Source organism: Pseudomonas sp. DWP3-1-2 (assembly GCF_049896285.1).
Classification (GTDB): domain Bacteria; phylum Pseudomonadota; class Gammaproteobacteria; order Pseudomonadales; family Pseudomonadaceae; genus Aquipseudomonas.
In genome coordinates, this window is sequence record NZ_JAFCTZ010000003.1 from 342,800 (window position 1) to 458,142 (window position 115,343).

General features: G+C 59.4%; 101 protein-coding genes and 2 pseudogenes (2 of these 103 running past the window's edge). 69 read left to right on the plus strand and 34 right to left on the minus strand.

Features of this window, described 5'->3' with window-relative positions:
* On the plus strand, positions 1-3,418 hold the 3' portion of the coding sequence (gene purL / locus ACP7B0_RS10475) for a phosphoribosylformylglycinamidine synthase (RefSeq protein ID WP_426141552.1). It extends 479 nt beyond the left edge of the window; only the last 3,418 of its 3,897 coding nucleotides appear in the window; its start codon lies beyond the left edge, outside the window; the stop codon is at positions 3,416-3,418.
* A 1-nt stretch (position 3,419) separates the two neighbouring features.
* Positions 3,420-3,731, plus strand: a complete 312-nt coding sequence (locus tag ACP7B0_RS10480) for an NGG1p interacting factor NIF3 (RefSeq protein WP_426141221.1) — start codon at positions 3,420-3,422, stop codon at positions 3,729-3,731.
* A gap of 142 nt (positions 3,732-3,873) precedes the next feature.
* Here ACP7B0_RS10480 and ACP7B0_RS10485 read toward each other — a convergent pair.
* A pseudogene (locus ACP7B0_RS10485) lies at positions 3,874-4,293 on the minus strand (L,D-transpeptidase family protein); the annotation flags it as partial.
* Positions 4,294-4,483: 190 nt separating this feature from the next.
* Positions 4,484-5,035, minus strand: coding sequence for an NUDIX hydrolase (locus ACP7B0_RS10490; RefSeq protein ID WP_426141222.1), 552 nt, complete (start codon positions 5,033-5,035; stop codon positions 4,484-4,486).
* Positions 5,036-5,191: 156 nt separating this feature from the next.
* Between ACP7B0_RS10490 and ACP7B0_RS10495 the strand changes: the two genes are divergently transcribed.
* From ACP7B0_RS10495 to purT, 5 genes are all read left to right on the plus strand, one after another.
* Positions 5,192-5,794 carry a CoA pyrophosphatase gene (locus ACP7B0_RS10495; protein ID WP_426141224.1) on the plus strand — a complete coding sequence of 201 codons (603 nt, stop codon included), beginning with the start codon at positions 5,192-5,194 and terminating at the stop codon, positions 5,792-5,794.
* A gap of 32 nt (positions 5,795-5,826) precedes the next feature.
* A complete protein-coding gene (locus ACP7B0_RS10500; RefSeq protein WP_426141225.1) occupies positions 5,827-6,351 on the plus strand; it encodes a gamma carbonic anhydrase family protein in 525 nt (174 codons plus the stop codon).
* Positions 6,351-6,551 carry a DUF1289 domain-containing protein gene (locus ACP7B0_RS10505; protein WP_426141226.1) on the plus strand — a complete coding sequence of 67 codons (201 nt, stop codon included), beginning with the start codon at positions 6,351-6,353 and terminating at the stop codon, positions 6,549-6,551. The genes ACP7B0_RS10500 and ACP7B0_RS10505 overlap by 1 nt, the downstream gene beginning before the upstream one ends.
* Positions 6,552-6,760: 209 nt before the next feature.
* On the plus strand, positions 6,761-7,228 hold the full coding sequence (locus ACP7B0_RS10510) for a preQ0 transporter (RefSeq protein ID WP_426141227.1): 468 nt from the start codon (positions 6,761-6,763) through the stop codon (positions 7,226-7,228).
* Between the two features lie 103 nt (positions 7,229-7,331).
* Positions 7,332-8,513, plus strand: a complete 1,182-nt coding sequence (purT, locus tag ACP7B0_RS10515; protein WP_426141229.1) for a formate-dependent phosphoribosylglycinamide formyltransferase — start codon at positions 7,332-7,334, stop codon at positions 8,511-8,513.
* Positions 8,514-8,559: 46 nt separating this feature from the next.
* Here purT and ACP7B0_RS10520 read toward each other — a convergent pair whose 3' ends face one another.
* The 4 genes from ACP7B0_RS10520 to ACP7B0_RS10535 form a co-directional block, all read right to left on the minus strand.
* Positions 8,560-9,285 (minus strand): WbqC family protein, encoded by a 726-nt coding sequence (locus ACP7B0_RS10520; RefSeq protein WP_426141230.1) that lies wholly within the window; start codon positions 9,283-9,285, stop codon positions 8,560-8,562.
* 196 nt (positions 9,286-9,481) lie between these two features.
* Positions 9,482-10,804, minus strand: coding sequence for an MFS transporter (locus tag ACP7B0_RS10525; RefSeq protein ID WP_426141231.1), 1,323 nt, complete (start codon positions 10,802-10,804; stop codon positions 9,482-9,484).
* A 298-nt stretch (positions 10,805-11,102) separates the two neighbouring features.
* Positions 11,103-12,350, minus strand: coding sequence for an HlyC/CorC family transporter (locus ACP7B0_RS10530; RefSeq protein ID WP_426141233.1), 1,248 nt, complete (start codon positions 12,348-12,350; stop codon positions 11,103-11,105).
* A gap of 14 nt (positions 12,351-12,364) precedes the next feature.
* Complete coding sequence (locus ACP7B0_RS10535) at positions 12,365-13,177, minus strand: cytochrome C assembly family protein (protein WP_426141235.1); 813 nt, start codon at positions 13,175-13,177, stop codon at positions 12,365-12,367.
* 201 nt (positions 13,178-13,378) lie between these two features.
* Here ACP7B0_RS10535 and ffh point away from each other — a divergent pair, with 201 nt between their 5' ends.
* The 11 genes from ffh (at position 13,379) to ACP7B0_RS10590 (ending at position 26,896) form a co-directional block, all read left to right on the plus strand.
* Positions 13,379-14,755 (plus strand): signal recognition particle protein, encoded by a 1,377-nt coding sequence (gene ffh / locus ACP7B0_RS10540; RefSeq protein ID WP_426141236.1) that lies wholly within the window; start codon positions 13,379-13,381, stop codon positions 14,753-14,755.
* A 249-nt stretch (positions 14,756-15,004) separates the two neighbouring features.
* Complete coding sequence (rpsP, locus tag ACP7B0_RS10545) at positions 15,005-15,262, plus strand: 30S ribosomal protein S16 (protein ID WP_426141237.1); 258 nt, start codon at positions 15,005-15,007, stop codon at positions 15,260-15,262.
* A gap of 5 nt (positions 15,263-15,267) precedes the next feature.
* A complete protein-coding gene (gene rimM, locus ACP7B0_RS10550; protein ID WP_426141238.1) occupies positions 15,268-15,804 on the plus strand; it encodes a ribosome maturation factor RimM in 537 nt (178 codons plus the stop codon).
* A gap of 5 nt (positions 15,805-15,809) precedes the next feature.
* Positions 15,810-16,562: a tRNA (guanosine(37)-N1)-methyltransferase TrmD gene (gene trmD / locus ACP7B0_RS10555; protein WP_426141239.1), complete on the plus strand. Its 753-nt coding sequence runs from the start codon at positions 15,810-15,812 to the stop codon at positions 16,560-16,562.
* Positions 16,563-16,605: 43 nt separating this feature from the next.
* A complete protein-coding gene (gene rplS, locus ACP7B0_RS10560) occupies positions 16,606-16,956 on the plus strand; it encodes a 50S ribosomal protein L19 (RefSeq protein ID WP_020289544.1) in 351 nt (116 codons plus the stop codon).
* A 111-nt stretch (positions 16,957-17,067) separates the two neighbouring features.
* Positions 17,068-17,964, plus strand: a complete 897-nt coding sequence (gene xerD, locus ACP7B0_RS10565) for a site-specific tyrosine recombinase XerD (protein WP_426141240.1) — start codon at positions 17,068-17,070, stop codon at positions 17,962-17,964.
* Positions 17,965-18,115: 151 nt separating this feature from the next.
* Entirely contained in the window at positions 18,116-18,856 is a 741-nt protein-coding gene (locus tag ACP7B0_RS10570) for a thioredoxin fold domain-containing protein (protein WP_426141241.1), read from the plus strand.
* Between the two features lie 137 nt (positions 18,857-18,993).
* Complete coding sequence (locus ACP7B0_RS10575; RefSeq protein WP_426141242.1) at positions 18,994-20,298, plus strand: homoserine dehydrogenase; 1,305 nt, start codon at positions 18,994-18,996, stop codon at positions 20,296-20,298.
* A gap of 105 nt (positions 20,299-20,403) precedes the next feature.
* On the plus strand, positions 20,404-21,813 hold the full coding sequence (gene thrC, locus ACP7B0_RS10580) for a threonine synthase (protein ID WP_426141243.1): 1,410 nt from the start codon (positions 20,404-20,406) through the stop codon (positions 21,811-21,813).
* A gap of 175 nt (positions 21,814-21,988) precedes the next feature.
* Positions 21,989-25,558 carry an ATP-binding protein gene (locus tag ACP7B0_RS10585; RefSeq protein ID WP_426141554.1) on the plus strand — a complete coding sequence of 1,190 codons (3,570 nt, stop codon included), beginning with the start codon at positions 21,989-21,991 and terminating at the stop codon, positions 25,556-25,558.
* An 87-nt stretch (positions 25,559-25,645) separates the two neighbouring features.
* Entirely contained in the window at positions 25,646-26,896 is a 1,251-nt protein-coding gene (locus tag ACP7B0_RS10590; RefSeq protein WP_426141244.1) for an EAL domain-containing response regulator, read from the plus strand.
* Here ACP7B0_RS10590 and ACP7B0_RS10595 read toward each other — a convergent pair.
* Complete coding sequence (locus ACP7B0_RS10595) at positions 26,893-27,549, minus strand: response regulator (protein ID WP_426141245.1); 657 nt, start codon at positions 27,547-27,549, stop codon at positions 26,893-26,895. The genes ACP7B0_RS10590 and ACP7B0_RS10595 overlap by 4 nt on opposite strands.
* A gap of 387 nt (positions 27,550-27,936) precedes the next feature.
* On the opposite strand from ACP7B0_RS10595, the gene ACP7B0_RS10600 reads away from it, so the two are divergent.
* Positions 27,937-28,233 (plus strand): DUF3509 domain-containing protein, encoded by a 297-nt coding sequence (locus tag ACP7B0_RS10600; RefSeq protein ID WP_426141246.1) that lies wholly within the window; start codon positions 27,937-27,939, stop codon positions 28,231-28,233.
* 183 nt (positions 28,234-28,416) lie between these two features.
* Here ACP7B0_RS10600 and ACP7B0_RS10605 read toward each other — a convergent pair whose 3' ends face one another.
* Complete coding sequence (locus ACP7B0_RS10605; RefSeq protein ID WP_426141556.1) at positions 28,417-29,262, minus strand: TIGR02285 family protein; 846 nt, start codon at positions 29,260-29,262, stop codon at positions 28,417-28,419.
* Between the two features lie 354 nt (positions 29,263-29,616).
* On the opposite strand from ACP7B0_RS10605, the gene ACP7B0_RS10610 reads away from it, so the two are divergent.
* From ACP7B0_RS10610 to ACP7B0_RS10620, 3 genes are all read left to right on the plus strand, one after another.
* Complete coding sequence (locus tag ACP7B0_RS10610) at positions 29,617-30,159, plus strand: YaeQ family protein (protein WP_426141247.1); 543 nt, start codon at positions 29,617-29,619, stop codon at positions 30,157-30,159.
* A 54-nt stretch (positions 30,160-30,213) separates the two neighbouring features.
* Positions 30,214-31,929, plus strand: coding sequence for a single-stranded-DNA-specific exonuclease RecJ (recJ, locus tag ACP7B0_RS10615; RefSeq protein WP_426141248.1), 1,716 nt, complete (start codon positions 30,214-30,216; stop codon positions 31,927-31,929).
* A 99-nt stretch (positions 31,930-32,028) separates the two neighbouring features.
* Positions 32,029-33,135 carry an NADH:flavin oxidoreductase/NADH oxidase gene (locus tag ACP7B0_RS10620; protein WP_426141249.1) on the plus strand — a complete coding sequence of 369 codons (1,107 nt, stop codon included), beginning with the start codon at positions 32,029-32,031 and terminating at the stop codon, positions 33,133-33,135.
* A gap of 312 nt (positions 33,136-33,447) precedes the next feature.
* On the opposite strand, the gene ACP7B0_RS10625 is transcribed toward ACP7B0_RS10620, so the two are convergent.
* The 5 genes from ACP7B0_RS10625 to ydcS all read right to left on the minus strand — a co-directional run bounded on the left by ACP7B0_RS10625 (position 33,448) and on the right by ydcS (position 39,301).
* Complete coding sequence (locus ACP7B0_RS10625) at positions 33,448-34,872, minus strand: gamma-aminobutyraldehyde dehydrogenase (RefSeq protein ID WP_426141250.1); 1,425 nt, start codon at positions 34,870-34,872, stop codon at positions 33,448-33,450.
* Positions 34,873-34,898: 26 nt separating this feature from the next.
* A complete protein-coding gene (locus ACP7B0_RS10630) occupies positions 34,899-35,726 on the minus strand; it encodes an ABC transporter permease (RefSeq protein ID WP_426141251.1) in 828 nt (275 codons plus the stop codon).
* On the minus strand, positions 35,716-36,663 hold the full coding sequence (locus ACP7B0_RS10635) for an ABC transporter permease (protein WP_426141252.1): 948 nt from the start codon (positions 36,661-36,663) through the stop codon (positions 35,716-35,718). The genes ACP7B0_RS10630 and ACP7B0_RS10635 overlap by 11 nt, the downstream gene beginning before the upstream one ends.
* A 1-nt stretch (position 36,664) precedes the next feature.
* Positions 36,665-37,720 (minus strand): ABC transporter ATP-binding protein, encoded by a 1,056-nt coding sequence (locus tag ACP7B0_RS10640; RefSeq protein ID WP_426141253.1) that lies wholly within the window; start codon positions 37,718-37,720, stop codon positions 36,665-36,667.
* A gap of 429 nt (positions 37,721-38,149) precedes the next feature.
* On the minus strand, positions 38,150-39,301 hold the full coding sequence (ydcS, locus tag ACP7B0_RS10645) for a putative ABC transporter substrate-binding protein YdcS (protein WP_426141254.1): 1,152 nt from the start codon (positions 39,299-39,301) through the stop codon (positions 38,150-38,152).
* A 214-nt stretch (positions 39,302-39,515) separates the two neighbouring features.
* Between ydcS and ACP7B0_RS10650 the strand changes: the two genes are divergently transcribed.
* The 15 genes from ACP7B0_RS10650 (at position 39,516) to ACP7B0_RS10720 (ending at position 56,149) form a co-directional block, all read left to right on the plus strand.
* Positions 39,516-40,238 (plus strand): tellurite resistance TerB family protein, encoded by a 723-nt coding sequence (locus ACP7B0_RS10650; RefSeq protein ID WP_426141256.1) that lies wholly within the window; start codon positions 39,516-39,518, stop codon positions 40,236-40,238.
* A gap of 287 nt (positions 40,239-40,525) precedes the next feature.
* Complete coding sequence (locus ACP7B0_RS10655; RefSeq protein WP_426141257.1) at positions 40,526-42,148, plus strand: methyl-accepting chemotaxis protein; 1,623 nt, start codon at positions 40,526-40,528, stop codon at positions 42,146-42,148.
* A gap of 9 nt (positions 42,149-42,157) precedes the next feature.
* The gene (locus ACP7B0_RS10660; protein WP_426141258.1) at positions 42,158-42,682 is read left to right on the plus strand and encodes a chemotaxis protein CheW; all 525 of its coding nucleotides are present in this window, start codon (positions 42,158-42,160) and stop codon (positions 42,680-42,682) included.
* Positions 42,679-43,986, plus strand: coding sequence for a CheR family methyltransferase (locus ACP7B0_RS10665; protein ID WP_426141259.1), 1,308 nt, complete (start codon positions 42,679-42,681; stop codon positions 43,984-43,986). The genes ACP7B0_RS10660 and ACP7B0_RS10665 overlap by 4 nt, the downstream gene beginning before the upstream one ends.
* Positions 43,983-44,672, plus strand: coding sequence for a chemotaxis protein CheW (locus ACP7B0_RS10670; protein ID WP_426141260.1), 690 nt, complete (start codon positions 43,983-43,985; stop codon positions 44,670-44,672). Before ACP7B0_RS10665 ends, ACP7B0_RS10670 begins: the two co-directional genes overlap by 4 nt.
* Complete coding sequence (locus ACP7B0_RS10675) at positions 44,669-47,032, plus strand: hybrid sensor histidine kinase/response regulator (protein ID WP_426141261.1); 2,364 nt, start codon at positions 44,669-44,671, stop codon at positions 47,030-47,032. The genes ACP7B0_RS10670 and ACP7B0_RS10675 overlap by 4 nt, the downstream gene beginning before the upstream one ends.
* Positions 47,029-48,039 (plus strand): chemotaxis response regulator protein-glutamate methylesterase, encoded by a 1,011-nt coding sequence (locus tag ACP7B0_RS10680; protein ID WP_426141262.1) that lies wholly within the window; start codon positions 47,029-47,031, stop codon positions 48,037-48,039. The genes ACP7B0_RS10675 and ACP7B0_RS10680 overlap by 4 nt, the downstream gene beginning before the upstream one ends.
* A gap of 46 nt (positions 48,040-48,085) precedes the next feature.
* Positions 48,086-49,090 (plus strand): diguanylate cyclase domain-containing protein, encoded by a 1,005-nt coding sequence (locus ACP7B0_RS10685; RefSeq protein WP_426141263.1) that lies wholly within the window; start codon positions 48,086-48,088, stop codon positions 49,088-49,090.
* 258 nt (positions 49,091-49,348) lie between these two features.
* Positions 49,349-50,444 (plus strand): peptide chain release factor 2 gene (prfB, locus tag ACP7B0_RS10690; protein ID WP_426141265.1). Its coding sequence is split into 2 segments (ribosomal slippage): positions 49,349-49,420 and positions 49,422-50,444, totalling 1,095 coding nucleotides; the frame shifts between segments, so codons are not numbered across the junction.
* A gap of 97 nt (positions 50,445-50,541) precedes the next feature.
* A complete protein-coding gene (lysS, locus tag ACP7B0_RS10695) occupies positions 50,542-52,044 on the plus strand; it encodes a lysine--tRNA ligase (protein ID WP_426141266.1) in 1,503 nt (500 codons plus the stop codon).
* A 129-nt stretch (positions 52,045-52,173) separates the two neighbouring features.
* Positions 52,174-52,905 carry a TetR/AcrR family transcriptional regulator gene (locus ACP7B0_RS10700; protein ID WP_426141267.1) on the plus strand — a complete coding sequence of 244 codons (732 nt, stop codon included), beginning with the start codon at positions 52,174-52,176 and terminating at the stop codon, positions 52,903-52,905.
* A 23-nt stretch (positions 52,906-52,928) separates the two neighbouring features.
* Positions 52,929-53,474, plus strand: coding sequence for a hypothetical protein (locus ACP7B0_RS10705; protein WP_426141268.1), 546 nt, complete (start codon positions 52,929-52,931; stop codon positions 53,472-53,474).
* A 32-nt stretch (positions 53,475-53,506) separates the two neighbouring features.
* On the plus strand, positions 53,507-54,784 hold the full coding sequence (locus ACP7B0_RS10710) for a flavohemoglobin expression-modulating QEGLA motif protein (protein ID WP_426141269.1): 1,278 nt from the start codon (positions 53,507-53,509) through the stop codon (positions 54,782-54,784).
* Positions 54,785-54,905: 121 nt separating this feature from the next.
* On the plus strand, positions 54,906-55,823 hold the full coding sequence (locus ACP7B0_RS10715; protein WP_426141270.1) for an alpha/beta hydrolase: 918 nt from the start codon (positions 54,906-54,908) through the stop codon (positions 55,821-55,823).
* Positions 55,820-56,149, plus strand: a complete 330-nt coding sequence (locus tag ACP7B0_RS10720; protein WP_426141271.1) for a hypothetical protein — start codon at positions 55,820-55,822, stop codon at positions 56,147-56,149. The genes ACP7B0_RS10715 and ACP7B0_RS10720 overlap by 4 nt, the downstream gene beginning before the upstream one ends.
* 154 nt (positions 56,150-56,303) lie before the next feature.
* On the opposite strand, the gene ACP7B0_RS10725 is transcribed toward ACP7B0_RS10720, so the two are convergent.
* The 3 genes from ACP7B0_RS10725 to ACP7B0_RS10735 all read right to left on the minus strand — a co-directional run bounded on the left by ACP7B0_RS10725 (position 56,304) and on the right by ACP7B0_RS10735 (position 58,156).
* Complete coding sequence (locus tag ACP7B0_RS10725) at positions 56,304-57,086, minus strand: OmpA family protein (protein ID WP_426141272.1); 783 nt, start codon at positions 57,084-57,086, stop codon at positions 56,304-56,306.
* Between the two features lie 47 nt (positions 57,087-57,133).
* Positions 57,134-57,553 carry a DUF4398 domain-containing protein gene (locus ACP7B0_RS10730; protein ID WP_020289509.1) on the minus strand — a complete coding sequence of 140 codons (420 nt, stop codon included), beginning with the start codon at positions 57,551-57,553 and terminating at the stop codon, positions 57,134-57,136.
* Between the two features lie 261 nt (positions 57,554-57,814).
* Positions 57,815-58,156: a pilin assembly protein gene (locus tag ACP7B0_RS10735; RefSeq protein WP_426141273.1), complete on the minus strand. Its 342-nt coding sequence runs from the start codon at positions 58,154-58,156 to the stop codon at positions 57,815-57,817.
* Positions 58,157-58,387: 231 nt separating this feature from the next.
* Here ACP7B0_RS10735 and ppc point away from each other — a divergent pair, with 231 nt between their 5' ends.
* The 7 genes from ppc (at position 58,388) to ACP7B0_RS10770 (ending at position 65,687) form a co-directional block, all read left to right on the plus strand.
* On the plus strand, positions 58,388-61,024 hold the full coding sequence (gene ppc, locus ACP7B0_RS10740; protein ID WP_426141275.1) for a phosphoenolpyruvate carboxylase: 2,637 nt from the start codon (positions 58,388-58,390) through the stop codon (positions 61,022-61,024).
* 277 nt (positions 61,025-61,301) lie between these two features.
* Complete coding sequence (gene adk / locus ACP7B0_RS10745; RefSeq protein ID WP_426141276.1) at positions 61,302-61,949, plus strand: adenylate kinase; 648 nt, start codon at positions 61,302-61,304, stop codon at positions 61,947-61,949.
* Between the two features lie 84 nt (positions 61,950-62,033).
* Positions 62,034-62,708 carry a tRNA (adenosine(37)-N6)-threonylcarbamoyltransferase complex dimerization subunit type 1 TsaB gene (gene tsaB, locus ACP7B0_RS10750; RefSeq protein ID WP_426141277.1) on the plus strand — a complete coding sequence of 225 codons (675 nt, stop codon included), beginning with the start codon at positions 62,034-62,036 and terminating at the stop codon, positions 62,706-62,708.
* A 206-nt stretch (positions 62,709-62,914) separates the two neighbouring features.
* On the plus strand, positions 62,915-63,229 hold the full coding sequence (locus ACP7B0_RS10755) for a hypothetical protein (RefSeq protein ID WP_426141278.1): 315 nt from the start codon (positions 62,915-62,917) through the stop codon (positions 63,227-63,229).
* A complete protein-coding gene (locus ACP7B0_RS10760) occupies positions 63,226-64,095 on the plus strand; it encodes a DUF72 domain-containing protein (RefSeq protein WP_426141279.1) in 870 nt (289 codons plus the stop codon). The genes ACP7B0_RS10755 and ACP7B0_RS10760 overlap by 4 nt, the downstream gene beginning before the upstream one ends.
* A gap of 57 nt (positions 64,096-64,152) precedes the next feature.
* On the plus strand, positions 64,153-64,986 hold the full coding sequence (locus ACP7B0_RS10765) for an isocitrate lyase/PEP mutase family protein (RefSeq protein WP_426141557.1): 834 nt from the start codon (positions 64,153-64,155) through the stop codon (positions 64,984-64,986).
* Positions 64,987-64,988: 2 nt separating this feature from the next.
* The gene (locus ACP7B0_RS10770; protein WP_426141558.1) at positions 64,989-65,687 is read left to right on the plus strand and encodes an extensin family protein; all 699 of its coding nucleotides are present in this window, start codon (positions 64,989-64,991) and stop codon (positions 65,685-65,687) included.
* Here the strand turns inward: ACP7B0_RS10770 and ACP7B0_RS10775 are convergent.
* Positions 65,684-66,307, minus strand: coding sequence for an energy transducer TonB (locus ACP7B0_RS10775; RefSeq protein WP_426141280.1), 624 nt, complete (start codon positions 66,305-66,307; stop codon positions 65,684-65,686). The two genes, ACP7B0_RS10770 and ACP7B0_RS10775, sit on opposite strands and share 4 nt — an antisense overlap.
* A gap of 96 nt (positions 66,308-66,403) precedes the next feature.
* On the opposite strand from ACP7B0_RS10775, the gene ACP7B0_RS10780 reads away from it, so the two are divergent.
* A complete protein-coding gene (locus ACP7B0_RS10780; protein WP_426141281.1) occupies positions 66,404-67,204 on the plus strand; it encodes a class I SAM-dependent methyltransferase in 801 nt (266 codons plus the stop codon).
* Between the two features lie 28 nt (positions 67,205-67,232).
* On the opposite strand, the gene ACP7B0_RS10785 is transcribed toward ACP7B0_RS10780, so the two are convergent.
* Positions 67,233-67,868 (minus strand): TetR/AcrR family transcriptional regulator, encoded by a 636-nt coding sequence (locus tag ACP7B0_RS10785; RefSeq protein ID WP_426141283.1) that lies wholly within the window; start codon positions 67,866-67,868, stop codon positions 67,233-67,235.
* A gap of 93 nt (positions 67,869-67,961) precedes the next feature.
* Here ACP7B0_RS10785 and ACP7B0_RS10790 point away from each other — a divergent pair, with 93 nt between their 5' ends.
* Positions 67,962-69,074 (plus strand): efflux RND transporter periplasmic adaptor subunit, encoded by a 1,113-nt coding sequence (locus ACP7B0_RS10790; RefSeq protein ID WP_426141284.1) that lies wholly within the window; start codon positions 67,962-67,964, stop codon positions 69,072-69,074.
* A gap of 6 nt (positions 69,075-69,080) precedes the next feature.
* Positions 69,081-72,143, plus strand: a complete 3,063-nt coding sequence (locus ACP7B0_RS10795) for an efflux RND transporter permease subunit (RefSeq protein ID WP_426141285.1) — start codon at positions 69,081-69,083, stop codon at positions 72,141-72,143.
* 122 nt (positions 72,144-72,265) lie between these two features.
* Here the strand turns inward: ACP7B0_RS10795 and ACP7B0_RS10800 are convergent, their stop codons facing one another.
* From ACP7B0_RS10800 to dapE, 6 genes are all read right to left on the minus strand, one after another.
* The gene (locus ACP7B0_RS10800) at positions 72,266-72,955 is read right to left on the minus strand and encodes a DUF4197 domain-containing protein (protein ID WP_426141287.1); all 690 of its coding nucleotides are present in this window, start codon (positions 72,953-72,955) and stop codon (positions 72,266-72,268) included.
* A 78-nt stretch (positions 72,956-73,033) separates the two neighbouring features.
* Positions 73,034-73,432 (minus strand): YbaY family lipoprotein, encoded by a 399-nt coding sequence (locus ACP7B0_RS10805; RefSeq protein ID WP_426141288.1) that lies wholly within the window; start codon positions 73,430-73,432, stop codon positions 73,034-73,036.
* Between the two features lie 64 nt (positions 73,433-73,496).
* The gene (gene plsB, locus ACP7B0_RS10810) at positions 73,497-75,998 is read right to left on the minus strand and encodes a glycerol-3-phosphate 1-O-acyltransferase PlsB (RefSeq protein WP_426141290.1); all 2,502 of its coding nucleotides are present in this window, start codon (positions 75,996-75,998) and stop codon (positions 73,497-73,499) included.
* Positions 75,999-76,696: 698 nt separating this feature from the next.
* On the minus strand, positions 76,697-77,074 hold the full coding sequence (locus ACP7B0_RS10815; protein ID WP_426141291.1) for a hypothetical protein: 378 nt from the start codon (positions 77,072-77,074) through the stop codon (positions 76,697-76,699).
* An 83-nt stretch (positions 77,075-77,157) separates the two neighbouring features.
* Positions 77,158-77,967 (minus strand): putative RNA methyltransferase, encoded by an 810-nt coding sequence (locus ACP7B0_RS10820; RefSeq protein ID WP_426141560.1) that lies wholly within the window; start codon positions 77,965-77,967, stop codon positions 77,158-77,160.
* A complete protein-coding gene (gene dapE / locus ACP7B0_RS10825; protein WP_426141292.1) occupies positions 77,967-79,118 on the minus strand; it encodes a succinyl-diaminopimelate desuccinylase in 1,152 nt (383 codons plus the stop codon). The genes ACP7B0_RS10820 and dapE overlap by 1 nt, the downstream gene beginning before the upstream one ends.
* A 217-nt stretch (positions 79,119-79,335) precedes the next feature.
* Here dapE and tcdA point away from each other — a divergent pair, with 217 nt between their 5' ends.
* Entirely contained in the window at positions 79,336-80,181 is an 846-nt protein-coding gene (gene tcdA / locus ACP7B0_RS10830) for a tRNA cyclic N6-threonylcarbamoyladenosine(37) synthase TcdA (RefSeq protein ID WP_426141294.1), read from the plus strand.
* On the opposite strand, the gene ACP7B0_RS10835 is transcribed toward tcdA, so the two are convergent.
* The 7 genes and pseudogenes from ACP7B0_RS10835 to ACP7B0_RS10865 all read right to left on the minus strand — a co-directional run.
* Positions 80,157-80,570 carry a SufE family protein gene (locus ACP7B0_RS10835; RefSeq protein WP_426141295.1) on the minus strand — a complete coding sequence of 138 codons (414 nt, stop codon included), beginning with the start codon at positions 80,568-80,570 and terminating at the stop codon, positions 80,157-80,159. The two genes, tcdA and ACP7B0_RS10835, sit on opposite strands and share 25 nt — an antisense overlap.
* Entirely contained in the window at positions 80,567-81,772 is a 1,206-nt protein-coding gene (locus ACP7B0_RS10840) for an aminotransferase class V-fold PLP-dependent enzyme (protein WP_426141296.1), read from the minus strand. The genes ACP7B0_RS10835 and ACP7B0_RS10840 overlap by 4 nt, the downstream gene beginning before the upstream one ends.
* A gap of 67 nt (positions 81,773-81,839) precedes the next feature.
* Positions 81,840-82,874 carry a 2,3,4,5-tetrahydropyridine-2,6-dicarboxylate N-succinyltransferase gene (gene dapD, locus ACP7B0_RS10845; RefSeq protein WP_426141297.1) on the minus strand — a complete coding sequence of 345 codons (1,035 nt, stop codon included), beginning with the start codon at positions 82,872-82,874 and terminating at the stop codon, positions 81,840-81,842.
* A 46-nt stretch (positions 82,875-82,920) separates the two neighbouring features.
* Positions 82,921-83,268, minus strand: coding sequence for an ArsC family reductase (locus ACP7B0_RS10850; protein ID WP_426141298.1), 348 nt, complete (start codon positions 83,266-83,268; stop codon positions 82,921-82,923).
* Positions 83,269-83,488: 220 nt separating this feature from the next.
* Positions 83,489-83,806 (minus strand): hypothetical protein, encoded by a 318-nt coding sequence (locus ACP7B0_RS10855; RefSeq protein ID WP_426141299.1) that lies wholly within the window; start codon positions 83,804-83,806, stop codon positions 83,489-83,491.
* Between the two features lie 84 nt (positions 83,807-83,890).
* A complete protein-coding gene (locus ACP7B0_RS10860; RefSeq protein WP_426141300.1) occupies positions 83,891-85,447 on the minus strand; it encodes a diguanylate cyclase in 1,557 nt (518 codons plus the stop codon).
* Positions 85,448-85,537: 90 nt separating this feature from the next.
* Positions 85,538-85,808: pseudogene (locus tag ACP7B0_RS10865) on the minus strand (IS66 family transposase); the annotation flags it as partial.
* Positions 85,809-85,897: 89 nt separating this feature from the next.
* On the opposite strand from ACP7B0_RS10865, the gene ACP7B0_RS10870 reads away from it, so the two are divergent.
* Entirely contained in the window at positions 85,898-86,599 is a 702-nt protein-coding gene (locus tag ACP7B0_RS10870; RefSeq protein ID WP_426141301.1) for a DUF3053 domain-containing protein, read from the plus strand.
* A 55-nt stretch (positions 86,600-86,654) separates the two neighbouring features.
* On the opposite strand, the gene dapC is transcribed toward ACP7B0_RS10870, so the two are convergent.
* From dapC to map, 3 genes are all read right to left on the minus strand, one after another.
* Positions 86,655-87,848, minus strand: coding sequence for a succinyldiaminopimelate transaminase (dapC, locus tag ACP7B0_RS10875; protein WP_426141302.1), 1,194 nt, complete (start codon positions 87,846-87,848; stop codon positions 86,655-86,657).
* Between the two features lie 69 nt (positions 87,849-87,917).
* Positions 87,918-90,617 (minus strand): [protein-PII] uridylyltransferase, encoded by a 2,700-nt coding sequence (locus ACP7B0_RS10880; protein WP_426141303.1) that lies wholly within the window; start codon positions 90,615-90,617, stop codon positions 87,918-87,920.
* Between the two features lie 69 nt (positions 90,618-90,686).
* Positions 90,687-91,475: a type I methionyl aminopeptidase gene (map, locus tag ACP7B0_RS10885; protein ID WP_426141305.1), complete on the minus strand. Its 789-nt coding sequence runs from the start codon at positions 91,473-91,475 to the stop codon at positions 90,687-90,689.
* A gap of 315 nt (positions 91,476-91,790) precedes the next feature.
* Here map and rpsB point away from each other — a divergent pair, with 315 nt between their 5' ends.
* The 20 genes from rpsB to kdsA form a co-directional block, all read left to right on the plus strand.
* Positions 91,791-92,534, plus strand: a complete 744-nt coding sequence (rpsB, locus tag ACP7B0_RS10890) for a 30S ribosomal protein S2 (RefSeq protein ID WP_426141307.1) — start codon at positions 91,791-91,793, stop codon at positions 92,532-92,534.
* Between the two features lie 191 nt (positions 92,535-92,725).
* Positions 92,726-93,589 carry a translation elongation factor Ts gene (gene tsf / locus ACP7B0_RS10895; protein WP_426141308.1) on the plus strand — a complete coding sequence of 288 codons (864 nt, stop codon included), beginning with the start codon at positions 92,726-92,728 and terminating at the stop codon, positions 93,587-93,589.
* 214 nt (positions 93,590-93,803) lie between these two features.
* Complete coding sequence (gene pyrH / locus ACP7B0_RS10900; protein WP_003172271.1) at positions 93,804-94,547, plus strand: UMP kinase; 744 nt, start codon at positions 93,804-93,806, stop codon at positions 94,545-94,547.
* Positions 94,544-95,101, plus strand: a complete 558-nt coding sequence (gene frr, locus ACP7B0_RS10905) for a ribosome recycling factor (RefSeq protein ID WP_426141309.1) — start codon at positions 94,544-94,546, stop codon at positions 95,099-95,101. Before pyrH ends, frr begins: the two co-directional genes overlap by 4 nt.
* Before the next feature lie 15 nt (positions 95,102-95,116).
* Positions 95,117-95,872: a polyprenyl diphosphate synthase gene (gene uppS / locus ACP7B0_RS10910; RefSeq protein ID WP_426141310.1), complete on the plus strand. Its 756-nt coding sequence runs from the start codon at positions 95,117-95,119 to the stop codon at positions 95,870-95,872.
* On the plus strand, positions 95,872-96,687 hold the full coding sequence (locus ACP7B0_RS10915; RefSeq protein ID WP_426141311.1) for a phosphatidate cytidylyltransferase: 816 nt from the start codon (positions 95,872-95,874) through the stop codon (positions 96,685-96,687). The genes uppS and ACP7B0_RS10915 overlap by 1 nt, the downstream gene beginning before the upstream one ends.
* Complete coding sequence (ispC, locus tag ACP7B0_RS10920; protein WP_426141312.1) at positions 96,684-97,874, plus strand: 1-deoxy-D-xylulose-5-phosphate reductoisomerase; 1,191 nt, start codon at positions 96,684-96,686, stop codon at positions 97,872-97,874. The genes ACP7B0_RS10915 and ispC overlap by 4 nt, the downstream gene beginning before the upstream one ends.
* 74 nt (positions 97,875-97,948) lie before the next feature.
* Positions 97,949-99,301 carry a sigma E protease regulator RseP gene (rseP, locus tag ACP7B0_RS10925; protein ID WP_426141314.1) on the plus strand — a complete coding sequence of 451 codons (1,353 nt, stop codon included), beginning with the start codon at positions 97,949-97,951 and terminating at the stop codon, positions 99,299-99,301.
* A gap of 74 nt (positions 99,302-99,375) precedes the next feature.
* Entirely contained in the window at positions 99,376-101,769 is a 2,394-nt protein-coding gene (gene bamA / locus ACP7B0_RS10930; protein WP_426141315.1) for an outer membrane protein assembly factor BamA, read from the plus strand.
* Positions 101,770-101,814: 45 nt separating this feature from the next.
* Positions 101,815-102,318 (plus strand): OmpH family outer membrane protein, encoded by a 504-nt coding sequence (locus ACP7B0_RS10935; protein WP_426141316.1) that lies wholly within the window; start codon positions 101,815-101,817, stop codon positions 102,316-102,318.
* Between the two features lie 3 nt (positions 102,319-102,321).
* Positions 102,322-103,377 carry a UDP-3-O-(3-hydroxymyristoyl)glucosamine N-acyltransferase gene (gene lpxD / locus ACP7B0_RS10940; protein WP_426141317.1) on the plus strand — a complete coding sequence of 352 codons (1,056 nt, stop codon included), beginning with the start codon at positions 102,322-102,324 and terminating at the stop codon, positions 103,375-103,377.
* Positions 103,378-103,488: 111 nt separating this feature from the next.
* Complete coding sequence (gene fabZ, locus ACP7B0_RS10945) at positions 103,489-103,929, plus strand: 3-hydroxyacyl-ACP dehydratase FabZ (protein WP_426141318.1); 441 nt, start codon at positions 103,489-103,491, stop codon at positions 103,927-103,929.
* Positions 103,926-104,702, plus strand: a complete 777-nt coding sequence (gene lpxA / locus ACP7B0_RS10950) for an acyl-ACP--UDP-N-acetylglucosamine O-acyltransferase (protein ID WP_426141320.1) — start codon at positions 103,926-103,928, stop codon at positions 104,700-104,702. Before fabZ ends, lpxA begins: the two co-directional genes overlap by 4 nt.
* Positions 104,703-104,704: 2 nt before the next feature.
* A complete protein-coding gene (lpxB, locus tag ACP7B0_RS10955; RefSeq protein WP_426141321.1) occupies positions 104,705-105,844 on the plus strand; it encodes a lipid-A-disaccharide synthase in 1,140 nt (379 codons plus the stop codon).
* An 11-nt stretch (positions 105,845-105,855) separates the two neighbouring features.
* Positions 105,856-106,506: a ribonuclease HII gene (rnhB, locus tag ACP7B0_RS10960; RefSeq protein WP_426141561.1), complete on the plus strand. Its 651-nt coding sequence runs from the start codon at positions 105,856-105,858 to the stop codon at positions 106,504-106,506.
* Positions 106,507-106,581: 75 nt separating this feature from the next.
* The gene (gene dnaE, locus ACP7B0_RS10965) at positions 106,582-110,103 is read left to right on the plus strand and encodes a DNA polymerase III subunit alpha (RefSeq protein WP_426141322.1); all 3,522 of its coding nucleotides are present in this window, start codon (positions 106,582-106,584) and stop codon (positions 110,101-110,103) included.
* A 108-nt stretch (positions 110,104-110,211) separates the two neighbouring features.
* The gene (locus ACP7B0_RS10970) at positions 110,212-111,159 is read left to right on the plus strand and encodes an acetyl-CoA carboxylase carboxyltransferase subunit alpha (RefSeq protein WP_426141323.1); all 948 of its coding nucleotides are present in this window, start codon (positions 110,212-110,214) and stop codon (positions 111,157-111,159) included.
* Between the two features lie 170 nt (positions 111,160-111,329).
* Positions 111,330-112,664: a tRNA lysidine(34) synthetase TilS gene (gene tilS / locus ACP7B0_RS10975; protein ID WP_426141324.1), complete on the plus strand. Its 1,335-nt coding sequence runs from the start codon at positions 111,330-111,332 to the stop codon at positions 112,662-112,664.
* Between the two features lie 265 nt (positions 112,665-112,929).
* Entirely contained in the window at positions 112,930-114,561 is a 1,632-nt protein-coding gene (locus ACP7B0_RS10980; RefSeq protein ID WP_426141325.1) for a CTP synthase, read from the plus strand.
* 17 nt (positions 114,562-114,578) lie between these two features.
* Positions 114,579-115,343: the 5' portion of a 3-deoxy-8-phosphooctulonate synthase gene (gene kdsA / locus ACP7B0_RS10985; RefSeq protein WP_426141326.1), read on the plus strand. The gene runs 81 nt beyond the window's last position; the window shows 765 of its 846 coding nt (coding positions 1-765); its start codon is at positions 114,579-114,581; the stop codon falls past the right edge of the window.

A 115,343-nucleotide genomic window follows, 5' to 3' on the forward strand; every position in this document is an offset into this window, starting at 1 on the left:
CGTCCTGGGCGGTGGTCGCGCCGCGCTGGAGAAGGCCAACATCGAGTTGGGCCTGGCACTGGCCGAAGACGAAATCGATTATCTGGTCACCAGCTTTGCCGCTCTGGGTCGCAACCCGCACGACATCGAGCTGATGATGTTCGCCCAGGCGAACTCCGAGCACTGCCGCCACAAGATCTTCAACGCGAGTTGGGACATTGATGGCGAGAGTCAGGAAAAAAGCCTGTTCGGCATGATCAAGAACACCTACGTGATGCATAGCGAAGGTGTTCTTTCTGCTTACAAGGACAACGCTTCGGTCATCGTCGGCAGTGTCGCCGGTCGCTTTTTCCCGGACCCTGAAACCCGCCAGTACGGCGCGGTGCAGGAGCCGGTGCACATTCTGATGAAGGTCGAGACCCATAACCACCCGACGGCGATTGCCCCGTTCCCGGGTGCGTCCACAGGTTCGGGTGGCGAAATCCGTGACGAAGGCGCCACCGGGCGCGGTGCCAAGCCCAAGGCTGGCCTGACCGGTTTCACCGTTTCCAACTTGCAGATCCCTGGTTTCGAGCAGCCTTGGGAAGTGCCTTACGGCAAACCCGAGCGCATCGTCACCGCGCTGGACATCATGCTCGAAGGCCCCCTGGGTGGCGCGGCATTCAACAATGAATTCGGCCGTCCGGCGCTGACCGGCTATTTCCGTACCTTCGAGCAGTCCATCGCCACGCCTCACGGTGATGAAGTTCGCGGTTACCACAAGCCGATCATGCTGGCGGGCGGCATGGGTAACATTCGTGCCGAACACGTGCAGAAAGGTGAAATCACCGTTGGCTCCAAGCTGATCGTGCTGGGTGGCCCGGCGATGTTGATCGGCCTGGGCGGCGGTGCGGCTTCGTCGATGGCGACCGGCACCAGCTCTGCTGACCTGGACTTCGCTTCGGTCCAGCGTGAAAACCCTGAAATGGAACGGCGCTGTCAGGAAGTGATCGACCGCTGCTGGCAGTTGGGCGACAAGAACCCCATCAGCTTCATCCACGACGTGGGTGCCGGCGGCTTGTCCAACGCCTTCCCGGAACTGGTGAACGATGGCGGTCGCGGCGGTCGTTTCGAATTGCGCAACGTGCCTAACGACGAGCCGGGCATGGCCCCGCTGGAAATCTGGAGCAACGAGTCCCAGGAACGTTACGTCATGGCGGTCGGTGCCGAAGACTTCGAGCGCTTCAAAGCCATCTGCGAGCGCGAGCGTTGCCCGTTCGCGGTTGTCGGTGAAGCCACTGCCGAACCGCAACTGACCGTGACGGACAGCCATTTCGGCAACAACCCGGTGGATATGCCGCTGGAAGTGTTGCTGGGCAAGGCGCCACGCATGCACCGTTCGGCTGATCGCGAAACCGAACTGGGTGATGACTTCGATCCGGGCACACTGGATATCGAAGAAAGTGTGCAGCGCGTTCTGCATCACCCGGCCGTGGCCAGCAAAAGCTTCCTGATCACCATTGGCGACCGCAGCATCACCGGGCTGGTCGCCCGTGATCAGATGGTCGGCCCTTGGCAAGTCCCGGTTGCCGATTGCGCCGTGACCGCCACCAGCTTCGACGTGAACACCGGCGAAGCCATGGCCATGGGCGAACGTACCCCGCTGGCGCTGCTTGATGCTCCGGCGTCCGGTCGCATGGCCATCGGCGAGACACTGACCAACATCGCCGCGTCCCGCATCGGCAAGATTTCCGATATCAAACTGTCGGCCAACTGGATGTCCGCTGCCGGCCATCCGGGTGAAGACGCGCGTCTGTACGACACGGTCAAAGCGGTCGGCATGGAGTTGTGCCCGGCGCTGGGCATTACCATTCCAGTGGGCAAGGACTCGATGTCCATGAAAACCCGTTGGAGCGATGAAGGGGCCGAGAAGACCGTTACTTCGCCGATGTCGCTGATCGTCACCGGTTTCGCGCCGGTGCTGGATATCCGCCAGACCCTGACGCCCGAACTGCGCATGGACAAGGGCATCACTGACTTGATCCTGATCGATCTGGGTCGCGGCCAGAACCGTATGGGGGCCTCGATTCTGGCTCAGACGCACGGCAAGCTTGGCCGTGTGGCACCGGATGTAGACGATTCCGAAGACCTCAAGGCGTTCTTTGCGGTGATCCAGGGCCTGAATGCCGACGGTCACCTGCTGGCCTATCACGACCGTTCCGACGGCGGCGTGCTGGTGACGGCACTGGAAATGGCCTTTGCCGGTCATTGCGGTCTGGACCTGCACATGGACGGCCTGGCGGACACTGCCAGCGAGCTGCCGGCGATTCTGTTCAACGAAGAGCTGGGCGCTGTTATCCAGGTTCGCCAGGACGCCACGCCGCTGGTGCTTTCCCAGTTCAGCGCTGCCGGTCTTGAAGACTGCGTTTCAGTCATCGGTCAGCCGGTGAACAACGACGAAGTCGTGATCAGCTTCAATGGTGAATCCGTGTTTAGCGGTCAGCGCCGCTTGCTGCAGCGTCAGTGGGCCGAAACCAGCTACCAGATCCAGCGTCTGCGCGACAACGCCGCGTGCGCCGATCAAGAGTTCGACGCGCTGCTGGAAGAAGACAATCCGGGCCTGAGTGTGAAGCTGGGTTTCGACGTCAACGAAGACATCGCTGCACCGTACATCAAGACAGGTATCCGCCCGCAAGTGGCCGTCCTGCGTGAGCAGGGCGTCAACGGTCAGGTGGAAATGGCGGCAGCGTTCGACCGTGCCGGCTTCAACGCCATCGACGTCCACATGAGCGATATTCTGGCCGGTCGCGTCGACCTGAATGACTTCAAGGGTATGGTTGCCTGCGGCGGCTTCTCCTACGGCGACGTGCTGGGTGCCGGTGAAGGCTGGGCCAAGTCCGCGCTGTTCAACGCACGTGCCCGCGATGCCTTCCAGGGCTTTTTCGAGCGCCAGGACAGCTTCACCCTGGGCGTGTGCAACGGTTGCCAGATGCTGTCCAACCTTCACGAGCTGATCCCGGGCACCGAATTCTGGCCGCATTTCGTGCGTAACCGCTCCGAGCAGTTCGAAGCGCGTGTCGCCATGGTGCAGATCCAGGAATCGCCTTCGATCTTCCTGCAAGGCATGGCCGGTTCACGGATGCCCATTGCCATCGCTCACGGCGAAGGTCATGCGGAATTCGCCAGTGATGAAGCGCTGGTGGCTGCCGATGTGTCCGGCACGGTGGCGCTGCGCTTTGTCGACAACCACGGCAAGGTCACTGAAGCCTACCCGGCCAACCCGAACGGTTCGCCGCAAGGGATCGGTGGTCTCACCAGTCGCGACGGTCGCGTGACCATCATGATGCCGCACCCTGAGCGGGTATTCCGCGCGGTGCAGAACTCATGGCGTCCGGAAGACTGGAACGAAGACGGCGCGTGGATGCGGATGTTCCGTAACGCGCGTGTCTGGGCAGACTAAGGTGTACAAGCTGGCTTTCTTTGTTTCGCCGAGCCATGTAGAGGTCGTCAAGCACGCCGTATTCGCCGCTGGGGGAGGGCGAATCGGGGCTTACGACTGTTGCGCATGGCAGACGCTTGGCCAGGGTCAGTTCCGCCCACTGGACGGCAGCAAGCCGTTCATTGGGCAAGCGGGCGTGGCCGAAAGCGTGGAGGAATGGAAAGTCGAGCTGGTCGTGTCGGACGACTTGATTCAGCAAGTAGTGGAGGCTCTCAAGCAGAGCCATCCCTATGAAACGCCCGCCTATGAGGTCTGGCGGCTGGAAGATTTCTAAACACTGAGGGTCCGCGGGTGACGCGGGTCCGTGGGGCTGGATTCACCCGGGGCAGGTCTGTGCGTCAGTGGATGCGGGGGCCGGAGTCAACCCCACCCGGCTAACGCGGAACTCCGCCCGGTCGGTCCTGCAGTTCTGCCCTCTACGGCCTGATCTCGATCATCGTGCCGTCCTTCACCAATTCCCACACCTCGCGCATATCGTTGTTCTTCAGCGCGATGCAGCCGTTGGTCCAGTCCAGGGTATGGAAATACCACTCGGGATATTCCTCATCCACAGGCGTGCCGTGGATCATGATCATGCTGCCCGGGTTGACGCCTTCGCGCCGGGAACGGGCCGAGTCGGTGATGTTCGGGTAGGAAATGTGCATCGACAGGTTGTAGTTGGTGCTGGTCTTGCGCCAGTCCAGCCAATAGAAGCCTTCCGGGGTGCGCTGGTCGCCTTCTTGCAGCTTGGTGCCTTTGGGCTGCTTGCCCAGGGATATACGGTAAGTCTTGAGCGCTTCGCCACCGCTGATCAGTTGCAACTGGCGGGCTGACTTGAGGACCAGGACCTTTTCGATTTTGCGGTCGGCGATGTTCTCGGTGTTGATCACCTTGTTGCCGACGATTTTCTGCTCGCTACCCTTGGGTACGATGGTTTGCGTAAACGTGGCCTGGGACACCGGAACGAATGAAAAGCACAAGACAGCAAGCAACCAACGCATCGAAACGATTTCCCTGAAACGGCGCCCATTGGCGCCGGTTATGTAATTAAGTGTCCTGAATGGGCCGTGACGGCGGCAACGCGTCGGTTCGCACAGGATAAAGCTGCTGGCGCCGGTCGGCGAAGAAGCATTCTAGAGTACGTCTGACCGTCATGAAAGCCAGCTCGGACCAAGGAATATCCGCTTCGTCGAACAGACCGACTTCCAGGCTTTCGATGCCCGCCGCAAACGCCGGGGTCGCCATTTCGGCGCGATAAAACACATGGACCTGATTGATATGCGGGACATCAATCAGCATGTACAGGTGCAGATCGCTCAGCGTTGCGCAGGCCTCTTCATGGGTTTCGCGGCGCGCGGCCTGCTCGATGGTTTCGCCGTTTTCCATAAAGCCCGCAGGGAGGGTCCAGAAACCCATGCGGGGCTCGATGGCGCGCCGACACAGCAGGACTTTGTCGCCGTACAGGGGAAGGCAGCCGGCGACGATGTTCGGGTTCTGATAGTGAACGGTGTCACAGTGTTCACAGACGAAGCGCAGACGGCTGTCGCCCTCGGGAACACGCTGTATGACCGGGTTGCCGCACTGGCTGCAGAATTTCATGGCGTCATTCGATTGCTGAGTTCAGTCGCTATCTTGGCGTGTGGTGCGCCCGCTCGGCAAGCTGCCCAGGGTAATGAGATCGCTTGTCTTACAAGGGGTTGGGCAGTCAGCCGCTTTGGTGCATGATGCCGGGTAGGCAACAGATCGAGATTTCCCATGCTGGACGAGCTACTTCGCCGTGTAAGCAGTCATACGCCGAGCACTCTAGAGACGGATCGACGTTTTCCCGAGGCGGCGGTGTTATTGCCCATTACCCGCAGTGACGAACCGGAGTTGATCCTGACCCTGCGCGCCAGTGGGCTGTCGACCCATGGTGGCGAAGTGGCTTTCCCCGGCGGGCGTCGTGACCCGGATGATGTGGATCTGGTGTTCACAGCCTTGCGTGAGGCCGAAGAAGAAATCGGGCTGCCACCGGGATTGGTCGAAATCATAGGCCCGCTCAGTCCGCTGGTCTCCAAGCACGGCATTAAGGTCACGCCCTATGTAGGACTGATCCCTGATTTCGTTGAATATCGCCCCAACGACGCAGAGATAGCAGCGGTTTTCAGTGTGCCGCTGGAGTTTTTTCGCCAGGATGTCCGGGAGCACACCCACCGTATCGACTATCAGGGGCGCAGTTGGTACGTGCCAAGCTACCGTTACGGCGAGTTCAAGATCTGGGGGCTGACGGCAATCATGATCGTCGAACTGATCAATGTGCTGTACGACAGCAACATCAGCCTGCACCAGCCCCCTGAACATTCCGTGACCCGCGCTTGATCAATCGGCCGCAGAGCCTTGAGGAACGAATCATGAAATACCGTCTGGGTGACTCCCGCGTCGAAACCGATCCAGAGAGCTGGGTGGCACCCAATGCTGTGCTGATCGGCAAGGTCAAGCTGGAGGCGGGAGCCAGCGTCTGGTTCAACGCGGTGCTGCGGGGCGACAACGAGCTGATTCATGTCGGCGAGAACAGTAACGTGCAGGACGGCACGGTCATGCACACCGACATGGGCTCGCCGCTGACCCTCGGCAAAGGCGTGACCATCGGTCATAACGTCATGCTCCATGGCTGCAGCGTTGACGATTACAGCCTGATCGGCATCAATTCGGTGATCCTCAATGGCGCGAAGATCGGTAAGTACTGCATCATCGGCGCCAACTCCCTGATCGGCGAAGGCAAGGTCATCCCTGATGGCTCGTTGGTCATGGGTTCGCCGGGTAAAATCGTGCGGGAGCTGACAGAGGCTCAGAAGAAGATGCTTGAAGCCAGCGCTGCGCATTACGTTTATAACGCCCGGCGCTACGCCCGGGATCTGCAGCCCCAGGAAGATTGATGATGCAGACCGAGCGACGCGTTCCGTCCCCTTGTGTGAGCATTTGTGCGCTGGATAACGATGATGTCTGCATGGGTTGCCAGCGCACCGTCAGGGAAATCACGGACTGGCACGCCCTGGACAATGATCAGCGCCGTGCGGTGCTGATGTTGTGCCATGAGCGGGCAGAGGCGAGCGGGTTGATCTGGAAGATGTCCTGAGTGCCGTTTCAGAGCAACCTCTGTGGAGCGGCTTGCCTCTACCCGAAGCCGGTCTCACGGTTTGAGCTGCACCCCCCCAAATTGCACACCTGCCCAGACTTTGGGGGGGCCGTTCAGTGGATATCACCCTCTGCCAGTTCCGGCCACGTCCTATAGGGTTGCCCTGGCTGATACCATGGCTTCACTTTCCAGTCACATAAGCCTTACCCATGATCTACCTGATCACCTACATCGGCAGTGTCGTGCTGATCAACTTCGCGTTCTCCACTGCGCCGCATCTCGATATCGTGTGGTCAGCCTGGGGTGGCCTGGTGTTTGTGCTGCGCGACATGGTGCAGACCCGTTTCGGCCACGGCGCGATCCTCGCCATGCTCGCCGCGCTGGTGTTGTCTTATGTGACCTCCGACCCCACCATCGCGCTGGCCAGTGCCACGGCGTTCGCCGTGTCCGAATGCATTGACTGGCTGGTGTTCACCCTCACCAAGCGCCCTTTGCATGATCGTCTGTGGCTCAGCTCGGCGCTCAGTATCCCGCTGGACACCTTTATCTTCTTCGGCATGATTGACGCCATGACCACGCCGGTGATCCTGACGGCGCTGGTCTCCAAATTTGCCGGTGTGACCGCTGTCTGGCTGATCATGGCGTGGCGCGCGCGCAAGCATGCTTGCGCGGGTTGAGGTCCAATTCACAGGACCTTCGTGGTAAATTGCGCGCCTTTATTGATAGCGGTCGCTCGCATGTGGCGGGCTGCCTTCGACATCTGCTCCACGAGGACCTGAGATGACTCAAATCGGAACTCCACTGTCGCCTACCGCGACCCGCGTATTGCTCTGCGGTTGCGGCGAGCTGGGCAAGGAAGTCGTGATCGAGCTGCAACGCCTTGGCGTTGAAGTGATCGCCGTCGACCGCTATGCCAATGCCCCGGCCATGCAGGTCGCCCACCGTAGCCACGTGATCAACATGCTCGACGGCGCTGCCCTGCGTGCCGTGATCGAAGCCGAAAAACCACACTTCATCGTGCCGGAAATCGAGGCCATTGCCACGGCGACGCTGGTGGAGCTTGAGTCCGAAGGTTTCACCGTGATCCCGACGGCTCGCGCCGCGCAGTTGACCATGAACCGTGAAGGTATTCGTCGTCTGGCCGCTGAAGAGCTGGATCTGCCTACTTCGCCTTATCACTTTGCCGACACCGTTGAAGACTATCGCAAGGCCGTTGAGGACCTGGGATTCCCCTGCGTCGTCAAGCCGGTGATGAGCTCTTCGGGCAAAGGCCAGAGCCTGCTCAAGACTGCCGATGACGTCCAGAAAGCCTGGGATTACGCCCAGGAGGGCGGGCGTGCCGGCAAAGGTCGGGTGATCATCGAAGGCTTTATCGACTTCGACTACGAAATTACCTTGCTGACAGTGCGCCATGTAGGTGGCACCACGTTCTGCGCGCCGGTCGGTCATCGCCAGGAGAAAGGTGACTATCAGGAGTCATGGCAGCCACAAGCCATGAGCCCGGTTGCTTTGGCTGAATCCGAGCGCGTCGCCAAGGCCGTGACCGAGGCGTTGGGCGGTCGCGGGTTGTTTGGTGTCGAGCTGTTCATCAAAGGTGATCAGGTCTGGTTCAGCGAAGTCTCGCCGCGTCCGCACGATACGGGTCTGGTCACGCTGATTTCTCAGGACCTGTCGCAATTTGCCCTGCATGCCCGTGCCATTCTCGGCTTGCCGATTCCGTTGATTCGCCAGTTCGGGCCATCGGCTTCGGCGGTGATTCTGGTCGAGGGGAAATCCACCCAGACGGCGTTTGCCAACCTGGGCCAGGCGCTTAGCGAACCTGACACAGCGCTGCGTCTGTTTGGCAAACCTGAAGTCGACGGCCAGCGCCGCATGGGTGTGGCGCTGGCTCGGGATGAGTCCATCGAGGCTGCCCGCGCCAAGGCGACCCGCGCTTCGCGGGCGGTCAAGGTCCAGCTCTAAGGCCTGTGCAGGGCTTGCCGCAGTTGTGTGATTGCAACTGCGGCGGTCAGCAAGCCAGCCGGGTGTTCTCGCGAATATACGCAGCAACGTCATCCGGCGGGTTCCACATCAGCACATCCAGGATCGAAAGGTTTTCGATGAAGGGATAGGGCCCGGTGCTGTAGACAAACGGCGTCAGATCGAGAAACCGCAGTTCTATCCCGCGCTCCTGCCATTCGCTGGCGATGAATATATCCCGTCCACCGGGAGCATTGATGTACCGGCGTGCACCCAGCGTGCTGCTGATCTCCAGCGCCCACTGACCGGGGTGTTGGATGGGGGGCAGTTGCAGCTCCCGTTCCATTGCAGAAAAGGGCGTCCAGCCGAACGTCAGGCCCAGATAATCACAGGTCACCCGCAGTGACCGGGTATTCAATTCGCTGATGCTGGTGTCCTGGGGCAAGGCAAACGCGCTTCTGACCAGCTCGCGGGTTTTCTGGTAGTGGGGCGCCTTGCCACGATAATGCTCCAGTTGACCGAGGATGCGTTGCAGCGCCATCGAGTGATCTATCACCGTGGTCGCCTTGATCGAAGTGCCCAGGGTGCTGCTGACGGGCACATTGATATATTGCCAACCGCCTTTGCCATCAAGCACTCGGTTACGGTTCATCCAGCTTTTGCGGCCGTACTGCGCCGTGTCGAAAATCACCCCCCGTTCCACCGCCGCGATCAGTTGGAAATAACCCAAATAAGGGAAGAAGTAAGGCTGCATGACGCCGAGTGTATTGATCATGTTGAGCGCTCTGGCTAAGCAAAGCCGTGGACGTGTCGCGAGGCTGCCCTCGATAGGTCGTGAGGTCTTGTGCGAGCGTGTCGCAAGGCTCTTATTGTGGGTTACGACTAAGGGTAGCTGCTGATTCCAGTAGTGAATCGCCAGATGACTTGCAGGGTTGCTGCAAGCCATCAGTCCTGGCGATCACCCGGATGGATCAGGCGACTTTGTCCAGATTTACTTCCCGTGTTTCCTTCAGGCACAACACTGCTATCACGCTCAGCAATGCGGCAGCGGATACATACCCGCCCACCCAGCTTAAACCGCCCATCACCACCAGCTTCTGGGCAAAGAAGGGGGCGACAGAGGCGCCGACGATGCCTCCCAGGTTGTAGGCCGCTGACGCGCCGGTGTAACGCACGCGCGTGGGAAACAGTTCCGGCAGCATGGCACCCATTGGCGCAAAGGTGATGCCCATCAGGAACAGCTCGATACACAGAAACAGCGCCACCGCCCACGTCGTGCCGTGAGTCAGCAGGGGCTCCATAGTGAAGCCGGACAGAATCGCCAGAAACCCGCCGATCAGAAGCACCGGACGTCGCCCGAAGCGATCACTTGCCCAGGCGGCCAGTGGCGTGGCTGCCGCCATGAACAGCACGGCGAAGCACAGAAGGCCCAGGAATGTTTCGCGGCTGTAACCCAGGGTCGAAACCCCGTAACTCAGGGAGAACACGGTCGAAATATAGAACAGCGCGTAGCAGACCACCATGGAGGCTGCGCCCAACAGCATCGGTGCCCAGTATTGGCTGAACAGCTCTGCGATGGGCATCTTGACGCGTTCGTGGCGAGCAATGGCGTTAGCGAAAATGGGCGTTTCTTCCAGCTTCAACCGGACATACAGGCCCACCATCACCAGTACAGCGCTGAGCAGGAAGGGGATCCTCCATCCCCAGGAGCGAAATTGTTCGTCGTCCAGGGTCATTGCCAGGGTCAGGAACAGCCCGTTGGCGGCGAGGAAGCCGATAGATGGGCCCAATTGGGGGAACATGCCGAACCAGGCGCGTTTACCCGGCGGGGCGTTTTCCGTGGCCAGCAACGCCGCGCCGCCCCATTCACCGCCTAGCCCCAGGCCTTGCCCGAAACGCAAAACGCACAAAAGAATCGGTGCCCAGGCCCCGATGGTCGCGTAGCTGGGCAACACACCGATCAGCGTGGTGCAAACACCCATCAGCAGCAGCGAAGCGACCAGCGTCGATTTACGACCAATGCGGTCGCCGAAATGGCCGAACAGGGCTGAACCCAAAGGACGTGCGAGGAAGGCGATACCAAACGTCAGAAACGCCGACAGCATCTGTGCGGTGCCGGAGGTCTGGGGAAAGAACACTGGCCCGATCACCAGCGCGGCGGCAGTCGCATAGACGTAGAAGTCGTAGAACTCGATCGCCGTACCAATGAAGCTGGCCGTGGCGACCCGTGTCGCGGAGTTGGCTGGACGCGCCGGAGCAGCGTGGTGCTCGCGCAAGGCGGAAGTAGTAGTCATGCGGATATCCCTGACAGTCATCTTGCCTGTCGATCATCGCTTGGGTCGGCGATAGGCGGCGGCAAACATTCGTTATTGTGGGTGCAGCGCTGATCAGGTTAGCCCGGATGTGGGCAAGAGGCGTGGCAATGCCCAAGGGGTGGAGGCAATACCAGAGGAGTGCGAAACATTTCAGGCTGAAGGACTGGCGGATCACGCCGGGTGCGGGTAGCACGCGGATCCGCGAGGCTGGATAAGCGGCTCGATTATAGAAACGCCTTTGCGTGCAGGACAAGCAGGTTCTGCACGCGCCCGGGCATTAATTGACGGCGCGGGTTGTGGAGTTTTGCCACATCAGCACGCGGGTCACGCGATTGTCTTCGGTCTGCAGGATTTCCAGGCGATACGGCCCTATTTTCAGGCAGACCGAGCTTTCCGGGATGGTTTCCAGCGCCTCGGTCACCAGACCGTTCAGCGTCTTGGGGCCATCGGACGGCAGATGCCAGCCCAGACTCCGGTTCAGGTCGCGAATCGACGCGGCGCCATCCACCACCAGGCGACCATCGGCCTGAGGATGAATGTGTGGATTGTCCAGGGTCTGCTCGTTCTCGAACTCGCCAACGATCTCTTCGAGGATGTCTTCAAGGCTGACGATGCCCAGCACTTCGCCGTATTCATCCACCACCACGCCCAGGCGACGCTGCTGTTTATGAAAGTTCAGCAGTTGCAGTTGCAAAGGGGTGCTTTCCGGCACGAAGTACGGCTCATAGCAGGCGGCCAGCAGTTGTTCCTTGGTCAGCTCGGCTTTAGGCAGCAGGTGGCTGATCTGGCGCGTATTCAGGACGCCCTGAACCTGATTGATATCGTTGTGATACACCGGCAGGCGGGTATGACGGGAAATAATCAGGCGTTCAATGATGTGTTCGATGGAGTCATCCAGATTGACCCCGTCAACATCGCTGCGCGGCACCAGAATGTCGTTGACGGTGATGCTGTCCAGCGCGTGGATCCCGGACAGCACCGGCGAACGGCCCGGATGGTGTTCGTGAACGCCTTCCTGATGGGGGCTCGTCAAAGCGTCGAAGTCGTCTTCGCGCTGAGGCGTAGGCTTGTTGCGGGTGCCCAGGGGCAGCAGGAGCACTGTCACGATGGAGCTGAATAACCATGCCAGCGGCCAGATGATTTTCATCGGGATACGCAGCATGCCGTTGGCCATTTGTACAATCGCCAGTGGATACCGTGCAGCCAATCGACGGGGGATGTACTCGCCGAATACCAGTAACAGGGCGGTGACGGCAAGCCAGGCAATAGTCGGCCCGTTGTAATACCAGAAGTGCATGGACAGCAGCGTGGCGATCACTACGGTCAGGGTTTTGACCAGTGTGTTGGTCAGGATCAGGCTGTCCAGTTCGAATCCGAGCCTGGGCTTGACCGGATCGGTCTGACGCGTGCCGAGTCGCAACGCCTTGACGCGGTGACAGGCGGCCTCGATGGCGGTAAACAGGGCTGACCAGAGGATCAGCAGTGCCAACACACCAAGCAGTGGGCCAGTGGGCAAGTTATCCATTAATTCAGTGGCCGTCAGATATGCAGAATGAATTCACGTACCAGCTTGCTGCCGAAATACGCCAGCATCAGCAGGCAAAAGCCGCCCAGAGTCCATCGAATTGCCTTGTGTCCACGCCAGCCCAGACGATTGCGGCCCCACAGCAGAACACTGAAGACGATCCAGGCCAGACACGCCAGTAGCGTCTTGTGCACCAGGTGTTGGGCAAACAGGTTTTCAACGAACAGCCAGCCGGAAATCAGCGAAAGCGATAACAGCGACCAGCCCGCCCACAAGAAGCCGAACAGCAGGCTTTCCATGGTCTGAAGTGGCGGGAAGTTCTTGATCAGGCCGGAAGGGTGCTTGTGCTTGAGGTGATAATCCTGAACGAGCAGCAGCAGCGCCTGAAACATCGCGATGGTGAACATGCCGTAGGCCATGATCGACAGCAGGATATGGCTGAGAATCCCCGGCTCTTCGTCGATAGGCTGCACGGTGCCGACCGGCGCGAACTGCGCAAGCAGTACCGTGGTCAGTCCCATCGGGAACAGCAGCATCAGCAGGTTTTCTACCGGAATGCGCAGGGTGGCGACCAGCGTCAGGGCGATCACGGCGACGGCAATCAGGCTGGCGGCGCTGAAAAAGTCCAGGCCAAGCCCGATAGGTCGCACCAACTGGGAAAAAAGCCCGATGGCATGCGCAATGACCGCAAGGGTGCCGAGCAGGCAAAGCAGCCGTTTGTCGGCCTTGGTGCCCTGGCTCAGGCGAAGGCCCTGATAGATGGTCGCAGCGGCATAAAGGCAGGCGGCGGCGAGGCTGGGTAGCAGGCTGGGTGGCAAAGGGAACATAAATCCTGACGGGCGGGCCTGAAAGGCGCTGAGTTTCGCATAGAACCCACAACTCACGAAAGACCACAGAAGCAGACTCGGGGCGGAGTCTTCGCTATAATCCGCGACCTGCTCAAGCCGCAGGCTCGCCGAGCGCCATTTTCTTCAATACGGGCCGGGCCGCATCAACCGGGGTTCGACGAGAGCCTGAAAGGATCGCGCATGTTTGAAAACCTTACCGACCGCCTCTCGCAGACGCTGCGCCACGTAACTGGCAAGGCCAAGCTGACCGAGGACAACATCAAAGACACCCTGCGCGAAGTGCGCATGGCTTTGCTCGAAGCCGACGTCGCCTTGTCGGTGGTCAAAGACTTCGTCAACAAGGTCAAGGAACGCGCTGTCGGCACCGAAGTGTCGCGCAGCCTGACGCCGGGCCAGGCGTTCGTGAAAATTGTCCAGGCCGAGCTGGAAGACATGATGGGGGCGGCCAATGAAGAGCTCAGCCTTGCCGTCACGCCTCCCGCCGTGATCCTGATGGCAGGTTTGCAAGGGGCGGGTAAAACCACCACCGCAGGCAAACTGGCCAGGTTCCTCAAGGAACGCAAGAAGAAAACCGTCATGGTGGTCTCGGTGGACGTGTATCGTCCCGCAGCCATCAAGCAGCTGGAAACCCTGGCCAACGATATCGGCGTGACGTTCTTCCCGTCCGACATCAGCCAGAAGCCGGTGGACATCGCTCAGGCGGCCATTAAGGAAGCCAAGCTGAAGTTCATTGATGTCGTGATCGTCGACACCGCCGGTCGTCTGCACGTCGATGTCGAGATGATGGGCGAGATTCAGGCGTTGCACGCTGCGGTCAAGCCGGCAGAAACGCTGTTCGTGGTCGATGCCATGACCGGCCAGGACGCTGCCAACACGGCCAAGGCTTTCGGCGATGCGTTGCCGTTGACTGGCGTGATCCTGACCAAGGTCGACGGTGATGCTCGTGGTGGCGCTGCGCTATCGGTTCGGGCAATCACCGGCAAGCCGATCAAGTTCATCGGCATGGGCGAGAAGAGCGACGCGCTCGAGCCGTTCCACCCTGATCGCATTGCTTCGCGAATCCTGGGCATGGGTGATGTGCTCAGCCTCATCGAGCAGGCCGAACAGACCCTCGACAAGGACAAGGCCGACAAGCTGGCCAAGAAGCTGAAAAAAGGCAAGGGCTTTGATCTCGAAGACTTCCGCGATCAGCTGCAACAAATGAAGAACATGGGTGGCCTGGGTGGCCTCATGGACAAACTGCCGAGCATCGGCGGGGTAAACCTTGCGCAAATGGGCAATGCCCAGGGCGCGGCAGAAAAACAGTTCAAGCAGATGGAAGCCATCATCAACTCGATGACCCCGGCCGAACGTCGCGATCCGGAACTGATCAGCGGCTCGCGCAAGCGTCGCATCGCCATGGGGTCGGGTACGCAGGTTCAGGACATCGGGCGTCTGATAAAGCAGCACAAGCAGATGCAGAAGATGATGAAGAAGTTCTCCGCAAAAGGCGGAATGGCCAAAATGATGCGCGGCATGGGCGGAATGTTGCCCGGCGGCGGCATGCCAAAGATGTGATTACGTCGCGCGCAAGTTCGTTTGCGCGCCACCTCGCTGAGGGGTGACCCTCAGCAAAACACCCGCTTTGCGGGTGTACACCGGCCGTCAAAACTGGCGGCTCCATAGCAAATCTTGATGGCATGCCGATAGGCGCCGGAAAAAGACATTTGCAAAAGTCCGGATATTCCTTAGAATATGCGGCCTTTCGGGCACCTATGCCCGCTGTGCATCTTAGATTTGCAGCACCGACTACAGGAACGATGTTCAATGCTAACCATCCGTCTTGCCCTTGGCGGCTCCAAAAAGCGCCCGTTTTACCACCTCACCGTGACCGATAGCCGCAATGCGCGCGATGGTTCACACAAAGAGCAGATTGGCTTCTTCAACCCGGTTGCCCGTGGTCAGGAAGTTCGTTTGTCCGTGAACGAAGAGCGTCTGGCCTACTGGCTGAGCGTGGGTGCACAAACATCCGAGCGCGTTGCTTCGCTGTTGAAAGAACAAGCCAAGACCAAGGTCGCGGCCTGAGCAATATGAACGCGGCGCCAACGACTGCCGACGATTTGATCGTCATTGGCAAGATCTACTCGGTTCATGGCGTTCGCGGCGAAGTGAAGGTCTTTTCCTTTACTGATCCGATTGGAAACCTGTTGGATTACAAAACCTGGACGCTTCGGCGCGAAGGCAGCGTTAAACAGGTAGAGCTGGTCAGCGGACGCTTGCAAAACAAGTTCCTGGTCGCAAAGCTCAAAGGTCTCGATGATCGTGAAGAAGCCCGTCTTCTCTCCGGTTACGAAATCTGCGTGCCGCGCAGCCTGTTCCCTGATCTGACCGACGGCGAGTACTACTGGTACCAGCTGGAAGGTTTGAAGGTTATCGATACTCTTGGGCAATTGTTCGGGAAAATCGACCACCTTCTTGAAACCGGCTCGAATGATGTAATGGTGGTCAAGCCCTGCGCAGGCAGCCTGGATGATCGCGAACGCCTGTTGCCCTATACAGAGCAATGCGTGTTGGCAATCGACCTGAATGCCGGCGAGATGAAGGTGGATTGGGATGCGGACTTCTAGACGCCATGGCTAGCCTGCGTATAGAAGTGATCAGTCTGTTCCCCGAGATGTTTTCCGCCATCAGCGACTACGGCATAACCAGCCGTGCGGTGAAAAAAGGGCTGTTGCAGCTCACTTGTTGGAATCCGCGGGACTACACCACGGATCGGCATCACACTGTGGATGATCGCCCGTTTGGCGGCGGTCCCGGCATGGTGATGAAGATCAAGCCCCTTGAAGATGCTCTGGTTCACGCCAGGCAAGCGGCAGGGGAAGCGGCGAAGGTAATTTACCTGTCGCCACAAGGCCGCCAACTGAATCAGTCTGCTGTTCGCGAACTGGCACGGGAGGAAGCGATTATCCTCATCGCCGGTCGTTATGAAGGCATTGACGAGCGTTTTATTGAAGCTCATGTCGATGAAGAGTGGTCGATTGGTGACTATGTACTGTCTGGTGGCGAGCTGCCAGCGATGGTGCTGATCGACGCGGTTACACGACTGCTGCCTGGAGCTTTAGGGCATGCGGACTCTGCGGAGGAAGATTCCTTCACGGATGGTCTGCTGGATTGCCCGCATTACACCCGACCGGAGGTGTATGTGGATCAGCGTGTTCCCGACGTGTTGCTAAGTGGCAATCACGCACATATCCGGCGTTGGCGTTTACAGCAGTCCCTTGGGCGGACCTACGAACGACGCGCCGATCTTCTGGAAAGCCGCTCGCTTTCTGGAGAAGAGAAGAAGCTGCTGGCGGAATACATCCGCGAGCGGGACGATAGTTAACGTATCGATGGTCGATCCAGATGGATCACCTTAGGAGCACAGCATGACTAACAAAATCATTCTTGCACTCGAAGCAGAGCAGATGACCAAAGAGATCCCTACCTTTGCCCCGGGCGACACTGTTGTCGTTCAGGTGAAAGTGAAGGAAGGCGACCGTGCGCGTCTGCAGGCGTTCGAGGGCGTAGTAATTGCCAAGCGTAACCGTGGCGTGAACAGTGCTTTCACTGTTCGTAAAATCTCCAACGGTGTTGGCGTTGAGCGTACTTTCCAGACTTACAGCCCGCAAATCGACAGCCTGGCTGTGAAACGTCGCGGTGACGTTCGCAAAGCCAAACTGTACTACCTGCGTGACCTGTCCGGTAAAGCAGCGCGCATCAAGGAAAAACTGGCTTAAGTCAGTCATCCGATGCAAAAAAAGCAGCCTTCGGGCTGCTTTTTTGTGTCCGCAACTTTATTGTCCGTCTTTAACCAGCGGTTTCGCGAAACAGCCTAAGTACCCATTACTATGTCCGCCATCGACCATCCGCTGATCGACCGTTTCCTCGATGCCCTGTGGCTGGAGAAAGGCCTTTCGGACAATACCCGCGACGCCTATCGCAGCGATCTGGCTCTGTTCAACGGCTGGCTTGAGGAGCGAGGCGTGGACCTGATCAGTGTCGGGCGTGACGCGATCCTCGATCATCTGTCCTGGCGTGTAGACCAGGCCTACAAGCCACGCTCGACGGCGCGCTTTCTGTCGGGGGCGCGGGGTTTTTACCGTTATCTGCTGCGCGAGAAGCTGATTTTCATTGACCCGACGCTGCAGGTCGATATGCCGCAGTTGGGCAGGCCTCTACCCAAATCGCTGTCGGAAGCCGATGTCGAAGCCTTGCTGGCGGCCCCTGATCTGAGCGAAGCCATTGGCCAGCGAGACCGGGCCATGCTCGAAGTCCTGTACGCATGCGGGCTTCGCGTCACCGAATTGATCAGCCTCACGCTGGAGCAGGTCAACCTGCGCCAGGGCGTGTTGCGAGTCATGGGCAAGGGCAGCAAGGAGCGGCTGGTGCCCATGGGTGAAGAGGCTATCGTCTGGATCGAGCGTTACATGCGGGGGGCGCGTGATGAGCTGCTGGCCGGGCGGCCCAGCGATGTGTTGTTCCCCAGCTTGCGGGGCGAGCAGATGACCCGTCAAACGTTCTGGCACCGGATCAAGCACCAGGCCGCTGTTGCAGGCATCGGCAAATCACTGTCGCCCCATACGCTGCGTCATGCGTTCGCCACGCATTTGCTCAACCACGGTGCAGACTTGCGGGTCGTACAAATGCTGTTGGGCCACAGTGACCTGTCCACCACGCAGATTTACACCCATGTTGCCCGTGCCCGCCTGCAGGACATGCACGCCAAACATCACCCGCGGGGCTGAAGGCATTAAATATCCGAAAAATGCCCGATGCAGGGTGTCAGTCCGGGTCGGTGTTAGAGGGCTTATGTGATAGGCTTTGGCGGTTTCGCAAATGGACGCTGACGTCTGCATTTTTCAAGTCTCCCATTTGCCCACCGCCCGAGGAGTTTTCATGCGCGTGTCCCCCCTTTTCGCCGCCGCAGTCATTGCGCTGGCCAGTACCTTCAGTCTGTTCGCTCAGGCTGATGCTCCCGCCGAACAAGCCATTCGCAAGACCCTGGATTCGCTCAACCTGGAGTTGCCGGTGGAAAGCATCGCCACCAGCCCCATGAACGGTCTCTACGAGGTCAAGCTCAAGGGTGGCCGCGTGCTGTATGCCAGCGCTGACGGGCAGTTCGTCATGCAGGGTTACCTGTTTCAGATTCAGGACGGCAAACCCGTCAACCTGACGGAAAAAACCGAGCGTCTGGCCATCGCCAAAACCATCAACGGCATCCCGACCGCTGAAATGGTGGTTTACCCGGCGATTGGCGAAACCAAATCCCACATCACCGTGTTCACCGACACCACATGCCCCTATTGCCACAAACTGCACGCTGAAGTGCCGCAGTTGAACAAAATGGGCATCGAAGTGCGTTACGTGGCTTTCCCGCGCCAGGGCCTGGGTTCTGCCGGTGACGAGCAACTGCAGGCGGTCTGGTGCTCCAAGGACCGCAAGGGCGCCATGGACCGCATGGTGGATGGCAAAGACATCAAGGCGCCCAAATGCGCCAACCCTGTGACCAAGCAATTCGAAATGGGCCAGTCGATCGGTGTCAACGGCACACCGGCCATCGTCCTGGCTGACGGTCAACTGATCCCGGGTTACCAGCCTGCGGCGCAAGTGGCCAAACTGGCGCTCAGCGCCGAATAATCTGCGTCATCAAGGTTTCCTTGACGGCCTTGGGGCGGCGGATGTCGATGTTGCCCCCTTAAATAGAGAGTTGCATGGCAACGTGCGACTGTTTTCCACGGCCAGTCTCGAGTTGGCCGTTTTACGGGGAGTTCATAGTGAAACCGGTCAAAGTAGGCATCTGTGGGCTAGGTACTGTCGGTGGCGGTACCTTCAACGTACTTCAACGTAACGCCGAGGAAATTGCCCGTCGCGCCGGGCGTGGAATCGAAGTGGCACACATTGCCATGCGTACGCCGAACCCCAACTGCCAGATCACCGGTACCCCGACCACCCCGGATGTTTTCGAGGTGGCGACCAACCCTGAAATCGATATCGTCATAGAACTGATCGGCGGCTACACCATTGCCCGCGATCTGGTCCTCAAAGCCATTGAAAACGGCAAGCACGTTGTCACTGCCAACAAGGCGCTGATTGCCGTGCACGGTAACGAGATTTTCGCCAAGGCGCGCGAGAAGGGCGTCATCGTCGCATTCGAAGCTGCGGTGGCGGGCGGTATTCCGGTGATCAAGGCGATCCGTGAAGGTCTGTCGGCGAACCGTATCAACTGGGTGGCCGGGATCATCAACGGTACGGGCAACTTTATCCTCACTGAAATGCGTGAGAAAGGTCGTACGTTCCCGGACGTGCTGGCCGAAGCTCAGGCCCTGGGTTATGCCGAAGCCGATCCGACCTTCGACGTCGAGGGCATCGATGCCGCGCACAAGCTGACGATTCTGGCTTCCATTGCGTTCGGCATCCCTTTGCAGTTCGACAAGGCCTACACCGAAGGCATTACCCGGCTGACCACCGCTGACGTGAATTATGCCGAAGCGCTGGGTTATCGCATCAAGCACCTGGGTGTAGCGCGCAGTACCGAAGCGGGCATCGAGTTGCGCGTTCATCCGACGCTGATTCCGGCTGACCGCCTGATCGCTAACGTCAACGGTGTGATGAACGCCGTGATGGTGAACGGCGATGCGGCCGGTTCGACCCTGTTCTATGGCGCGGGTGCGGGCATGGAGCCTACCGCTTCGTCGGTCATCGCTGACCTGGTGGACGTCGTGCGCGCCATGACTTCCGATCCAGAGAACCGCGTGCCGCACCTGGCGTTCCAGCCGGACTCGCTGTCCGCCCATCCGATCCTGCCCATCGAAGCCTGCGAAAGCGCGTACTACTTGCGCATCCAGGCCAAGGATCATCCGGGCGTGCTGGCCCAGGTGGCGAGCATTCTGTCGGAGCGCGGCATTAACATCGAATCGATCATGCAGAAGGAAGTCGAAGAGCATGACGGCCTGGTGCCGATGATTCTGTTGACCCATCGCGTGGTTGAACAGCGCATGAATGACGCAATCCATGCGCTGGAAGCGTTGCAGGATGTGGTAGGGCCGGTTGTCCGGATCCGAGTCGAACATCTCAATTAACATCAGTTGCAAGCCGTCGGCCGCACGCTGCAAGTCAGAAGCACAATGCTTCAGACTTGCGGCTTGAAGCCTGAGGCTTTCAGCTCAAACCGAAGGTTTGATTCCATGCGTTACATCAGTACCCGCGGCCAAGCGCCCGCCCTGAATTTCGAAGACGTGCTGCTCACTGGTCTGGCCAGCGATGGCGGCCTCTATGTGCCGGAAAACCTGCCGCGCTTCACTCAGGAAGAAATCGCTTCCTGGGCCGGCCTGCCTTATCACGAGCTGGCCTTCCGGGTGATGCGCCCATTCGTGACCGGCAGCATTCCGGATGCCGATTTCAAGAAGATTCTCGAAGAAACCTACGGCGTATTTGCCCACAGTGCCGTGGCGCCCCTGCGCCAGCTGAACGGCAATGAGTGGGTGTTGGAGCTGTTTCACGGCCCGACCCTGGCATTCAAGGACTTTGCCCTGCAACTGCTGGGTCGTCTGCTGGATTACGTGCTGGCCAAGCGCGGCGAGCGTGTCGTGATCCTGGGCGCGACCTCCGGCGATACCGGTTCTGCGGCCATCGAAGGCTGCCGTCGTTGCGACAACGTCGACATCTTCATTCTGCACCCCAACAATCGGGTTTCGGACGTTCAGCGTCGGCAGATGACCACGATCTTCGGCGACAACATCCATAACATCGCTGTCGAAGGCAACTTCGACGACTGCCAGGAAATGGTCAAGAACAGCTTCGCTGATCAGGCTTTTCTCAAGGGCACTCGTCTGGTAGCCGTCAACTCGATCAACTGGGCGCGGATCATGGCCCAGATCGTCTACTACTTCCATGCGGCGCTGCAACTGGGTGGCCCGGCGCGTTCCGTGTCGTTCTCGGTGCCGACCGGTAACTTCGGCGACATCTTCGCCGGTTATCTGGCCCGCAACATGGGGCTGCCGATCAATCAACTGATCGTCGCCACCAACCGCAACGACATCCTGCACCGCTTCATGAGCGGCAACCAGTACGTCAAGGAAACCCTGCACGCCACGCTGTCGCCTTCAATGGACATCATGGTGTCGTCGAACTTCGAGCGTCTGCTGTTCGACATGCACGGTCGCAACGGCGCCGCCATCGCCGGCCTGATGAATACGTTCAAGCAGGGCGGCGGCTTCAGCGTCGAAGAAGAGCGCTGGACCGAGACCCGCAAGCTTTTCGATTCGTTGGCCGTGAGCGACGAGCAGACCTGCGAAACCATCGCCGAAGTCTTTGCGCAAACCGGTGAGTTGCTGGACCCGCATACCGCCATCGGCGTCAAGGCAGCGCGTGCCTGTCGTCGCAGCCTGGACACGCCGATGGTGATCCTTGGCACGGCTCATCCGGTCAAGTTTCCCGAGGCAGTGGAGAAAGCCGGTGTAGGAAAAGCGCTTGAGCTACCTACACATTTGTCTGATTTATTCGAGCGCGACGAACGCTGCACCGTACTGCCCAATGACCTCAAAGCCATACAGGCCTTCGTCAGCCAGCATGGCAATCGCGGTAAACCGTTGTAACGGTATCGTTGTGTAACAACTTTAGGCCCGCCACCCGGCGGGCCTTCTCATTTCCGCATGCCAAACTTCAGGGGTTGAAAATCTTGCGGATGAGTCAGGTTTAGTGAAAGAAACAAACGTTGGAAGTGCTTTCAGAGCACATGGAAGAGCACCGAACAGGCGGATCGGGTATGCGCTGCCCTTGTTGCTGGTATCGCTGCTATTGAGCCATTGGGTCTACGCCGCTCAGAGCCTGCCGTTCAATCTGGTCGCTCCCTTTGTGGCGCTTGAGCCTCTGCCGCTTGATGCTCAGGATCGCCAGTGGCTGACGCAGCACAAAAAATTGCGTGTCGGTATTTCCATTGCCGACTATGAACCCATCGACATCACCAGTGACCACAACCGTTACCAGGGGATCAGCGCGGATTACCTGAGCCTGATCGGCAGCAAGCTCGAAACACCGATCGAAGTCGTGGGTTTTGCAAAACGGGATGAGGCCGTGACGGCGCTGCGCAATGGCACGATTGACATCCTGACCAGCGCCAACGGCTATGAGCGCGGTCTAAGCGGACTGGCTTTTTCGAGTGATTACATGCCCGACCGCTCGCTGGTCATCGGACGCGGTTCCGACACGGAGCTGCCCGCCGATCTGGCCGGACGCAAAATCGTATTGCTCGATGGCTATGCAGACGACCACGTGGTGCACACGGTGTATCCCGACAGCGAGGTCATTCTGGCCCCGAATCTGTTCAGTGCCCTGGAAGCGTTGAGCCACGGTGAGGCTGACGCGTTCATTGGCAACGAAGTGATCGTGCGCTCCTACATCGCGTTGCACCCGTACATGAACTTTCAGATCAAGTCCGAGAGCGCGCTTCCTCCCGTTGGGTTTGCCTTTGCCGTTCGTGACACGCAGACGCGGCTGCTGGCGATGATCGACAAGGCGCTGCTCAGCCTCGGCCCCGGTCTGAGCCGTGAAATTCTTGGCCGATGGACACTGGGCATAGGGTCCGATATCAACAGTCAGCGGATAACCCTGAGCAGTGCCGAAAGAAACTGGATTCGCAAACACCCCAGTGTCACGGTGGCCACCAGTCAGCATCCACCCTATATCTACAAAGACGCTAACGGCCAATGGGTCGGTTTGAATGTCGACATTCTGGCAAGACTCTCGCGGCTGACCGGCCTGCAGTTCGAGCATAAGGAAGTGTCTTCAACCCAGGCGACCTTGAAGCTGCTCCAAAGCGCTCAAGCCGATATGAATACCACCCTCGCGGAGAATAACGAGCGCAGAAAAATCCTCGACTTTACCTATGCCTTCGGTGGGAACAACTGGGTATTTGTCGTGCGGGCAGACGGCGAACCGCCCGCGTCCCTGCAGGATCTGGTCGGTCGTACGCTCGCATTGCCTGCGCGGCATGCGCTTGAGGAAGTGGTGCGCCGCGAGTACCCCGGCATCAAGGTGCGCCCGGCATCGAACTACGAAGAGGCGCGCCAGTGGGTGATCAGTGGGCAGGCCGACGCCACCATTCAGAATGAAGCGGGCGCTTATCTGCACCTGCCTGACGAGCTCAAGGTAGGACGCAGCGTGGATGGCCGTTGGTCGCCGGACCGCTTTTCGGTGATCAAGACCCAACCTGAATTGCTGAGCATTCTGAACAAGGCCCTTGAAGAGTTTCCGGTGCCCGAAATGCGCGCCATTCGCTTGAAATGGCTCGGTGCGATGGTCCCCCAACCGTCAATCTGGAATCGTGTTCCCGGCTGGGTTTACTGGGTTCTGGTCCTTGCGCTGGTGATTGGCATGGTGTCGCTGATCTGGAACGGCCGTCTCAAGATTCAGATCAATCAACGCCAAAAGGCGGAAGAGGCGCTCAACGATCAACTGGCGTTCAAGCACGCGCTGCTTAACGGCATCCCTCACCCGATTTACGTCCGGGACATGATGGGCCGGCTGGTCTCCTGCAACCGCAGCTATGAAGAAAGCTTCGGCATCAGCTTTGAGCAGATGAACGGTCGGCGCCTGATCGATGTTGACGTGATCCCCAGGGAAAGTGCGGCACAACTGCATGCCGATTACCTGAAACTGCTGGAAACCCGCGAACCGGTTTTCGTTGACCGCAGCCTGCAGCTCTTTGGCAAGCAGATTGATGCCCGGCAATGGACCGTGCCGTTTTTTCGGGCGGACGGGCAGCTCCAGGGGCTATTGGGTGGGTGGATCGACATTACCGATCGCAAGCAGCTGGAATGCCAGTTGCAGGAAGCCCGGCAGGAGGCTGACCGGGCCAGCGAAGCCAAGAGTGCGTTTTTGGCCAGCATGAGTCATGAGATTCGCACGCCCATGGGCGCAATCATCGGCATGCTGGAACTGGAACGCGAGACAGCGATTCGTGCTGGACAGGAGCCCTCCCAGGGCATTGAAGTCGCCTATCGATCGGCGAAGGAGCTGGTGGAACTGATTGGCGAGAGTCTTGATCTGGCAAAGATCGAGGCCGGCAGCCTGCAATTGAACCTGACCGGCGTGCCTTTGCGGTCATTCATGGAAGGCGTCATGCAGCTCTTCGAGAGCCAGGCCAGCGAAAAAGGATTGAACCTGCGACTGGATTTCGCTGATCGGGCTGACGGCATCTATCAACTGGACCCGCTGCGCCTGCGGCAGATTGTGCAGAACCTGCTTGTCAATGCGTTGAAGTTCACGGATCACGGGACCGTGGTTCTGAGCATTGATGCGACGGCCGTTGATGCCGAGTCGACGCAGATTCGGATCAGCGTCAAGGACTCGGGCGTGGGCATCAGCCCCGAACAACAAGCGGCGCTGTTTCAGCCGTTTGTCCAGGCCAGTGCAAACACTGCCGGCACTCATGGCGGAACGGGGCTGGGGCTGAGCATCTGCAAGCAACTGGTTGAGTTGATGGGCGGAACAATCCGGTTGCGCAGCGATTCGGCGGCGGGGGCGGGTGGAGGTACTGAGGTCATCGCCGAGGTGCCGGCCTTGCGGAGCAGCGAGGCAGCGGACGCATCGGGCTCGACCGGTATCCGCCCGCCCGCAGAACGCAGCTTGCGTCTGCTGGTGGTCGATGACCTGTCGGCCAATCGTCTGGTGCTGACTCAACAACTTGAGCTTCTCGGTCATCAGGTCGTGGCGGTCGACGACGCTGCGTCAGCGCTGAGGCTCTGGGGCGAGCAAGCGTTTGATGGGGTCATAACGGACTGCAACATGCCCGGCATGACGGGCTATCAACTGGCTGAGGCGATTCGGTCGCTGGAGGACAAGGCGCAGCGCCGCCGTTGCCCGATCATTGGTTGTACCGCCAATGCCCTTGTGGGGGAGGACAAGCGCTGCATCGCGGCGGGAATGGATTCGGTCATCGTCAAACCCGTTTCGCTTGAAGGGCTGGCCCAGGTTCTGGACAGGCTTGCGCCGCCCTCGACCTTCGACATGGATGCCCTGCGCCGCCTGACTCAGGCCAATGAAGAACAGATGCAGCGCATGCTTGCCGAACTCTGGAGAAATCTGGCGCAAGAACACGCAGCCATGCAGCGCGCGGTAGAAGAACGTGACCGGGACATGTTGATCGCTGCCACGCACCGACTGAAGGGCGCTGCGTGCCTTGTTGATGCTGTCGAAATGGCCAAGGCGTGCGCGGCCTTTGATGCCAGTCTGCGCGTTGAGTCCGACGCGGCCTTTGTTGACGACTGGCCGATCCTTCAACGGTCGATGGTCAGGTTGAAAGCCGGGATTTTCGCCGAACTGGACCCGCCTCCGTTTTAAGACTTGTCCTATAGGGGCCGAACAGGCGGATGGTTAAAGTACAGGTATCCGGCCAGCCGGCCTGAAGCAGGAAGCAGGAAGAAGATTGTGCGCTCACTTACAGTGCTGATACTTGAAGACAACCCTTTCCAACTGATGGCGTTGCACCAGATGCTCAACGCCAATCAGATCTTCGATGTGCTGGCCGCCCCCGGCGTCGCTCAGGCGCGACAGTCTCTGGACAAGCGCGGCGGGGTGGATGTCGCTATCTGTGATCTGCTGATGGAAGGGCCTGATGGTCTGGAACTGATCCGTCACCTGGCGCTCAGCGGTCAGGCGCGGGCGGTGATTATCCTCAGCAGCGCCGCGCACAGTATTCAGGAAAGCGTCGCGCAACTGGCGCGCCAGCAGGGCATCACGGTGTTGGGCTGTCTGCAAAAGCCAGCGTCAGCGGCTGCCCTCGGCAAGCTGCTGGACAGCTACGAAACGCAGCACGAGCTCCCCGACGATCCCTTTTCTACACCCTGCTCGGTGCTGAGTTTCAATGAGCTGTGCCCGCACGCCCGGCCCGGGCCCATCGACGTGTCGGCGTTGGCCACGCAGTGGGTGGCCTGTTTTCAACCCAAGGTCAGCCTGCTGGGTGAGGTCCTTGGCGTAGAGGCATTGGTGCGCTGGCAGCACCCGGAATACGGGCTGCTGACGCCCAACCGCTTCATGCCTGCCCTGGAAGGTGTCGGGTTGATAGCACCGTTGACCTGGCGAGTGCTTGAGCTGGCGCTGAGTCTGTCGGTGGATGCGCTGCGTGAGCGGGGTGAGGCGCTACCTGTCGCGGTCAATATTGCGCCGCAGCTGCTCGAACAACCCGACTTTGCCGAACAGGTACTCGCCAGGCTGGCGCGTCTGGAATTACCCGCGCGGATTCTGACTCTGGAAATCGTCGAACAGGCGGCGCCCGAGCCTGAAACCTGGCAGTTGGAAGGCTTGCTGCGATTGCGTGTGCATGGCTGCACGTTGTCTATCGATGATTTTGGTACGGGGGCTTCGAACATTCAGCGTCTGTTGCAACTGCCTTTCAGCGAACTCAAGATCCCGGCGGAATTCATACGCGGCATGGCACAAGACTCGCGCAAAAGCGCCGTGGTTGCCGGAGCCATGTTGATCGCCCGGCGCATGTCACTGGACGTGGTGGTCGAGGGGGTGGAGACCCTTGACGATTATTATTCGGTGATGGAGCTGGGCAATGCATCCTTACAGGGTTATTTCATTGCCCGTCCGTTGCTGGCGAACCATGTGCTGCCCTGGATTGCTGCCCATGAGCGCCGACAGGCCCAACCAGGGCGGTCGACCAACACGCCTTAGCCTAGCCCGTTCTCCTGCAAATAAATGAACAGCGCGGCCTCGTTATTCAAACCCAGTTTGCGCATCGCGTTGATTTTCTGCGCGCTCACGGTCTGTTTGCTGCGACTCAGTTGCGTGGCGATTTCGCTGACGGTCATGCCTGTCGCGAGAAGCCTCAGGACTTCCAGTTCCCGTGGGGATAGCGGCCTCACCTTTCTTGAGAGGTCATGTGCGGCGGCTTCGAGCATGATCCTGCGCACCGAGTCAGCTATATAGACGTGCCTGCGCCGCACGCTGGCGATGGCGGCTGGCAGCTCGCTGGCAACGCCGGCCTTGCTGAGCAACCCTTGCACCTTCAGCTCGAGAATTGCTCGAAACAGGCCGGCGTTGTTGAGCATGGTGACCACGATAATGGGCAGACCAGGAAAGTCCTGGCGCACCCTCTGGAGCAAGCGCAGGCCATCGTTGTGAGGTTTGCCGGGCATCATGAAGTCTGTGACCAACACATCACTCTGATGCTGTTTCAGAACGGCCAGCAACTCGTCCGGCGAACTGGCCTGGGCGATGATCTCGATGCCGTTGTCCTGTTCCAGGACCACCCGCAAACCGATCAGGAAGACGGGATGGTCGTCGGCCAGGATGACGCTAAGGGGTTTCTTGGCGAAAGCGCTCAAAATGTGGGTCCCATTCGATGGTGCGTATTGAACGCATGCTCCGTAAAGGCGGAGGCTGCGCGGTCCTCGTCTGGATTACATACCCGTGCTCGCCCGGAGGGTGCTGTTTGCAAAGAAGGATGGGTGTGGGAAAAAGGCGTGATTGTTGTTGAGTTTTCCTACAAAGCGCGGCTACAGCGCGCGTCTGGTGGTTAACGAGCTGGGGGTGATGGTCAGTGCGAGAGCCTGGGTGTATTGACGGGCGCGTGTTTTTTCGCTGTCACATCCAGCTGGCATCCTCGATAACCCGGGTTGTCACAACACCCGGTCTTGCAATAAGAACTTTCTGATGACCGCGAGGGTCATTGATAAGCACCTTTGCATTCAAACTGTTGAGTGGTGATCTAGATGGAAAATATCAGCTTACTGCTAAGCCAGGCTCTGGCCCCTTACCAAGCGAACCTTGGTCCGGCCGGACCTCATGGTGAGCGCTTGGTCTCGCTCAAGGATGCAGCCGGAGTGGTGGTGACCGAACGGGTGTTCGGTGCCGGCGAACTCTGCGACAAGCGTCAGTTGCGGGATGTAGTCGATGGCCTGCGTCGTGACTTGATGGTGGCCGAAGGGCGAATCGAGCCTTCGGTCATTGCCGCAATGCGCCATGCAGCGCTGAGTCGTCCGTTTATCTCTTCCCCTGCTTTTGTTTAACGGCCCGGGAACCTTATGTTGGCCGTATGCTCTGATTAATTACGGCAGGTTCAATCATTGTGCTCCGGTGATTGATGCCTGCCGTACTGGTTCTGATGAACCACGGTTTACCCCGAGTAGTCTCCCCGCTGCTCGGGGTTTCTTTTTTTCAGCCCCTGCAAACGCGTGCTGTCTGCCAGCCTTTTATCGCTGATCATCCTCGAAGAACGCCTTGGCGTCCTGAAGATATTCTTCACGTTGCCCGCTAGGCAGCCATTTCGCGAAGAGATCAATCAGAGGAGTCCTGCGCAGCGCCCGCATCTCCCGATTGATGATTGCCATGGCCTGCCGTCCTCGCGGCGAGTCCGAACATCCGATATGCGTAAATTGATATTTGGGCGTGTCCTTGACGGGCAGAAACTCGAGCTCCTCCGGAGCGAGACCTTGTTGGTGAGCCTGATACAGCGCCTCGGGCCAGTAACTGATCAACGCTTGCAAACGGTCGAGACGTTCCATTTGCAACAGGCTGCCGATGGCGTCGTTGCCGTAGTGCAGGCTGAGTTCCTGCTCGGGAGTGTCCTGCACAATCCTGTCGATGACCGGACCATAGCTGCGTCCGGCAACCACGCCCAGTTTTATGGTGTCGCTCTTGAGCAATGCCGAAAGATCGATCTGATTGCCGGACATGAAGGGCTTGAAGGTGTCCATGCTGTCGCGACGCACCACCAGGCCATTTCCGCGCACGGCATAGACGGGAATCGAAAAAATGACATTTTTCGCTCGCTCGGCCGTCCACAGCAGCATCGGATCACAGGTAAAGGACGTGTCATCCATCAGCATCTGCATGCCTCGGGCGCGATTGACGCGCATCAGCAGATGGTCGTATTCAGGCATTCGGGCAATGAGCAACGGCATCAGCCTGTCGATTGCGCCCTGACCCTGTTGCGGCCCGGAAAAAATCGTCAGGGGCGGTATATCGCGCAACAGCCAGATCAATGTTTCCTTCCCCTGGCCAATGGACGGGAGGACGCAGAGCGTTAACAAGGCCAGTAGCGAAGCCCGGCAGGACCAGGCGGACGGCGAGGTGCGATAAGGCATTCGCGAATGTCTTCCCTGTTAATGGCTGAGTAAAGGACGTCGAAAAGACAACTGACGTCATCAGCGGCTGAAACAGACATATCCAGCAACAATGCCTGGCTGGCGACGAGAATATCGTTTTTTTTGATTGAATATCAAAGCCTTGAGACCAAAGAGTACCTTTTGAACCATTGTGCGAACCTTGGGTGACAGATTGACGACCTGGCGCGCTGTAGCGCCGTCGCCTGCTGATCGGCCAGCTTTGGTCGTTCAAAGGGGCTGCATCGGGTAGACTTGGCGCCTTTCTCCGCATCTAGAAGCCCGTTCATGGCCCAGCCGTCCACGACCTACAAATTCGAACTTAACCTCACCGACCTGGATCGTGGGGTGTACGAGAGTGTTAAGCAAACCATAGCCCGTCATCCTTCCGAAACCGAAGAACGCATGACGGTGCGTCTGCTGGCCTATGCGTTCTGGTACAACGAGCAGTTGTCCTTCGGTCGTGGTTTGTCGGAAGTCGACGAGCCGGCGCTTTGGGAAAAGAGCCTGGATGACCGTGTCCTGCACTGGATTGAAGTCGGTCAGCCTGATGCTGATCGTCTGACCTGGTGTTCGCGCCGCACCGAGCGCACCAGTCTGCTGGCCTACGGCAGTTTGCGTGTATGGGAAGGCAAAGTCATCCCGGCGGTCAAGAACCTGAAGAACGTCAACATCGCCTCGGTACCGCAAGAGATCCTGGAAGTCCTGGCCAAGGACATGCCTCGGGTCATCAAGTGGGACGTCATGATCAGCGAAGGCACGATCTTCGTGACCGATGACCGTGGCCAGCATGAAGTCCAGTTGCAATGGCTCACGGGCGAACGCGGCTGATCGTCTGGCCCCACGCTTTACAATCGTTCACCTCAGAGAACCAGCGAAAACTGCATGCGCATCGAACCTCGTCTGTTGCCGGAAACCCTGCCTTTTCTTGGCGATTTACCGCCATTACTCACCCGGTTGTACGCGTCACGGGGGGTATTGTCTGAAGCTGAACTGGACAAGAGCCTGGCGCGGCTGATCCCTTATGAACAGCTCAAGGGCATTGATGCGGCGGTGGACCTGCTGGTGACGGCGCTCAACGAGCGCCAGCGTATCCTGATCGTGGGTGACTTCGACGCGGACGGCGCCACCGCCAGTACCGTCGGCGTGCTCGGTTTGCGAGTGCTGGGCGCGGCCCATGTGGATTATCTGGTCCCTAATCGCTTTGAGTACGGCTACGGCCTGACGCCGGAAATCGTCGCCGTCGCTCTGGAACGCAAGCCGCAATTGCTGATGACCGTAGACAACGGGATTTCCAGCGTTGAAGGCGTGGCTGCGGCCAAGGCGGCGGGCCTGCGGGTGTTGGTTACCGATCACCACTTGCCGGGCCACGAGCTTCCAGCGGCGGATGCCATCGTCAATCCCAACCAGCCTGGCTGTACGTTCCCGAGCAAGGCGTTGGCCGGTGTCGGCGTGATTTTCTATGTGTTGATGGCGCTGCGTGCGCGGCTGCGGGACACCGGCTGGTTCGAAGCCAATCAACGCACGCAACCCAATCTGGGCGAGCTGCTGGACCTGGTGGCGTTGGGCAGCGTGGCTGACGTGGTGCCGCTGGACGCCAATAACCGCATCCTGGTGCATCAAGGGCTGATGCGCATCCGGGCAGGGCGCGCGCGTCCGGGCCTCAAGGCCATTCTTGAAGTTGCCCGACGTGAAGCGTCGCGCATTACCTCCACTGACCTGGGTTTTATTATCGGTCCGCGCCTCAACGCAGCAGGGCGTCTGGACGACATGAGCCTGGGCATTGAATGCCTGCTCTGCGAGGACGAAACCCTGGCGCGGGAAATGGCCGTGCAGCTGGATGAGTTGAATCAGGACCGTAAATCCATCGAACAAGGCATGCAGCGCGAAGCGTTGGCCCAGCTCAAGGATCTGCCGCTGGAATCCATGCCGTTCGGTCTGTGCCTGTTCGAACCGGACTGGCATCAGGGCGTGATCGGCATCCTCGCTTCGCGCCTCAAAGAGCGCTATCACCGGCCAACGATTGCGTTTGCCAGCGCAGGCGACGGTGTGCTCAAGGGTTCGGCGCGTTCGGTGCCGGGTTTTCATATCCGTGATGCGCTGGATGCGGTGGCGGCGCGACATCCCGAACTGATCAGTAAATTCGGTGGCCACGCCATGGCGGCGGGCCTGTCGTTGCCTGAGGCCAACTTCCCGGCGTTTGCCGAGGCGTTTGACACCGAAGTTCGGCGTCAGCTCAATGAAGACGATTTGACCGGTCGCTTGCTGTCTGACGGCGCGCTGGCGGTCGAGGAATTTCATCTGGAACTGGCCCGTGCCCTGCGCAATGCCGGCCCGTGGGGCCAGCACTTCCCCGAGCCGTTGTTCCATGGCGTGTTCCAGTTGGTGGAGCAGCGGGTGGTGGGCGAGCGGCATTTGAAAATGGTGCTCAAGAGCGAGTGCGGCACGGTCAAGCTGGATGCCATCGCGTTTGGCGTGGATCGTGATATCTGGCCTAACCCGAATATTCGCTGGGTCGAGCTGGCGTACAAGCTGGACCTCAACGAGTTTCGTGGCAATGAAACGGTGCAGTTGCTGGTGGCGCACATCGCCCCCCGCTAGATACCGACAGGAACCCTCGGTTGGATCGGATTGTCGACTAGTCTCTTGGTACGGTTTTACACCCTGCCGGAACGACATTATTGATCCTGAGAGGTGCCCATGAGCCTGCTGCTAGAACCCTACACCTTGCGCCAGTTGACCCTGCGCAATCGCATTGCCGTGTCGCCGATGTGCCAGTATTCCTCAGTGGATGGCCTGGCCAATGACTGGCATCTGGTTCACCTCGGTAGCCGAGCCGTTGGCGGCGCCGGGCTGGTTTTTTCCGAGGCGGTGGCAGTCACGAAGGATGGCCGTATCACTCCCGAAGACCTTGGCCTCTGGAGTGACGAGCAGATCGAACCCCTGCAACGCATCACCCGTTTCATTACGGCCCAGGGCGCGGTTGCCGGCATTCAGCTCGCGCACGCCGGACGCAAGGCCAGCACATGGCGGCCATGGCTGGGCAAGTCCGGCAGCATCAAGGTGGAAGAGGGCGGCTGGACGCCGTGGGGCCCATCGCCGATTGCCTTCGATCCCAAACACACCGCGCCGGTGCAGTTGAGTGAAGCGCAGATCCAGGAGCTGATCCAGGCGTTCGTCGATGCAGCCAAGCGTGCACTGACCGCCGGGTTCAAGGTTGTGGAAGTCCACGCCGCCCATGGTTACCTGCTGCATCAATTCCTCTCTCCCCTGAGCAACCAACGCCGGGATCAATACGGCGGTTCGTTCGAGAATCGTATTCGACTGACCCTGCAAGTGACTGAAGCGGTCCGCGCGGTCTGGCCCGAAGAACTGCCGCTGTTCGTTCGCGTGTCGGCAACGGATTGGGTTGAAGACGGCTGGAACCCGGACGAGACGGTTGAACTCGCACGACGTCTCAAGGTTCTGGGTGTGGACCTGATTGATGTTTCCTCCGGCGGCACTGCAGCCAACGCCGAGATTCCCGTAGGCCCCGGCTATCAGACGCGCTTTGCCGAGCGCGTACGCAAAGAGTCGGAAATGGCCACGGGCACGGTGGGCATGATCACCGAACCGGCTCAGGCCGAGCACATCCTGCGCACCGGCCAGGCCGACATCATTCTGCTGGCCCGCGAGTTGCTGCGCGATCCGTACTGGCCGCTGCACGCCGATGACGATCTGGGCGGACGCCTGGCAACCTGGCCTGCGCAATATCAGCGCGCCACGCATCGTGATCAGCCGATTCATGAGTCTGATTTGCGGGACTGATCGAGTACGTTCAGCGTTGCGCACTGAGGTTCCGTCCTGACGGCCGGGTCCATTTTGTCGTGGCAAAATAGACGAAAACCGTTTGCGCCGACGTCCGGTCCCTGCTTCGCAGGCTTTGACTGAACAAAGGAGCGAACGGTTTTTACTTTGCCAAGACAAAGTGGCTTTTTGTTTTATAGGCAGCCGTAAGGGCGCAAAGGCGACTGTGCGTCGCCTCCGCTGCTGGATATGCTTGCGATTCCAATACTCTGCAACAGAGTATCTACAGATACGCGATCGCGCACCGGGAGCAAGGAACCGCGACATCCCCCATCAATGCTTGAACATCACATGCCTCACCGTGGTGTAGTCCTCCAGGCCATACATCGACATGTCCTTGCCATAGCCGGACAGTTTCTGACCGCCATGGGGCATTTCGCTGACCAGCATGAAGTGGGTGTTCACCCAGGTGCAGCCATATTGCAGGCGCGCGGCCAGTCGATGGGCGCGTCCGATGTCCTGGGTCCATACGGACGACGCCAGGCCGTAATCGGATTCATTGGCCCAGCGCAGTACCTGGGCTTCGTCATCAAACTTCGTCACGGACACCACAGGCCCGAATACCTCGCGCCGCACGATTTCGTCATCCTGCAGAACATCGGCGATGACGGTGGGCTCGAAGAAAAAGCCATTGCCGTCCACGGCTTTGCCACCGGTGATCAGGCGGGTGTGGGACTGGGCAAGCGCGCGCTCGACAAAACCGGCGACGCGGTCTCGATGCTGGGCGCTGATCAATGGCCCCAGCTCGGTTTGCGGGTCGCCTTGCAGGCCGTGTTTGAGGCTGCTGACGGCTTGCCCGAGTTTTTCCACGAACCGGTCGTAGATACCTTTTTGCGCATAAATCCGGCATGCGGCGGTGCAGTCCTGGCCGGCATTGTAGAAACCAAAGGTACGAATCCCTTCCACCGCCGCGTCGATATCAGCGTCATCGAAGATGATCACTGGTGCCTTGCCGCCCAGTTCCATGTGCGTGCGTTTAACCGTACCTGCGGTGCTGGAAATGATGTGCGAGCCGGTGGCGACGGAGCCGGTCAGGGAAACCATGCGCACCTTCGCATGGGTCACCAAGGCGTTGCCAACGGTTGAGCCCCGTCCGAAGACCAGGTTCGGCACCCCGGCAGGGAAAATATCCATCGCCAGTTCCATCAGGCGCAAGGCCGTCAGCGGCGTCAGCTCGGACGGTTTGAGCACCACGGTGTTGCCAGCGGCCAGCGCTGGAGCGATTTTCCAGGCGACCATCATCAGCGGGTAGTTCCACGGCGCAATGGACGCGATGACGCCAATGGGATCGCGCCGGATCATCGACGTATGCCCTGGCAGGTATTCGCCCGCCGCCGAACCGCTCATGCAACGACTGGTCCCGGCGAAGAAGCGGAAAACATCGGCAATCGCCGGAATCTCATCGTTCAAGGCCGCGCTGTAAGGCTTACCGCAGTTGTCCGATTCCAGCTTGGCCAGCTCTTCGCCGTGGGCCTGGATGGCGTCGGCGAGTTGGAGCAACAACAGTGACCGATCCTTGGGCGGGGTTTGCGACCAGCTTTCGAAGGCTGCATCGGCGGCGCGCACGGCGGCATCCACCTGAGCTTCGCTGGCTTCCTTGATTTCCACGAGCACTCGGCCCAAAGCCGGGTTGAACACGGCCTGGCTCGGGCCTTCACCCGCCACCAGCTGACCGTTGATCAGCAGTTTGGTTTGCATGGTTGTTTCCTCAATGAAGCCTCAGGTTATTTACCACCACTGCCCGCCACGCTTTCGCCGCTGCGTGTCAGGTAGTACGCGCCCAGAATCGGCAACATGGTCACCAGCATGACCAGCATCGCCACGACGTTGGTGACCGGAACGTCTCGCGGTCGACTGAGCTGGTTGAGCAGCCAGATGGGCAGCGTGCGTTCGTGACCCGCGGTAAACGTGGTGACGATGATTTCGTCGAACGACAAGGCAAACGCCAGCATGCCCCCGGCCAGCAGCGCCGAGCCCAGATTGGGCATGATGATGTAGCGAAAGGTTTGCCAGCCGTCCGCGCCCAGATCCATCGAGGCTTCGATAAGACTATGGGACGTGCGGCGCAGTCGGGCGATGACATTGTTATAGACGATGACCACACAAAACGTGGCGTGGCCGACGATGATGGTGAACATGCCGGGCTCGATGCCCAGCGTCTTGAACGCCGCCAGCAACGCCAGCCCGGTGATGATGCCGGGCAGGGCGATGGGCAGGATCAGCATCAGCGAGATCGCGTCCTTGCCAAAAAAGTCCCGCCGATAAAGCGCCGCAGACGCGAGCGTGCCCAGCACCATGGCGATCAGGGTGGCGACGCAGGCGATTTGCAGGGAAAGCTTGATCGCGTCCAGAACATCCGGTCTTGAGAACGCCACGCTGAACCACTTCAGGGTGAAGCCTTGAGGGGGGAAGCTGAAGGCGGCGTCCTGAGTGTTGAAGGCGTACAGGAAGATGATCAGGATCGGAAAATGCAGAAACACCAGCCCGCCCCAGGCGGCAATGCGCAGGCCGAGGGAGGCTTTGTCTGCTTGAGGTGCAGGTTTAAAGCGCATCGAAAGCCCCCAGACGTTTGACGATGGACAGATAAATCGCGATCAGCACGATGGGCACCAAGGTAAACGCTGCCGCCATGGGCATATTGCCAATCGCGCCTTGCTGGGCGTAGACCATGCTGCCGATGAAGTACCCCGGCGGACCGATCAGCTGCGGCACGATGAAATCCCCCAGGGTCAGGGAAAACGTGAAGATCGAGCCAGCGGCGATACCGGGAATCGACAGCGGCAGAATCACCTGCATGAACGTCTGTCGAGGCCTGGCGCCCAAGTCTGCCGACGCTTGCAGCAGCGAGGGCGGCAGTCTTTCCAGGGACGCCTGGATGGGCAGGATCATGAACGGCAGCCAGATATAAACGAACACCAGAAAGCGGCCCAGCCAGGAGGTCGACAAGGTACTGCCGCCCAATCCGGGTATCTCGAGAATGAACTGCAACAAGGGCTCAAGCCCAAGATGCTGCACGAACCAATAGGCGACTCCGCCTTTGGCCAGCAGCAACGTCCAGGCATACGCCTTGACGATATAACTGGCCCACATGGGCAGCATCACCGCGATGTAAAAGAATGCCTTGGTGTTGCCTCGGGTATAGCGTGCCATGTAGTAGGCAATCGGAAAGGCAACCACCGCACTCGCAATGGACACGGCGACAGCCATGATCAGCGTACGTTTGATGACGTCGAAGTTTGCGGGCTGCAACAGCGCGGCGAAGTTGGCCAGTGTCAGGTCTGGCGTAACGGCCATGGTGAAGTCGTCGAACGTGTAAAAGCCTTGCCAGATCAGGCTCAGCAGCGAACCGAAATAGACCGCGCCAAACCAGAACAATGGCGGGATCAGCAACAGCGACAAGTACAGATTCGGCCGCGTGTACAACAGATCGCACACCCGGCGCAGCGTCGATGAGTCTGGCCGCGACGCCGGGACAAGCACCTGGCTCATGTCATGGGCCCTCTGCTTCCGGGGTATTGCCCTGGGGCGCATCCCGCAGCGCGACCATGGCTTCTTTCGCCCAGCGGATCGTCATGCGCTGGCCCGGCACGTGTTGGCCGCTGTCGTCCAGCCATTGTGTATTGGCCTGGCTGATACTCAGCAACTGGCCGCCGTCCAGGGCCAGTTCGTAACGGGTGGAACTGCCCTGGTATTGCACGTCGTGAAGCTGGCCGCTGACCTCGATTTCGTGGCTGGCCAAGGGGCCTGCGGCGAAGCGGATATGTTCCGGGCGAATGGAAAACGGCTGGGCGTTACCGCTCAGTTGATGAGCCAGTTCGCCACGGATCACGTTCGAGGTGCCGACGAACTCGGCCACAAAGGTCGTGGCAGGCTTCATGTACAGGTTGCGCGGGGTGTCCACCTGCTCGATGCGCCCCTTGTTGAACACCGCGACCCGATCCGACATGGACAGCGCCTCGGTCTGGTCATGGGTGACGAAAATGAAGGTGATGCCCAGTTGGCGTTGCAGTTTTTTCAGCTCAACCTGCATTTGCTCCCGCAGCTTGAGGTCCAGCGCGCCCAGCGGCTCGTCCAGCAGCAGAACCCGAGGGCGATTGACCAACGCCCTGGCCAGGGCGACTCGCTGACGCTGCCCGCCGGACAACTGCACGGGCTTGCGCTGGCCGTAACCGTCCAGGGCCACCATGGCCAGGGCTTCGTCCGCCCGGGTGTAACGCTCGGCCTTGCCGACACCCTTGACCTTCAGCCCGTAGGCAACGTTGTCCCGCACGTCCATGTGCGGGAACAGCGCGTAGTCTTGAAACACCGTATTCACATCGCGTTGATAGGGCGGTAAGCCTGCCGCTTCTTCCCCATGAATGCGGATAGAACCAGTGCTGGGTTGTTCAAATCCGGCGATCAACCGCAGGCACGTGGTCTTGCCCGAACCTGAAGGCCCGAGCATGGAGAAAAACTCGCCGTCCTGGATTTCCACCGACACATCATCAACGGCTTTCACCTCGCCAAACGCACGGGAAACATGGGTGAACTGGACGGCTAAAGGCATCGCTTCTTGCTCCGCAAGGTCGCTGCATGGTGCCCCCGATGGAGGCTTGCTGCGATCGAGTCTTCATCGGGTGACAGGGTCCGGTGGGTCTCTCGACTCTGTGGGACCGGCTTTAGCCGGGAAGAGGCCGGTATAGCCGCTGCAAGCTCGTCGCGAGCAATGCCGTCTTCCCGGCTAAAGCCGGTCCCACGAAAAAACAGCCAGCGGTCACTCGTCTTGGTGTTCCTTGTCAGTGACGGCCCGAGCATGGAGAAGGACTCGCCGTCCTGGATTTCCACCGACGGATATCTCGTGGGACCGGCTTTAGCCGGGAAGAGGCCGGTACAGCCACTGCAAGCTCGTCGCGAGCAATGCCGTCTTCCCGGCTAAAGCCGGTCCCACGTCGTTCGAGGCTCGAACACGTTCACTCCTGCCGATGTTTATGCGTTATCAGCGCCCACCCATGATCGCAATATAATCCTGAGTCCAGCGGCTGTAAGGCACGAACTTTCCGCCTTCAGACTGCGGGGTTTTCCAGAAGGCGATGTGCTCGAACTGATCGAAGCCATTGGTGGCGCAACCCTGAGGGCCCAGCAATTCGTTGGTTTTGCAGGCTTCGGGTACCGCCGGCAGCGAACCGAACCAGGCGGCCACGTCGCCCTGGACTTTCGGCTGCAGTGACCAGTCCATCCACTTGTAGGCGCAGTTCGGATGCTTGGCATCGGCATGCAGCATGGTGGTGTCGGCCCAGCCGGTGGCGCCTTCCTTGGGGATGGTCGAGGCGATTGGCTGCTTGTCGGCCTGCAAACCATTGACCATGTACCCCCATGAGCTGGTGGCGGCCACGCCTTCATTTTTCATGTCGCTCATTTGCACCGTCGCGTCGTGCCAGTAGCGATGGATCAGCGGTTGCTGTTTACGCAGCAGTTCCAGCACGGCCGCGTACTGGGTTTCGGTCAGTTGGTAAGGGTCGGTGATGCCCAGTTCCGGCTTGGCGGACTTGAGATACAGCGCCGCGTCCGCGATATAGATCGGGCCGTCGTACGCCTGTATCCGGCCTTTGTTGGGCTTGCCATCGGGGAAATCCTGAGCTTCGAATACCACGCTCCAGCTGACCGGTGGCACCGGGAAAACCGTGGTGTTGTACATCAAGACGTTTGGCCCCCATTGATAAGGCGTGCCGTACGTCTGCTGGTCAACCACGTACCACGGGCCACCCTTGAGGCGCGGGTCGAGGTTTTTCCAGTTGGGAATCAGCGCGGTATTGATGGGCTGTACGCGTTTGCCGGCAATCAGTCGAAGCGAAGCATCGCCTGAAGCTGTCACCAGGTCATAGCCGCCTTTGGTCATCAGGCTGACCATTTCGTCGGAAGTGGCAGCCGTCTTGACGTTGACCTTGCAACCGGTTTCCTGCTCGAAACCCGTCACCCAGTCGTAGGCTTTGTCGCTTTCACCCCGTTCGATATAGCCCGGCCAGGCGACGATATCCAGCTGACCTTCGCCGTCACCGACGGCGCTGGGCATTTCGGCTGCCTGCACGCTGACGCTGGCGAACAGACCGTTGATGAGTAGGCTCAATAGTGCGGTTTTATGTGCTGACATCAAGGTTCCCTCTTCTATAGTTATGTTCGGGGCAGTTATCAACAGCAGTGATACGACGACGTGAAGCGACATTTTTGGACATTGGAATGATCACAATGTGCAGCAGCGCCGGTTGCCTTGCAACATTCAGAAGCACACCGAATGCCAGACTCGACACACTTCGATCTAATCTGCCAGCCATTGAACTGTCTGACAGGGTTTACGGAGGCTTTCCATGAACACACGTGGCTTACTCGACCAACTTCTCAAGTCCGGCCAGCAAATGCTGCAAGACAAAGCGGGCAGTGCTCGACCGGCTAACAAATCTTCATCAGGTGGCCTCAGCGACTTGCTGGGGGGCGCTGGCAAGGGCGGTTTGGGCAGCCTGTTGTCGGGCGCTGGCGGCGGCGCGCTGGCGGCTGGTGCAATGGGGCTGTTGATGGGCAATAAAGGCGCACGCAATGTGGGCGGCAAAGTGCTGACTTACGGCGGTCTGGCGGCGCTCGGTGTGCTGGCCTACAAGGCTTACGGTAACTGGCAGGCCAGCCAGGGCACTGCCCCACAAAGCGAGCCGCAAACCATTGACCGTCTGCCACCGGCTCAGGTTGAGGAACACAGCCAGGCGATCCTGCGGGCCCTTGTGGCGGCGGCCAAGTCCGATGGCCACGTCGACGAGCGCGAGCGCGAGCTGATCGAAGGCGAGTTCACCAAGTTGACCAACGACAATGAGTTGCAACACTGGCTCCATGCCGAGCTGAACAAACCACTGGACCCCGCAGAAGTCGCCCGTGCTGCCGCGACACCGGAAATGGCCGCCGAAATGTACATCGCCAGCGTCATGCTCGTGGATCAAGAACATTTCATGGAGCGCGCCTACCTCGATGAACTGGCCCGGCAATTGAAGCTTGAACCAGGGCTCAAGGCCGAACTGGAAGCGCAGGTCCGAAACGCGCAGTAAGCCACGCTTCGTCGCCACTCAATCCGTTTGCCAAGGCCCTTCCCGACACCGGGAAGGGCCTTTTTGCTGGGGCTGTTTGAGCGGAGAAAAAACAGCGTTCAACCCATCAATCAGCATCGGTTGTGTAGGAAATTTCGGGGATCTCAAGGGGATAACGCTTTAACTATCTGTGAAACATCGCCTTAATAGGCAGGGCTCTGGGCTATACTCAGGCCGCTTTGGGCCGTCTGTCGGTCCGCTTCTTGAACTCGGTGACTGCGCCGATGTTGAACTCTTGAGGGCTGACTGTGAAGAACTGGACCTTGCGCCAACGGATTCTGGCGAGTTTCTCTGTAATCATCGCCATCATGCTGCTGATGGTTGTCATGTCTTACTCGCGTCTGCAGGCGATTGAGTCCAGTGAGGAACAGGTTCGCGTTCATGCGCTTCCCGGCGTGTACTTCAGTACCTTGCTGCGCAGCGCCTGGGGCGAAAGCTACATTCGTACCCTGGAACTGATCGGCGAGGGCAAAGGGCGTGAACTGACCGCTCCGGAAAAGGCTCATTTCAAGGAGTTTGAGCGCGTTCTGCAGGCGCAGGTCGATAATTACAAACGGGCTACGCTGGGTGAGCCGGATCAATCCAACTTCAACGAATTCGAGAAGCTTCGCGCCACTTATTCCCGGCTTCTGGCTGAAGTAGACCAAGCCTATCAAAACGGCGATTACGCGACCGCCCGTGGGACGTTCTACGACGAAGTCCGGCCAGTGTGGTCCGAGGGGCGCGAGCGGCTGAATGACATTATCATGGTCAACAAAAAAATTGCTGACGATGCCACTAACCACATCGCCTCGGTCGTGAAAACTGCCAAGATCAGCATGGTCATTTCGTTCATTGTGGCGGTGATTGCGGCCGGCCTGTGCGGTCTTTTGCTGATGCGCTCGATCATGTCGCCCATGCAACGTATTGTCAGCATCCTTGACATCATGCGCACCGGAGACCTGAGCAAGCGGCTCAATCTTGACCGCAAGGACGAGTTCGGTGCCGTGGAAACCGGCTTCAACGCCATGATGACCGAGCTGACCGGGCTGGTCTCCCAGGCCCAGCGGTCTTCGGTTCAGGTCACGACGTCGGTGACGGAAATCGCTGCCACCTCCAAGCAACAGCAAGCGACAGCCACCGAAACCGCCGCCACAACTACTGAAATTGGCGCAACCAGCCGTGAAATCGCTGCGACCTCTCGTGATCTGGTGCGCACGATGACCGAGGTGACGTCCGCTGCGGACCAGGCTTCCGTGTTGGCCGACTCCGGTCAGCAAGGCCTGGCGCGGATGGAAGACACCATGCACTCGGTGATGGGGGCCGCCGACCTGGTCAATGCCAAACTGGCGATTCTCAATGAAAAGGCCGGCAACATTAATCAAGTGGTCGTCACCATCGTCAAGGTGGCTGATCAGACCAACCTGTTGTCGCTCAATGCCGCCATCGAAGCTGAAAAAGCCGGTGAGTACGGCCGAGGCTTCTCGGTAGTCGCCACCGAGGTGCGGCGTCTGGCTGACCAGACCGCCGTGGCCACCTATGACATCGAGCAAATGGTCCGGGAGATCCAGTCGGCGGTGTCGGCAGGTGTCATGGGCATGGACAAGTTCTCCGAAGAGGTGCGCCGGGGCATGTTCGAAGTGGCGCAGGTGGGCGAGCAATTGTCGCAGATCATTCATCAGGTGCAGGCCCTTGCGCCTCGCGTGCTGATGGTCAACGAGGGGATGCAGGCCCAGGCCACCGGTGCAGAACAGATCAACCAGGCGCTTGTCCAGTTGGGTGATGCCAGTAGTCAGACCGTGGAGTCCCTGCGCCAGGCCAGCTTTGCCATCGACGAGCTCAGTCAGGTCGCGGTGGGGCTGCGCGGCGGCGTTTCGCGTTTCAAGGTCTGAGCCCCTTCGATGAGCGAACATCCGGCCAAGCGCGGCAGCCATCCGGCGTGCAGCAACAAGTTGTATCTGATGTTTCACATCGGTGAGGAACGCTACGCGCTGGAAGCGATGGAAATTGCTGAAATACTGCCGCGCCTGCAACTCAAATCCGTGGCCCGTGCGCCCCATTGGGTCGCGGGAATCCTTGCCCATCGCGGCGCCATGGTGCCGGTCATCGATCTGTGTGCCCTGACGTTCGGCCAGCCTGCCAAGGTGCGCACCAGTACCCGCCTGGTGTTGGTCAATTATCGCGTCGACACCGCCGCCCCGCAATTGCTCGGACTGATCCTGGAACAAGCCACTGATACGTTGCGCTGCTCGCCCGGCGAGTTCAAAGCCTATGGCCTGGATAACCCTGACGCCCGCTATCTGGGGCCGGTGCGGGAGGACGAGTCGGGCCTGTTGCAGTTGATTCACGTGCAGGACTTGCTCAGCGATGAGGTTCGGGCGTTGTTGTACCCGCAGCCGCCTGCTGTGATCGAGGAGGCGCAATGAGTGAACTTGCGCACTTTTTCGATTTCCTTAGAGAACGCATCGGCCTGGACGTCGCCTCCGTCGGCGAGGCAACCATCGAGCGTGCGCTGCGCCATCGCTGCACCGTATCGCATTCGCCGGATACGCACAGTTACTGGACATTGCTGCAGTCCTCGACCAGCGAACAGCAGGCCTTGATCGAAGCGGTGATCGTGCCTGAAACCTGGTTCTTCCGTTACCCGGAATCCTTTGCCTCCTTGAGCAAACTGGTTCGCGAGCGCGTGGCGGCGCTGAAAGGCGCCCGACCGGTACGCATTCTCAGCCTGCCGTGCTCCACAGGTGAAGAGCCTTATTCCATCGCCATGGCGTTGCTGGATGCGCCCGTCGGCGTGCAGCTGTTTCAGATCGACGCGATGGACATCAGCCCGGTATCCATCGCTCGTGCCGAGCGGGGCGTGTACGGCAAGAATTCATTTCGTGGTGCGGACACGCTGTTTCGCGAGCGCTACTTCATTCCCCTTGACGACGGCTTTCTGGTGGATAAACGGGTGCGTGATTGCGTCCGTTTTCGTCCGGCGAACCTGCTGGACCCCGCGCTGCTGACCCAGACACCCTATGATTTTGTGTTCTGTCGCAACGTGCTGATCTATTTCGATCAGGTCACCCAGAAGCAAGTGTTTGAAGTGCTTAAACGGCTGACGCACGAGGAGGGCGTGCTGTTTATCGGACCTGCGGAGGGCAGCCTGCTGACGCGAATGGGGATGCGCTCCATCGGCATCCCGCAGACATTTGCATTCAGTCACTGCGTTGAAGCCCCCCAGCCTGTCTCTGTCATCCAGGCACCTTTGCCGCTTTCCGGTCTTGCGCGCAGCATGCCGGGTACAAGCGTCGCGCCGCCGGTGCGCATGCCGGTCCGGGCATTTCCGCGCCTGGCTACACCCGCATCGTTTGCCGTGCGACCGACCCTTATCCCGGCGCCCGCTTCACCTGTCGGAGGCGACAATGTTGCAACCTTGCTCGCCACCATCGCGAGCCTCGCCAATGAGGGCCGAAGCGCCGAAGCGCGAACGGCGTGTGAGCGCTTCCTGCAACACCACGAGCCGGTCGCGCAGATTTTCTATTGGCTGGGACTGCTCAGCGAAGTCGAGGGCAATGCCGCGCTGGCCCAGGGGTTTTACCGCAAGGCGCTGTATCTGGACCCCCAGCACGCCGAAACCCTGGCGCAACTTGCCGCGTTGCTTGAGGCCCAGGGCGACCGGAGCGGTGCGCGCCGCTTGCAGGAGCGCGCCGCTCGGGGCGCGAGTAGAAAAGGAGGCGGGCAATGAGCGGCAATTACGACTATTCGAGTTTGACTCACGAAGACGCTCAGGCCATCGACGACTGCTGGAATGGCATGGGTATCCACGGTGACCGTTCATGCCCGTTGCTGATCGAGCACATTCACTGTCGCAATTGCCCGGTCTACTCGGCCGCGGCCACGCGCTTGCTCGACCGTTATGCCTTGGCTCGTGCAGACCACGACTATTCCCTCAGCAGCGAGATGCAGGTCGACATCAAGACGCGCTCGATCCTGGTTTTTCGCCTCGGAGACGAATGGCTGGCCTTGCCGACGCGTTGCCTGGTGGAGATTGCGCCGTTGCAGGCCATTCACTCGCTGCCCCACCAGCGCTCCCGGGCGTTGCTCGGCGTAGCCAACGTGCGCGGTGCGTTGGTAGCCTGCCTGTCGTTGGTGGAGTTACTGGGGCTGGACCCGGTCCCGGGGCTTGCCCGGTCGATTCGCGTCGTGCCGCGCATGCTGATTATCGCGGCCCAGGGTGGTTCAGTGGTGGTGCCGGTTGATGAAGTGGATGGCGTCCACAGCATCGATGAAACCGTACTGGACTCGGCGTCAGCCTCTGGAAGCCACGCCAACGCCCGATTCACCCGGGGCGTATTGCAATGGAAAACCTACAGCCTGCGCCTGCTGGATGAAGAGCAGTTGATCTCGGCGATCAATCGGAGCCTGACATGACCCCGGATCAAATGCGCGATGCATCCCTGTTCGAGCTGTTTACGCTGGAGGCTGAAGCCCAGACGCAGATATTGAGCGCCGGCTTGCTGGCCCTCGAGCGCAATCCGACCCAGGCCGAGTACCTGGAATCCTGCATGCGCGCCGCCCACTCGCTCAAGGGCGCGGCGCGTATTGTCGGGGTCGATTTCGGTGTCAGTGTTTCCCACGTCATGGAGGACTGCCTGGTCAGCGCCCAGGAAGGCCGGTTGTATCTGCAGGCTGAACACATCGACGCCTTGCTGCAGGGCACCGACTTGCTGATGCGCATTGCCACACCTGGCGTGAACGACGTAGGCCAGACGGACATCGACGCCTATGTGGCGCGCATGAATACCTTGTTGACCCAGAGTGCGGGCAAGCTGCGCGGTTCTACGTCATCGCCTGCGGCAGAGCCCGATGCAGACTCGGCCCTGCTGGCCAGTGCGACGTTGCTGGCCGACGCGGCGGCACTCCTTGTTGACGTTCAACCCACGCCATCATCTCAATCTGTCGTCGATGATGTGCCCGCACCGCCCCCACCTCAGCCGAGCCCCGCCGCCGCTCCGCGCCGCAACAGAAGGGCCAGCGATGGGGGCGAGCGGGTATTGCGGGTCACTGCCGAGCGTTTGAATGGCTTGCTGGACATGTCCAGCAAGTCCCTGGTGGAGACTCAACGGCTCAAGCCGTTTCTCACTCATATGCAACGGCTCAAGCGTCTGCAGGGCAACAGCCAGCGGGCGCTGGATGATCTGGAGTCCGGGTTTGGTGAAACCGGCATGACGCCCGAGGCGCGCAAAGCCCTGGACGAAGCGCGGCGGATGTTGGCTGAGGCACAACAGATGCTGATCCAGCAGACGGTCGAACTGGATGAGTTCGGTTGGCTGGCGGCGCAGCGCTCCCAGCAGCTTTACGACATGGCATTGGCCTGCCGGATGCGGCCGTTCGCGGACGTGCTCGGTGGTCAGGCGCGAATGGTCCGCGACCTTGGGCGCGAGCTGGGCAAGCAGGTACGGCTGGAAATCGAGGGCGAAAAAACCCAGGTTGATCGTGATGTGCTGGAAAAACTTGAAGCGCCACTGACTCATTTACTGCGCAATGCCGTTGACCATGGCATCGAGCTTCCCGAACAGCGTATCGCCGCAGGCAAGCCTGCCGAGGGGCTCATCCGTCTCAAGGCTTCGCATCAGGCCGGTCAATTGCGGGTAGAACTCAGTGATGATGGGAATGGCGTCGACCTTGAACGGCTGCGCAGTGCGGTCATCAAACGGCAGTTGTCTCCCGCAGAGACCGTCGCCCAGTTGAGCGAGGAAGAACTGCTCAGCTTTCTGTTTCTGCCGGGGTTCACCCTGCGCGACACCGTGACCGAGATATCGGGGCGGGGCGTCGGCCTCGATGCCGTCCATGACATGGTGCGACAGTTGCGCGGCGGGGTCGAACTTGAGCAGGCGGCGGGCCGAGGTAGCCGGTTCTTGCTGGAAGTGCCGTTGACCCTTTCGGTGGTGCGCAGCCTGGTGGTGGAGGTGGGGGGTGAAGCCTACGCCTTCCCGTTGGCGCACATTGAACGCATGAGCGACGTGGCCTCCGAGGACATCGTCCAGCTGGAAGGCCTCCAGCATTTCTGGCACGAAGGCCGCCATGTGGGGCTGGTCTCCGCCAGCCAGTTGCTGCAGCGCCCGCCCGGCCAACACGCTGACGGCATACTCAAGGTGGTGGTGATCCGCGAGCGCGATGCCGTTTATGGCGTGGCGGTTGAGCGCTTTATCGGGGAGAGGACACTGGTGGTCCTGCCCCTTGATCCGCGTCTGGGCAAAGTTCAGGACATCTCTGCGGGGGCGTTGCTGGACGATGGTTCAGCGGTGCTGATCATCGATGTCGAAGACATGCTGCGCTCGGTGGAAAAGCTCCTCAATACCGGGCGTCTGGAACGCATTGATCGGCGTGATCAGCGGGCCGATGCCGTCACTCGCAAGCGGGTGCTGGTGGTGGATGACTCGTTGACCGTGCGTGAGCTGCAGCGCAAGTTGCTGGTCAATCGCGGCTACGAGGTGGCGGTTGCCGTGGACGGCATGGATGGCTGGAACGCCCTGCGTGGCGAAGATTTCGATCTGCTGATAACGGATATCGACATGCCGCGCATGGACGGTATCGAGCTGGTCACGCTGCTGCGCCGGGACACGCGCTTGCAGTCGTTGCCGGTGATGGTGGTTTCGTACAAGGATCGCGAAGAGGACCGGCGCCGAGGTCTGGATGCCGGCGCTGATTATTACCTGGCCAAGGCCAGCTTTCATGACGACGCGCTGCTCGATGCCGTTGCCGAATTGATCGGGGATGCTCAAGGATGAAAATTGCAATCGTCAACGACATGCCCATGGCAATCGAAGCACTGCGCCGGGCGCTTGCCTTCGAACCCGCGCATCAGGTGGTCTGGGTCGCGTCCGACGGTGCCGAAGCGGTTCGGCGGTGCGCGGAACTGACGCCGGACCTGATCCTCATGGACCTGATCATGCCGGTCATGGACGGCGTCGAGGCTACGCGACAGATCATGGCGTCGACGCCCTGCGCCATTGTCGTGGTAACCGTCGACCGCGAGCAAAACGTCCACCGCGTATTTGAGGCCATGGGTCACGGCGCGCTGGATGTGGTGGACACGCCCGCCATCGGTGGCGGCAACCCCAGGGAAGCGGCGGCGCCCCTGCTGCGCAAGATTCTCAACATAGGCTGGCTGATCGGGCAACGCGGCACGCGGGAGCCTGCGGTCGCCACGCCGATACGCGCCACTGCGCAGCGTCAAGGGCTGGTCGCCATTGGCTCTTCGGCGGGCGGTCCGGCTGCACTTGAACTCCTGTTGAAGGGGCTTCCGGTGAATTTCCCCGCCGCCATCGTGCTGGTCCAGCATGTCGACCAGATATTTGCCGCGGGCATGGCTGAGTGGTTAAGCAGTGCCTGCGGTCTGCCGGTACGTCTGGCCCGACAAGGTGAACCCCCGCGCAGCGGCACGGTTCTGCTGGCGGGGACCAACCACCATATCCGCCTGTTGAAGAACGGCACGCTGGCCTACACGGCAGAGCCGGTAAACGAAATCTATCGCCCCTCAATCGATGTTTTTTTCGAGAGTGTGGCCCATTACTGGAACGGTGACGCCGTGGGCGTATTGCTGACTGGAATGGGGCGCGATGGCGCTCAAGGACTCAAGACAATGCGCCAGCAAGGTTATTTGACCATCGCTCAGGACCAGCAGTCCTGCGCGGTGTATGGCATGCCCAAGGCTGCCGCCGACATTGATGCCGCTGTCGAGGTTCGTGCGCTGGACACCATCGCACCTCGCTTGAGAGAGGTTTTTGCCCAATGAAGCTCCGGTTGGATTCACAGCCAACGGGTGCTTAGGAGTTCCCCTAATGAATGACCTGCAGATGGACGGTTTCAAGTCCTCGGATGAAAATGCAGCCATGGTTTTGCTGGTCGATGACCAGGCCATGATCGGCGAAGCGGTACGTCGCGGGCTGGCCGAACAGGACAACATCGACTTTCACTTTTGCGCCGATCCTCATCAGGCCATCGCCCAGGCGATCCTGATCAAACCGACGGTCATCCTGCAGGATCTGGTGATGCCGGGCCTGGACGGTCTGACGCTGGTGCGTGAGTACCGCAACAACCCAATGACCAAAGACATCCCGATCATTGTGCTTTCCACCAAGGAAGATCCGCTGATCAAGAGCGCGGCGTTCGCGGCCGGCGCCAACGACTATCTGGTCAAGTTGCCGGACACCATCGAACTGGTGGCGCGCATTCGTTATCACTCGCGCTCCTACATGACGCTGTTGCAGCGTGACGAGGCCTACCGCGCCTTGCGCGTCAGCCAGCAACAGTTGCTGGACACCAATCTGGTGCTGCAACGCCTGATGAACTCCGATGGCTTGACCGGATTGTCCAATCGGCGTCATTTCGACGAATACCTGGAACTGGAATGGCGCCGGGCGACCCGGGAGCAAAGCCAGCTATCGCTGATGATGATTGATGTGGACTTCTTCAAGGCCTACAACGACAGCTTCGGCCATCTGGAGGGCGACGAAGCGCTACGTCAGGTTGCCAAGGCGATTCGTGCAGGCTGCTCGCGCCCCTCGGACTTGCCGGCGCGTTATGGCGGCGAAGAGTTTGCGTTGGTCTTGCCCAATACTTCCCCCGGTGGCGCACGCCTGTTGGCCGAAAAGCTGCGCATGACCGTGGCGGGCATGAACATCCCGCACATCGCACCTGTACCCGGTTCGAGCCTGACCATCAGTGTCGGGGTGGCGACCATGATCCCGTCAGTGGGCAGCAACAGCCGACAGTTGATTCAGGAGGCCGACAAGGGGCTTTATGCCGCCAAACACAATGGGCGCAATCAGGTTTCGGTGGGGTGAAAAAAACCTGTTGGAGCGAAGCTTGCCCGCGAAGAGGACGGAGCCTTTGATACAGATCTTGCGTCAGAAATATCGCCTTCGCGGGCAAGCCACGCTCCAACGAAGCCGTGCGTTCGCGGGCAAGTCGGAACGCCGCCCGCTCGCTCCAACGGGAATTGCATGGGCTGGCTGAATACACTGCCCAACGGGCTGCCTTCGTGGCACCCACCGGTGTATACTCGTCGGCTTTGAAAATTTCGCCTGCGAGTGCTGCCTACCATGGAAATCAACCCGATCCTAAACAGCATCAAGGACCTGTCCGAGCGCTCCGAAACCATTCGGGGGTATCTTTGACTACGATCACAAACATGATCGTCTGACCGAAGTTAACCGCGAGCTCGAAGATCCGAACGTCTGGAACAAACCCGAATACGCACAGAGCCTGGGCCGCGAGCGTGCCTTGCTGTCGCAGATCGTCGATACCCTGGACGAAATGTCCACCGGGTTGGTCGACGCCAAGGACCTGCTGCTGATGTCCGCCGAAGAAGAAGACCAGGCTGCCGTGGACGACGTGGCCGCTGAAGTCGAGCGCCTGCGCGAAGCGCTGGAAAAGCTGGAGTTCCGTCGCATGTTCAGCGGCGACATGGACCAGAACAACGCCTACCTCGACATCCAGGCCGGTTCCGGCGGCACCGAAGCGCAGGACTGGGCCAACATCCTGCTGCGCATGTACCTGCGCTGGGCCGACAAACGCGGCTTTGAAGCGATCATCATGGAGCTGTCGGCCGGTGAAGTCGCCGGTATCAAGGGCGCTACCGTGCACATCAAGGGCGAATACGCCTTTGGCTGGCTCAAGACCGAAATCGGTGTACACCGTCTGGTGCGTAAAAGCCCGTTCGACTCCGGTAACCGTCGTCACACCTCGTTCTCGGCCGTGTTTGTGTCGCCGGAAATCGATGACAACATCGAAATCGACATCAACCCGTCGGACCTGCGCATCGACACCTACCGCTCCTCGGGCGCTGGTGGTCAGCACGTAAACACCACCGACTCGGCGGTACGTATCACCCACGTTCCGACCAATACCGTGGTCAGCTGCCAGAACGAGCGTTCCCAGCACGCCAACAAAGACACGGCGATGAAGATGTTGCGGGCACGTCTGTACGAGCAGGAAATCCAGAAGCGCAACGCCGCTTCCCAGGCCGTGGAAGACACCAAGTCCGACATCGGCTGGGGTCACCAGATCCGCTCCTATGTTCTGGATGCCTCGCGGATCAAGGATCTGCGCACCAACATCGAACGCAGCGACTGCGACAAGGTGCTCGACGGCGACATCGACGAATACCTGATCGCAAGCCTCAAACAAGGGCTGTAACCACGCGCAGCCACCCCGGCCTTGCCGGCGCGTGGCTTGCCCGCGATCCCCTGCCGCAGGCGGGGGACAACGAACCTGTGATGGAATATCTAAAGACATGAGCGACCAACAACTCGACCCGCAAGCCCTGCAACAGGAAGAAAACACCCTGATCGCCCTGCGCAAGGAAAAGCTTGCTGCCGAGCGCGCCAAGGGTCAGGCCTTCCCGAATGACTTCCGCCGCGACAGCTACTGTGAAGACTTGCAGAAGCAGTACGCCGACAAAACCAAGGAAGAGCTGGCTGAAGCGGCGATCCCGGTTAAGGTGGCCGGTCGTCTCATGCTCAATCGTGGTTCGTTCATGGTCATCCAGGACATGTCCGGGCGCATTCAGGTCTACGTCAACCGCAAGACGCTGTCCGAGGAAACCCTCGCCGCCGTCAAGACCTGGGACCTGGGCGACATCATTGCGGCCGAAGGCACCCTGGCGCGTTCCGGCAAGGGCGACCTGTATGTGGAAATGACCCACGTGCGCCTGCTGACCAAGTCGCTGCGTCCGCTGCCTGACAAGCACCACGGTCTGACCGACACCGAAACCCGCTATCGCCAGCGTTACGTCGACCTGATCGTCAACGATGACGTGCGTCAGACCTTCCGCGTGCGTTCACAAGTGATCGCGCACATTCGCAGCTTCCTGATGAAGCGCGACTTCCTGGAAGTCGAAACGCCGATGCTGCAAACCATTCCGGGTGGCGCAGCGGCCAAGCCGTTTGAAACCCATCACAACGCTCTGGACATGGACATGTTCCTGCGCATCGCGCCGGAGCTGTACCTCAAGCGTCTGGTGGTAGGTGGTTTTGAAAAGGTCTTCGAGATCAACCGCAACTTCCGTAACGAAGGCGTCTCGACCCGTCACAACCCTGAGTTCACGATGCTTGAGTTCTATCAGGCGTACGCGGACTACGAAGACAACATGGACCTCACCGAAGAACTGTTCCGTGAGCTGGCGCAGCTGGTTCTGGGCAGCACCGACGTGCCCTACGGCGACAAGGTGTTCCATTTCGGTGAGCCGTTCGCGCGCCTGTCGGTGTTCGATTCGATCCTCAAGTACAACCCGGAACTCACCGCCGCCGACCTGGAAGATATCGACAAGGCTCGTGCGATCGCCAAGAACGCCGGCGCCAAGGTGCTGGGCTTCGAAGGTCTGGGCAAACTGCAGGTGATGATTTTCGAAGAGTTGGTGGAGCACAAGCTGGAGCAGCCGCACTTCATCACGCAGTACCCGTTCGAAGTGTCGCCGCTGGCTCGTCGCAACGACGACAACCCGAATGTGACTGATCGCTTCGAGTTGTTCATCGGTGGTCGCGAAATCGCCAACGCCTATTCCGAGTTGAATGACGCGGAAGACCAGGCCGAGCGCTTCATGGCTCAGGTGGCCGACAAGGACGCCGGTGACGACGAAGCCATGCATTACGACGCCGACTTCGTGCGTGCGCTGGAATACGGCATGCCGCCCACAGCCGGTGAAGGTATCGGCATCGACCGGCTGGTGATGCTGCTCACCAACGCCCCGTCGATTCGCGACGTGATCCTGTTCCCGCACATGCGCCCGCAGGCGTAAATGCCGTGAAAACAAGCCGCCTTCGATGGGCGGCTTTTTTATGTCTGCTGGCGGTTGAGCCGCTGCCGCGCTCGCTCCAGCAGAGTCTGCGTTTGGCTGCGGCTATATTTATCAAAGGAAACCCCCGTCGTGACCCGTTCGATCGCACAAAATGGAGCCGCAGAGGCCGCCACCGCCGTGGCGTTAAGTGTCGAGTATCAAGGCCGCAAGGCGAGTCGGCAGGGCAGCGAACAGCGTCGGCAGGACATTCTCGACGCCGCCATGCGCATCGTTGTGCGCGATGGCGTGCGCGGGGTGCGGCATCGAGCGGTTGCAGCCGAGGCCAACGTGCCGCTTTCTGCCACTACGTACTATTTCAAAGACATCAACGATCTGCTCACCGATGCCTTCTCCCAATACGTCGAGCGCAGCGCCGCTTACATGGCCAGGCTCTGGGAAAATACCGAAGCGGTGTTGCGCGACATGGTGGCGCAGAATGACGGCACGGCAGCGGCGCGTTCACGTCTGGCGGATGAAATCGCCGGTATGGCCATGGAGTACATCCGTCATCAATTGCAGACCCGTCGGGACTATCTGATCGCCGAACACGCGTTCCATCATGAAGCCCTGATCAACCCGCGCCTGGCCCGTCTGGTCAGCGCGCACCAGGAAATCCTGCTGCAAGGCACCTGTCAGTTTTTGCAGGTCATGGGCTCGGCTCGACCGCTTCAGGACGCTCAGGTGTTGACGGGGATCATGTGCCGGATGGAATATCAGGCTCTGCTTCACGGCCCGCAGCCCGACGCGGACGAAGAAAACCTCGGCATTCTGACTCGCCAGCTGCACTTGGTGCTGGGCACAGCGAATCCTGCTGGCGAGTGAGACGTCTCTCTCGGGAGCCCCTCATGAAAGTCTGGCGTCTGGCCTTTGTGATGTCGTTCCTGCTGCTGAGCGGCTGTCTGGTGACGTTCGAGGACCCTATACCGGCCCACGATGCAGCGCCATCGCAGCTGTTGGGTACCTGGACAAGCAGGAACGCCTGGGGTGAACCTCTGGAACTGGAGATCAAATCCGCCGGTAACCACCAGTACAGGGCGATCAGCTACCGTAAAGGCGACCGCAAGCACCGCGATGAGTACGGTTTTACCGTTGTCCGGCATGGCAGCCGCTGGTATCTGTCGGCGGGCTTGCCTGAGCAATATGGCGCGCATTTCGTGATTGCCGGGTTTGAAGTGACGCAAGCCGATGAACTGGTGGTCTATAACCTGGATCTGGATTATTTCAGGCAGTGGGTGGAGCAAAAGCTTCTTGACGGGCAAATGCAGGAAACCGAAAAGGGCGATGGGGTGTTGATTACCAGTCCGCTGACCACAGTGTTCGGGTACCTTGACGATCCAGCCAATTCTGATGTGTTCCTCGAGGTTGCGCGCTACCAGCGCATGCCCCAGTAGGGCTATACGCCTAACCAACCAAGGAGTACCGGGTGGACGAGTACCAGCAGACTATTCGTACGTTGTCGGATCGTATCGTCTTGGCGCAAACGCCGATTCGTGTTCTGGATGCGGTGAAATGGGACGACACCGTTCGCAAGGATTTCCTCGCAGCCAAGGGCAAGGCCATGCCTGCCGTAGACCGCGCCTACTATGAAAATCGCCCTCTGAGCTTCGATTCCGGTGCGGTGAAGCTGGAGTTTCAGAACATCGAGCGCGACATCACTCGTCAGCTGGGGCAGTTCAATCCGGTCGGGCAGATCATGCGGCGCATGTGCAAGGAATACCGCATGGTGATCCGCATGCTCGAAGCTCGCGGCACGCCGGATTTCGGCTTGATCTCCCAGGAGCTTTACGGCGCGGCGTCGGATGCCTTTCATGCCGGCGATCCGACGCTGTCTGATCTGGGGCTGATGCTGTCGGACTACCTGAACAACATCGACGGCCGCGGCGATCTCAAGGACGAAGCCAAGACACTTTCCGCCCAGGACGCCGTGGCCATGCTGCAAAGTCGCCTGAACAAGGTGTTTGGCGAGGCAGAGGAAACCATCCGGGTATTTGAGTCCGATGGCATCGTCGCCGACGCTGCCGCCGGTGCCGACTACATCAAAATCCGCACCGACGCCATGTTCAACGAGCGGGACGTGCGTGCCCTGGAGGTTCATGAAGGGCTGGTGCATGTGGGCACGACCCTTAACGGCCAGAACCAGCCCATCTGCACCTTCCTCTCCAAGGGGCCGCCTTCATCCACCGTGACTCAGGAAGGCTTGGCGATTCTCATGGAAGTCATCGCCTTTGCGTCTTATCCGAGCCGACTGCGCAAGCTCACCAACCGCACCCGCGCCATCCACATGGCCGAGGAGGGCGCCGACTTCCTGCAGGTGTTCGAGTTCTACCGTGAGCAGGGCTTCGGCATGTCCGAGAGCTATGGCAACGCCAGCCGGGTGTTCCGTGGGTCCGTGCCCAACGGCCTGCCGTTTACCAAAGACTTGTCCTACCTCAAGGGCTTCATCATGGTTTACAACTATATTCAGCTGGCGGTTCGCAAAGGCAAGCTGGAACAAGTGCCGCTGCTGTTCTGCGGCAAGACCACCCTTGAAGACATGCGCACCCTGCGTCAACTGGTGGATGAGGGGTTGGTGGTTCCGCCCAAGTACCTGCCTGAACAGTTTCGCGACATGAACGCATTGTCGGCGTGGATGTGCTTCTCGAACTTCCTCAATCATCTGAGCCTGGACCGGATCGAAGCGGACTACGCCAATATTTTGTAGAGGGATTGACTCCGTTGGAGCGAGGCTTGCCCGCGAAGAGGTTGGCAGGTTTGCACATTTCTGAGCGAGAGAAATCGCCTTCGCGGGCAAGCCTCGCTCCAACAGGCAAAAGGAATCCCGCTTGAAGTTGCTGACCACCCTTGCGCTGCTGTTCACCCTTTCCGGCTGCAGCTCCATGCTGTTCTACCCGGAACCGGGCCTGCCGTTCACCCCGGAAAAAGCCCACCTGCAATACCGCGACGTCATCTTGACCGCTGCCGATGGCACGCGCCTGCATGGCTGGTGGTTGCCGGCCAAAGAAGGCGTGCCGGTCAAGGGCACGGTGCTGCATCTTCACGGCAACGGCGGCAATCTGGCCTGGCATCTGGGGGGGAGCTGGTGGCTGCCGGAGCAGGGGTATCAAGTATTGCTGCTGGACTATCGCGGCTACGGCCTGTCTCAAGGCGAACCGAGTCTGCCAGCCATTTATCAGGACATAGACGCCGCTTTTAGCTGGCTCGATCAGGCACCCGAGGTGAAAGGCAAACCGTTGATAGTGCTTGGGCAAAGCATCGGCGGCGCGCTGGGCGTGCATTACCTGGCCGAACACCCCGCGCAACGGGCCCGGCTCAGGGCGCTGGTGCTGGACGGTACGCCAGCGAGTTATCGCCAGGTGGCGCGCTACACCTTGAGCACGTCATGGTTGACCTGGCCCGTGCAGACACCGTTGTCATGGCTGATTCCCGACACAGACAGCGCCATCAATGGCTTGCCGCAATTGTCGGGCACGCCGATGCTTATTTTTCAGAGCATGGACGACACCCTTGTGCCCCTGGCCAACGGCATCAGCCTGTACAAGGCTGCGCCGCTGCCCCGTGTGCTGCAGCTGACCCGGGGCGGTCACGTGCAGACCTTTTCCGACCCCACGTGGCGCAAGGTCATGTTGCGCTACCTGGAAGACCCACTGCATTTCAATGGCCTGCGGCGCCTGGCAGAAGTGCCGAACTATCGCAGCCCTGCATCGAATCCGATCACTGACGAGTCTGAGAAACCCCAATGAACGAAGAACGTAACGCCATCCCGATGATCATCACGGGCATCTGCTGCATCATCGGCACTGTCGGCACCCTCTGGTACTACGGCTATCTGCATTTCGCCAAGCCGGAAGACGCCTTGCTACTCGACCAGTTCACCATGCTCAAGACCGTGCCGGGCGAGGATTACAAGATATCCGTCACCCCGGCCACTCAGGTCGCACAGTGCATCGACGGCGTGCTGGTTCTGTTCGATACCGCGCAGAAAGGTCTGTCGGGTGTGCTGATCAATGACAAGAAACAGGCCGTGCGCTGTGCCGGCGAGGAGACGCCGCAGCAGTTGCAGCCTTGATGACAGGTGCCTGGATAGAGGAGCTCACGGAGGTTACGACGCTCGCGAAGCGGTGTGTCAGGCAGGCCGCTCACGAGCCGAGGCCAATCAGGACGCACAAAAAAAGCCCGACCTGTAATCCCAGGCCGGGCTTTTTCGGTGTTGCGTCAGCGGTTTACTTCATCGACGAGCGAGGAGCTACCGGCTGGTTATCGTTGGAAATGGTCACTTCCACGCGACGGTTCTGGGCACGGCCCGAAGCGCTGGTATTGTCGGCAACCGGGTATTCCTTGCCGTAACCCTGAGCGACGATGCGCGCTGGATCAACACCCATCTGTACCAGAGCCATGCGCACGGAGTTGGCACGGCGCTCGGACAGCGACTGGTTGTACGCAGCCGAACCCGAACTGTCGGTATAGCCCTCGACAATCACTTTACGATCCGGGTTGTCCTGCAGGAACTTGGCCAGTTGGCTGACGTTGGTCAGGCCGCTGGTTTTCAGCTCGGCTTTGTTCAGGTCAAACAACACGTCGCCGAACGTCACCAGGGTACCGCGTTCGGTCTGCTTGGCGTTCAGGCTGTTTTGCAGGGCCTTGATCTGGGCGTCACGGGCATCCAGGCGAGCCTGGGCGCGCGCGGCAGCGGCACCCTTCAGATTTTCTTCAGCGGTGCGCAGGGCGATGGTCTGCTTGGCGACTTCAACGCGCTGATTGGTCAGATAAGCCAGTTGATCGACTTTCTTCTCGTTATCTTTGTTGCGATAGGCGGCTTCAGCTTTGTCCAGCCAGTCACTGGCGTCCTTGGTTTCAAGGGCTGCGACCTGGGTAGCCTTCGGATTGCTTTGCAGCGCGGAGAAATTGGTACGCGCCTGTTCCAGATTAGGGTTAGGCGGCGTGGAGCAAGCAGCGAGAGCAACGCTCATGGCCAGCAGGGCAGGGATCATCAATTGTTTGCGCATAGTAGTCTCGTCCTTTAAATCGATTCGAAATGCATGAAAAGCAGGTGTTATTGAGCCGGTGCCGGTTGCACTTGGCGCATGCCTTCTTCACGTAGTTCGTTAACGCCCTGACGAGCATCCTGAACGGCTTTTTCAGCTTTAGCGGCCTGAGCCTTGCGCTCGGCTACTCGTGCGTCCCATTCGGCCTGCTCAGCCAGACGGCGTGCCTCGTCGTACTTCTGTTCCTGCATGGCAAGTTCAGCCTGCTTGAGCTTGTCCTGGGCCGACTTCATTTCAACCGCTGCGTACTCAGTACCGCCTGCGCTGACGGCGCTGTTAACGGCTGACTGAGTGACTGCGTACTGCTCGCTAGGCGGGTTGCCTGCGCAACCGGCGAGCACGAAGCTTGCGCCGAGGGCCAATGCGGCCAGTTTCAAACCTTTGAACTTGGATTTGGCAGTAAGGGTATTCATGGTATGCGACTCCATTGTGTAACTCCTGAAAACTTGGTTTCCACGACAGTGATGCTTAAGACTGAAGCGCGCGAGGTAGCGGTGGCCAAGCCATCTGCTATCCGTAAGCTTTTTCTGTAATGGCTAATGGCTCGGACCCATGCAGTTTTTGAATAGTTCAGGTTTTTTTAACGAGTGCCTGAAAACTGACGGTGTTTATAAGGCACCCAAAAGCACCGACAGGCGGTATCGGCGAAGGGCTGTGGACGAGTTGGAGGGTGGAAAATAAAGATGAAATCAGGACGGTTCAGCGAGTGGGTCGTCAAGGTTATGCAGGTAGCGGCGGGACAGCGTAAGGAAGCGTGGCGTGGGCCCGACATCTTCGTAGAGCGGATTGCCCTCTTCGTCGGTCGCCACCACATGCTGGCCCTTCACGTAGGGAAAACTGGTTTCCAGTTCTTCCAGCGCCGCGCCGATGAGTTCGCCCAGCAGCTCTTCGGGTTGGCGCTTTGGGTACATCTCGGTCAGGGCCGCCAACCGCGCAGCGGACTCCACGTCCAGGTGGATCGCATAGCGGGTTTTGGTCAGGCGGCCTTTGGCGTTTTGTTCCCAGTGGCTGGCGAGCTCACGGATTTTCATAGAGACCCCTTCATTGGCCTGTGTGGGCAGGCATGATCGAATAACGAGCCCTTAGCAGATGGCTCTCCGTTGAGATTAGCTGGATCCTGGCAAACGGTTGTTGCGTATCTGGGGTTTGTCGAGTCACAGGGTTTTGGTGCACTGTTGGCCCATCAGATTTCTGCACGCGTGTTCGGTTGTGACGGTAGCGAGCTGGACAACGCCCATACAAAAACGCTGGGAGAGGGAACGATGGCCGATATCGATGCACGTTTGCGCGAGGACGTTCACCTGCTGGGTGAGCTTTTGGGCAACACGATTCGCGAGCAGCGTGGCGCGGAGTTTCTCGACACGATCGAACGCATTCGTAAAGGCGCCAAGGCGGGTCGACGCGGCTCCGCAGCGGGTGCCGAACAGCTGAACGCCAGTGTGAACGCCCTGGAGGAGGATGAACTGCTTCCGGTGGCGCGGGCCTTCAACCAGTTTCTCAACCTGGCCAACATCGCTGAGCAATACCAGTTGATCCGCCGCCGTGACGACGCCCAGCCGCAACCGTTTGAGTCTCGGGTGCTGCCAGAGCTGCTTGACCGTTTGAAAGGCGCTGGCCATTCCCCGGAAGCCCTGGCGCGGCAATTGGGCAAACTGGAGATCGAACTGGTCCTGACCGCGCACCCGACCGAAGTCGCCCGCCGCACGCTCATCCAGAAGTACGACGCCATCGCCGCGCAACTCGCGTCACTGGATCACCGCGACCTCAATAGCCAAGAGCGCGAGCAGATCACATCGCGCTTGCAACGCTTGATCGCCGAGGCCTGGCACACCGAAGAAATCCGTCGCACCCGACCGACGCCCGTGGACGAGGCGAAATGGGGCTTTGCGGTCATCGAGCATTCGTTGTGGCAAGCCGTGCCCAATTACCTGCGCAAGGCCGACCATGCCTTGCAGGCTGCCACCGGCCTGCACCTGCCGCTGGAGGCCGCGCCGATCCGCTTCGCCTCATGGATGGGCGGCGACCGCGATGGCAATCCGAATGTCACGGCGGCGATCACCCGCGAAGTTCTCTTGCTGGCGCGCTGGATGGCGGCAGACCTGTACCTGCGTGACATCGACCAGTTGGCGGCCGAGCTCTCCATGCAACAGGCCAGCGACGCTCTGCACGCGCATGCGGGGGACAACGCCGAACCTTACCGGGCGGTGCTCAAACAATTGCGTGATCGCCTGCGGGCGACCCGCAACTGGGCCCAGGCATCGCTGCACGTCACCCAGCCGATTCCGGATACCGTGCTGAGCGACAACCGTGAGCTGCTGGATCCATTGCTGCTCTGCTATCAATCGCTGCATGAGTGCGGCATGGGCGTGATTGCTGACGGCCCGCTGCTCGATTGTTTGCGTCGCGCGGTGACCTTCGGGTTGTTTCTGGTGCGTCTGGATGTGCGTCAGGATTCCAGTCGACACACCGCCGCGATGACGGAAATCACCGATTATCTGGGCCTGGGCCGTTATCAGGACTGGGATGAGAACGCCCGTATCGAGTTTCTGCTGCGGGAGTTGAATAATCGTCGCCCGCTGCTACCCAGCCATTTCAAACCGGCCGCGGACACCGCCGAAGTCCTTGCCACCTGCCGGGAAGTGGCCGCGGCGCCAGCGGCGTCTTTAGGGTCCTACGTGATATCCATGGCCGGTGCGGCTTCTGATGTGCTCGCCGTGCAGTTGCTGCTCAAGGAAGCGGGACTGTTGCGGCCAATGCGCGTGGTGCCCCTGTTCGAGACCCTGGCGGATCTGGATAACGCCGGCCCGGTGATCGAGCAACTGCTGAGCCTGCCCGGCTACCGTGCCCGCCTGCACGGGCCGCAGGAAGTCATGATCGGGTATTCCGACTCCGCCAAGGACGCAGGCACGACGGCGTCCGCCTGGGCGCAGTACCGGGCCCAGGAAAAACTGGTGGATATCTGCCGGGAGCAACAAGTCGAACTGCTGCTGTTCCACGGCCGTGGCGGCACCGTCGGGCGCGGCGGCGGACCGGCCCACGCGGCCATTCTGTCTCAGCCACCGGGATCGGTTGCCGGTAGATTCCGCACCACCGAACAGGGCGAGATGATTCGCTTCAAGTTCGGTCTGCCGGGGATCGCCGAGCAAAACCTTAATCTGTACCTGGCCGCCGTGCTGGAAGCGACCTTGCAGCCACCGCCGCCGCCGGAACCCGCGTGGCGCACGATGATGGATCACCTGGCGGATGATGGCGTCAAAGCCTACCGCGCGGTGGTGCGCGAAAACCCTGAATTCGTCGAGTACTTCCGCCAGGCGACGCCCGAACAGGAATTGGGCCGCTTGCCGCTGGGCAGCCGTCCCGCCAAGCGGCGTGCCGGCGGCGTGGAGAGCCTGCGCGCCATTCCGTGGATCTTTGCCTGGACCCAGACCCGACTGATGCTGCCGGCCTGGCTGGGCTGGGAATCGGCCTTGAGCAAAGCGCTGGAGCGGGGCGAGGGCGACGTGTTGGCGCAGATGCGCGAGCATTGGCCGTTCTTCCGGACGCGCATCGACATGCTGGAAATGGTCCTGGCCAAAGCCGACAGCGACATCGCCCGGCTGTACGACGAGCGTCTGGTGGAGCCGGGGTTGCAACATTTGGGTACGCATTTACGCGACCTATTGTCGCAGGCGTGTGCGGTGGTACTGGGCCTGACGGGGCAGTCCCGGTTATTGGCGCACAGCCCGGCCACGCTGGAATTCATCAGCCTGCGTAACACCTATCTGGACCCGCTGCATTTGCTGCAAGCCGAACTGCTGGCCCGTTCGCGTAGCCGCGAGGCGAGCCTGGACAGTCCTCTGGAGCAAGCACTGCTGGTGTCTGTAGCCGGTATTGCGGCCGGTCTGCGCAATACCGGTTGATGTTTTTTAGCGGGGTGGGCTGCCGGCGATTGCCTGTGCAGCCCATGGCGACAAGCGTTGCGAGCCTGCGGTTACGCATGCCCGCACGGCTTGGCGCAGCCACTTGCAACCGCCATCGGGACGAGGGTTACTGCTACTTTCGGCGGCTTGTGCCACCTGTGTCGGCTGTGTATCTTGATCAGCCTTTGGCCATTCTTCGGCTTTAAACACTTTTTAGAGATTGGTCCTGTAGTGGCGAATCCGACGATTCCATATAAAAAATTTGAGGAGCACATCGATGCGCGTGATTCTGCTGGGAGCTCCCGGGGCCGGTAAAGGTACTCAGGCAAAATTCATCACCGAAAAATTCGGTATCCCGCAAGTTTCGACAGGCGACATGCTGCGCGCAGCGGTCAAGGCCGGCACTGAGCTGGGTTTGAAAGCCAAAAGCGTCATGGACAGCGGCGGTCTGGTCTCCGATGACCTGATCATCGGCCTGATCAAGGATCGTCTGTCCGAGCCTGACTGCGCCAATGGCGTACTGTTTGACGGTTTCCCGCGCACCATTCCGCAAGCTGAAGCCTTGCTGGCGGCGGGTCTGGAAATCGACGCCGTCCTGGAAATCGCGGTTGATGACGAAGAAATCGTCAAGCGCATGTCCGGTCGCCGCGTTCACGAAGGTTCGGGCCGCATTTACCACACTATCTTCAATCCGCCAAAGGTCGAAGGTATCGACGACGTCACCGGCGAGCCTTTGCTGCAACGCAAGGACGACATTGAAGAGACCGTGCGTCATCGCCTGAGCGTGTATCACGAGCAGACCAAGCCGCTGGTGGAGTTCTACAGCAATCTCGAAGCCAAAAACGGCAAGCCCAAGTGCAGCCGTATCGAAGGTGTCGGTTCTGTAGAAGAGATCACCGCCAAGGTGCTCGCTGCTCTGAGCTGATAGCGTCCTTGAGTCAACAACGGCCCGCTTGCGGGCCGTTTGTCGTTTATAATGCGCCACTTTTTTCCCACGACGGATACACCGATGACCACCTTGCTGGCCCTGGACACCGCCACTGAAGCCTGCTCGGTTGCTTTGCTGCATGACGGCAAGGTACTGAGCCACTACGAGGTGATTCCGCGCCTGCATGCCCAGCGCCTGTTGCCCATGATCAAGACCTTGCTGGCTGAGGCCGGGATCGGCCTGTCGGCACTGGACGCTATCGCATTCGGACGTGGGCCGGGCGCGTTCACCGGTGTCAGGATCGCCATTGGTGTGGTCCAGGGGCTGGCCTTTGCGCTGGATCGTCCGGTATTGCCGGTTTCCAATCTCGCCGTGCTGGCGCAACGGGCGTTGCGCGAACAGGGCGCCCGTCAGGTGGCATCAGCCATCGATGCCCGCATGGACGAGGTGTACTGGGGTTGCTATCGGGAAGTGGCGGGTGAAATGCGTCTGCTCGGCAGCGAAGCCGTACTGGCGCCGGAGCTCGCGGCCTTGCCGCCCGATGCCAGCGGCGAGTGGTTCGGGTCGGGTACGGGCTGGGGCTACGCACAACGCATTCCTGTGCAACTGATCGGTCACGACGCCAGTCTGCTGCCCCATGCCCAAGACCTGCTGACCCTGGCCACCTTCGCCTGGCATCGCGGTGAAGCCATCATCGCTGACGAGGCCCAGCCGGTTTACCTGCGTGACAAAGTGGCGACGCCCAAGGCACGTTAGAGTTAGTTATTGGACGGATTTCACCGGGTCTTTCGCCAAGTCTATGGCGTCAGAAAAACGGTTTGCACCTTTCATCGCCTAGATCCCTCAAACCGCCCGCAGGTGCCAAACTTTTAGAATATGTGTGGTCTAGTTAACATTCGGACATTTGCTAAGTGCTTGTTCGTAACGTTAAATTGCCACTATAAGATGCCGAGTAAGCACACATGCGCGTAGACGGACCCTCATATCGCTCCACCCCCATCAAGCGCAGGCCGCAGAAAACGCCCGCGACGGTTGAGGGCACCTTCGAAGAAGTGGAAGGCGATATTGATGTTCCGCAAAAGCCAGAGCAAAACACTGCAAAATCGGCAGGCGGGGCGCAAACCGGTTCCACCGCCAACGTCCCGGCTCGTCCACAAGACATCATCTTCCCGCGCTCCATGAGCAGCCGCGTTGCCAATGCCCTGGCCAGTTACCTGACCACCGCGAGTTTTGTCGAATGGGATCTTGAAGTCTCGGGCCTCGATCTGCACGTTTGAACGTTCCCCACCCGCCTTACTACCTTGGTTGCCCGTCCTGGAGTGAAAACGCCTGGCGCGAATTCCTGTACCCGGAAGATGCCCGCCCCAATGAACTGCTTGGGCTGTATGCACAGGTCTTCAACGCGGTAGAAGGCAACACCACATTCTATGCGCGCCCTGCAGCAGCCACTGTGCAGCGCTGGGCTGACGTCTTGCCCGAGCACTTTCGCTTTACCGCCAAGTTTCCCCGGGACATCAGCCATGAGGGCGATTTGCGCCTGCACCTGCGCGCCGCCGAGGATTTCATTCGGCTGATGGCGCCCCTAGGGCAGCGCATTGAGCCGTTCTGGTTGCAGTTGTCGTCGAGCTTTACACCCGGGCGGCTGGGTGAACTGGCAACCTTCATTGATGAGATGCAATGCCCGCTGGCGGTGGAAGTGCGCAATCACGGTTTTTTCGACAGGGGCGAGGATGAGCGCGCGCTCAATCGTTTATTGCTGGATCGCGGCGTGGAGCGCATTTGCCTGGATTCACGCCCGCTGTTCAGCTGCGTTTCCACCGATCCGGCCGTCCTGCATGCTCAGTCGAAAAAGCCCAAGGTGCCGCCCCGGCCTGCGGCCTTGACTCAATTCCCGCAAGTGCGCCTGATCGGCCATCCTGTGCTGGATGCCAACGAACCGTTTCTGCTGCAGTGGGTCGAGAAAGTCGCTGGCTGGATTGAAGAGGGCCGCACGCCTTACGTGTTTCTGCACACGCCGGACAATATCCAGGCGCCATTGCTGGCCCAGCGCTTTCATCAACGGTTGATGGCGCGTCTGCCAGGCTTGCCGAGCCTTCCGGAGCTGGATCGCGCACCGCCGGTGCAGCAACTGGGCTTGCTTTAAGGTCTGAAGATGTGGGCTTATGACGGCCTCGACAATCAACCTGAGCAGGACATGCCCATGGATGCCGATCAAGTGCGACGCGCCCTGATGTTCAAGTCATTGCATGAGCGCGACAGCGCTTTTGTCATCCCTAATCCCTGGGACGCAGGCTCCGCGAAGCTGTTGGCGTCCATGGGCTTCGAAGCCCTTGCGTCCACCAGTGCCGGGCTGGCCTTTGCGCTAGGGCGGGCCGACGCCGAAGGCGCGATCAGCCGTGATGAGGCGCTGGAAAACATTCGCTCCATCGCTGCCGCGACGGATCTGCCCGTGGCGGCCGACCTGGAAAACTGCTTTGCCGACAGCCCGCAAGGGTGCGCTGAAACCCTGCTCAAAGCGGCGCAGACCGGTATCGTGGGTGGTTCCATCGAAGACGCCAGCGGCAACCCGGACAATCCAATCTACGATTTCGACCTGGCGGTCGAGCGGGTCAGGGCGGCCGCTGAGGCGGTCCGCGGTTTACCGTTCCCGTTCATGCTTACCGCCCGCGCCGAGAACCTTCTCAACGGCCGGTTGGATTTTGCCGACACGTTACGACGGCTCGAAGCTTATGCCGATGCTGGCGCGGACGTGCTGTATGCGCCAGGCCTGCGCAGCCGTGAACAGGTCATCGCGGTGGTGCGTGCCGTTGCCCCGCGTCCGGTCAACGTCTTGATGGGCTTGAGTGGCGTGACCCTTAGCGTTCAAGAGCTCAGCGACTGCGGAGTGCGGCGCATCAGTGTCGGCTCTTCCCTGGCCCGTGCGGCCTTTGGCGGGCTGTATCGGGCGGCAGAAGAGATTCGCACGTTAGGCACGTTCAGCTATGCCGATCAGGCGATGCCGTTCGATCAGCTCAACGCGTTATTCAAAGGCTAATGATGCGTGGCTCGGCGATCTTGCTCATGGTGCTGTTGGTGTGTGGCGCGGCGGTGGCGGCCGTGTGGCGTGGCTGGATTGAAGTGCCGAACGCTTACAACCCATGGGCGCCGTTGGACATCCGCGCCGAACCGAACTTCCTGACGCCGTACAAGCTGTCACGTGTTCGGAATGATCCGCAGTTGTGTGAGCAGGCGCTGAGCACGTCAAGCCTGCAGTTCAGCCGCCAGGCCGACAGCAATCCGTCTGCGGCCTGCCCGCTGCAAAATGCGGTGCGCGTGCAGGGCGGTGACGTGGCCCTGAGTAACAGCTTTCTCGCCAGTTGCCGTCTGGCGGTGGCCTACGCGCTGTTTGATGTACACACCTTGCAGCCCGCCGCTCAGGCCGTCTTCGGGCAGAAAGTGGCGCGCATCGATCACCTGGGCAGCTTCGCGTGCCGCAATGTCTACAACCGCAGCGAAGGTCGCTTGAGCCAGCACGCCACGGCCGATGCGCTGGACATTGCCGGATTTCGTCTGGCCGATGGTCGGCGGATCAGTGTGGTGGCGGACTGGAACGACGCGGGGGATAAAGGTCGGTTTTTGCGCCAGGTACGCGACGGCGCCTGCCGGAATTTCAATACGGTGTTAGGACCGGACTACAATGCCGCCCATCGCAATCACTTCCATCTGGATATGGGGCGGTGGAGTGTCTGCCGTTAGGCGGCCATGCGCAGATTTTGCAGCACAATCGGGCGTGCCCAGCCATTTTCGTAGTCAAACTGACGCTGTTGCGCAATCACCGTGGCTTCGTCCAGCGGCAACGTCGGTTTGTCGGCCAGATCCCATTCGAACTCGGCGATAGGCAAGTGCAGTGGGCGTGGCTCCGGGCCAGGGCCTGGAATGACGCTGTCGTTGTAAGGGTTGAGCACGGTCGGGCGGACCCAGTTGCTGTCGAACTCGAAGTGGCGTTGCTGAGCAATCAGTTCGTCAACGCTGAAAGGCTCGTTGGGCGGCGGCAGCAAATCCAGCTCAAATTCGGCAATGGGCAGGAACAGCGGCTCAGGCGGCTTGCGCTGGACTTCGGCAACCGGGCAGGCCCGCTGCTCGACGATCTTGCCCAGCGTGCGGGCCCCGCCAACGGGTTCGCCCGTGGCGATATCCGTGACAAGGGCGGTGGATTCTGCAGGGGCATCAGGGATGTCACCGATCTGTTCAGCCATCGCACGGGCAAATGCATCCGACCAGAGCTGGGTAACGCTACCCAGTGCTCGGGAATTACGCAGGCTAAAGTCACCCGTGTGGGATAAGTAGCCTATGGATGTTTGCGGAATATCTGACATAGCGATCAGTACACGTCGTGGGTCTGGCAAAATGCCTGATACTTCGTTATCGGCCGATTCTGCCGATCATTAACAATTTTTGAGTGTGTGGACGCAATGAGTGAGCAACCAGCGGGCAGCCGCATTCGGGTCCAGGCCCTGGCAAGCAATGGGCAGGATCAGGCTGTGCAATGGGCGCAGCGCCTGGGTTTGCCGTTACAGGACGCCGAGGCTGATTTCGCCCTGCAAGTCACCGATGAGGGTTTGCAGTTGCAGCAGTTGGGCGATGACGCGCCGGGGCCGGTGCGCGTGGACTTTGTCGAAGGTGCTGTGGCCCATCGGCGCTTGTTCGGCGGTGGCAGCGGGCAGATGATCGCCAAGGCGGTGGGCATTCAGCCCGGCGTTCGACCCCGGGTGCTGGATGCCACGGCAGGGTTGGGCAAAGACGCATTTGTCCTGGCCAGTCTGGGCTGTGAAATGAGCCTGATCGAGCGCCAGCCGATCATTGCGGCGTTGCTTGAAGATGGACTGCAGCGTGGGCGACAAGACCGGGAAGTGGGTTCGATCATTGGCCAGATGCGCCTGCTGACGGGCAACGCCATTGAGCTGATTCGCAGCTGGGAAGGCGAGCCGCCGCAGGTGATCTACCTTGATCCGATGTTCCCGCATCGGGAGAAAACCGCTCTGGTAAAAAAAGAGATGCGCCTGTTCCGGCCTTTGGTGGGCGACGACATGGATGCCCCGGCTTTGCTTGAGGCTGCGCTGGCATTGGCGACCCATCGGGTCGTGGTCAAGCGTCCGCGCAAGGCGCCGTGTATCGACGGTCCGAAGCCGGGTTATGCGCTGGACGGTAAATCCAGCCGGTACGACATTTACCCGAAAAAGGCCTTGAAGGCGGCTGCCAAACCGGACGAATGACTGCGTTTGCACCCAACGCAATGGGCAATCAAATCCGGTAAGCCCGCATGAACAACTCCACGACATCCCGCACATGTTGCTCGGCGCTGGCCGCGTCGGGCATCTCGCCGCAGCCCACCATCAGGCGGAAGTTGCAGGCGCCTTTGATCAGGCTGAGAAAATGCTCGGCCGCCGTCCTCGCTGAATCGAATTGCAGCTCCCCGGTTTTTTCCAGGCGTCCGAGGAAGCGTTCGGTTTCCTGAAGGATCCGCTGAGGCCCGGCTTCGAAGAAGATTTTCGACAACGCTGGATCCTGGGTGCCCAACGTCACCATCAGACGGTGCAGCTCGATGGACTCCGGGCTGTTGATCAGCGCCTGGAAACTGCGGGCGATGTTCAATAGCAGGGTCTGGACGGGCAACTCGCTGTGCTGATCAAAGAACAACTCCGGCATCTGCTCTTCGCAGCGCGCCACCACCGCCGCAGAGAACAGTGTCTCCTTGTCGTTGAAGTGGCTGTAGACCGTGAGTTTGGACACGCCCGCCTCTGCGGCGACAGCATCCATACTGGTACTGACATAACCCTTGCGGATGAACAGATTTTTCGCCGCGTCGAGAATCGCCTGGCGCTTGGCTAGATCCTTGGGGCGGCCGGGGCCGGAGTGCGGTAATAAACGGTTGGGCATGGGTGGTTTAATAATGTACTGGTGAGTTTGATAATTTTTAATATACTCGCCAGTACAATTATTCCAAGCCTCAATTGCGAAGGTGTTGCCACCATGTCACGCAGGGCCCTGTCTTTCTTGCTTACCCTCACGCTGCCTGTCGGTTTGATTGCGCTGCTTGCTGCCTGTGGGCAAGAGGTCGCCAAGCCGGTGACCGTTCGTCCGGCCATGGTGGTGCAACCGCTGCCATCGTCCCAGTCCATGGACAGCTACCCCGGCGAAGTCCGGGCGCGGTTCGAGCCGGAGCTGGCGTTTCGCATCGCTGGCAAGGTCAGCAAGCGCTGGGTCGAAGAGGGGCAGCGGGTAAAGGCCAATGAGCCCTTGGCCGAGCTGGATGCCCAGGATGTTCGCCTGCAGCTTGAAGCCATCCGCGCTCAGGTTGCAGCGGCCGAAGCCAACCTGCGGCTGGTGCGCTCCGAGCGTGATCGCTACAAGACACTGATGGATCGGCAGATGGTCAGCCATTCCCAGTTCGACAACGCCGAAAACCTCTACCGCTCCGGCGAAGCGCGGCTCAAGCAGGTCCGGGCCGAGCTGACCGTTGCCGACAACCAGACCGGCTATGCCGTGCTGCGCGCGCCTCAGGATGGCGTGGTCGCAAAGCGTCTGGTGGAGGTTGGCCAGGTGGTTGCGGCGGGACAGACGGTCTTTACCCTGGCGGCCGATGGCGAGCGCGAAGTGCTGATCAGCCTGCCCGAACAGAATTTCTCTCGTTTCAAGATCGGCCAGCCGGTGGCGGTGGAACTGTGGACTCAGCGCGAGCAGCGTTTCCCGGGCCGCATTCGTGAACTGTCACCCGCTGCCGATCCCCGCTCACGCACCTTTGCTGCGCGGATTGCCTTTGCCGGTGGCAAGGTGCCCGCGGAACTGGGGCAGAGCGCCCAGGTGTTTATCCAGGCCGAACAGGCCGTCCCGCTGGCGGTGCCGCTGTCGTCGGTGAGTTCCGAGAATGGCGTCCATTACGTCTGGCGTGTCGAGGCAGACAACAGGCTCAAGCGCGTGCCGGTCAAGCTTGGGGCTTACAGGCAAGAGTCGGTGCCTGTGCTTGAAGGGTTGGTTGCCAGTGACTGGATTGTGGCCGCAGGCGTGCATGTGCTGCACGAAGGTGAACAGGTACGACCGGTGGACCGTGAAAACCGCGCGGTCAAACTGGCGGCGAAGGAGTAAGCACGGATGCGTTTCAATCTTTCCGAATGGGCGTTGCGCAATCGGCACATCGTCCTGTACCTGATGATTGTCCTGGCGGTTGTCGGCGCGCTGTCCTACACCAAGCTGGGGCAAAGTGAAGACCCGCCGTTTACCTTCAAGGCCATGGTCATCCGCACGAGCTGGCCGGGTGCCAGTGCCGAAGAAGTGGCGCTGCAGGTCACGGACCGAATCGAAAAAAAGCTGATGGAGACCGGGGAATACGAACGCATCGTTTCGTTCTCGCGCCCCGGTGAATCCACCGTGACGTTCGTGACCCGGGACGCCATGTTTTCGGCTTATTTGCCCGAACTGTTCTACCAGATCCGCAAGAAAATCGGTGACATCCGCCAGAGCCTGCCACCTGGAATCCAGGGGCCTTTTTTCAACGACGAATTCGGGACTACGTTCGGCAACATCTACGCCCTGACAGGCAAGGGTTTTGATTACGCCGTGCTCCGGGACTACGCCGACCGTATCCAGTTGCAGCTTCAGCGGGTCAAGGATGTCGGGAAGGTCGAGCTCATCGGCTTGCAGGACGAGAAAATCTGGATCGAACTGTCCAACGTCAAGCTCGCGACCCTTGGGCTGCCGCTGGCGGCCGTGCAGCAGGCCCTTGAGGCGCAGAACGCGGTCGCCGCCACCAGTTTCTTCGAAACACCCTCCGAGCGGATTCAACTGCGCGTCAGCGGGCGCTTCCAGACTGTCGAAGAGATCCGCGCTTTTGCGATTCGCGTAGGCGACCGTACGCTGCGCATCAGCGATATTGCCGAGGTGCATCGCGGTTTCAACGACCCACCGGCGCCGCGCATGCGCTTCATGGGCGAAGACGCCTTGGGGCTGGCAGTCGCCATGAAAGACGGGGGCGACATCCTGGTGTTGGGCAAGGCGCTGGAAAGCGAGTTTTCCCGCATTCAGAAGAACCTGCCTGCGGGCATGGAACTGCGCAAGGTGTCCGATCAGCCAGCGGCCGTAAAGACCAGCGTGGGCGAGTTCGTCCGGGTGCTGGCCGAGGCGCTCGGTATCGTTTTGCTGGTGAGTTTCTTCTCTCTGGGTATGCGTACCGGCATGGTTGTGGCGCTGACGATCCCGCTGGTTTTGGCGATGACCTTTGCCTGCATGTATTACCTGGGGATCGGCCTGCACAAGATATCCCTGGGCGCGCTGGTGCTGGCGCTGGGCCTGCTGGTGGATGACGCCATTATCGCCGTGGAAATGATGGCGATCAAAATGGAGCAGGGTTATGACCGCATCCGGGCAGCGAGCTTCGCCTGGACCAGCACGGCGTTCCCGATGCTGACCGGGACCTTGATCACGGCCGCGGGCTTCCTGCCGATTGCCACGGCGCAATCCAGCACGGGTGAATACACGCGTTCGATTTTCCAGGTGGTCACCATCGCCTTGATCGCGTCCTGGGTGGCTGCCGTGGTGTTTGTGCCTTATCTGGGCGAGCGGCTGTTGCCGGACGTGGCGAAAATCCATGCCCGCAAACACGGCGCGGGTGAGCCGGACCCTTATGGCACGCCGTTTTATAAGCGGGTTCGCGGCCTTGTGGGCTGGTGCGTCAGGCGTCGCAAGACCGTGATCGTTTTGACGGCAGGGCTGTTCGTATTGTCCGTGCTGATGTTCAAGTTCGTACCCCAGCAGTTTTTTCCGGCTTCCGGTCGGCTCGAGTTGATGATCGATCTGAAACTCACCGAAGGCGCGTCGCTGAACAACACCACCGAACAGGTCAAGCGTCTGGAGCAGATGCTCAAGGATCACGACGGCATCGACAATTATGTTTCTTACGTGGGCACCGGCTCGCCACGTTTCTACCTGCCACTGGACCAGCAACTGCCGGCCGCGAGTTTTGCCCAGTTTGTGGTCCTGGCCAACTCCATCGAGGACCGCGAGAGCGTGCGGACCTGGCTGATCAGCACCCTCAACGAGCAGTTCCCGACCTTGCGCTCACGGGTGACGCGCCTGGAGAACGGGCCGCCTGTGGGGTATCCGATACAGTTTCGGATCAGCGGCGAGCACATTGATGAGGTTCGGACCTTGGCCCGCCAGGTCGCGGCCAAGGTGCGGGAAAACGTCCATGTGGCCAACGTGCATCTGGACTGGGAAGAACCCAGTAAAGTGGTGTTCCTTAATATCGATCAGGATCGCGCTAGGGCGCTTGGCGTGACAACGGCGAGCCTGTCGAGTTTTCTGCGAAGCTCGCTGACCGGCTCCAGTGTGAGTCAGTACCGCGAGGACGACGAGTTGATCGAAATCCTGCTGCGCGGCACCGCCGACGAGCGCCAGCAGTTGGGCGCACTGGCGAGCCTGGCAGTGCCCACCGATAACGGCGCGAGTGTGGCGTTATCCCAGGTGGCGACGTTGGAGTACGGCTTCGAAGAAGGCATCATCTGGCACCGCAACCGCCTGCCCACCGTCACCGTGCGTGCCGATATCTATGGCAAGGAGCAACCGGCGACGCTGGTCCAGCAAATCATGCCGACGTTGCAAGGCGTACGCGATGAACTGCCGGACGGTTACCTGTTGGAGGTGGGCGGAACCGTAGAAGATTCGGCGCGTGGACAGAATTCGGTCAAGGCCGGTGTGCCGCTGTTCATTGTGGTGGTGCTGACCCTGCTGATGATCCAGCTCCGCAGTTTCTCGCGAATGTTCATGGTATTTCTCACTGCGCCTCTGGGGCTGATCGGCGTGACGCTGTTTCTGCTGGTGTTCAATCAGCCTTTCGGTTTCGTGGCCATGCTGGGCACCATCGCCTTGTCGGGGATGATCATGCGCAACTCGGTGATTCTGGTCGACCAGATCGAACAGGACATCGCCGCCGGGCTGGATCAATGGCAGGCAATCGTCGAGGCCACGGTGCGACGTTTCCGGCCCATCGTGCTGACTGCGCTGGCGGCAGTGCTGGCCATGATCCCCTTGTCACGCAGCGTGTTCTTCGGCCCGATGGCGGTGGCGATCATGGGCGGCCTGATCGTCGCCACGGCCCTGACGTTGTTGTTCTTGCCTGCCCTGTATGCGGCGTGGTTCAGGGTGAAGAAGGCAGAGTGACCAGAACGCAATTGGGTAGAGTGTGTGGGGGCGAATTCATTCGCGAAAGGGCCGGTACAAACGCCGCAATCGAAGCGGCTGTACCGACGCCTCCTCGGATGAATCCGGTCCCACAGGCATGCTTACAACGTCCCGAATACCTTTTTCGCCAGGCTCGTCGCCGCCGCTGCCGGGTTGGCCCGGATGGTTTCTTCCTGTTTGGCGATCATTCCGAAAAGACCGTTAAGCGCCTGTTCGGTGACGTAGCCTTCGATATTCGCGCTTTTGGTGTCCAGAACGCCTAAAGCCGCTGCCTGACCGGCAAACGCATTGTATTTCTGGGCCAGCCCGACCTTGTCGGTGGCCTGCTTGACGATAGGCAGAAACTTGATACGAATCTGTTCGCGACTGCTGCTGCTCAGGTATTGCGTGGCAGAGTCCTTGCCGCCGCTGAGGATGCCTTTGGCGTCGGCCACGGTCATTTTTTTCACGGCGTCCACGAGCAGCGCCTGGGCTTGCGGCATGGCCGCCTCTGCTGCCTGGTTCATGCTTGCTTCCAGTTGATCGACCTGAGCGCCCATGCCGAATTTTTTCATTTTCTTGGCGACTTTCCCCAGGCTGCCCGGCAGTTCGATACGCACGTCCGGGTTGTTATTGAAACCGCCGGGTTTGCCCAGTTGCTTGACGGCGATCTGTGCGCCTTGGGTCAGCGCGTCCTTGAGGCCGCCTGTCGCATCCGCCTGGGACAGATCGTTCAAGGAGGCGGCAAACACATTGGCCGACAACAGCAAACCCGCGCACAGGCTGGCAACGGTAAACGGGGAGCGGAGCATGGCAGCATCCTTTTCTAAGAAAACCTGGAAATCGCGCCGCTCTAACGTCGACGCTCGGCGAGTGAGGGTATCAGGAACTCAGCGTGACGGATTCAGACGGATGCGCAGCGGCTGTGGATCACTGCCGTCCAGCTTGACGCTGTAGTGCTCGGTGCTGATGAACAACAGCTGACCCTCGGACTCGATGCGTGCGCTGACGGCATAACGGTGTCCGGGTTGAATCTGCTTGCTGTCGTATTGCAGATGAAAGGGCAGAGGCACCTGACCTTTGACCGGGCCGCTTTGTCGCGCCAGCACCACGGCGGGCGCGTCAGCCAGTGAGACGTCCTGCAGGACGACACTCAGGGTTGCCGAAGGTGGCAGGGCGATGCGCTGCAGGTAGAACACTTCGCCGTCGAGGCTGGCATGGCTGGCGGGTTGAAAGCTGCTGCACGCCCCGAGCAAGGCGGTCATGAGAAAGAGCGTCAGTTTTTTCATCACGGATCTCCGTATCGATGTATCGGTTGGCGCCGGTCCGGTCCCGGCGCCAGGTGCGCGGAATTTAGCGGACTTCTTCGATCGGGTCAGCTTCTGTTACATCTTCATTGCGATGCAGGGCGACCTGACGAATCGACAGGCGAATCTCCGCTGGAAGTACCCGTTTGGCGGCGCCTTCGGCCAGTTCACCCAGCAGGGGGTGATAACTGAGCTTGCCGCCCGCGTCCTTGCGCAAGACGCCCAGATCCAGAAGCGTCTGAATGAAATGGCGGAACAGGCTCTTGTCGAAGAACTCCGGTGCGTTCAGGCCATGCAGGATCGACAACCGTTGCGCCATCACCGTGCAGAGGTCTTCCAGCTCTTCAGCGCTCAGGGTGTTCTGGCCGCTGTTGAGCAGCAATGCAATAGCCATGTAGAAGCGTTGTAACGTCTGGGCAATGGCCCGGGACAGTAGCGTCAGCAGCACGAACGCACGGGAGCTGGGCGCAGGGCGCAGAAACACGTCGTTTTCGAAGCGCAGCAGGCCCTGTTCGACGAACGCTTCCAGCCATTGATCGACGACCGCATCCAGTTCTTCGAGGGGCCAGCGAATGAAGAGCTCAGATTGCAGGTACGGATACAGCGCACGGGTGTAACGCAGGATCTGGTCGCGGCTCATGCGCGACGAGCTCTGGAAGAAGCTGGCCAGTAACGAGGGCAGGGCGAAGATATGCAGAACGTTGTTGCGGTAATAGGTCATCAGGACCGCGTTCTGTTCGTCCAGATACAGAATCTTGCCCAGCGCGTCCTTTTGTTCGGACAGCAGGTCCATGGCTTTCACGTGTTCGATCAGGGCTCGGCCATCACCGTCGGGTAGCGTGGTGTGCGGCGAATAGGGCACGCGGCGCAGCAGTGTCAGGTAAAGGTCCAGGATCCGCGCCATGGCCTGATCATCCAGGGCCAGTCGTTGTGTCGACAGCAAAGCCAGCGCCACCAGATTCACCGGGTTGATGGCCGCGGCTTCGTTCAGGCGCTGGGCAACACGCTCACCCAGGCGATTGGTGGTTTCGTTCAGCCATGCGGGGCGGAACTGTGGCCCCAGCTCTTGCTGGCGCCAGTCAGGTTGTTCCGAATCGAGAAATTGCGCCAGCTTGATGGGTTCCCCGAAGTTGACCGACACCTGGCCAAAGCGTTGCTTCAACGCGCCGATGACCTTGAAGATGTCCAGAATCGACTCTTTCTTCTTCGTGGCACCCCTCAGTTCACCCAGATACGTGCGACCTTCGAGTACCCGTTCGTAGCCAATGTACACCGGCACGAAGACGATAGGCATCCGTGAGTTGCGCAGGAAGCTGCGCAAGGTGATCGCCAGCATGCCGGTCTTGGGCTGCAGCATGCGCCCGGTACGGGAACGTCCGCCTTCGACGAAGTACTCCACCGGAAAACCTTTGGTGAACAGGGTGTGCATGTACTCGTTGAAGACCGACGTATACAGCGGATTGCCCTTGAACGTGCGGCGCATGAAAAACGCTCCGCCACGGCGCAGCAGGCTACCGATGACCGGCATGTTCAGGTTGATCCCGGCGGCGACATGGGGCGGCGTCAAGCCGTTGCGGAACAGCAGGTAGGAAAGGAGCAGGTAGTCGATGTGGCTGCGATGGCAGGGTACATAGATGACTTCATGGCCTTGAGCGACCTCCTGTACGCCTTCGATATGGCTGACCTTGACCCCATCGTAGATCTTGTTCCAGAACCAGCTCAGCACCACTTCCAGAAAACGGATGGCCGAGTAGGTGTAGTCCGAGGCAATTTCATTGCCGTATCGCAGGGCTTGCTCTCGTGCCTTCGCTTCAGGGATTTTCTCGCGCTCGGCTTCTTCCCGGATGGCCTGCTTGACCAGCGGCTCGTCCAGCAATCCCTTGACCAGATTGCGGCGGTGAGACACGTCGGGGCCGATGACCGCAGTCTTCAGGTTGCGGAAGTGCGTCCGCAGCAGACGCCGGGTCATGCGCAGGGTCAGTTCATAACCCTTGTTTTCATTGATCAGATCGCGCAGATGAATGGGCGCCGAAAACTGCACCCTTGTCTTGCGACCCAGAATCAGAATGCTGACCAGTCGCCGAAGACGCCCGGTCACCGCCCAGCTGTCGGCAAACAACAGTTTCCACGGGCTCGACTCTCGGTCAGGCGACTGCCCCCAGAACACACTGACCGGGATGATCTGCGCATCTTCGGTGGCGTTCTGGCTCACGGCGCTGACCAGCCGTTCCAGCGCTGGCGGCGCGCCGCGTTTGTCCTGACGGCCCAACCAGTCGGGTGCCGGTGTCAGGTAAAAGAACGCGGCAGGCTCGATCAACTCGCCTACAGACACCGACAACACCGGCCGTGGCAGCCCGGCCTTGCGGCACTCGGTGTCGATCACCGCCAGATCGCTCAATGAAGGCGACTGCAAGGCGTAGAACACCGGCCGACTGCGGTCCAGGTTTAGGGTGAACGAGGATTGGTTGATGGTCTCGGAGCGCACCCAGAGATACAGCAATCGGCGCAGCGTGCCGAACACAAAACGGCGGAACGGAGAACGGGTCATACGGCATCTGCTGAAGAAAGGGGCGGAGCCCACGAGGGCGCCAGTTTGCCGTATCTGGCGGGGTAGGGCAAAAGAGAGGTTGTGGGGGTTGCACACAGGGTCTGTAGGAATGAGCAGGTTCGCGATAGGGCGGTGTCATGCGGTGGGTCTGTCGGCTGACCTGGCGCCATCGTGAGTACGGCGGATCGCTGTCCTTTGTAGGTCGCCAGCGCTGGTTCGTCTGGCATGTTTTTGTTGAGGGTGGGTTACGGATCGGATGGTGGCAATGGTTTTGGCGGTGCTGCGTCTGGACGTTCCGTCCTGCCGGTCGACCCAACCCCACGACACCTGCGCTTAGCGTCCCGACGCGCGTTTGGCGGTGTCTGCGAAATCGAGGCACGAAGAAGCCAGGACCAACAACCGAAGCGAGTTTTTAGATGGGCCTCGGTTCGTTGGAACGAACGGGCGGCGTTCCGACTTGTCCGCGAACGCGATGTTTCAGGTTCGAAGAAGCCGGTGAATGTACCGGCCTATTCGCGGGCAAGCCTCGCTCCAACGGAGTGAGGCGGGAAAACTCCTGCGACGCAGGGCCGGACAAAGTGGCTTTTTGTTTTAGAAGCCGCCGTAAAAGCGTAAAGCTGACTGTGCGGCACCGCCGCTACTGGATTAACGCGCTCACCGTCCAAGCTGCAAATCCAGGCCTGGACACTCGGCTCAGCTCACGCCGTGCGCCAGGTAATCTCTTCTTCACCCTCTTCACTGATGCGTATCCAGCGGTCAGCGGTTTCGTCGCTTTCTTCTTCGACCCAGGTACCGGGGGCGCAGCGTACTTCGACGTTCAGGGCGGCGAAGGCCGCACGGCCGCAGGCAATGTCGTCTTCCCAGGGCGTCTGGTCGCTTTCCAGGTACAGGCTGTTCCACTTGCCCACAGCCTTGGGCAGCCACGTCACGGGCACGTTGCCCGCCTTGCACTTCCAGGTCTGGCCTTTCTGTACCCAGTCGCTGCACGGGCCGATGGCGCTACTGAGCCAACCGGCGATGGCTTTGTAATCGACGTCAGCGTCTTTCAGGTAAATTTCGATATCGGGTTGGCGCATGGATGCCTCGTCAGAAAGTGGAAAAATCCATTCGCGGATTCAGTGGAGGGCCTGGCATGCGCCAAGCCGCTTCATTCAGGTAGTTATTGGCGCACGAAATAATCGTAGCGCATGGAAACCGTGACCTCGAACGGCTCGGCCTGTTCGATGACTGCGGCCCGACGCTCTGCGCTGGCCCGCCAGCCGTGGGGTGTCATGGCCAGCAGGTTGGCGCGAGCCTGGCCGTCCACAAGCCTGAGCTGAAAGCGCAGGGTTTCGCTGTGATCCAGTTGCATGCCCTCGGGCACCAGCGCCAGATGCTTGTCATCGGCGTAGTCGCGCACTTCGTCGTACAGACGTTCGCGCAGTTCCATCAAGTGCTCGCGGGTCGGACCGACTCGCATCAGCCCGCCGCCCGGCGTCAACAAACGCTTTGCTTCGTTCCAGTCCAGCGGGCTGAAGACGCTGGCCAGGAACTGGCAGCTTTGATCCGGCAGCGGGATGCGCGCCATGCTGGCGATCAACCACGTCAGTTGCGGGTTGCGTCGGCAGGCGCGTTTGACCGCCTCGCGGGAAATGTCCAGTGCGTAACCGTCGGCCTGGGGCAGGGCTTCGGCGATTTGCGCGGTGTAGTAACCCTCGCCACAACCGATGTCCAGCCAGCGCATGGGCGCCCGTTGCGCGGCCAGTTCCGCCAGACGTCGAGCCACCGGGGCGTAGTGCCCGGCGTTGAGAAAGTCGCGCCGTGCTTCGACCATGGCCTGATTGTCACCCGGGTCGCGGCTGTTCTTGTGTTGCACCGGCAACAGGTTCAGATAACCCTGGCGAGCGCGGTCGAATCGATGATTTGCCGGGCAGGCAACGCCGTTGTCCACCGCACTGAGCGGCGCCGAGCAAATCGGGCAAGTGAGCATCATGCGAGGAGTTTTACCAGGGTCTGATAGTAAATGTCGGTCAGCACGTCGAGGTCGCTGGCCAGCACACGTTCGTTGACCTGGTGAATCGTCGCGTTGACTGGCCCCAACTCAACCACCTGAGTGCCCATGGTGGCGATGAATCGACCGTCGGACGTGCCGCCGCTGGTGGACGCCTTGGTCTCTCGACCGGTGACCCTCCGAATGCTGTCCGACACGGCGTCCAGCAGGTCGCCGGGCTCGGTCAGGAATGGCAGGCCGGACAGCGCCCAGTCCACGTGCCAGTCCAGACCATGCTTGTCGAGAATCGTCGTGACCCGCTGCTTCAAGCCTTCGACGGTCGACTCGGTCGAGAAACGGAAATTGAAGACCGCAACCAGCTCGCCAGGAATCACATTCGTGGCGCCGGTGCCGGCGTTCAGGTTGGAAATCTGGAAACTGGTGGGCGGGAAGAACGCATTGCCTTCATCCCAGTGCTCGGCCGTCAGTTCGGCCAGTGCCGGTGCGGCCAGATGGATCGGGTTGCGCGCCAGGTGCGGATAGGCCACGTGGCCTTGCTTGCCGCGCACGGTCAGGGTGGCGCCCAGGGAGCCGCGACGGCCGTTTTTCACCACATCGCCCACCAGCGTGGTGCTCGAAGGCTCGCCAACGATGCACCAGTCCATGCGCTCGTTGCGGGCCTTGAGGATTTCCACCACGGCTTTGGTGCCATGGTGCGCCGGGCCTTCTTCGTCGCTGGTGATCAGAAAGGCAATGGAGCCTTTGTGATCGGGGTAATCACCGACAAATCGTTCGGCCGCCACCAGCATGGCGGCAAGGCTGCCTTTCATGTCTGCGGCGCCACGTCCGCATAGCATGCCGTCGGCGTCGATCAAGGCGTCGAACGGATCGTTCTGCCAGGCTTGTAACGGTCCGGTAGGCACCACGTCGGTATGCCCGGCAAAACACAGCACCGGCCCTTCGTGGTTGCCATGGCTGGCCCAAAAATTGTCCACGTCCTCAATGCGCATGGGCTCCAGCTTGAAGCCGGCAGCGCCCAGGCGTTGCATCATCACGGCCTGGCAATCGGCATCGATAGGCGTTACCGAAGGACGACGAATCAGGTCGCAGGCAAGTTGAAGCGTGGGCGAGAGGTCGGCTGGGGCCGTCATGTACAGGACTCCGGTGGCAAGGCTTTGAACGCGAAAAAGGCGCTTATCTTAAAGCAAAACGGCGATCAGAGGCCGCCGTTTAGTCATGCCCGGAATTTATGTCAAGCCGTGGCTCAGGCAGCAGGGCGCTCGGGCCTTTCTGACCAATCGCTCGCCATATGGATGCCCCGGCTGGCGCAACGCCCTATAATGCGCGCCGGTTTTCGGGGTATTGGTCATGAACACAGAAGATCCACGTTTCGCAGGCGTCGCCCGTTTGTATGGCATCGAGGGCCTGGAACGGCTGCGCGCGGCTCATGTGGCGGTCGTCGGCATTGGTGGCGTTGGCTCCTGGGCGGCGGAAGCCATGGCCCGATGTGGGGTCGGCGAAATTTCCCTGTTCGACATGGACGACGTCTGCGTCAGCAATACCAATCGTCAGTTGCACGCCCTGGACAGCACCGTGGGCCGGGCCAAGGTCGAGGTCATGGCGGAGCGTCTGCGGGCCATCAATCCCGATTGCACCGTGCACGCGGTGGCGGATTTCGTGACCCGCGACACCATGGCCGACTACATCACCTCTGATCTGGACTGCGTGCTGGACTGCATCGACAGCGTTAATGCCAAGGCGGCACTGATCGCCTGGTGCAAGCGCCGCAAGATTCAGATCATTACCACCGGCGGGGCCGGTGGGCAGATCGATCCGACGCAGATTCAGGTCTGCGACCTGAACCGCACCTTCAATGATCCACTCGCGTCCAAGGTGCGTTCAACCTTGCGCCGGGACTATGGATTCTCCCGCACGGTGACCCGCCATTACAGCGTGCCGTGCGTGTTTTCCTCCGAACAGCTGCGCTACCCCAAACCCGACGGCAGCATCTGCCTGCAAAAGAGCTTTGTCGGCGATGGCGTCAAACTCGATTGTGCCGGTGGTTTTGGTGCCGTGATGATGGTCACGGCAACGTTCGGCATGGTCGCGGCGACCAAGGCTGTGGACAAGATCGTTGCCGGGACGCGCCGCCCGTCGGAGCGTGCCAAGCCTGTGTCTGTGCCGCCTCCTCAGTCAGAAACGGCAGCGATTTGATGCATCTTCTGAAGCACGGCGTTCAAGCCATTGCTGCGAGAGGCCGACAGTTGGCGGCTCAATCCAAGTTGATCGAACCAGTCTGCAAGGTCTACGCCCCGTAATTCCGGCGCTGAAAGGCCGTTGACCCGCGCCAGCAACACTGCAACCAGACCGCGAATGACCCTGGCGTCGCTGGAGGCACGAAACTGCCAGTGGCCTGCGGTCTTATCACCCACCAGCCAGACCTTGCTTTCGCAACCATGAACCAGGTGTTCGTCGGTTTTCTCGTCGTCAGTCAGTGTCGGCAGGCGTTCGCCCCATTGCATCAGCAATCGCGCGCGCTGTTCCCACCCTTGTTGGCCAGTGAAAACGTCCAGTGCCATTTGTGCGTCGGCGGGCAAGGTCATCGCAGCAGCTCCAGCGCCTGATCCAGGGCGTTGAAAAAGCGCTCCAGATCGTCCGAGTCGTTGTACAGCCCCAGAGAGACGCGGATCGCACCCGGCAGGCCCATGCTTTTGAGCAGCGGCATGGCGCAATGATGACCGGCCCGCACGGCGATGCCTTGCTCGGTCAGCATGTGCGCCAGATCAGCGTTATGCACGCCTTCGACAACGAAGCTGGCCAGCGCCAGTTGCGGCTCGCCCAGCACCCGAATACCGTCCCTTTGGCGCAAGCCTTCCAGCAACAGGGTGTGCAGGCGCGCTTCGTGGTCGACCACGGCCGCAGGATCAAGGCCTTGCAGGTACTCAAGCGTCGCGCCCAGGCCGATGACACTGGCGATCGGCGGCGTCCCGGCCTCGAAACCCAGCGGGGCAGGGCGAAACCTGGCCTGCTGATAATCGGTTGTCAGGACCATTTCGCCGCCAAACTGCCAATGGTTCAGGCGCGGCAATGCGGCGTGGCGTCCATACAGCACGCCAAGGCCTTCCGGGCCGTACAGTTTATGGCTGGAGAAAACGTAGAAGTCACAGCCCAGCGACTGAACATCGTGGCGACCATGCACCACGCCTTGCGCGCCATCCACGACGGTCAGCGCATTGCGTGCCTTGGCCAGCGCCAGCAATTCAGGCAACGGCTGCCAGGCGCCCAACACGTTGGACAGCTGGCTGACCGCCAGCAGTCGGGTGCGTGGGCCGATCAGTTCAGCCGCAGCGTCAAGATCGATCAAGCCATTGTCTGCCAGCGGCAAAATAACCAGCTTCAAATCCCGCCGCAGGGCCAATTGCTGCCACGGCAACAGGTTGGCGTGATGCTCCAGCGCGCTGATGACAATCTCGTCACCTGCTTCAAACCCGTGCTCCAGCCCGTAGGCCAGCAGGTTGAGGGCTGAGGTTGCGCCGTGAGTGAAGATGATCTGCCCGGATTCACCCGCATTGAGCCAGCGCGAGACGTTGCTGCGGCTGTCCTCGAACGCCTGGGTGGCCTGTGCGCCCGGTAAGTGTTGAGCGCGATGAACATTGGCGGCGCCGTTGGCGTAGTAGTGATTCAGGGCATCAAGCAATGCTTGTGGCTTTTGGGCAGTGGCGGCGCTGTCCAGATAGGTCTGGCCTTGCCGTTGCAGAGCGGCGATGGCAGGAAAGTCAGCGCGCCAGGGGGAGGAGAAAGGCATGGTTTAAGCTCGGTGAATCGGGTTCGGCCTGCCCGCAGAGCAGGCGCGAACCCGGACGCAGTATCACTCAGTTGTGAGCGTGCAGCGCTTCGTTCAGCTCGATGGCCGACTTGTGGGTTTTGCATTCCACGGCGCCGGTTTGCGAGTTGCGGCGGAACAGCAGGTCTGGCTGACCGGCAAGGTCGCGGGCTTTCACGATTTTGACCAACTGGTTCTTGTCGTCCAGCAGCGCCACCTTGGTGCCCGCAGTGACGTACAGGCCGGATTCAACGGTGTTGCGGTCGCCCAACGGGATACCGATACCGGCGTTGGCGCCGATCAGGCAGCCTTCGCCGACCTTGATCACGATGTTGCCACCACCGGACAACGTGCCCATGGTGGAGCAACCACCGCCCAGATCCGAACCTTTGCCAACAAAGACACCTGCCGAAACACGGCCTTCGATCATGCCCGGGCCTTCGGTTCCGCCGTTGAAGTTGACGAAGCCTTCATGCATGACAGTGGTGCCTTCACCAATGTAGGCACCCAGACGCACGCGAGCGCTGTCGGCGATACGCACGCCGCTCGGCACGACGTAGTCGGTCATTTTCGGGAACTTGTCCACCGAGAACACTTCCAGCACTTCGCCTTTGAGGCGCGCTTCCAGCTGACGTTCGGCCAGCTCACTCAGGTCGACAGCGCCTTGGCTGGTCCAGGCCACGTTGGGCAACAGCGGGAAAATCCCGGTCAGGTTCAAGCCATGTGGCTTGGCCAGACGGTGGGACAGCAGGTGCAGTTTGAGGTAGGCCTCGGGTGTCGAGGTCAGCGGCGCATCCTCGGCAAGCAGGGTCGCGACCAGCGGGTTGTGGCTTTCGGCCAGGCGGGTCAGCAAGGCGGCTTGGGTGCTGTTGACGGATTTCAGAGCGTCAGCCAGCTTCAGGGCGGTGTCGGTGTTGAACGCGATGGCCTGGTTGCCACCGGTGTAGCTCAGAATCGGGGACACGGCCGCGACCAGCTCGTCGGACGGGTTGATCAGTGGTTGGGCGTAGAAGACTTCCAGCCACGTGCCTTGACGATTTTGAGTGCCGACGCCAAAGGCCACGCTGAACAGGGTAGTGGACATGCAAATACCTCTTTACTGATTAAAGGACCATCGATAGCGCTTTGGCTTATCGGATGGCCGCTGCATACAAGTCGGGTTTGAAACCAATCAGGGTTTTGTCACCGAGATCGAGCACTGGGCGCTTGATCATCGACGGTTGTGCCAGCATCAGTTCTATCGCTTTGGCCTGGTCGAGATCGGCCTTCTGTCCGTCATCGAGCTTGCGAAAGGTAGTCCCGGCTCTGTTCAACACAACCTGCCAGCCGTGTTCATTGCACCATCGGGTCAGGTGCTCACGGTCGATGCCGACAGCTTTATAGTCGTGGAAATCGTAACTCACGGCTTTTTCATCGAGCCAGGTGCGAGCCTTTTTCATGGTGTCGCAGGCTTTGATGCCAAATAAGGTGTAAGTCATTGATTGATAAGAGTCCCTTGTGTGATTTCCAACGCTTCCCCGGTATCCCCCGGAAAATCAGCCCATGATTATGCCACGTCGAACCACTCCTTGCCTCGGCTGTATCGGTAGAGGTCAGTCATCTGGCAGACCGGTGCCCGAGCAGTATTTGCGGGTCGCGACTCCCGGGGCTGTGTGTAGCCTTGCAGCAAGTGAGCGCTTTTCATAAAGGTGGGCAGTCTCACGCCCATTGCTGCTGCGGCTCGATCCCTGGTGTGGAAAACTCCTTGCTCAGGGTGTCGAGCACCACTGGCATTCCCGCCCTCGCGCGACTGATCGTGCGGCTATGATGTATTAAGTGTTGTGACAGAACACGGTTACGGCATTGCTTTATTACATTGCCCGGCTCCAGGTCGAGGCACTCCAGACGCAGCTTTTTTACTGATCCGGAGTCTGGCGCCCGTCTTAGCCCGTCGTGGTCAATTTCTTCCGCGTACTGGGCATATTCAAGTGTGCGCCATGCCTCCTCCTTGTCGCACGACTTGATTTCGGCGTGCAAGCCCAACCACGCCTGTGCGATTGCCTGGTGCTGCCCGTCGCCACATTCACCGACAGCATTGCGAAAACTATGTGGCCACCTCACCTATATCTCTCGGTTGCAAATCAGCCATGTGTCGCGATTGGATAAATCGGCTTCTATGCAATTGCGCCCTTTAGACTTGGCGCAGTAAAGGAGACGATCAGCCTCGGCCAGAGCATCTTTGTAGGTTTCTTCTTTAAGCGGGCACATTGCAACTACGCCTGAGCTGATTGTAATGATGCCAAGCGGGCTTGCTAAATGTTGAATCTGCGCTTGCACTATAGATAATCTGACCTTCTCAGCCACTACGAGGGCACCCGCAAGCTCCGTGTCGGGGAGCAAAATTACAAATTCTTCACCGCCGTAACGAGCAGCAACATCGCATGTTCTGCTGACATTCTGCGCAATAAGGTTGGCTATTTGAATGAGGCAATCATCTCCCATTAAATGGCCATAATGATCGTTATATTGTTTGAACCAGTCTATGTCCAGTAGAATCACCGCCAGGCTTGACTGGTTTCTGACGGCGCGCCCCCATTCTCTTTGCAAAGCGATATCGAAACTCCGTCTGTTCGCCAATAACGTTAAGCTGTCGGTCATCGCAATAACCTCCAGCTTGTTACGAGCAAAGTTCAGCTCATTTTCTGCAACTAGCAATTGCTGGATTTGGCGGTACAACCATCCTCCTAGAAATGCTAACGCTAAAATAATTACGCCCACTACGGTCATTGACCGGTAAACATCCGACCACCACGGCGCGAACACCTGACGGTACGAAACGCCAGCGGCAGCGACTACGGGTAGGCCTGATAGACGACGATAGGCATATATCCGCTCTACGCCATCTACGACCGACTTAATGATCGCCGTGCCGCTATCACTGTGCGGTAGATAGCGACTGAAAATTTCCCCCTTCGAAATATTGGTTGTCATCAACGCAGCTACGGTCGGACGCCGCGCCAGCAATTCGCCGTCGTCGAGTGCGAGAAAGATGACCCCCTCATTGTCGACATCCACTCGTTTAAAAAAGCTTTGGAAATACGCTACAGGAACGGTGGCTAGCGCTACGCCTGCAAATGTTCCGTCAGAAGCGTCAATACGGCGGCTGATGGGGATTACCATATCACCCGTCGTCCTGCTCTCAACAATGGATCCAATATGAATGGCTTGGCTAGTGTTGTCACGATGATAAATGAAGTAGGCGCGGTCACTATTATTTTTGGTCTGTAAGCCATGAGAAAAAGAGTTCGCTACCCAATTGCCTTGAGCACCGAATATGAACAGGCCCTGAATCCCGTCAATGCTTTCGACCTGCCGGGCTAACAATGTCGCCAATCGAGTCTGCTGATCAGCGACGATACCGTCATGCGCCACGCGTTCAGCAATATCGCGCAGGGTATTGTCCGCCTGCAGCATCGTGTCACGCGCGAGCTGTTCGGCTGCAAGGACAATGTTCGAAACAGAAATTTTAGCAGCGTTCACTCGTTCATCTGCCGACTGCTTCATCTGCCAGGCGGTAGAGAGCACCAACAGAGCACAGACTAAAACAATGAACGCTATTAGCGAATTAGATAGCGCTTTAGGTGTCAATCTTGCTGAAATAAATGGAACAAGCTTCATTTAGGCGTCGTCAAATTGGCGGTTAGCCGTGGTAATGCAGTTTCCGTACCGCGCAAGCACGTATCTGTCCTGCCCTCATACCTTGCGTAATCAAACCGCTTGCCACTTATGCGGCAGCAACGGATTGATTTCACTCGCCCGCGGCGTCGGCAGGCGCGTGAGAATATCCTGTAGATAAGCGTAACGATCATGCCATCAGCCTTGCAGACTGGATCAACCCTATAATCGCCGCCGTCAATTTTCTGTTACTTAGCGATCCTGCGAAGAGCCGATTCTTGCGTCCAGGAGCCCAAGGCCGGATCTGGTTTTCGACCCGATTATTGTCGATGGGTACTGCCCCGTCATCCATGTAGTGCGACAGCGGGTAGCTTCCCGCAGGTTCAGCCCTTAAACTCCCTGCGCCGACGCAAGTGCGTGGGGCGATCGATGTGCACATTGGAGATTAATTACATGAAGTTCTTGTTTCATCGTCACTTGCTTTTGGCATTGGTTCTTCCGCTTGCGCTGGCCGCGTGCGGTGATAAAGAGCCCGAGCAGCGTGCTGCGTTCACGCAATTTCTGCAAACGCGCATCGTCGACAAGCCTGGCGTTCACGTCCCGAAACTGACACCGGATGAGAGCAAATCGTTCGGTGATTACGCGGGTCACTACGCGATCATCACGGATTTCAACTCAGGCATGGACTCTGCAACCAAGCCGCTCGAAGGGTTGATTCAAAAAGGCGCAATCCGCTCGGTCAATGACGTCCTTGCCCGGCGTGATGAGATCAAGGCGGCGCAGGTCGGCTTGACCGACATGGTGGCGCAACTCTCCACCGAGCAGGCAAAGGCGGATGCTGCCCACGCTCAGCTCAAGCAGCCAGCAGAGTTGAAAGTGGTCTATGACAAGGCCTATGAAAGGACCGTGACCTTGCCCGCCACCGCATTGCTTGAAGTGGTGCCGCAAGTGAACAGCACGCTGGATAGCGGCGTGAAGATCGCTGATTACATCAATGCTCACAAAGCGCAGATCGATGTCTCGGGTGTGCAGGTCGCCGTGAGTGATCCGAAAGTGCAAGCGGAATTGAATGGCATGCTGCAAGACCTGAACGCTCAGGCTAAACAAGTGCAAGAGGCGCAACGCCGGATGCAGTCTGTTGTATACGGTCGCTAAGTTGTAACCATTAAAAACGCCGGGCTTGCCCCGGCGTTTTTGTTTCACAAAGCCGTTAGCGGCTAACGAAATCGCGAATCCGCTCAGCGGCTTCGACGCACTCCGCCAGCGGTGCGACCAGTGCCATCCGCACACGCCCGGCACCCGGGTTGAAACCGTTCACTTCCCGTGACAGATACGAGCCCGGCACTACCGTGACATGCTGCTCGATGAACAGGTCACGGCAGAACGCCGCGTCATCGGTGCCCACATTCGGCCACAAATAGAAGCCGCCGTCCGGCCGCTGAACGTCCATGACCGGCGCAAGAATTTCCAGCACAGCGTCGAACTTCTCCCGGTACAACGCACGGTTGGCGCGCACGTGTTCCTCGTCGTTCCACGCAGCAATACTCGCCAATTGGGTTTGCACAGGCATCGCGCAGCCGTGATAGGTGCGATACAGCAGGAACGCCTTGAGAATGTCCGCATCACCGGCGACAAAACCTGAACGCAGGCCCGGCAGGTTGGAGCGCTTGGACAGGCTGTGAAACACGACGCAACGCTTGAAGTCCTGGCGACCCAGGGCCACGCAGGCGCTGAGAAGGCCCGCTGGCGGTGTTTGTTCGTCGAAATACAGCTCGCTGTAGCACTCATCGGCAGCGATCACGAAGTCATGCTCGTCGGCGAGGGCGATCAGCTTTTTCAGCGTCTCCAGTGGAATCAGTGCGCCGGTCGGGTTGCCGGGGGAGCACAGAAACAGGATCTGGCAGCGCTTCCAGATATCGGCCGTGACGGCGTCGAAATCCGGGTTGAAACCATTTTCGCTCAGGCATGGCAGGTAGTGCGGTTGCGCGCCGGCCAGGAACGCGGCGCCTTCATAGATCTGATAGAACGGGTTCGGGCTGACCACCAGCGCATCGTCGCCACGATTGACCACTGTCTGAGTGAAGGCGAACAGCGCTTCGCGGGTGCCGTTGACCGGCAGCACGTTACGCGCCGGGTCCAGCCAGCCGTCCGGCACGCCGAAGCGCCGGTCGCACCAGCCCGCAATGGATTCGCGCAATGCCGGGATGCCCAGCGTGGTCGGATAGACCGCCATCTGGTCCAGATTGTCGGCCAGTGCCTTGGCGACGAAATCCGGGGAGCGATGTTTGGGTTCGCCGATGGACAGCGCGACCGGACGCTTGTGCGGATTGGGCGTCACACTGCCGAGCAGGGCGCGGAGCTTCTCGAACGGGTAGGGCTGAAGCAGTTGCATCGCATTGTTCATGGGTCTGTTCTCAAAAGCTAAGCGTTCGATGTAGCGAGCGCGGTTTGATCGATTCGTCAGAAAAGGGGATCAGATACTGAGGCGCCATTCGCCCGTGGGTTCCTGATCGACGCTGAGTTGCTCGACGATTGCGTCCTGCAATTGCCGGCACAGTTGCGGATCGGACAGCGGCTGGTTGTTTTCATCGGTGATGAAGAACACGTCTTCCACCCGTTCGCCCAAGGTGGCGATCTTGGCGTTCTGCAACGAGAGGTCGAACTCCAGGAATATCTTGCCGATACGCGCCAGCAGGCCCGGGCGGTCCGGGGCAGACAGTTCCAGGACGGTGACCGGTCGCTGGGCGTCATTATGGATAGTGACCTGCGGAGCAAAGGCGAAGTGCTTGAGCTGGCGCGGCACGCGACGTTTGATGATCGTCGGGTAATCGTCCGGATTGCGCAGGGCGTCAGTCAGGCCGTCGCGAATCTGCTTGATGCGCTCCGGATTGTTGCCAATGGAACCGCCATCGTTGTCGAGCACGATGTAGGTGTCCAGCGTGAACTGGCTGCTGGAGGTAATGACCCGGGCATCGTGAATGTTCAGGTTCAACTGATCCATCGCGGCCACGGTAACCGCGAAGAAGTCGTGCTGATCCGGCGCATAGATGAAGATCTGCGTGCCGCCCTCGAATTCCCGCTGGGTGGTTTCCTTGATCAATACCAGCGGTCCACCGTTGACCGGCTGTTGCAGGATGGCATCGCTGTGCCAGGCGACGTCCCCCGCGGTATGGCGCAGGAAATAGTCGTCGCCCAGTTGCGACCAGAGTTGTTCCACGTCGTCCGGGTCGGTGCCGCTGCGCACCAGGATGTCCAGCGCGGCGGTCTGGGTGCGGCGAATCTGCTCTTCGCGGTCCACCGGGTTTTCCAGGCCGCGCCGCAGCGCACGCTTGGTCTCGGTGTACAGCTGGCGCAACAGGCTGGCGCGCCATGAATTCCACAGCGTCGGGTTGGTCGCGTTGATGTCGGCCACCGTCAGTACGTAGAGGTAGTCCAGATGGATTTCGTCGCCCACGAACTGGGCGAAATCATGGATCACTTGCGGGTCGGACAGGTCTTTGCGCTGGGCGGTGGTGGACATCACCAGGTGATGGCTCACCAGCCAGACGATCAGGCGGGTGTCCCAGGTGGGCAGTTGATGGCGCACGCAAAACGCCTCGGCGTCCACAGCACCCAGCTCCGAGTGATCGCCGCCGCGGCCTTTGCCGATGTCGTGATACAAACCGGCCAGATAGATCAGCTCAGGCTTGGGCAGCTTGCCCATGATCTTGCTGGCCAGCGGAAATTTCTCGGAAACCTGCGCGTACTGCAATTTACGCAGATGTTTGATGAGGTTCAGGGTGTGCGCATCGACCGTGTAGATGTGGAAAAGATCGTGCTGCATTTGCCCGATAATATGCCCGAACTCCGGCAAATACAGCCCTAGAATGCCGTAACGGTTCATGCGCCTCAGGTTGCGATGAATGCCGATTTCGCACTTGAACAGCTCAATGAACAGGCTGGTGTTGCGAATGTCATGGCGAAAATCATCGTTGATCAGGTGTCGGTGCTCACGCAGCAACCGGATGGTGTCGGCGCGCACGCCTTTTATTTCCGGATGCTGGGCCATGAGCACGAAGATTTCGATCATGGCAAATGGCGTGCGTTTGAATACGTTGGGCCGGGTTGCTTCGATATAGCCGTCGTGCAGCTGGAAGCGTGAGTTGATCGGCTGCGTCACTGCGCCTTCATCTTCCACCAGAATGACTTCTTCGAAATGCTGGATGATCAGATCGCTCAGCTCCGCGATGCTCATGACCACGCGGTAGTACTTCTGCATGAAGCGCTCGATGGCCAGCTTCGCGTCGCTGTCCTGATAACCCAGCAAGGCGGCGATGCTGCTCTGATAGTCGAACAGCAGGCGATCTTCAGAGCGCCCGGCCAGCATGTGCAGCGCATAACGGACCTTCCACAGGAACTCCTGTGAAGACGCCAGCAGATTGTTCTCGCTTTCCAGCAGGAAACCTTCCCCCGCCAATGCATGCAGATTGAGCGTGCCGTACTGGCGGCGGGCAACCCACAAAATGGTCTGGATATCACGCAGGCCACCGGGAGAGCCTTTTACATTGGGCTCCAGGTTGTACTCGGTGTCGTTGTACTTGTGGTGCCGGTTTTTCTGCTCGGCACGTTTGGCGAGGAAGAACTCCTTGCTCGGCCACATCTCTTTCGGGCTGGTGACTTCCAGCATGCGCTGGCGCAGTCGTTCCGGCCCGGCAATCGTGCGGCTTTCCATCAGGTTGGTGATCACCGTCAGATCCGCGCGGCCTTCCTGAGCACATTCGTCCACCGAGCGCACGCTCTGACCCACTTCCAGGCCAATGTCCCACAACAACGTCAGAAAGCGTTCGATGGACTCGCGGAAGACTTCATGGTCGGCGCTGTCCAGCAGAATCAGCAGGTCGATGTCTGAATACGGGTGCAGTTCCCCGCGCCCGTAGCCGCCGACAGCCAGCAAGGCGATGTCGGCTTCTTCGCTCCAGTCAAAGTGATCCCAGGCCTGTTGCAGAATGTTATCGACAAACCAGGCCCGATCTTCGATCAGCCGCCGGATGTCCCGACCCGACTTGAAGCGTGCATCCAGCACTTCCCGCGCATTGCGGATGGCTTTCTTGAAAGCGGCGATAGGGCTTGCCTTCAAGGCCAGTTCGGCCTGGAACTGGCCGCGATCGAACAAATCGGGATCCACCTGCGGCATGGAACTGCTTTCCTTCTGTTTATATCGGGCTATATCGGGATCGTGCGAGCCAACGGGTCAGACTTGAAATCAGGCCCCGGCTGATGTGCGGGCGATGGTGTCGTCGCTGCGCAAGGTAAAGATTTCATAGCCATCAGCGGTCACCAGGATCGTATGCTCCCACTGTGCGGACAGTTTTCGGTCTTTGGTGATTGCGGTCCAGCCATCGCCCAGCAGACGCGTTTCCGCGCGGCCCTGATTGATCATCGGCTCGATGGTGAAGGTCATGCCTTCTACCAGCTCCATACCATCGCCGGCCTTGCCGTAATGCAGCACCTGCGGCTCTTCATGGAAGACTTTGCCGATGCCGTGCCCGCAGTATTCGCGCACCACGGAAAAGCCGCTTTTCTCGGCATGCTTCTGGATGACTTCGCCGATATCACCCAGGCGAGTGCCGGGACGGACGATTTCAATGCCTTTATACAGGCATTCCTGAGTGATCTTCGACAAGCGCTCTGCCCATTCCGGCACCTTGCCGACATGAAACATTTTGCTGGTGTCGCCGTGGTAGCCATCCTTGATGACGGTCACGTCGATGTTCAGCACGTCGCCGTTCTTCAGCGGTTTGTCATTGGGGATGCCGTGGCAGACCACGTGATTGATCGACGTGCAGATCGACTTCGGGTAGCCCTTGTAATTCAAGGGCGCAGGAATGGCCTTTTGCTCGTTGACGATATAGTCATGGCAGATGCGGTCCAGCTCTTCGGTCGTGACGCCAGGTTTGACGTGTTCACCGATCATTTCCAGAACGTCGGCAGCCAGACGGCCGGCGATACGCATCTTCTCGATGTCTTCAGGGGTTTTGATGGTGACTGTCATAAGAACTCTCTCGGCGCGACAGGCGCGCAGCTAATACGGAAAGCGGCGATTCTATCAGACCGTCACAGGCCGGGTGATCATGGCTTCCTTATATAGGGGCGCGAACCCGTCAATAAAAGTGTGTGAGAACAAGCGCTTAATCCGGGTTTCGTTATCTGGAGTTTTGTGGTATAAAATGCGCCGCTTTCCGGGGTATACCCCGCAAGCTCAAACCCACACACGTGTCGACACGATGACCTGGGTGCCTTCGGCCTGAAGCCGCTGGTTGGTCATTGGGATACGTGGAGGCCTAACCCGACTTATCAAGGAACTATCATGTCCCAAGTCAATATGCGCGATATGCTGAAGGCCGGTGTGCACTTCGGTCACCAAACCCGTTACTGGAACCCGAAAATGGGTAAATACATTTTCGGCGCGCGTAACAAGATTCACATCATCAACCTTGAAAAAACCCTGCCAATGTTCAACGAAGCGCTGACTTTCGTTGAGCGCCTGGCTTCGGGCAAAAACAAGATTCTGTTCGTTGGCACCAAGCGTTCGGCTGGCAAGATCGTTGCTGAAGAAGCAGCACGTTGCGGTTCGCCGTACGTCGACCACCGCTGGTTGGGCGGCATGCTGACCAACTTCAAAACCATTCGTCAGTCCATCAAGCGTCTGCGTGACCTTGAAATCCAGGCTGAAGACGGTACGTTCGCCAAGCTGACCAAGAAAGAAGCGCTGATGCGCACTCGCGATCTGGAAAAGCTGGATCGTAGCCTGGGTGGTATCAAGGACATGGGCGGTCTGCCAGACGCGCTGTTCGTTATCGACGTTGATCACGAGCGCATCGCAATCACCGAAGCCAACAAGCTGGGCATCCCTGTTATCGGCGTAGTCGATACCAACAGCAGCCCTGAAGGCGTTGACTACATCATCCCGGGCAACGATGACGCAATCCGCGCTATCCAGCTGTACATGGGTTCGATGGCTGATGCTGTAATCCGTGGTCGTAACAATGTTGCTGGCGGCACCGACGTTTTCGTCGAAGAAGCTCCAGCAGCAGCCGTGGTTGAAGGCTGAGTAACTAACGCCAGGCGTTGACTCAGTACGCAAAAAGGGGGCTTGGCCCCCTTTTTGCCACCTCGAGAACCCTGTGTTGACGTGGCCATGGCGCAGTTGTCATGTTCGGTCATCACCCTGTGTTTTCAAGAATTTTGTACGCCCGACCCGTCGGGTGGAATGGTTTAAGACCTATCCAAGAGGATTTTGAAATGGCAGAGATTACTGCAGCGTTGGTTAAAGAACTGCGCGAGCGTACCGGCGAAGGCATGATGGATTGCAAAAAGGCCTTGACCAAGGCTGGCGGCGACATCGAAAAAGCTATTGATGACATGCGTGCTTCCGGCGCCATCAAGGCAGCCAAGAAAGCAGGCAACGTTGCTGCTGAAGGCGCTATCGCAATCAAGGACGACGGCAAGACTGCCGTTATCATCGAAGTCAACTCGCAGACCGACTTCCTGGCTTTGCAGGACGACTTCAAGGCGTTCGTGGCTGACAGCGTTGAGAAAGCATTCGCTGACAAGATGACTGACGTAGCTCCTCTGATCGAAGCTCAGGAAGCGGCGCGTCTGGTACTGGTCGGCAAGGTTGGCGAAAACGTCAATATTCGTCGTCTGGCCCACATCGAAGGCGACGTTGTAGGTTCTTACCTGCACGGCAACAAGATCGGCGTAGTGGTGACCCTCAAGGGCGGCAACGTCGAGCTGGCTAAAGACATCGCCATGCACGTAGCGGCAAGCAATCCTGAGTTCCTGCTGCCTTCGGAAGTTTCTGCCGAAGCGATCGAGCGCGAAAAAGCGGTCTTCATGCAGCTGAACGAAGACAAGATCAAAGGCAAGCCAGCCGAAATCGTTGAAAAAATGGTTGGCGGCCGTATCACCAAGTTCCTGGCAGAAGCCAGCCTGGTTGAGCAAGCCTTCGTCAAGAACCCGGAAGTCAAGGTCGGTGAACTGGCCAAGAAAGCCGGTGCTGAAATCGTTTCCTTCACCTACTTCAAGGTAGGCGACGGCATCGAGAAGCCAGTTGATAACTTCGCTGACGAAGTGGCTGCACAACTGGCTGCTGCCAAGCAGTAAGACGGTTTTTCAACTGTCGCCCCAAAGAGGCTGCCCGCTCACGCGCGCAGCCTCTTTGTCAAAAGCAAAAAGGAAAAGGTATTTGTTTTCCTTGGAGAAGTGGCTTACAAGGCTGCATTCTTCCGACGCTGTCGCAGCGTCGAGCTAGAGTTAGCGCAGGCTTAAAGTGCCTGCACAGATTTTTTTTCAGAAGACGCCGCAGGAGAGATTCGCAATGGCTCAGCAGGGCAGTGGTTATCAGGCTCGCTATAAACGCATTCTACTCAAGCTTAGCGGCGAGGCCCTCATGGGGTCGGAAGAGTTCGGCATCGATCCCAAGGTTCTGGATCGCATGGCGCTGGAAGTCGGCCAATTGGTCGGCATCGGCGTTCAGGTCGGACTGGTGATTGGTGGTGGTAATCTGTTTCGCGGTGCGGCCCTGAGTGCCGCGGGTATGGATCGTGTTACAGGCGATCACATGGGCATGCTGGCCACTGTGATGAATGCCCTGGCCATGCGCGATGCGTTGGAGCGGGCCAATATCTCGGCTATCGTGATGTCGGCGATTTCCATGGTGGGCGTGACCGACCATTACGACCGTCGCAAGGCCATGCGTCACCTGAACGCCAAAGAAGTAGTAATCTTCGCCGCCGGCACTGGCAATCCGTTTTTCACCACCGATTCGGCCGCTTGCTTGCGTGCGATCGAAATCGACGCCGACGTCGTCCTCAAGGCGACCAAGGTTGATGGTGTCTACACCGCGGATCCGTTCAAAGACCCTCATGCAGAGAAGTTCGATCATCTGACTTACGATGAAGTGCTGGATCGCAAACTGGGTGTTATGGATCTGACGGCCATTTGCCTGTGCCGCGACCACAAGATGCCACTGCGTGTCTTCAACATGAACAAGCCCGGCGCCCTGCTGAATATCGTCCATGGCGGCGCTGAGGGAACCCTGATCGAGGAAGGCCAACAATGATCAACGAAATCAAAAAAGACGCTCAGGCGCGTATGCACAAATCTGTAGAGTCCCTGGCGCATGCGTTCAGCCGGATTCGTACCGGCCAGGCGCACCCAAGCATTCTCGGTGGCGTCATGGTGCCGTACTACGGCGCAGACACTCCGCTCAACCAGGTCGCCAACGTGACCGTCAAAGACTCCCGCACGCTGCAGGTCGTGGCTTTCGAGCGCAACATGCTGGCTGCAGTGGACAAGGCGATCCAGAGCTCCGGTCTGGGTTTTAACCCGACCAACCTGGGCGAGCTGTTGCTGATCTCCATGCCCGCGCTGACTGAAGAAACCCGCAAGGGCTTCACCAAGCAGGCTCGCGACGCCGCAGAAGATGCCCGCGTGGCCGTGCGCAACATCCGCCGCGACGCGCTGAGTCAACTCAAGGATCTGGTTAAAGAGAAAGAAATCAGCGAAGACGAAGAGCGTCGCGCCGCTGATGACGTTCAGAAGCTGACCGATAAATTCGTCGCTGAAATTGAAGTCGCCGTGAAGCAGAAAGAAGCTGACCTGATGGCTGTATAAGGGTTCGGGGCTTTCATGGAAAAGACTAAGCTGGCCGGACCGTCATCGGTGCCGCGCCATGTAGCGATCATCATGGATGGAAATAATCGCTGGGCCAGGAAGCGTCTGTTGCCGGGTGTTGCCGGTCACAAAGCGGGCGTTGATGCCGTTCGTGCGGTCATCGAGGTGTGTGCCGAAGCCAAGGTTGAAGTGCTGACCCTTTTCGCGTTTTCCAGCGAGAACTGGCAGCGGCCGGCGGAAGAAGTGGGTGCCTTGATGGAGCTGTTTTTCACGGCGCTGCGCCGTGAAACGCGGCGTCTCAATGAAAACGCCATCAGCTTGCGCATCATCGGTGACCGTTCTCGATTCCATCCAGAGCTTCAAGCGGCCATGCGGGAAGCTGAATTGAGCACGGCAGGCAATGATCGCTTTGTCCTGCAGATCGCTGCCAATTACGGTGGTCAGTGGGACATCGCCCAAGCCGCCCAGCACCTGGCTCGCGAGGTTCAGGCCGGGCATCTGCGGCCTGAGGAGATAACCCCGGAGCTATTGCAAACCTGTCTGGCAACGGGCGATCTGCCCCTTCCCGACCTGTGCATCCGCACCGGTGGCGAGCATCGCATCAGTAATTTTCTGCTTTGGCAGCTGGCTTACGCCGAGCTGTACTTCTCCGACCTCTTCTGGCCGGACTTCAAACACGATGCCATGCGCGCTGCGCTGGCCGATTTCGCTTCGCGCCAGCGTCGCTTCGGTAAAACGAGCGAGCAGGTAGAAGCTGGAGCCCGGGCTTAATGCTGAAACAACGGATCATCACGGCGCTTATTCTGCTGCCAATCGCACTCTGTGGATTCTTCCTCCTTGAGGGCGCGGGTTTCGCGCTGTTCATTGGTCTGGTCGTGACGTTGGGGGCCTGGGAGTGGGCGCGTCTGGCAGGCTTCGCCGAGCAGTCCGCGCGGGTGGCGTACGCCACTTTTGTGGCAGCCTTGCTGTTTCTGCTTTACCTGATGCCTGGGCTGGCGCCGTGGGTGCTGGTCGCAGCCGTGATCTGGTGGGGGGTGGCGACGTATCTGGTGTTGACCTATCCCGCCTCAAGCGAGCACTGGGCCAGCGCCGCCTGCAAATTGGTGATCGGCCTGTTGATCCTGCTGCCGGCTTGGCAGGGACTGGTGCTGATCAAGCAGTGGGAGCTGGGCAATTGGCTGATCCTTTCGGTGATGGTCCTGGTGTGGGGGGCTGATATCGGTGCCTACTTTTCCGGCAAGGCATTCGGCAAGCGCAAGCTGGCGCCAAAGGTCAGTCCCGGCAAAAGTTGGGAGGGTGTCTATGGCGGGTTGCTGCTGAGCCTCGTCATCACTGCCGTCGTCGGCGTGTTTCGCGACTGGTCGGCCTCCGGGTTCGTATTCGGCCTGCTGGGAGCGGCCATCGTCGTGTTTATTTCCGTTGTTGGCGATTTGACCGAAAGCATGTTCAAGCGTGAGTCCGGTATCAAGGACAGCAGCAATCTTTTGCCCGGGCATGGTGGCGTCCTCGATCGTATCGACAGCCTGACGGCTGCAATCCCTGTTTTCGCTGCGCTGCTCTGGGCTGCTGAGTGGGGCGTTCTGTGAGTGGTCCGCAACTGATTACGATTCTTGGCGCAACCGGATCGATTGGCCTGAGTACACTCGACGTCATAGCGCGTCATCCTGATCGCTATCAGGTATTCGCGTTGACCGGCTTCAGTCGCACCCGTGAATTGCTGGCTTTGTGCCTCAGGCATACGCCACGTTTTGCCGTGTTGCCGACCCAGGATGCGGCCCGCAAGTTACAGGATGACCTGGCTGCTGCCGGTCTGGATACGCGTGTTCTGGTAGGGGAGCGCGGCCTGTGCGAGGTGGCATCCCATCCTCAGGTGGACACGGTGATGGCCGCCATTGTCGGTGCGGCGGGTTTGCGGCCCACCCTGGCAGCCGTTGAGTCGGGCAAGAAAGTCCTGCTGGCCAACAAGGAAGCGTTGGTGATGTCCGGCGCTCTGTTCATGCAGGCGGTGCGGCAAAGTGGCGCGGTGCTGTTGCCCATCGACAGCGAACACAATGCGATTTTCCAGTGTTTGCCGGTTGATTATGCCCGTGGCCTGGAGTCCGTAGGCGTTCGACGTATTCTGCTGACGGCTTCCGGCGGTCCGTTTCGTGAAACGCCGCTGGCCGAACTGCATGATGTCTCGCCTGAACAGGCGTGCGCTCATCCGAATTGGTCGATGGGACGTAAAATTTCCGTAGACTCTGCGAGCATGATGAACAAGGGGCTGGAGCTGATCGAGGCATGCTGGCTGTTCGACGCGCGCCCCGACCAGATCGAGGTGGTCATCCATCCGCAGAGCGTGATCCATTCCATGGTCGACTATGTCGACGGTTCGGTGGTTGCTCAGCTGGGTAATCCGGATATGCGCACGCCTATTGCCCATGCGTTGGCGTGGCCGGACAGAATTGCGTCGGGTGTAGCACCGTTGGACCTGTTCAGTATCGCGCGCCTGGATTTCCAGGCCCCTGACGAGGATCGTTTCCCTTGTCTGCGTCTGGCGCGTCTCGCCGCTCAGGCGGGCAACAGTGCCCCGGCAATGCTCAACGCGGCAAACGAAGTCGCCGTCGCTGCATTTCTTGATCGGCGCATCCGTTATCCCGAGATCGCGAGTATGATCGATGAGGTTTTGAGTCTTGAACCTGTTGTGGAGGTCAAAGACCTCGCTGCAGTGTTCGAAGTTGACGCCAAAGCGCGCGTTCTGGCTGAGCAGTGGCTCAGCCGCAACGGGCGATAAACAGCACACGCAAGAAAGTACGCATTCACGCGCGGGCCTGAAACGCCTGCCGAGTCCGCGACTGGAGAAGGTTGATGAGCGCGCTCTATATGATTGTTGGCACCCTGGTTGCACTGGGCGTGCTGGTGACCTTTCACGAATTTGGCCACTTTTGGGTGGCGCGGCGTTGTGGCGTCAAGGTTTTGCGTTTCTCCGTGGGCTTCGGTACGCCGCTGGTCCGGTGGCACGATCGCCAAGGCACCGAGTTTGTGGTGGCCGCGATCCCGCTGGGCGGTTACGTGAAGATGCTCGACGAGCGTGAGGGCGATGTCCCGCCGGAACTTGCGGATCAGGCGTTCAACCGTAAAACCGTATACCAGCGTATCGCCATCGTTATTGCTGGCCCGGCCGCCAACTTTCTCTTGGCTATCGTGTTTTTCTGGGCGCTGGCAATGCTGGGTAGCCAACAAGTGCGCCCTGTTATCGGTGCGGTCGAGCCGGGCAGCATTGCCCAGCAGGCCGGGTTGAGTGCCGGTCAGGAAATTGTCGGTGTGGACGGCGAGCCTACGACGGGTTGGTCGGCCGTCAATCTTCAGCTCGTGCGGCGTCTGGGTGAGAGCGGGACGATCGAGCTCAAGGTACGCGAGCAGGGTTCCACGGTTGATTCGTCGCGCCAATTGACGCTGCATAACTGGCTTAAAGGCGCAGCCGAGCCGGATCCAATCAAATCCCTGGGCATTCGTCCGTGGCGTCCGGCGCTGCCGCCGGTATTGGCGGAGTTGGACCCCAAGGGCCCTGCACAGGCTGCCGGCCTCAAGACCGGTGATCGCTTGCTGGCACTGGATGGTCAGCCGCTGACCGAATGGCAGCAGGTCGTTGATCGCGTGCGCGAACGCCCTGAAGCGAAGATTACAGTGCGCGTCGAGCGCGATGGCACACAAATGGATGTTCCTCTGACCCTGGCCGCGCGCGGTGAAGGCAAGGAGGCCACGGGGTATCTGGGTGCCGGCGTCAAAGGCATCGACTGGCCGCCGGAGATGTTGCGCGAGGTCAGTTACGGCCCGATAGCCGCTGTGGGCGAGGGCGCGAGACGCACCTGGACCATGAGTGTGCTGACCCTCGACTCCCTCAAGAAAATGTTGTTCGGCGAGCTCTCTGTAAAAAACTTGAGTGGACCGATAACCATTGCTAAAGTGGCGGGCGCTTCGGCCCAGTCGGGCATGGGTGACTTCTTGAATTTCCTTGCTTATCTGAGCATAAGCCTGGGTGTTCTTAATTTGCTGCCCATTCCAGTGTTGGACGGGGGGCATCTGCTGTTTTATCTGATCGAGTGGGCGCGTGGTCGTCCCCTTTCGGAAAAGGTTCAAGGTTGGGGGGTTCAGATCGGTATCAGTCTGGTGGTGGGTGTTATGTTGCTCGCGCTGGTCAACGATCTGGGCCGACTGTAAAGCTTCGCTGAGTTGCGAATCTGCCGCATTTTGCGGCAGTTTGTTTATTGCCAGTTGGAATAAGAAAGGACTTCATGAAACGTCTGCTGCTAACTGCGGTTCTTTCCGCACTGATGATCGCCGAAGTTCACGCTGAGTCCTTCACCATCTCCGATATCCGTGTCAACGGCCTGCAGCGGGTTTCCGCCGGCAGTGTGTTTGGCGCGCTGCCGCTGAACGTTGGCGAGCAAGTGGATGATGGTAGTCTGGTCGAAGCCACTCGCTCACTGTTCAAAACCGGATTCTTTCAGGATATCCAGTTGGGTCGTGATGGGAATGTGCTGGTTATCAGTGTTGTCGAGCGCCCGTCCGTGGCGAGCATCGAGATCGAAGGCAACAAGGCAATTTCCACCGAAGACCTGATGAAAGGTCTCAAACAGTCAGGTCTGGCTGAAGGTGAGATTTTTCAGCGCGCAACCCTTGAAGGTGTGCGTAATGAACTGCAGCGTCAGTACGTTGCCCAGGGCCGTTACTCGGCTGAAGTGGCGACCGAAGTCATCCCTCAGCCGCGCAACCGTGTCGGCTTGAAGATCAACATCAACGAAGGCACGGTCGCCTCTATCCAGCACATCAACGTGGTGGGTAATACCGTCTTCCCTGATGAAGACCTGATCGGTCTTTTCGAACTCAAGACCACCAACTGGCTTTCGTTTTTCAAGAACGACGACAAGTACGCCCGTGAGAAACTCTCCGGCGACCTCGAACGTCTGCGTTCCTATTACCTCGATCGCGGCTATATCAATATGGATATCGCTTCGACCCAGGTATCCATCACGCCTGACAAGAAACACGTCTACATCACGGTCAACGTCAACGAAGGCCAGAAATACAGCGTCAAGTCCGTCAAGCTCAGCGGTGACCTCAAGGTGCCGGAAGACCAGGTCAAATCCCTGCTGCTGGTCAAGCCGGGTCAGGTCTTCTCCCGCAAGGTCATGACCACGACTTCCGAACTGATCACCCGCCGACTGGGTAACGAGGGCTATACCTTCGCCAACGTCAACGGTGTGCCCACGCCCAATGACGAAGATCACACGGTTGATATCACCTTCGTGGTGGACCCTGGCAAGCGTGCTTACGTGAACCGCATCAACTTCCGCGGCAACACCAAGTCCGCTGACGACGTGCTGCGTCGCGAGATGCGTCAGATGGAAGGTGGCTGGGCATCGACCTACCTGATCGACCAATCGAAAACCCGTCTTGACCGCTTGGGCTTCTTCAAGGAAGTCAACGTCGAAACACCGCCTGTTCCAGGCACCGACGACCAGGTAGATGTCAACTACGCCGTTGAAGAGCAGGCTTCCGGTTCGATCACCGCCAGTGTCGGCTTCGCGCAGAGCGCCGGCCTGATCCTGGGTGGTTCGATCAGCCAGAACAACTTCCTCGGTACCGGTAACAAGGTCAGCATCGGTCTGACCCGAAGCGAATACCAGAGCCGCTACAACTTCAGCTACGTCGATCCGTACTGGACCGCCGATGGTGTGAGCCTGGGTTACAACGCGTTCTACCGCACCACCGACTACGATGACCTCGACGTCGACGTGGCAAGCTATGCGGTGGACAGCCTGGGTGCTGGCGTCAGCATGGGCTACCCGATCAGTGAGACATCGCGTCTGACCTTTGGCCTGACTGCGCAGCAGGATGAAATCAAGACCGGTACCTACACGGTTGACGAGATTTTCGATTTCGTTGACAAGGAAGGCGACAAGTACCTGAACTTCAAGGCGTCTGCTGGCTGGTCCGAGTCCACCTTGAACAAAGGTGTGCTGGCGACTCGCGGTCATTCGCAAAGTCTGGTGCTGGAATCCACGCTGCCAGGCAGCGACCTGTCGTTCTTCAAGCTTGATTACCGTGGTCAGTATTTCCACCCCCTCAGCGACAACTACACCCTGCGTCTGCACACCGAGCTGGGTTATGGCGATGGCTACGGTTCGACCTCCGGTCTGCCGTTCTACGAGAACTACTACGCCGGTGGCTTCAACTCGGTTCGCGGTTTCAAGGACAGCACGCTGGGTCCGCGCAGTACGCCTAGTCAGGGTGTAGATCCTGTGACCGGAGTAGGTCGGCCCGGGACCCTGAAGGACCCGGATCAGGATCCACTGCCGTTCGGGGGCAACGTGCTGGTTCAGGGCGGTGTCGAGCTGATGTTCCCGCTGCCATTCATCAAGGATCAGCGTTCTCTGCGGACCTCCGTGTTCTGGGACGTGGGTAACGTTTTCGACAGTAATTGCGAGTCCTCCAAGACGCTCAATGGTAAAAAAGTCGAATGCAACAACGTCGATCTTTCCGGTCTGGCAAGCTCCGTTGGTGTGGGTGTCACCTGGATCACCGCGCTTGGCCCATTGAGCTTTGCTCTGGCGATGCCGATCAAGAAACCGGACGACAACACCGAAACTCAAGTATTCCAGTTCTCCCTTGGTCAGACCTTTTAAGGGTCTGGTCTTAGCTCATGACAACGAATTCCGTAGGAGTAGATCGTGCGTAAGTTGACTCAATTGGTACTGCTGGCAACCGTTCTGGTTGCAAGCCCGGCGTTTGCCGAAATGAAAATTGCCGTGCTGAACTATCAGATGGCATTGCTGGAATCGGACGCGGCGAAGAAATACGCCGTTGACGCGGAGAAGAAGTTCGGTCCGCAACTGACCAAACTCAAGTCCCTGGAAAGCAGCGCCAAAGGTATTCAAGACCGTCTCGTGAGCGGCGGCGACAAAATGGCCCAGCCTGAACGCGAGCGTCTGGAGCTTGAATTCAAGCAAAAGGCCCGTGACTTCCAGTTCCAGTCCAAAGAACTGAACGAAGCCAAAGCCGTCGCCGACCGCGAGATGCTCAAGCAGCTCAAGCCGAAGCTGGACAAGGCCGTGGAAGAAGTGATCAAGAAGGGTGCATATGACCTGGTCTTCGAACGCGGCGCTGTGATTGACGTCAAGCCACAATACGACGTGACTCGCCAGGTCATCGAGCGCATGAATCAGCTGAAGTAAGTCATGACTGTATCCATCAAGCTCGGTCAATTGGCCGAGGTCCTGGGTGCCACCTTGCGTGGCGCCGAGGATAAAGAAATAACCGGGCTGGCCACTTTGCAAGAGGCCGGCCCTGGTCATGTCAGCTTCCTGGCAAACCCGCAATACCGTAAGTTTCTCGCCGACACTCAGGCGTGTGCCGTGCTGCTCAAGCCCGCGGATGCGGAGTTGTTCGCTGGGAATGCGTTGCTGGTGCCAGACCCTTACCTGGCCTATGCCCGGATTTCCCATCTGTTCGATCCCAAGCCCAAGGCTGTCCCTGGTGTGCATCCGACAGCCATTGTTGCGCAGGATGCATTCGTCGATCCTGCTGCCAGTGTCGGAGCATTTGCCGTCATTGAAAGCGGTGCGCGGATTTCAGCGGGGGTCACCATCGGTGCTCATTGCTTCATTGGTGAGCGCTGCGAAATCGGTGAAGATGGCTGGCTTGCCCCGCGGGTCACGCTTTATCACGATGTGCGCATCGGCGAGCGCGTGGTTATCCAGTCGGGCGCGGTGCTGGGGGGTGAAGGCTTCGGCTTTGCCAACGAAAAAGGGATCTGGCGCAAGATCGCCCAAATTGGCGGTGTTCTTGTGGGCGATGACGTGGAAATTGGCGTAAATACCGCCATTGACCGTGGCGCGCTGGCTGATACCCGGATCGGTAATGGTGTGAAGCTGGACAACCAGATCCAGATCGCCCACAACGTGCAGATTGGTGATCACACCGCCATGGCCGCCTGCGTGGGGATTTCCGGAAGCACGAAGATTGGTAAGCATTGCACACTGGCCGGCGGTGTTGGCCTGGTGGGGCATATCGAAATCTGCGACGGCGTATTCATCACCGGCATGACCATGGTGACGCATTCGATCACCGAACCAGGTGCCTATTCCTCCGGTACGGCGATGCAGCCGGCCGCTGAATGGCGTAAAAGCGCAGCCCGCATTCGCAAGATCGATGACATGGCGCGCAGGCTGCAAAAGCTGGAAAAGATGGTCGAGGCCGTGACCTCAGGCGTTAATGCTTCATCTGATGGCTGACACCTTTTTCATATCAAGCGTGCATGACCGATAAATTGCCTCCTTGATCTGCTGAGGAGTGCTGCGCACTCGTCGCGCACTCCCAATCTTTACTACAGGCTTCCCCTCGAAATGATGGACATCAACGAAATTCGCGAATACCTGCCTCACCGCTACCCGTTCCTGCTGGTGGATCGCGTGGTGGATCTGAATGTTGAGAGCAAGAGCATTCGTGCCTATAAGAATGTCAGCATCAATGAGCCGTTCTTCAATGGTCACTTTCCTGCGCATCCAATCATGCCGGGCGTGTTGATTATCGAAGCGATGGCCCAGGCAGCCGGTATCCTTGGTTTTAAAATGCTTGACGTAAAGCCTGCCGATGGCACGCTTTACTATTTCGTGGGCTCCGACAAGCTGCGTTTTCGTCAGCCAGTGCTGCCGGGCGACCAGTTGATTCTTGAAGCGAAGTTCATCAGCTGCAAGCGTCAAATCTGGAAATTCGAATGCCAGGCTTCTGTTGACGGCAAGCCGGTATGCTCCGCAGAAATCATATGTGCGGAACGTAAACTATGAGTTTGATTGACTCTCGCGCAATCATCGATCCGACAGCCATTCTGGCTGATGATGTTGAGGTCGGCCCGTGGTCGATCATCGGAGCCGGTGTGGAAATTGGCGAGGGTACAGTGGTCGGGCCTCACGTGATCCTGCGTGGTCCGACCCGGATCGGCAAACACAATCGTATCTACCAGTTTTCCTCGGTAGGCGAAGACACGCCCGATCTAAAGTACAAAGGCGAAGCGACTCGTCTGGTCATCGGCGATCACAACGTGATTCGCGAAGGTGTGACGATTCATCGTGGCACCGTGCAGGATCGCGCCGAGACCACGCTGGGTGATCACAACCTGATCATGGCTTACGCCCACATCGGTCATGACAGTGTCATCGGTAACAACTGCATTCTGGTCAACAACACTGCGTTGGCGGGGCATGTGCACGTTGATGACTGGGCAATTTTGTCCGGTTTTACCCTTGTGCATCAGTACTGCCACATCGGCGCCCATAGTTTTTCCGGAATGGGCACCGCGATCGGCAAGGATGTTCCTGCGTTCGTGACGGTTTTTGGCAACCCCGCCGAGGCGCGGAGCATGAACTTCGAAGGCATGCGCCGTCGGGGTTTCACCGAGGAAGCCATTCACGCGCTGCGTCGGGCTTACAAAGTCGTGTATCGCCAGGGCTTGACGGTCGATCAGGCAATCGCCCAGCTCGCAGAGCCGGCTGCTCAGTATCCGGAAGTGGCGGTGTTTCTGGAATCCATCCAGTCGTCGACTCGCGGCATTACTCGCTAACCATGGTGGGCGTATTACGTATCGCGATGGTAGCCGGCGAAGCGTCCGGCGATATTCTCGGTTCCGGGCTGATGCGCGCCATCAAGGCACGTCACCCTGATGCCCAGTTCATCGGGGTGGGCGGGCCGTTGATGGAGGCTGAAGGAATGGTTTCCAGCTTCCCCATGGAACGCCTTTCCGTGATGGGGCTGGTGGAGGTTCTGGGCCGTCTTCGCGAGTTGCTTGCCAAGCGCAAGGCATTGGTCCAGGCCCTGATCCTGGAAAAGCCGGACGTTTTTATCGGCATCGACGCGCCTGATTTCACCCTCAATATCGAACTTCAGTTACGTCGCGCCGGCATCAAGACCGTTCACTATGTCAGCCCGTCGGTCTGGGCCTGGCGGCAAAAGCGCGTGCTGAAGATTCGTGAAGGGTGCGATCTGATGCTGACGCTGCTGCCGTTCGAGGCGCGGTTCTACGAAGAGAAGGGCGTGCCGGTCAAGTTTGTCGGGCATCCTCTGGCCGACACTATTCCGCTTGAGGCTGATCGCGCTGCGGCGCGCGCCGAGTTGCGTCTGGATGACGGTCCTGTTGTCGCGTTGATGCCGGGTAGCCGTGGCGGTGAAGTCAGTCGTCTGGGCAGTCTGTTTTTCGACGCCGCCGAGTTGCTGCTTAAGGAACGGCCGCAACTGCGTTTCGTGTTGCCTTGTGCCAGCCCTCAGCGTCGTGCTCAACTCGAACAACTGCTTCAGAATCGCGATTTGCCCGTGACCCTTCTGGATGGCGGCTCCCATCTGGCCTTGGCGGCCTGTGATGCGGTCTTGATTGCGTCCGGCACGGCCACTCTCGAAGCCTTGTTGTATAAACGACCCATGGTCGTTGCCTATCGAATGGCACCGATTACTTTCTGGATACTCAAGCGTCTGGTAAAAAGCCCGTACGTCTCCCTGCCGAACCTGCTGGCTCAGCGCCTGTTGGTGCCGGAACTTCTGCAGGATGCCGCGACTGCCCAGGCGCTGGCGCAGACCCTGCTGCCGCTGCTTGAAGGTGGCCAGGAGCAGACTTCAGGGTTTGACGAAATACACCGGACCTTGCGTCGCGATGCCTCCAATCAGGCCGCCGAAGCGGTATTGAGCCTGATTGGGCGTGCGCCTTCATTGTGAGTGCTCGAACGATGCAAATGGGTCTGGATTTCAATCTGGTGGAAGAACTGGTCGCAGGCGTCGATGAAGTGGGTCGCGGTCCGTTGTGCGGCGCGGTCGTCACCGCCGCCGTGATTCTCGATCCGCGTCGCCCGATTCTGGGGTTGAATGACTCCAAGAAGCTCACCGAAGCCAAGCGCGAAAAACTCTACGACGAGATTTGCGAGAAAGCCTTGTGCTGGTATATCGCTCGGGCGGAAGTCGAGGAAATCGACAAACTGAACATTCTGCATGCCACCATGCTGGCCATGAAGCGTGCCGTCGAGGGCTTGATCATCACGCCGAAACTGGCGCTGATCGACGGCAATCGCTGCCCGCAACTGTCCGTGCCCTGTGCGCCTGTGGTTCAGGGCGACGCACGAGTTCCCGCGATTGCTGCGGCGTCGATTCTGGCCAAGGTCAGTCGGGATCGGGAAATGGCTGCATTGGAGCTGATCTACCCAGGCTACGGCATGGGCGGGCACAAGGGCTATCCCACCCCCGTTCATCTGGAAGCATTGGCGCGCCTCGGGCCGACGCCGATTCATCGCCGTTCCTTTGCGCCGGTACGTGCGGCATACGAAGCACGGGACATGGCGATGATGAACACCGCGCAATCGTTCTCGGTATTCCCGCTGGACTGACAGTGGGCTGATGTTTTGCCAAAGGCCCGGTACAATCCGGGCCTTCGTTTTTTGTTCTAGCGCTATAGGATCACCATGCCGGCTTCTTTCGTTCATCTACGCCTGCACACCGAGTACTCGCTGGTCGACGGCCTGGTACGGGTCAAGCCGCTGGTCAAGACCCTGGCCGCCATGAACATGCCTGCGGTGGCGGTGACCGATCAGAACAACATGTGTTCGTTGGTCAAATTCTATAAAGCGTCCATGGGGGCCGGTATCAAGCCCATCTGTGGCGCGGACCTGTGGCTGTCGAACAAGGACGAAGACGCCGCGCTCAGTCGTATCAGCCTGCTGGTGATGAACGCTCAGGGTTATCGCAACCTGACCGAACTGATCTCCCGGGGCTTCATCGAAGGCCAGCGTAACGGCCAGGTGATCATCGAGCGTGAATGGGTTGCCCAGGCCAGTGAAGGCCTCATTGCGCTGTCGGCGGCCAAAGAAGGCGAGATCGGCATGGCGCTGTTGGGTAACAATCCCGACGAAGCCGACACATTGCTCCGCGAATGGATGGCGGTATTTCCAGACCGCTTTTACGTTGAGGTGCAGCGCACCAATCGTCCCAACGACGAAGAACATCTGCATGCCGCCGTTGCCCTGGCGGGCCGTCATGGCGCGCCCCTGGTGGCCACCAACGACGTGCGCTTCATCAAGCAGGAAGACTTCGAAGCCCACGAAACCCGCGTGTGCATCGGTGAAGGGCGCGCACTGGACGACCCACGCCGCTCGCACAATTACAGCGACCAGCAGTACCTGAAAAGCGCCGAGGAAATGGCCGAGCTGTTCAGTGACTTGCCCGAGGCGCTGGAAAACACGGTTGAAATCGCCAAGCGCTGCAACATTGACGTGAAGCTGGGCACTCACTTCCTGCCCAACTTCCCGATTCCCGATGGCATGACCATCGACGAATATTTCCGCAAAGTCTCCTTTGACGGGCTGGAAGAACGTCTGGCCGTGTTGCTGCCCAAGGACACCACCGAGGACTACGACGCCAAGCGCCAGGTGTACGTCGATCGGCTGAATTTCGAGCTGGATATCATCATCCAGATGGGGTTCCCCGGTTACTTCCTGATCGTGATGGACTTCATCCAGTGGGCCAAGAGCAATGGCGTTCCAGTGGGGCCGGGTCGTGGGTCGGGTGCGGGCTCGCTGGTGGCTTACGTTCAGAAGATTACCGATCTCGATCCACTGGAATATGACCTGCTGTTCGAACGCTTCCTGAACCCGGAACGGGTCTCCATGCCCGACTTTGACGTCGACTTTTGCATGGATGGCCGGGACCGCGTGATTGATTACGTGGCGCAGAAGTACGGGCGCAACGCGGTAAGCCAGATCATCACCTTCGGCTCCATGGCCGCCAAGGCTGTGGTTCGGGACGTTGCGCGGGTGCAGGGCAAGTCCTACGGCCTGGCGGATCGCCTGTCGAAGATGATCCCCTTCGAAGTCGGCATGACGCTGGAAAAAGCCTACGAGCAGGAAGAAATCCTGCGCGACTTCCTCAAGGTCGATGAGGAAGCGGCTGAAATCTGGGAAATGGCGCGCAAGCTCGAAGGCATCGTGCGTAACGTCGGCAAGCACGCGGGCGGCGTGGTGATCGCGCCCACCAAGCTGACTGACTTTTCGCCGATCTATTGCGATGAAGTCGGTGACGGTCTGGTGACCCAGTTCGACAAGGACGATGTGGAAGCGGCAGGTCTGGTGAAGTTCGACTTCCTCGGTCTGCGAACGCTGACGATCATCGACTGGGCGCTGAAGACCATCAACCGCGACCGCGCCAAGGTTGATGAGCCGCCGCTGGATATCGCGTTCATTCCGCTGGATGACGCGCCGACTTACCAGCTGTTGCAGAAAGCCGAAACCACGGCGGTGTTCCAGCTTGAGTCCCGGGGCATGAAGGAGCTGATCAAAAAGCTCAAGCCCGACTGCCTGGAAGACCTGATCGCATTGGTGGCGTTGTTCCGTCCGGGGCCGCTGCAATCAGGCATGGTGGACGACTTCATCAACCGTAAGCACGGTCGCGCCGAGCTGTCGTACCCCCACGTCGACTATCAGTACGAAGGCCTCAAGCCCGTACTCGCCCCGACCTACGGCATCATCCTGTATCAGGAACAGGTGATGCAGATTGCCCAGGTCATGGCCGGTTACACCCTCGGGGGTGCGGACATGCTGCGTCGGGCCATGGGTAAGAAGAAGCCCGAAGAAATGGCCAAGCAGCGCGGCGGCTTCATCGACGGCTGCAAGAACAACAATATCGACCCGGACCTGGCCGGTAACATTTTCGACCTGGTGGAGAAATTCGCCGGTTATGGCTTCAACAAATCTCACTCAGCCGCCTATGGCCTGGTGTCGTACCAGACCGCCTGGCTGAAGACTCACTACCCGGCGCCTTTCATGGCGGCGGTGCTGTCGGCGGATATGCACAACACCGACAAGGTCGTGACCTTGATCGAAGAAGTGCGCACCATGAAGCTGCGCCTTGATGCGCCGGACGTGAACACCTCGGAGTTCAAGTTCACGGTCAGTGACGACGGCCGCATTCTTTATGGTCTTGGTGCTATCAAGGGCGTTGGCGAGAGTCCGGTGGAAGCCATCACCGAAGCGCGTGAGGCGGGACCTTTTATGGATCTGTTCGATTTCTGCGCCCGGGTTGACCTCAAGCGCGTCAACAAACGGACCCTGGACGGCTTGATTCGCAGCGGTGCGCTGGATCGCCTCGGGCCTTATTTCGAAAGCGAACCCAAAGCCTATCAAGCCAATATCGACCGCAACCGTGCCGTGTTGCTGGCGGCCCTGTCTGAAGCCATTCAGGCGGCCGAGCAGACCGCGCGCAGCCATGACAGCGGGCACGCGGACCTGTTCGGCGGTTTGTTCGTCGAGGAAGACACCGACGTCTATGCTAACCATCGCAAGGCCAAGGAAGGGACGCTCAAGGATCGCCTGCGAGGCGAGAAAGAAACCCTCGGGCTGTACTTGACCGGCCACCCCATCGACGAATACGAAGGCGAGATTCGCCGGTTTGCCCGGCAGCGGATTATCGACCTCAAGCCTGCACGGGATACCCAAACGGTGGCGGGCTTGATCATCGCGCTGCGGGTCATGAAGAACAAGAAAGGCGACAAGATGGGCTTCATCACGCTGGACGACCGGTCCGCACGTATCGAAGCTTCATTGTTTGCCGAAGCATTCCATTCGGCGCAGTCATTGCTGCAGACGGATGCAATGGTGGTGGTGGAAGGGGAGGTCAGCAACGACGATTTCTCCGGCGGCCTGCGTTTACGCGCCAAGCGGGTGATGAGCATTGAAGATGCGCGCACCAATCTTGCCGAAAGCCTGCGTCTGACCGTGCATGCCGAAGCGCTCAAGGGCGACCGGCTGCGCTGGCTGGGCGACCTGTGCAAAAAGCATCGCGGCGCGTGCCCCATCACCCTTGATTACACCGGGCTGGATGCCAAGGCGTTGTTGCAGTTTGGCGAAGCATGGCGAATTGATCCCGCAGACAGCTTGATTCAAGCGCTGCGTGACCAGTTCGGGCGTGAGAACGTCTTCCTGCAGTATCGCTGAACTCAGCCTGAATTTTTAATCTCGACCTGAATGCGCCAGTTCCCGTAAGGTATGGCGCTCACGGATCAACCGGCCGGCCTCTTGGCCGTCGACCCAAGACGGATGCCTATGAACCCGAATTTTCTTGATTTCGAACAGCCGATCGCTGACCTGCAAGCCAAGATCGAAGAACTGCGCTTGGTGGGTAATGACAACTCGCTGAACATTGGCGACGAAATCTCGCGTCTGCAAGAGAAAAGCAACACGCTGACCGAAAGCATTTTCGGCAACCTGACCAGTTGGCAGATCGCGCGCATGGCGCGTCATCCGCGTCGTCCGTACACCCTGGACTACATCCAGCACATCTTTACCGAGTTCGATGAACTGCACGGTGACCGTCACTTCTCCGACGACGCCGCCATTGTCGGTGGCGTTGCGCGCCTTGAAGGCCAGCCGGTCATGGTCATCGGTCATCAGAAGGGCCGCGAAGTTCGCGAGAAAGTCCGCCGTAACTTCGGCATGCCGCGTCCTGAAGGCTACCGCAAGGCCTGCCGTCTGATGGAAATGGCCGAGCGCTTCAAGATGCCGATTCTGACGTTCATCGACACGCCGGGTGCTTACCCAGGGATTGACGCTGAAGAGCGTAACCAGAGCGAAGCGATTGCCTGGAACCTGCGGGTCATGGCCCGTTTGAAAACGCCGATCATTGCGACGGTTATCGGTGAGGGTGGTTCCGGCGGTGCATTGGCCATCGGCGTCTGCGACCAGTTGAACATGCTCCAGTATTCCACCTATGCGGTGATTTCTCCGGAAGGCTGCGCGTCGATTCTGTGGAAGACCGCCGACAAGGCTCCTGACGCGGCCGAAGCCATGGGCATTACCGCTGATCGCCTCAAGGGGCTGGGTATCGTTGACAAGGTTATCGGTGAGCCTCTGGGCGGCGCACATCGCGACCCGGCGGGTGCTGCCGAGGCGATTCGTCAGGAATTGAGTGGTCAGTTGCAGATGCTCAAGAAGTTCGACAACGACGCACTGTTGGCGCGTCGTTACGAGCGGTTGATGAGTTACGGTCTCTGATGGAACTGCGGGCTGCACGATAATCGAATGACCTGTGGGAGCGAGGCTTGCCCGCGAATCGGAATTCCAGTCGGGCATATGTCCTGCCTGGGATGACGCCTTCGCGGGCAAGTCGGAACGCCGCCCGCTCGCTCCAACAGATGTTCATGTCAGCTGGCCATGTGTTCTCGATGACTACACACAAACACCCTCACGATCTCCCCGCCAGGCTTGCCCCAGCCCTGGCCCCTTGGCGTCAGGCGCCAGCCTGGCATGTCGGGTTCTCCGGCGGCCTCGATTCCACCGTTTTGCTGCATGTGCTGGCTGATCTGGCCCGCCGTGAAACGCTGCCGCCCATCTACGCCATCCATGTCCATCACGGACTTCAGGCTGCTGCCGATGCCTGGCCTGCGCATTGCCGGAAGGTATGCGATGCGCTGGGTGTGTCGTTGCAGGTGATCAGCGTGCAGGTCAAAGCGCAGGCCAGTCTGGAACAGGCGGCGCGGGATGCCCGATATGCCGCCTTCAGTGCCGCCTTGAAATCGGGCGAGGTGCTGATGACTGCGCAGCATCAGGACGATCAGGCCGAAACCCTGTTGTTTCGCTTGCTGCGGGGGGCGGGGTTGCGTGGGTTGGCGGCGATGCCTGTCAGTCGAGCATTGGGGCAGGGCAGTCTGTTGCGGCCGCTGCTGGGGGTGTCTCGTGCTGACCTTGACGCCTACGCTCGGGAACACGAACTGACGTGGATAGAAGACCCGAGCAACGACGACCCACGCTTTTCCCGTAACTACCTGCGCAATCAAGTGCTGCCCACGCTCACCTCGCGCTGGCCGCAAGCGGCGGCCAACCTGGCGCGCACCGCCGGTCATCTGGATGAAGCGCAACAGTTGCTGAACGAGCTGGCGGAGCAGGACCTGGGAGCGGCGCGAGCCGGCAACCGGTTGCCGTGGGTGGTCGTCCCTTCGTTGGCGCTGGCACCGCTGGTCGGCTTGTCTGCAGCCCGGCAACGTAACGCACTGCGCCACTGGCTGTCGCCCTTGACCCGCTTGCCGGACAGCGACCACTGGCGCGGATGGGAAGACCTGCGTGATGCGAATTCCGACGGTCGGCCGGTCTGGCGCCTGGCCGACGGAGAATTGCACCGCGCGCAAGGCCGTATCTGGTGGCTGGCGGGGGATTTTCTGGAGCCGCTCAAGGTTGTCTCGACCTGGCCCGATCTGCATCGACCCTTGACGCTGCCTGGCAACGGCCAGCTGTGTATTGACGGCGATGTCCCGGCCGGGATGTTCGAGGTGCGTTATCGCCAGGGTGGCGAAATCCTGCATTTACCGGGTCGCGGCCATCGGGACCTGAAGCGTCTGCTGAATGAATACGGTATTCCCTTATTTATTCGCGGCCGATTGCCGCTGTTGTATCGCAATGGCGAGCTGTGGGCCGTCGCCAATCTGCCCGAACTCAACGCTTACGGCCGTGGCGACTGGCGTTTGCACTGGCAGGCGCCGACGAATGACCAAAGTTTGAGCTGAAAGGCCATTTCCGGTAGACTACGCTCCCTTCTTGATAGAGCTTCTGTGGATTGTTTTTTAATCGACAGGAGTTGCCGGTTACCAACCCGTTTTTGCTGGGTAATTCTTAAATGTGGCGCGCAATTGACAGGCTTTCAGAGCCGGTCCGTTTCAACGCAGCAGTTCGGGAGTGCACCGTGAATGATGTCGGTAATCGGGGGCTTCGGCCTTCCTTCGCTTTCCCCGGCGGCTCTGACCGCTTTAACGCAGACTTCTAGGGTTTTTCATGACGCGCTACATCTTCGTCACGGGCGGTGTTGTTTCTTCATTGGGGAAAGGCATTGCCTCGGCTTCATTGGCGGCCATCCTGGAGGCGCGGGGACTTAAGGTCACCATGCTCAAGCTTGACCCCTATATCAACGTGGACCCGGGCACCATGAGCCCGTTCCAGCACGGTGAAGTGTTCGTCACCCATGACGGCGCCGAAACCGACCTGGACCTTGGCCACTATGAGCGGTTCATCCGCACCACCATGACCCAGAACAACAACTTCACCACTGGCCGTGTGTACGAACACGTCCTGCGCAAAGAGCGCCGTGGTGATTATCTGGGCGCGACCATTCAGGTCATTCCGCACATCACCGACGAAATCAAACGCCGGATCATCAAGGGCGCTGGCGATGCCGACGTCGCGATGGTCGAGATCGGCGGGACCGTGGGTGACATCGAATCGCAACCGTTTCTGGAAGCCATTCGTCAGCTGCGCTTCGAAGTCGGCGCCAAGCGCGCGATGCTGATGCACTTGACGCTGGTGCCGTACATCGCCACAGCGGGTGAAACCAAAACCAAGCCAACCCAGCACTCGGTCAAGGAGCTGCGCTCCATCGGCCTGCAGCCGGACGTGCTGGTTTGCCGCTCCGATCACCCCATCGACATCTCCTCGCGTCGCAAGATCGCGCAGTTCACCAACGTTGAAGAACGTGCGGTGATCGCGCTGGAAGACGCCGACACCATCTACAAGATCCCGGGCATTCTGCATTCCCAGGGTCTGGATGATTTCGTTGTCGAGCGTTTCGGTCTGCAGTGCGGTGGCGCGGATCTTTCCGAGTGGGAAAAGGTGGTCGACGCCAAGCTCAATCCCGAGCACGAAGTCACCATCGCCATGGTCGGCAAGTACATGGAGCTGCTCGACGCCTACAAGTCGCTGATCGAAGCGATGAGTCACGCCGGCATCTCCAACCGCACCAAGGTCAACCTGCGCTACATCGATTCCGAAGACATCGAGAATCAGGGCACTGCGCTGCTCGAAGGTGTCGACGCCATTCTGGTGCCGGGCGGTTTTGGTCTGCGCGGTGTGGAGGGCAAGATCACTGCCGTCCAGTTCGCACGCGAAAACAAGGTTCCCTACCTCGGCATCTGCCTGGGCATGCAAGTGGCGGTCATTGAATATGCTCGCAACGTGCTGGGCTGGAAAGACGCCAACTCCACCGAGTTTGACCGCAGCAGCGCGCACTCCGTGGTGGGTCTGATCACCGAATGGGAAGACGCCACCGGCGCGGTGGAAACCCGAACCGAGAGCTCCGATCTGGGCGGCACCATGCGTCTGGGTGCTCAGGATTGCCAGCTGGAACCGGGTTCACTGGTTCATGATTGTTATGCCAAGGACGTGATTGTCGAGCGTCATCGCCATCGCTATGAAGTGAACAACAAGCTGCTGCCGCAGTTAATGGAAGCGGGCCTGAAGGTTTCGGGTCGCTCCGGTGACGGCGCGCTGGTAGAAGTGGTTGAAGCACCGGATCATCCGTGGTTTGTGGCTTGCCAGTTCCACCCTGAGTTCACTTCCACGCCACGCGATGGTCATCCGCTGTTCACCGGCTTCGTCAAGGCGGCGCTGGTTCAACATCAGAAAAACGCTTGATTCGGGATACCCAGAACATGGTTCAGAAAACAATCCGCGTAGGTTCGATAGAGATCGCCAACGACAAGCCCATGGTCTTGTTCGGCGGGATGAATGTCCTCGAATCCCGGGACATGGCCATGAAGGTCTGCGAAGAATACGTACGGGTTACCGAGAAACTCGGTATCCCCTACGTGTTCAAGGCCAGCTTCGACAAAGCCAACCGTTCGTCCATGCACTCTTACCGTGGCCCAGGCCTGGAAGAGGGCATGCGGATTTTTGAAGAGATCAAGAAAACCTTCAATGTTCCACTGATCACCGACGTTCACGAGCCAGCCCAGGCTGCGATCGTCGCCGAAGTCTGCGACATCATCCAGTTGCCGGCGTTTCTGTCGCGGCAGACGGATCTGGTGGTGGCCATGGCCCGTACCGGAGCGGTGATCAACATCAAGAAAGCTCAGTTCCTCGCACCTCAGGAGATGAAACACATCCTGAGCAAGTGTGAAGAAGCGGGTAACGATCAGTTGATCCTTTGTGAGCGCGGGTCCAGTTTCGGCTATAACAACCTGGTCGTGGACATGCTGGGCTTCGGCATCATGAAGCAGTTCGAGTACCCGGTATTTTTCGACGTGACCCATTCCCTGCAAATGCCGGGCGGTCGTGCTGATTCGGCCGGTGGCCGACGTGCACAGGTATTGGAACTCGCGAAGGCCGGCATCAGTCAAAACCTCGCCGGGCTGTTCCTCGAAGCGCATCCCGATCCGGATAGCGCCAAATGTGACGGTCCTTGTGCGTTGCGTCTG

Coding starts and splice junctions, on each gene's coding strand:
- ACP7B0_RS10490 (WP_426141222.1), bottom strand. CDS start 5,035: ATGAAATTCTGCAGCCAGTGCGGCAACCCGGTCATACAGCGTGTTCCC.
- ACP7B0_RS10495 (WP_426141224.1), top strand. CDS start 5,192: ATGCTGGACGAGCTACTTCGCCGTGTAAGCAGTCATACGCCGAGCACT.
- ACP7B0_RS10500 (WP_426141225.1), top strand. CDS start 5,827: ATGAAATACCGTCTGGGTGACTCCCGCGTCGAAACCGATCCAGAGAGC.
- ACP7B0_RS10505 (WP_426141226.1), top strand. CDS start 6,351: ATGATGCAGACCGAGCGACGCGTTCCGTCCCCTTGTGTGAGCATTTGT.
- ACP7B0_RS10510 (WP_426141227.1), top strand. CDS start 6,761: ATGATCTACCTGATCACCTACATCGGCAGTGTCGTGCTGATCAACTTC.
- purT (WP_426141229.1), top strand. CDS start 7,332: ATGACTCAAATCGGAACTCCACTGTCGCCTACCGCGACCCGCGTATTG.
- ACP7B0_RS10520 (WP_426141230.1), bottom strand. CDS start 9,285: ATGATCAATACACTCGGCGTCATGCAGCCTTACTTCTTCCCTTATTTG.
- ACP7B0_RS10525 (WP_426141231.1), bottom strand. CDS start 10,804: ATGACTACTACTTCCGCCTTGCGCGAGCACCACGCTGCTCCGGCGCGT.
- ACP7B0_RS10530 (WP_426141233.1), bottom strand. CDS start 12,350: ATGGATAACTTGCCCACTGGCCCACTGCTTGGTGTGTTGGCACTGCTG.
- ACP7B0_RS10535 (WP_426141235.1), bottom strand. CDS start 13,177: ATGTTCCCTTTGCCACCCAGCCTGCTACCCAGCCTCGCCGCCGCCTGC.
- ffh (WP_426141236.1), top strand. CDS start 13,379: ATGTTTGAAAACCTTACCGACCGCCTCTCGCAGACGCTGCGCCACGTA.
- rpsP (WP_426141237.1), top strand. CDS start 15,005: ATGCTAACCATCCGTCTTGCCCTTGGCGGCTCCAAAAAGCGCCCGTTT.
- rimM (WP_426141238.1), top strand. CDS start 15,268: ATGAACGCGGCGCCAACGACTGCCGACGATTTGATCGTCATTGGCAAG.
- trmD (WP_426141239.1), top strand. CDS start 15,810: ATGGCTAGCCTGCGTATAGAAGTGATCAGTCTGTTCCCCGAGATGTTT.
- rplS (WP_020289544.1), top strand. CDS start 16,606: ATGACTAACAAAATCATTCTTGCACTCGAAGCAGAGCAGATGACCAAA.
- xerD (WP_426141240.1), top strand. CDS start 17,068: ATGTCCGCCATCGACCATCCGCTGATCGACCGTTTCCTCGATGCCCTG.
- ACP7B0_RS10570 (WP_426141241.1), top strand. CDS start 18,116: ATGCGCGTGTCCCCCCTTTTCGCCGCCGCAGTCATTGCGCTGGCCAGT.
- thrC (WP_426141243.1), top strand. CDS start 20,404: ATGCGTTACATCAGTACCCGCGGCCAAGCGCCCGCCCTGAATTTCGAA.
- ACP7B0_RS10600 (WP_426141246.1), top strand. CDS start 27,937: ATGGAAAATATCAGCTTACTGCTAAGCCAGGCTCTGGCCCCTTACCAA.
- ACP7B0_RS10610 (WP_426141247.1), top strand. CDS start 29,617: ATGGCCCAGCCGTCCACGACCTACAAATTCGAACTTAACCTCACCGAC.
- recJ (WP_426141248.1), top strand. CDS start 30,214: ATGCGCATCGAACCTCGTCTGTTGCCGGAAACCCTGCCTTTTCTTGGC.
- ACP7B0_RS10620 (WP_426141249.1), top strand. CDS start 32,029: ATGAGCCTGCTGCTAGAACCCTACACCTTGCGCCAGTTGACCCTGCGC.
- ACP7B0_RS10625 (WP_426141250.1), bottom strand. CDS start 34,872: ATGCAAACCAAACTGCTGATCAACGGTCAGCTGGTGGCGGGTGAAGGC.
- ACP7B0_RS10630 (WP_426141251.1), bottom strand. CDS start 35,726: ATGCGCTTTAAACCTGCACCTCAAGCAGACAAAGCCTCCCTCGGCCTG.
- ACP7B0_RS10635 (WP_426141252.1), bottom strand. CDS start 36,663: ATGAGCCAGGTGCTTGTCCCGGCGTCGCGGCCAGACTCATCGACGCTG.
- ACP7B0_RS10640 (WP_426141253.1), bottom strand. CDS start 37,720: ATGCCTTTAGCCGTCCAGTTCACCCATGTTTCCCGTGCGTTTGGCGAG.
- ydcS (WP_426141254.1), bottom strand. CDS start 39,301: ATGTCAGCACATAAAACCGCACTATTGAGCCTACTCATCAACGGTCTG.
- ACP7B0_RS10650 (WP_426141256.1), top strand. CDS start 39,516: ATGAACACACGTGGCTTACTCGACCAACTTCTCAAGTCCGGCCAGCAA.
- ACP7B0_RS10660 (WP_426141258.1), top strand. CDS start 42,158: ATGAGCGAACATCCGGCCAAGCGCGGCAGCCATCCGGCGTGCAGCAAC.
- ACP7B0_RS10665 (WP_426141259.1), top strand. CDS start 42,679: ATGAGTGAACTTGCGCACTTTTTCGATTTCCTTAGAGAACGCATCGGC.
- ACP7B0_RS10670 (WP_426141260.1), top strand. CDS start 43,983: ATGAGCGGCAATTACGACTATTCGAGTTTGACTCACGAAGACGCTCAG.
- ACP7B0_RS10675 (WP_426141261.1), top strand. CDS start 44,669: ATGACCCCGGATCAAATGCGCGATGCATCCCTGTTCGAGCTGTTTACG.
- ACP7B0_RS10680 (WP_426141262.1), top strand. CDS start 47,029: ATGAAAATTGCAATCGTCAACGACATGCCCATGGCAATCGAAGCACTG.
- ACP7B0_RS10685 (WP_426141263.1), top strand. CDS start 48,086: ATGAATGACCTGCAGATGGACGGTTTCAAGTCCTCGGATGAAAATGCA.
- lysS (WP_426141266.1), top strand. CDS start 50,542: ATGAGCGACCAACAACTCGACCCGCAAGCCCTGCAACAGGAAGAAAAC.
- ACP7B0_RS10705 (WP_426141268.1), top strand. CDS start 52,929: ATGAAAGTCTGGCGTCTGGCCTTTGTGATGTCGTTCCTGCTGCTGAGC.
- ACP7B0_RS10720 (WP_426141271.1), top strand. CDS start 55,820: ATGAACGAAGAACGTAACGCCATCCCGATGATCATCACGGGCATCTGC.
- ACP7B0_RS10725 (WP_426141272.1), bottom strand. CDS start 57,086: ATGCGCAAACAATTGATGATCCCTGCCCTGCTGGCCATGAGCGTTGCT.
- ACP7B0_RS10730 (WP_020289509.1), bottom strand. CDS start 57,553: ATGGAGTCGCATACCATGAATACCCTTACTGCCAAATCCAAGTTCAAA.
- ACP7B0_RS10735 (WP_426141273.1), bottom strand. CDS start 58,156: ATGAAAATCCGTGAGCTCGCCAGCCACTGGGAACAAAACGCCAAAGGC.
- ppc (WP_426141275.1), top strand. CDS start 58,388: ATGGCCGATATCGATGCACGTTTGCGCGAGGACGTTCACCTGCTGGGT.
- adk (WP_426141276.1), top strand. CDS start 61,302: ATGCGCGTGATTCTGCTGGGAGCTCCCGGGGCCGGTAAAGGTACTCAG.
- tsaB (WP_426141277.1), top strand. CDS start 62,034: ATGACCACCTTGCTGGCCCTGGACACCGCCACTGAAGCCTGCTCGGTT.
- ACP7B0_RS10755 (WP_426141278.1), top strand. CDS start 62,915: ATGCGCGTAGACGGACCCTCATATCGCTCCACCCCCATCAAGCGCAGG.
- ACP7B0_RS10765 (WP_426141557.1), top strand. CDS start 64,153: ATGGATGCCGATCAAGTGCGACGCGCCCTGATGTTCAAGTCATTGCAT.
- ACP7B0_RS10770 (WP_426141558.1), top strand. CDS start 64,989: ATGCGTGGCTCGGCGATCTTGCTCATGGTGCTGTTGGTGTGTGGCGCG.
- ACP7B0_RS10775 (WP_426141280.1), bottom strand. CDS start 66,307: ATGTCAGATATTCCGCAAACATCCATAGGCTACTTATCCCACACGGGT.
- ACP7B0_RS10780 (WP_426141281.1), top strand. CDS start 66,404: ATGAGTGAGCAACCAGCGGGCAGCCGCATTCGGGTCCAGGCCCTGGCA.
- ACP7B0_RS10785 (WP_426141283.1), bottom strand. CDS start 67,868: ATGCCCAACCGTTTATTACCGCACTCCGGCCCCGGCCGCCCCAAGGAT.
- ACP7B0_RS10790 (WP_426141284.1), top strand. CDS start 67,962: ATGTCACGCAGGGCCCTGTCTTTCTTGCTTACCCTCACGCTGCCTGTC.
- ACP7B0_RS10795 (WP_426141285.1), top strand. CDS start 69,081: ATGCGTTTCAATCTTTCCGAATGGGCGTTGCGCAATCGGCACATCGTC.
- ACP7B0_RS10800 (WP_426141287.1), bottom strand. CDS start 72,955: ATGCTCCGCTCCCCGTTTACCGTTGCCAGCCTGTGCGCGGGTTTGCTG.
- ACP7B0_RS10805 (WP_426141288.1), bottom strand. CDS start 73,432: ATGAAAAAACTGACGCTCTTTCTCATGACCGCCTTGCTCGGGGCGTGC.
- plsB (WP_426141290.1), bottom strand. CDS start 75,998: ATGACCCGTTCTCCGTTCCGCCGTTTTGTGTTCGGCACGCTGCGCCGA.
- ACP7B0_RS10815 (WP_426141291.1), bottom strand. CDS start 77,074: ATGCGCCAACCCGATATCGAAATTTACCTGAAAGACGCTGACGTCGAT.
- ACP7B0_RS10820 (WP_426141560.1), bottom strand. CDS start 77,967: ATGCTCACTTGCCCGATTTGCTCGGCGCCGCTCAGTGCGGTGGACAAC.
- dapE (WP_426141292.1), bottom strand. CDS start 79,118: ATGACGGCCCCAGCCGACCTCTCGCCCACGCTTCAACTTGCCTGCGAC.
- tcdA (WP_426141294.1), top strand. CDS start 79,336: ATGAACACAGAAGATCCACGTTTCGCAGGCGTCGCCCGTTTGTATGGC.
- ACP7B0_RS10835 (WP_426141295.1), bottom strand. CDS start 80,570: ATGACCTTGCCCGCCGACGCACAAATGGCACTGGACGTTTTCACTGGC.
- ACP7B0_RS10840 (WP_426141296.1), bottom strand. CDS start 81,772: ATGCCTTTCTCCTCCCCCTGGCGCGCTGACTTTCCTGCCATCGCCGCT.
- dapD (WP_426141297.1), bottom strand. CDS start 82,874: ATGTCCACTACCCTGTTCAGCGTGGCCTTTGGCGTCGGCACTCAAAAT.
- ACP7B0_RS10850 (WP_426141298.1), bottom strand. CDS start 83,268: ATGACTTACACCTTATTTGGCATCAAAGCCTGCGACACCATGAAAAAG.
- ACP7B0_RS10860 (WP_426141300.1), bottom strand. CDS start 85,447: ATGAAGCTTGTTCCATTTATTTCAGCAAGATTGACACCTAAAGCGCTA.
- ACP7B0_RS10870 (WP_426141301.1), top strand. CDS start 85,898: ATGAAGTTCTTGTTTCATCGTCACTTGCTTTTGGCATTGGTTCTTCCG.
- dapC (WP_426141302.1), bottom strand. CDS start 87,848: ATGAACAATGCGATGCAACTGCTTCAGCCCTACCCGTTCGAGAAGCTC.
- ACP7B0_RS10880 (WP_426141303.1), bottom strand. CDS start 90,617: ATGCCGCAGGTGGATCCCGATTTGTTCGATCGCGGCCAGTTCCAGGCC.
- map (WP_426141305.1), bottom strand. CDS start 91,475: ATGACAGTCACCATCAAAACCCCTGAAGACATCGAGAAGATGCGTATC.
- rpsB (WP_426141307.1), top strand. CDS start 91,791: ATGTCCCAAGTCAATATGCGCGATATGCTGAAGGCCGGTGTGCACTTC.
- tsf (WP_426141308.1), top strand. CDS start 92,726: ATGGCAGAGATTACTGCAGCGTTGGTTAAAGAACTGCGCGAGCGTACC.
- pyrH (WP_003172271.1), top strand. CDS start 93,804: ATGGCTCAGCAGGGCAGTGGTTATCAGGCTCGCTATAAACGCATTCTA.
- frr (WP_426141309.1), top strand. CDS start 94,544: ATGATCAACGAAATCAAAAAAGACGCTCAGGCGCGTATGCACAAATCT.
- uppS (WP_426141310.1), top strand. CDS start 95,117: ATGGAAAAGACTAAGCTGGCCGGACCGTCATCGGTGCCGCGCCATGTA.
- ACP7B0_RS10915 (WP_426141311.1), top strand. CDS start 95,872: ATGCTGAAACAACGGATCATCACGGCGCTTATTCTGCTGCCAATCGCA.
- rseP (WP_426141314.1), top strand. CDS start 97,949: ATGAGCGCGCTCTATATGATTGTTGGCACCCTGGTTGCACTGGGCGTG.
- bamA (WP_426141315.1), top strand. CDS start 99,376: ATGAAACGTCTGCTGCTAACTGCGGTTCTTTCCGCACTGATGATCGCC.
- lpxD (WP_426141317.1), top strand. CDS start 102,322: ATGACTGTATCCATCAAGCTCGGTCAATTGGCCGAGGTCCTGGGTGCC.
- fabZ (WP_426141318.1), top strand. CDS start 103,489: ATGATGGACATCAACGAAATTCGCGAATACCTGCCTCACCGCTACCCG.
- lpxA (WP_426141320.1), top strand. CDS start 103,926: ATGAGTTTGATTGACTCTCGCGCAATCATCGATCCGACAGCCATTCTG.
- lpxB (WP_426141321.1), top strand. CDS start 104,705: ATGGTGGGCGTATTACGTATCGCGATGGTAGCCGGCGAAGCGTCCGGC.
- rnhB (WP_426141561.1), top strand. CDS start 105,856: ATGCAAATGGGTCTGGATTTCAATCTGGTGGAAGAACTGGTCGCAGGC.
- dnaE (WP_426141322.1), top strand. CDS start 106,582: ATGCCGGCTTCTTTCGTTCATCTACGCCTGCACACCGAGTACTCGCTG.
- ACP7B0_RS10970 (WP_426141323.1), top strand. CDS start 110,212: ATGAACCCGAATTTTCTTGATTTCGAACAGCCGATCGCTGACCTGCAA.
- tilS (WP_426141324.1), top strand. CDS start 111,330: ATGACTACACACAAACACCCTCACGATCTCCCCGCCAGGCTTGCCCCA.
- ACP7B0_RS10980 (WP_426141325.1), top strand. CDS start 112,930: ATGACGCGCTACATCTTCGTCACGGGCGGTGTTGTTTCTTCATTGGGG.